Source organism: Rhodospirillales bacterium (assembly GCA_016699855.1).
Classification (GTDB): Bacteria; Pseudomonadota; Alphaproteobacteria; order Reyranellales; family Reyranellaceae.
Window position 1 is genome coordinate 1,392,501 of record CP064988.1, and the last position, 114,714, is coordinate 1,507,214.

The 114,714-nt window shown below is 68.5% G+C and carries 105 protein-coding genes and 7 pseudogenes (2 of these 112 running past the window's edge); 66 read left to right on the top strand and 46 right to left on the bottom strand.

Annotation, left to right across the window (positions count from 1 at the left end):
• Positions 1–1,272, top strand: partial view of a peptidoglycan DD-metalloendopeptidase family protein gene (locus IPK81_06520; protein QQS13855.1) — the 3' portion only. 207 nt of this gene lie to the left of the window's left edge; only the last 1,272 of its 1,479 coding nucleotides appear in the window; its start codon lies off the left edge, out of view; it ends in the stop codon at positions 1,270–1,272.
• A gap of 244 nt (positions 1,273–1,516) precedes the next feature.
• Here IPK81_06520 and IPK81_06525 read toward each other — a convergent pair whose 3' ends face one another.
• The 3 genes from IPK81_06525 to IPK81_06535 form a co-directional block, all read right to left on the bottom strand.
• Positions 1,517–1,744, bottom strand: coding sequence for a hypothetical protein (locus tag IPK81_06525; protein QQS13856.1), 228 nt, complete (start codon positions 1,742–1,744; stop codon positions 1,517–1,519).
• Between the two features lie 4 nt (positions 1,745–1,748).
• The gene (locus IPK81_06530; protein ID QQS13857.1) at positions 1,749–2,057 is read right to left on the bottom strand and encodes an STAS-like domain-containing protein; all 309 of its coding nucleotides are present in this window, start codon (positions 2,055–2,057) and stop codon (positions 1,749–1,751) included.
• A gap of 277 nt (positions 2,058–2,334) precedes the next feature.
• Positions 2,335–5,355 carry an SAM-dependent DNA methyltransferase gene (locus IPK81_06535; GenBank protein ID QQS13858.1) on the bottom strand — a complete coding sequence of 1,007 codons (3,021 nt, stop codon included), beginning with the start codon at positions 5,353–5,355 and terminating at the stop codon, positions 2,335–2,337.
• 147 nt (positions 5,356–5,502) lie between these two features.
• Between IPK81_06535 and IPK81_06540 the strand changes: the two genes are divergently transcribed.
• From IPK81_06540 to IPK81_06550, 3 genes are all read left to right on the top strand, one after another.
• Positions 5,503–5,838, top strand: coding sequence for a helix-turn-helix domain-containing protein (locus IPK81_06540; GenBank protein QQS13859.1), 336 nt, complete (start codon positions 5,503–5,505; stop codon positions 5,836–5,838).
• Positions 5,839–6,097: 259 nt separating this feature from the next.
• Positions 6,098–6,322, top strand: a complete 225-nt coding sequence (locus tag IPK81_06545) for a DUF433 domain-containing protein (protein QQS13860.1) — start codon at positions 6,098–6,100, stop codon at positions 6,320–6,322.
• The gene (locus tag IPK81_06550; protein QQS13861.1) at positions 6,319–6,648 is read left to right on the top strand and encodes a DUF5615 family PIN-like protein; all 330 of its coding nucleotides are present in this window, start codon (positions 6,319–6,321) and stop codon (positions 6,646–6,648) included. Before IPK81_06545 ends, IPK81_06550 begins: the two co-directional genes overlap by 4 nt.
• A gap of 123 nt (positions 6,649–6,771) precedes the next feature.
• On the opposite strand, the gene rpsD is transcribed toward IPK81_06550, so the two are convergent.
• The 5 genes from rpsD to IPK81_06575 form a co-directional block, all read right to left on the bottom strand.
• A complete protein-coding gene (gene rpsD / locus IPK81_06555) occupies positions 6,772–7,386 on the bottom strand; it encodes a 30S ribosomal protein S4 (protein QQS13862.1) in 615 nt (204 codons plus the stop codon).
• A 511-nt stretch (positions 7,387–7,897) separates the two neighbouring features.
• The gene (locus tag IPK81_06560) at positions 7,898–8,917 is read right to left on the bottom strand and encodes a tripartite tricarboxylate transporter substrate binding protein (GenBank protein ID QQS13863.1); all 1,020 of its coding nucleotides are present in this window, start codon (positions 8,915–8,917) and stop codon (positions 7,898–7,900) included.
• Between the two features lie 61 nt (positions 8,918–8,978).
• A complete protein-coding gene (locus IPK81_06565; protein ID QQS13864.1) occupies positions 8,979–9,866 on the bottom strand; it encodes a fumarylacetoacetate hydrolase family protein in 888 nt (295 codons plus the stop codon).
• Positions 9,867–9,870: 4 nt separating this feature from the next.
• A complete protein-coding gene (locus IPK81_06570; protein ID QQS13865.1) occupies positions 9,871–10,839 on the bottom strand; it encodes a tripartite tricarboxylate transporter substrate binding protein in 969 nt (322 codons plus the stop codon).
• A gap of 361 nt (positions 10,840–11,200) precedes the next feature.
• Positions 11,201–11,971, bottom strand: a complete 771-nt coding sequence (locus tag IPK81_06575; GenBank protein ID QQS13866.1) for an RNA methyltransferase — start codon at positions 11,969–11,971, stop codon at positions 11,201–11,203.
• A gap of 161 nt (positions 11,972–12,132) precedes the next feature.
• Between IPK81_06575 and IPK81_06580 the strand changes: the two genes are divergently transcribed.
• The 3 genes from IPK81_06580 to IPK81_06590 all read left to right on the top strand — a co-directional run bounded on the left by IPK81_06580 (position 12,133) and on the right by IPK81_06590 (position 15,696).
• Complete coding sequence (locus IPK81_06580; protein QQS13867.1) at positions 12,133–13,902, top strand: adenylate/guanylate cyclase domain-containing protein; 1,770 nt, start codon at positions 12,133–12,135, stop codon at positions 13,900–13,902.
• A gap of 89 nt (positions 13,903–13,991) precedes the next feature.
• Positions 13,992–15,077 (top strand): Zn-dependent alcohol dehydrogenase, encoded by a 1,086-nt coding sequence (locus tag IPK81_06585; GenBank protein QQS13868.1) that lies wholly within the window; start codon positions 13,992–13,994, stop codon positions 15,075–15,077.
• Between the two features lie 196 nt (positions 15,078–15,273).
• A complete protein-coding gene (locus IPK81_06590; GenBank protein QQS13869.1) occupies positions 15,274–15,696 on the top strand; it encodes a nuclear transport factor 2 family protein in 423 nt (140 codons plus the stop codon).
• Between the two features lie 154 nt (positions 15,697–15,850).
• Here IPK81_06590 and IPK81_06595 read toward each other — a convergent pair whose 3' ends face one another.
• Together IPK81_06595 and IPK81_06600 are read right to left on the bottom strand one after the other, a co-directional pair.
• Positions 15,851–17,305 (bottom strand): SEL1-like repeat protein, encoded by a 1,455-nt coding sequence (locus IPK81_06595; protein QQS13870.1) that lies wholly within the window; start codon positions 17,303–17,305, stop codon positions 15,851–15,853.
• A gap of 194 nt (positions 17,306–17,499) precedes the next feature.
• Entirely contained in the window at positions 17,500–19,017 is a 1,518-nt protein-coding gene (locus tag IPK81_06600; protein QQS13871.1) for a DHA2 family efflux MFS transporter permease subunit, read from the bottom strand.
• A 143-nt stretch (positions 19,018–19,160) separates the two neighbouring features.
• Here IPK81_06600 and IPK81_06605 point away from each other — a divergent pair, with 143 nt between their 5' ends.
• A complete protein-coding gene (locus tag IPK81_06605; protein QQS13872.1) occupies positions 19,161–20,162 on the top strand; it encodes a transposase in 1,002 nt (333 codons plus the stop codon).
• Between the two features lie 493 nt (positions 20,163–20,655).
• Here the strand turns inward: IPK81_06605 and IPK81_06610 are convergent, their stop codons facing one another.
• Positions 20,656–21,807 (bottom strand): HlyD family secretion protein, encoded by a 1,152-nt coding sequence (locus IPK81_06610; GenBank protein QQS13873.1) that lies wholly within the window; start codon positions 21,805–21,807, stop codon positions 20,656–20,658.
• Positions 21,808–22,224: 417 nt separating this feature from the next.
• On the opposite strand from IPK81_06610, the gene IPK81_06615 reads away from it, so the two are divergent.
• The 3 genes and pseudogenes from IPK81_06615 (at position 22,225) to IPK81_06625 (ending at position 25,539) form a co-directional block, all read left to right on the top strand.
• Complete coding sequence (locus IPK81_06615) at positions 22,225–23,019, top strand: phosphodiesterase (GenBank protein ID QQS13874.1); 795 nt, start codon at positions 22,225–22,227, stop codon at positions 23,017–23,019.
• 314 nt (positions 23,020–23,333) lie between these two features.
• A pseudogene (locus IPK81_06620) lies at positions 23,334–24,936 on the top strand (citramalate synthase).
• Between the two features lie 189 nt (positions 24,937–25,125).
• Positions 25,126–25,539 (top strand): hypothetical protein, encoded by a 414-nt coding sequence (locus tag IPK81_06625; GenBank protein ID QQS13875.1) that lies wholly within the window; start codon positions 25,126–25,128, stop codon positions 25,537–25,539.
• 182 nt (positions 25,540–25,721) lie between these two features.
• Here IPK81_06625 and IPK81_06630 read toward each other — a convergent pair whose 3' ends face one another.
• The 3 genes from IPK81_06630 to IPK81_06640 all read right to left on the bottom strand — a co-directional run bounded on the left by IPK81_06630 (position 25,722) and on the right by IPK81_06640 (position 30,914).
• Positions 25,722–26,993: a CinA family nicotinamide mononucleotide deamidase-related protein gene (locus IPK81_06630; protein ID QQS13876.1), complete on the bottom strand. Its 1,272-nt coding sequence runs from the start codon at positions 26,991–26,993 to the stop codon at positions 25,722–25,724.
• A gap of 368 nt (positions 26,994–27,361) precedes the next feature.
• Positions 27,362–28,654: an O-acetylhomoserine aminocarboxypropyltransferase/cysteine synthase gene (locus IPK81_06635; GenBank protein QQS13877.1), complete on the bottom strand. Its 1,293-nt coding sequence runs from the start codon at positions 28,652–28,654 to the stop codon at positions 27,362–27,364.
• 352 nt (positions 28,655–29,006) lie between these two features.
• Entirely contained in the window at positions 29,007–30,914 is a 1,908-nt protein-coding gene (locus IPK81_06640; GenBank protein ID QQS13878.1) for an ABC transporter ATP-binding protein/permease, read from the bottom strand.
• A gap of 155 nt (positions 30,915–31,069) precedes the next feature.
• Between IPK81_06640 and IPK81_06645 the strand changes: the two genes are divergently transcribed.
• Positions 31,070–32,185, top strand: coding sequence for a mandelate racemase/muconate lactonizing enzyme family protein (locus tag IPK81_06645; protein ID QQS13879.1), 1,116 nt, complete (start codon positions 31,070–31,072; stop codon positions 32,183–32,185).
• Positions 32,186–32,799: 614 nt separating this feature from the next.
• Positions 32,800–33,942 (top strand): epoxide hydrolase, encoded by a 1,143-nt coding sequence (locus tag IPK81_06650; protein ID QQS13880.1) that lies wholly within the window; start codon positions 32,800–32,802, stop codon positions 33,940–33,942.
• 10 nt (positions 33,943–33,952) lie between these two features.
• Here the strand turns inward: IPK81_06650 and IPK81_06655 are convergent, their stop codons facing one another.
• The 4 genes from IPK81_06655 to IPK81_06670 all read right to left on the bottom strand — a co-directional run bounded on the left by IPK81_06655 (position 33,953) and on the right by IPK81_06670 (position 38,599).
• Positions 33,953–34,729, bottom strand: a complete 777-nt coding sequence (locus IPK81_06655; GenBank protein QQS13881.1) for an ion transporter — start codon at positions 34,727–34,729, stop codon at positions 33,953–33,955.
• A 530-nt stretch (positions 34,730–35,259) separates the two neighbouring features.
• Entirely contained in the window at positions 35,260–35,745 is a 486-nt protein-coding gene (locus tag IPK81_06660) for a hypothetical protein (GenBank protein QQS13882.1), read from the bottom strand.
• A 5-nt stretch (positions 35,746–35,750) separates the two neighbouring features.
• Entirely contained in the window at positions 35,751–37,133 is a 1,383-nt protein-coding gene (locus IPK81_06665; protein QQS13883.1) for a cysteine--tRNA ligase, read from the bottom strand.
• A 107-nt stretch (positions 37,134–37,240) separates the two neighbouring features.
• Complete coding sequence (locus IPK81_06670) at positions 37,241–38,599, bottom strand: glutamate--tRNA ligase (protein QQS13884.1); 1,359 nt, start codon at positions 38,597–38,599, stop codon at positions 37,241–37,243.
• A 110-nt stretch (positions 38,600–38,709) separates the two neighbouring features.
• On the opposite strand from IPK81_06670, the gene IPK81_06675 reads away from it, so the two are divergent.
• From IPK81_06675 to IPK81_06685, 3 genes are read left to right on the top strand one after another with little or no spacing between them, the layout of a single operon-like run.
• A complete protein-coding gene (locus IPK81_06675; GenBank protein ID QQS14983.1) occupies positions 38,710–39,432 on the top strand; it encodes a dienelactone hydrolase family protein in 723 nt (240 codons plus the stop codon).
• A 35-nt stretch (positions 39,433–39,467) separates the two neighbouring features.
• Complete coding sequence (locus tag IPK81_06680) at positions 39,468–40,445, top strand: tripartite tricarboxylate transporter substrate binding protein (protein QQS13885.1); 978 nt, start codon at positions 39,468–39,470, stop codon at positions 40,443–40,445.
• A gap of 40 nt (positions 40,446–40,485) precedes the next feature.
• Complete coding sequence (locus IPK81_06685) at positions 40,486–41,457, top strand: tripartite tricarboxylate transporter substrate binding protein (protein QQS13886.1); 972 nt, start codon at positions 40,486–40,488, stop codon at positions 41,455–41,457.
• Between the two features lie 24 nt (positions 41,458–41,481).
• Here the strand turns inward: IPK81_06685 and IPK81_06690 are convergent, their stop codons facing one another.
• Entirely contained in the window at positions 41,482–42,054 is a 573-nt protein-coding gene (locus IPK81_06690; GenBank protein ID QQS13887.1) for a hypothetical protein, read from the bottom strand.
• Positions 42,055–42,260: 206 nt separating this feature from the next.
• Here IPK81_06690 and IPK81_06695 point away from each other — a divergent pair, with 206 nt between their 5' ends.
• The 3 genes from IPK81_06695 to IPK81_06705 all read left to right on the top strand — a co-directional run bounded on the left by IPK81_06695 (position 42,261) and on the right by IPK81_06705 (position 46,492).
• On the top strand, positions 42,261–43,685 hold the full coding sequence (locus tag IPK81_06695; protein QQS13888.1) for a 3-deoxy-7-phosphoheptulonate synthase class II: 1,425 nt from the start codon (positions 42,261–42,263) through the stop codon (positions 43,683–43,685).
• A gap of 48 nt (positions 43,686–43,733) precedes the next feature.
• Positions 43,734–44,885, top strand: a complete 1,152-nt coding sequence (locus IPK81_06700) for a nicotinate phosphoribosyltransferase (protein QQS13889.1) — start codon at positions 43,734–43,736, stop codon at positions 44,883–44,885.
• An 80-nt stretch (positions 44,886–44,965) separates the two neighbouring features.
• The gene (locus tag IPK81_06705) at positions 44,966–46,492 is read left to right on the top strand and encodes an ABC transporter substrate-binding protein (protein ID QQS13890.1); all 1,527 of its coding nucleotides are present in this window, start codon (positions 44,966–44,968) and stop codon (positions 46,490–46,492) included.
• Between the two features lie 27 nt (positions 46,493–46,519).
• Here the strand turns inward: IPK81_06705 and IPK81_06710 are convergent, their stop codons facing one another.
• Complete coding sequence (locus IPK81_06710) at positions 46,520–47,488, bottom strand: aldo/keto reductase (GenBank protein QQS13891.1); 969 nt, start codon at positions 47,486–47,488, stop codon at positions 46,520–46,522.
• A 301-nt stretch (positions 47,489–47,789) separates the two neighbouring features.
• On the opposite strand from IPK81_06710, the gene IPK81_06715 reads away from it, so the two are divergent.
• Entirely contained in the window at positions 47,790–49,277 is a 1,488-nt protein-coding gene (locus IPK81_06715) for an amidase (protein ID QQS13892.1), read from the top strand.
• Here IPK81_06715 and IPK81_06720 read toward each other — a convergent pair.
• From IPK81_06720 to IPK81_06745, 6 genes are all read right to left on the bottom strand, one after another.
• On the bottom strand, positions 49,274–49,615 hold the full coding sequence (locus tag IPK81_06720; protein ID QQS13893.1) for a WSC domain-containing protein: 342 nt from the start codon (positions 49,613–49,615) through the stop codon (positions 49,274–49,276). The genes IPK81_06715 and IPK81_06720 overlap by 4 nt on opposite strands.
• Positions 49,534–50,154 (bottom strand): hypothetical protein, encoded by a 621-nt coding sequence (locus IPK81_06725; GenBank protein ID QQS13894.1) that lies wholly within the window; start codon positions 50,152–50,154, stop codon positions 49,534–49,536. The genes IPK81_06720 and IPK81_06725 overlap by 82 nt, the downstream gene beginning before the upstream one ends.
• Positions 50,155–50,322: 168 nt before the next feature.
• Positions 50,323–51,291 carry an ATP-binding cassette domain-containing protein gene (locus tag IPK81_06730; protein ID QQS13895.1) on the bottom strand — a complete coding sequence of 323 codons (969 nt, stop codon included), beginning with the start codon at positions 51,289–51,291 and terminating at the stop codon, positions 50,323–50,325.
• Positions 51,288–52,274 (bottom strand): ABC transporter ATP-binding protein, encoded by a 987-nt coding sequence (locus IPK81_06735; GenBank protein QQS13896.1) that lies wholly within the window; start codon positions 52,272–52,274, stop codon positions 51,288–51,290. Before IPK81_06735 ends, IPK81_06730 begins: the two co-directional genes overlap by 4 nt.
• Entirely contained in the window at positions 52,271–53,131 is an 861-nt protein-coding gene (locus tag IPK81_06740; GenBank protein ID QQS13897.1) for an ABC transporter permease, read from the bottom strand. Before IPK81_06740 ends, IPK81_06735 begins: the two co-directional genes overlap by 4 nt.
• A complete protein-coding gene (locus IPK81_06745) occupies positions 53,128–54,045 on the bottom strand; it encodes an ABC transporter permease (GenBank protein ID QQS13898.1) in 918 nt (305 codons plus the stop codon). Before IPK81_06745 ends, IPK81_06740 begins: the two co-directional genes overlap by 4 nt.
• 146 nt (positions 54,046–54,191) lie before the next feature.
• On the opposite strand from IPK81_06745, the pseudogene IPK81_06750 reads away from it, so the two are divergent.
• Positions 54,192–55,851 (top strand): annotated as a pseudogene (locus tag IPK81_06750) (NAD+ synthase).
• Positions 55,852–55,912: 61 nt separating this feature from the next.
• Here the strand turns inward: IPK81_06750 and gor are convergent.
• The gene (gene gor, locus IPK81_06755; protein QQS13899.1) at positions 55,913–57,295 is read right to left on the bottom strand and encodes a glutathione-disulfide reductase; all 1,383 of its coding nucleotides are present in this window, start codon (positions 57,293–57,295) and stop codon (positions 55,913–55,915) included.
• Between the two features lie 187 nt (positions 57,296–57,482).
• Between gor and IPK81_06760 the strand changes: the two genes are divergently transcribed.
• Complete coding sequence (locus tag IPK81_06760; protein QQS13900.1) at positions 57,483–58,016, top strand: EF-hand domain-containing protein; 534 nt, start codon at positions 57,483–57,485, stop codon at positions 58,014–58,016.
• A 24-nt stretch (positions 58,017–58,040) separates the two neighbouring features.
• Here IPK81_06760 and IPK81_06765 read toward each other — a convergent pair whose 3' ends face one another.
• The 9 genes from IPK81_06765 to IPK81_06805 form a co-directional block, all read right to left on the bottom strand.
• A complete protein-coding gene (locus tag IPK81_06765) occupies positions 58,041–58,805 on the bottom strand; it encodes an N-acyl homoserine lactonase family protein (protein ID QQS13901.1) in 765 nt (254 codons plus the stop codon).
• Between the two features lie 49 nt (positions 58,806–58,854).
• Entirely contained in the window at positions 58,855–59,826 is a 972-nt protein-coding gene (locus tag IPK81_06770; protein ID QQS13902.1) for a zinc-binding dehydrogenase, read from the bottom strand.
• Positions 59,827–59,868: 42 nt separating this feature from the next.
• Positions 59,869–61,410: an AMP-binding protein gene (locus tag IPK81_06775; GenBank protein ID QQS13903.1), complete on the bottom strand. Its 1,542-nt coding sequence runs from the start codon at positions 61,408–61,410 to the stop codon at positions 59,869–59,871.
• A 78-nt stretch (positions 61,411–61,488) separates the two neighbouring features.
• Entirely contained in the window at positions 61,489–61,848 is a 360-nt protein-coding gene (locus tag IPK81_06780; protein ID QQS13904.1) for a VOC family protein, read from the bottom strand.
• Positions 61,849–61,954: 106 nt separating this feature from the next.
• On the bottom strand, positions 61,955–62,974 hold the full coding sequence (locus IPK81_06785; protein QQS14984.1) for an ATP-binding cassette domain-containing protein: 1,020 nt from the start codon (positions 62,972–62,974) through the stop codon (positions 61,955–61,957).
• 1 nt (position 62,975) lies between these two features.
• On the bottom strand, positions 62,976–63,953 hold the full coding sequence (locus IPK81_06790) for an ABC transporter ATP-binding protein (protein ID QQS13905.1): 978 nt from the start codon (positions 63,951–63,953) through the stop codon (positions 62,976–62,978).
• A complete protein-coding gene (locus IPK81_06795; protein QQS14985.1) occupies positions 63,950–64,771 on the bottom strand; it encodes an ABC transporter permease in 822 nt (273 codons plus the stop codon). The genes IPK81_06790 and IPK81_06795 overlap by 4 nt, the downstream gene beginning before the upstream one ends.
• A 10-nt stretch (positions 64,772–64,781) precedes the next feature.
• A complete protein-coding gene (locus IPK81_06800) occupies positions 64,782–65,717 on the bottom strand; it encodes an ABC transporter permease (protein ID QQS13906.1) in 936 nt (311 codons plus the stop codon).
• 69 nt (positions 65,718–65,786) lie between these two features.
• A complete protein-coding gene (locus IPK81_06805) occupies positions 65,787–67,370 on the bottom strand; it encodes an ABC transporter substrate-binding protein (protein ID QQS13907.1) in 1,584 nt (527 codons plus the stop codon).
• 389 nt (positions 67,371–67,759) lie between these two features.
• On the opposite strand from IPK81_06805, the gene IPK81_06810 reads away from it, so the two are divergent.
• The 9 genes from IPK81_06810 to IPK81_06850 are packed head-to-tail and all read left to right on the top strand — an operon-like array spanning position 67,760 to position 74,766.
• Positions 67,760–69,181 (top strand): tyrosine-type recombinase/integrase, encoded by a 1,422-nt coding sequence (locus tag IPK81_06810; protein QQS13908.1) that lies wholly within the window; start codon positions 67,760–67,762, stop codon positions 69,179–69,181.
• Entirely contained in the window at positions 69,174–69,476 is a 303-nt protein-coding gene (locus IPK81_06815; GenBank protein ID QQS13909.1) for a helix-turn-helix domain-containing protein, read from the top strand. The genes IPK81_06810 and IPK81_06815 overlap by 8 nt, the downstream gene beginning before the upstream one ends.
• A gap of 18 nt (positions 69,477–69,494) precedes the next feature.
• A complete protein-coding gene (locus tag IPK81_06820) occupies positions 69,495–69,860 on the top strand; it encodes a type II toxin-antitoxin system RelE/ParE family toxin (GenBank protein QQS13910.1) in 366 nt (121 codons plus the stop codon).
• Between the two features lies 1 nt (position 69,861).
• Positions 69,862–70,230: an XRE family transcriptional regulator gene (locus IPK81_06825; protein QQS13911.1), complete on the top strand. Its 369-nt coding sequence runs from the start codon at positions 69,862–69,864 to the stop codon at positions 70,228–70,230.
• A complete protein-coding gene (locus IPK81_06830; GenBank protein QQS13912.1) occupies positions 70,223–71,134 on the top strand; it encodes a hypothetical protein in 912 nt (303 codons plus the stop codon). Before IPK81_06825 ends, IPK81_06830 begins: the two co-directional genes overlap by 8 nt.
• Complete coding sequence (locus tag IPK81_06835; GenBank protein ID QQS13913.1) at positions 71,131–71,376, top strand: hypothetical protein; 246 nt, start codon at positions 71,131–71,133, stop codon at positions 71,374–71,376. The genes IPK81_06830 and IPK81_06835 overlap by 4 nt, the downstream gene beginning before the upstream one ends.
• Positions 71,373–73,136 (top strand): DUF2326 domain-containing protein, encoded by a 1,764-nt coding sequence (locus IPK81_06840; protein ID QQS13914.1) that lies wholly within the window; start codon positions 71,373–71,375, stop codon positions 73,134–73,136. The genes IPK81_06835 and IPK81_06840 overlap by 4 nt, the downstream gene beginning before the upstream one ends.
• Before the next feature lie 8 nt (positions 73,137–73,144).
• On the top strand, positions 73,145–73,960 hold the full coding sequence (locus tag IPK81_06845; GenBank protein ID QQS13915.1) for a hypothetical protein: 816 nt from the start codon (positions 73,145–73,147) through the stop codon (positions 73,958–73,960).
• Between the two features lie 8 nt (positions 73,961–73,968).
• Complete coding sequence (locus IPK81_06850; protein QQS13916.1) at positions 73,969–74,766, top strand: TIGR02391 family protein; 798 nt, start codon at positions 73,969–73,971, stop codon at positions 74,764–74,766.
• 63 nt (positions 74,767–74,829) lie between these two features.
• Here the strand turns inward: IPK81_06850 and IPK81_06855 are convergent, their stop codons facing one another.
• The 3 genes and pseudogenes from IPK81_06855 to IPK81_06865 form a co-directional block, all read right to left on the bottom strand.
• Positions 74,830–75,417: a hypothetical protein gene (locus IPK81_06855; GenBank protein ID QQS13917.1), complete on the bottom strand. Its 588-nt coding sequence runs from the start codon at positions 75,415–75,417 to the stop codon at positions 74,830–74,832.
• A pseudogene (locus IPK81_06860) lies at positions 75,417–76,524 on the bottom strand (toll/interleukin-1 receptor domain-containing protein). The gene IPK81_06855 and the pseudogene IPK81_06860 overlap by 1 nt, the downstream one beginning before the upstream one ends.
• Positions 76,525–76,581: 57 nt before the next feature.
• Entirely contained in the window at positions 76,582–77,193 is a 612-nt protein-coding gene (locus tag IPK81_06865; GenBank protein ID QQS13918.1) for a hypothetical protein, read from the bottom strand.
• Positions 77,194–77,498: 305 nt separating this feature from the next.
• Between IPK81_06865 and IPK81_06870 the strand changes: the two genes are divergently transcribed.
• The 4 genes and pseudogenes from IPK81_06870 to IPK81_06885 all read left to right on the top strand — a co-directional run bounded on the left by IPK81_06870 (position 77,499) and on the right by IPK81_06885 (position 81,790).
• Positions 77,499–78,695 (top strand): DUF932 domain-containing protein, encoded by a 1,197-nt coding sequence (locus tag IPK81_06870; GenBank protein ID QQS13919.1) that lies wholly within the window; start codon positions 77,499–77,501, stop codon positions 78,693–78,695.
• Positions 78,696–78,870: 175 nt separating this feature from the next.
• The gene (locus IPK81_06875; GenBank protein QQS13920.1) at positions 78,871–81,000 is read left to right on the top strand and encodes a ParB N-terminal domain-containing protein; all 2,130 of its coding nucleotides are present in this window, start codon (positions 78,871–78,873) and stop codon (positions 80,998–81,000) included.
• Between the two features lie 60 nt (positions 81,001–81,060).
• Entirely contained in the window at positions 81,061–81,279 is a 219-nt protein-coding gene (locus IPK81_06880; GenBank protein ID QQS13921.1) for a hypothetical protein, read from the top strand.
• 68 nt (positions 81,280–81,347) lie between these two features.
• Positions 81,348–81,790: pseudogene (locus IPK81_06885) on the top strand (hypothetical protein).
• Here IPK81_06885 and IPK81_06890 read toward each other — a convergent pair.
• Together IPK81_06890 and IPK81_06895 are read right to left on the bottom strand one after the other, a co-directional pair.
• Entirely contained in the window at positions 81,763–82,197 is a 435-nt protein-coding gene (locus tag IPK81_06890) for a hypothetical protein (GenBank protein ID QQS13922.1), read from the bottom strand. The pseudogene IPK81_06885 and the gene IPK81_06890 sit on opposite strands and share 28 nt — an antisense overlap.
• Complete coding sequence (locus IPK81_06895) at positions 82,191–82,547, bottom strand: hypothetical protein (GenBank protein QQS14986.1); 357 nt, start codon at positions 82,545–82,547, stop codon at positions 82,191–82,193. Before IPK81_06895 ends, IPK81_06890 begins: the two co-directional genes overlap by 7 nt.
• A gap of 229 nt (positions 82,548–82,776) precedes the next feature.
• Here IPK81_06895 and IPK81_06900 point away from each other — a divergent pair.
• The 3 genes and pseudogenes from IPK81_06900 (at position 82,777) to IPK81_06910 (ending at position 89,381) form a co-directional block, all read left to right on the top strand.
• A pseudogene (locus IPK81_06900) lies at positions 82,777–87,104 on the top strand (strawberry notch family protein).
• Entirely contained in the window at positions 87,104–88,174 is a 1,071-nt protein-coding gene (locus IPK81_06905; protein ID QQS13923.1) for a toprim domain-containing protein, read from the top strand. Before IPK81_06900 ends, IPK81_06905 begins: the two are co-directional and overlap by 1 nt.
• 283 nt (positions 88,175–88,457) lie before the next feature.
• On the top strand, positions 88,458–89,381 hold the full coding sequence (locus IPK81_06910; GenBank protein ID QQS13924.1) for a DUF2493 domain-containing protein: 924 nt from the start codon (positions 88,458–88,460) through the stop codon (positions 89,379–89,381).
• A gap of 94 nt (positions 89,382–89,475) precedes the next feature.
• Here IPK81_06910 and IPK81_06915 read toward each other — a convergent pair whose 3' ends face one another.
• A complete protein-coding gene (locus IPK81_06915) occupies positions 89,476–89,982 on the bottom strand; it encodes a GNAT family N-acetyltransferase (GenBank protein QQS13925.1) in 507 nt (168 codons plus the stop codon).
• Between the two features lie 334 nt (positions 89,983–90,316).
• Between IPK81_06915 and IPK81_06920 the strand changes: the two genes are divergently transcribed.
• The 3 genes from IPK81_06920 to IPK81_06930 all read left to right on the top strand — a co-directional run bounded on the left by IPK81_06920 (position 90,317) and on the right by IPK81_06930 (position 91,957).
• On the top strand, positions 90,317–90,484 hold the full coding sequence (locus IPK81_06920; protein ID QQS13926.1) for a hypothetical protein: 168 nt from the start codon (positions 90,317–90,319) through the stop codon (positions 90,482–90,484).
• Between the two features lie 140 nt (positions 90,485–90,624).
• The gene (locus IPK81_06925) at positions 90,625–91,068 is read left to right on the top strand and encodes a hypothetical protein (protein ID QQS13927.1); all 444 of its coding nucleotides are present in this window, start codon (positions 90,625–90,627) and stop codon (positions 91,066–91,068) included.
• Positions 91,069–91,633: 565 nt separating this feature from the next.
• Positions 91,634–91,957, top strand: coding sequence for a DUF736 domain-containing protein (locus IPK81_06930; GenBank protein ID QQS13928.1), 324 nt, complete (start codon positions 91,634–91,636; stop codon positions 91,955–91,957).
• A gap of 131 nt (positions 91,958–92,088) precedes the next feature.
• On the opposite strand, the gene IPK81_06935 is transcribed toward IPK81_06930, so the two are convergent.
• The 3 genes from IPK81_06935 to IPK81_06945 form a co-directional block, all read right to left on the bottom strand.
• On the bottom strand, positions 92,089–92,844 hold the full coding sequence (locus tag IPK81_06935) for a type 1 glutamine amidotransferase domain-containing protein (protein ID QQS13929.1): 756 nt from the start codon (positions 92,842–92,844) through the stop codon (positions 92,089–92,091).
• Between the two features lie 84 nt (positions 92,845–92,928).
• Entirely contained in the window at positions 92,929–93,495 is a 567-nt protein-coding gene (locus tag IPK81_06940) for a DUF924 family protein (protein ID QQS13930.1), read from the bottom strand.
• A gap of 71 nt (positions 93,496–93,566) precedes the next feature.
• Positions 93,567–94,340: an SDR family oxidoreductase gene (locus tag IPK81_06945; protein ID QQS13931.1), complete on the bottom strand. Its 774-nt coding sequence runs from the start codon at positions 94,338–94,340 to the stop codon at positions 93,567–93,569.
• 142 nt (positions 94,341–94,482) lie between these two features.
• Here IPK81_06945 and IPK81_06950 point away from each other — a divergent pair.
• From IPK81_06950 to IPK81_07025, 16 genes and pseudogenes are all read left to right on the top strand, one after another.
• Positions 94,483–95,383, top strand: a pseudogene (locus IPK81_06950) (LysR family transcriptional regulator).
• Positions 95,384–95,637: 254 nt separating this feature from the next.
• A complete protein-coding gene (locus tag IPK81_06955) occupies positions 95,638–95,880 on the top strand; it encodes a helix-turn-helix transcriptional regulator (GenBank protein ID QQS13932.1) in 243 nt (80 codons plus the stop codon).
• 120 nt (positions 95,881–96,000) lie between these two features.
• Positions 96,001–96,264, top strand: a complete 264-nt coding sequence (locus tag IPK81_06960) for a DUF2285 domain-containing protein (GenBank protein QQS13933.1) — start codon at positions 96,001–96,003, stop codon at positions 96,262–96,264.
• A 118-nt stretch (positions 96,265–96,382) separates the two neighbouring features.
• Positions 96,383–96,679, top strand: a complete 297-nt coding sequence (locus tag IPK81_06965) for a hypothetical protein (GenBank protein ID QQS13934.1) — start codon at positions 96,383–96,385, stop codon at positions 96,677–96,679.
• A complete protein-coding gene (locus IPK81_06970; GenBank protein QQS14987.1) occupies positions 96,603–97,148 on the top strand; it encodes a DUF2285 domain-containing protein in 546 nt (181 codons plus the stop codon). Before IPK81_06965 ends, IPK81_06970 begins: the two co-directional genes overlap by 77 nt.
• A 126-nt stretch (positions 97,149–97,274) precedes the next feature.
• Positions 97,275–97,559 carry a helix-turn-helix domain-containing protein gene (locus IPK81_06975; GenBank protein ID QQS13935.1) on the top strand — a complete coding sequence of 95 codons (285 nt, stop codon included), beginning with the start codon at positions 97,275–97,277 and terminating at the stop codon, positions 97,557–97,559.
• Between the two features lie 11 nt (positions 97,560–97,570).
• Positions 97,571–98,458: a replication initiator protein A gene (locus IPK81_06980; GenBank protein QQS13936.1), complete on the top strand. Its 888-nt coding sequence runs from the start codon at positions 97,571–97,573 to the stop codon at positions 98,456–98,458.
• A 208-nt stretch (positions 98,459–98,666) separates the two neighbouring features.
• Entirely contained in the window at positions 98,667–99,305 is a 639-nt protein-coding gene (locus IPK81_06985; protein QQS13937.1) for an AAA family ATPase, read from the top strand.
• Positions 99,302–99,556 carry a hypothetical protein gene (locus tag IPK81_06990; protein QQS13938.1) on the top strand — a complete coding sequence of 85 codons (255 nt, stop codon included), beginning with the start codon at positions 99,302–99,304 and terminating at the stop codon, positions 99,554–99,556. The genes IPK81_06985 and IPK81_06990 overlap by 4 nt, the downstream gene beginning before the upstream one ends.
• Positions 99,553–100,071: a DUF2840 domain-containing protein gene (locus IPK81_06995; protein QQS13939.1), complete on the top strand. Its 519-nt coding sequence runs from the start codon at positions 99,553–99,555 to the stop codon at positions 100,069–100,071. The genes IPK81_06990 and IPK81_06995 overlap by 4 nt, the downstream gene beginning before the upstream one ends.
• Entirely contained in the window at positions 100,068–100,613 is a 546-nt protein-coding gene (locus tag IPK81_07000) for a S26 family signal peptidase (GenBank protein ID QQS13940.1), read from the top strand. Before IPK81_06995 ends, IPK81_07000 begins: the two co-directional genes overlap by 4 nt.
• Positions 100,614–100,659: 46 nt before the next feature.
• Positions 100,660–101,007 carry a DUF736 domain-containing protein gene (locus tag IPK81_07005; GenBank protein ID QQS13941.1) on the top strand — a complete coding sequence of 116 codons (348 nt, stop codon included), beginning with the start codon at positions 100,660–100,662 and terminating at the stop codon, positions 101,005–101,007.
• Positions 101,008–101,010: 3 nt separating this feature from the next.
• A complete protein-coding gene (locus IPK81_07010) occupies positions 101,011–101,775 on the top strand; it encodes a lytic transglycosylase domain-containing protein (protein QQS13942.1) in 765 nt (254 codons plus the stop codon).
• Positions 101,776–102,019: 244 nt separating this feature from the next.
• On the top strand, positions 102,020–103,759 hold the full coding sequence (locus tag IPK81_07015; GenBank protein QQS13943.1) for a DUF3363 domain-containing protein: 1,740 nt from the start codon (positions 102,020–102,022) through the stop codon (positions 103,757–103,759).
• A gap of 26 nt (positions 103,760–103,785) precedes the next feature.
• Positions 103,786–105,771: a conjugal transfer protein TraG gene (locus IPK81_07020; protein QQS13944.1), complete on the top strand. Its 1,986-nt coding sequence runs from the start codon at positions 103,786–103,788 to the stop codon at positions 105,769–105,771.
• A gap of 10 nt (positions 105,772–105,781) precedes the next feature.
• The gene (locus IPK81_07025; GenBank protein QQS13945.1) at positions 105,782–106,213 is read left to right on the top strand and encodes a CopG family transcriptional regulator; all 432 of its coding nucleotides are present in this window, start codon (positions 105,782–105,784) and stop codon (positions 106,211–106,213) included.
• 49 nt (positions 106,214–106,262) lie between these two features.
• Here the strand turns inward: IPK81_07025 and IPK81_07030 are convergent.
• Positions 106,263–107,139, bottom strand: a pseudogene (locus tag IPK81_07030) (EamA family transporter).
• 297 nt (positions 107,140–107,436) lie between these two features.
• Between IPK81_07030 and IPK81_07035 the strand changes: the two are divergent.
• From IPK81_07035 to IPK81_07075, 9 genes are all read left to right on the top strand, one after another.
• On the top strand, positions 107,437–107,883 hold the full coding sequence (locus tag IPK81_07035) for a hypothetical protein (GenBank protein QQS14988.1): 447 nt from the start codon (positions 107,437–107,439) through the stop codon (positions 107,881–107,883).
• A 168-nt stretch (positions 107,884–108,051) separates the two neighbouring features.
• Positions 108,052–109,035, top strand: a complete 984-nt coding sequence (trbB, locus tag IPK81_07040; protein QQS13946.1) for a P-type conjugative transfer ATPase TrbB — start codon at positions 108,052–108,054, stop codon at positions 109,033–109,035.
• On the top strand, positions 109,032–109,364 hold the full coding sequence (locus IPK81_07045) for a TrbC/VIRB2 family protein (protein QQS13947.1): 333 nt from the start codon (positions 109,032–109,034) through the stop codon (positions 109,362–109,364). Before trbB ends, IPK81_07045 begins: the two co-directional genes overlap by 4 nt.
• On the top strand, positions 109,364–109,645 hold the full coding sequence (locus tag IPK81_07050) for a VirB3 family type IV secretion system protein (GenBank protein QQS13948.1): 282 nt from the start codon (positions 109,364–109,366) through the stop codon (positions 109,643–109,645). Before IPK81_07045 ends, IPK81_07050 begins: the two co-directional genes overlap by 1 nt.
• A gap of 13 nt (positions 109,646–109,658) precedes the next feature.
• The gene (locus IPK81_07055; GenBank protein ID QQS13949.1) at positions 109,659–112,097 is read left to right on the top strand and encodes a conjugal transfer protein TrbE; all 2,439 of its coding nucleotides are present in this window, start codon (positions 109,659–109,661) and stop codon (positions 112,095–112,097) included.
• On the top strand, positions 112,094–112,861 hold the full coding sequence (gene trbJ / locus IPK81_07060; protein QQS13950.1) for a P-type conjugative transfer protein TrbJ: 768 nt from the start codon (positions 112,094–112,096) through the stop codon (positions 112,859–112,861). The genes IPK81_07055 and trbJ overlap by 4 nt, the downstream gene beginning before the upstream one ends.
• Positions 112,862–112,871: 10 nt before the next feature.
• Complete coding sequence (gene trbK-alt, locus IPK81_07065; GenBank protein QQS13951.1) at positions 112,872–113,234, top strand: putative entry exclusion protein TrbK-alt; 363 nt, start codon at positions 112,872–112,874, stop codon at positions 113,232–113,234.
• A 4-nt stretch (positions 113,235–113,238) separates the two neighbouring features.
• Positions 113,239–114,600 (top strand): P-type conjugative transfer protein TrbL, encoded by a 1,362-nt coding sequence (gene trbL / locus IPK81_07070; GenBank protein QQS13952.1) that lies wholly within the window; start codon positions 113,239–113,241, stop codon positions 114,598–114,600.
• Positions 114,600–114,714 carry the start of a conjugal transfer protein TrbF gene (locus tag IPK81_07075; protein QQS13953.1) on the top strand. 569 nt of this gene lie beyond the right edge of the window, so the window shows 115 of its 684 coding nt (coding positions 1–115); it begins with the start codon at positions 114,600–114,602; the stop codon falls past the right edge of the window. The genes trbL and IPK81_07075 overlap by 1 nt, the downstream gene beginning before the upstream one ends.

Here is a 114,714-nt window from a genome sequence, read left to right on the forward strand (position 1 = left end):
GCGACGACCACAGCGGCGCCATCGGCATCGGCGCCGGCTCCCTCGGCGTCGCCATCGACGTCCGCGCCGCCGTCGGCGACGCCCGCGACTCCAACTCCCGCGACGGCGGCGAGCGATCCGGACGGCGAGGCGCCGCAGCCGATGGACCGCTACGAGGTCACGGTGCGGGTGGAGAAAGGCGACACGTTCGAGTCGATTTTGCGCGACATGGAGTTCGCCCCGGACGAGATCCAGCGCGCTTTGGACGCGCTGCGGCCGGTTTTGAAGAACGCCAAGCTGAAGCCCGGCGAGACGGTGACCCTGCAGGTGCGGGCGCCGGCGCCGGGCGGCGGCGCGCCGACGCTGCTGGCGCTGGCGATCCGGCCGGAGGCGCGGCGCGAGATCCTGCTGGACCGCGCCGAGAACGGCACGTTCGGCGCCCAGGAGCGCATCTACAAGGTGGTGCCGAAGCTGATGCGCGCCGGCGGCGTGGTCAAACACTCCTTCCGCGGCAGCCTCGACGCGGCCGGCGTGCCGGGCAGCGCCATCGCCGAGGTGATCCGCGCCTTCTCGTGGGACGTCAATTTCCAGTACGACGTCAAAGGCGGCGACAAATTCGCGGTGCTGATCGAGCAGGCCCACACCACCGACGGCAAGCCGGTGGGCGCCGCGCGCCTGCTCTGGGCCGAGATCACGACCGGCGCCGGCAAGGCGTCGTGGTCGGTGTACCGCTTCCAGCCGCAGGGCGGCGCCGAGCATTTCTTCTACAAGGACGGCCGCAGCGTCATCAAAGCGTTCCTACGGACGCCGATGGACCTGTCGCGCGTGTCCTCGCGCTTCGGCATGCGCAACCATCCCATCATGGGCTTCACGGCGATGCACACCGGCGTCGACTTCGCCGCCCCGCACGGCACGCCGATCCTCGCCGCCGGCGCCGGCACGGTGGCGCAGGCCGGACCCAACGGCGGCTACGGCCACTGGGTCAGGATCGACCACGGCGGCGGCAACAGCACGGGCTACGCGCACATGGCCGGCTACGCCGCCGGCATCCGCCCCGGCGCCCGCGTGCGCCAGGGCCAGGTGATCGGCTTCGTCGGCAGCACCGGCGTCTCGACCGGCCCGCATCTGCATTTCGAGCTGCACCAGAAGGGCCGCGCCGTGAACCCGCTGGCGGTCAAGGCGACGCAGCGCGCCGCGCTCGGCGGCAAGGACCTCGAGCGCTTCAAGTCGGTGGTCGCGAAGACCGACACCTCGCGCGTCGCCGCCGACACGCTGGTGGCGCGCGGCGATTAGACGCCGCCCGCGCCGCTGGAGGGCGTTCGCGGAACCCGCCGATTCACGACCCCCGCCGCGCGCAAAACCCGATTCGGAATCCAGGCCAGCCGCGCATCGGATCGATTTTTGGCGCGTCCGCGAAAGGCCGATTCGCGGATTGTATATTGTATTTTGTATACAATATGCAAAACGGCGCCAGGAGGCCACGGCTCGCGGAGATAATCTTCTCGACTTACTAGATATGGACTTCTGGCGGCCAAAGTTACGTTCGCGACTGTTCGCTTTCGAACGCGAGCTGGGCGTCGAGCGCGGGGCACTTTTCGCGCAGCCGGATACCGAGCCGCGCCAGCGCGACCGCGTTGAGCAGCGACGCGCGCACCGCCGGCGCCATCGAGCGCGTCGCCAGCAGCGCCTCGACCTTACGCACGTAGCTTTCAAGCTCCGCCTTGTTGCGCGGGCGCCGCTTCGGGGCGTCGGGCGCGTCCGGCATGGGGCTACGCCGCCGCGCCGGGCGTCGGCCGACAGCGGCCCGCCTCGAACGCGAAGCGCTCCTTGATCGTGCGGTTGATCTGGCCGGTCGACTTCACGACGCGCAGGTGGCGCTTGATGAAGTCGAAGTCGAATCGCTCCAGCAGACCGATGAACGCGCCGTTGACGAACGACGTCGAGACCGCGTCGACGCCCGCGAACGACACGGTCGCCACCTCGCCGCGCGCGAGGACCGGCGCGATCAGATCGTGGATCGCGGCGCCGTCGTCGTAGGTGTAGGCGCGCGGCGCGTGTGTCAGAACGTCGATGGACATGCGGGCCACGTCGTCGCCGGGGTGGTGCGGACAATAAAAAAGGCAATGCCCGGCCGGAACCGTTCAAAGCCTCCTCTATCAGATTCGTCGCGGGGCGGGCGAAAGTCAACGACCGGATCGACCCGTCGGTCGTTTCCCTGTGAACGGCGCGACGCCGCACACCCATAGGTTGCCTCCGTCGACCCGCCGGCTTAGAAGCGGGGCGTCGGGGACGAAAATCGGCTCCATGCCGTGTGAGCGCGGGGCAGCGCCGTCCGTGCTCCTATATCCCCGGCGCCTACTTCTTTGCCTTGCGCGAGTCTCGTGGCGGTCCGTCGAGAAGGCGCGCGACGAGGCCGTCGATCCGTTCGGCAACGCCGGCTTCGGTCAACGCGTCACGGATCGCTTTCCGGGCGCGCACAAAAGGTGCTCCGTCGGCGATCTCGACCGCATGCGCAATCCCCTCCGCTTCGTCGGCCGCACGCGCGAGCGCTACATGCGTCGCATTCCGCACGTCGAATCGATCGAAATCCAACGCAAATATCACCTTATCGAAGTCACGCGCGCCCCACTGGCCGCGACTCTGCAAATGCTCGACCCTCTGGCGAGCTTCGTCACTATTGAGGATTGCGCACAAATATCGCCCCGCTTGGACCGAATCCGTCGCCATCCAATAGAGTTTATGATCGATTACAGCAGTGGGGTCGTTGATCAAGCAAGCAGCGGGAAGAGTACCTGCCTTTGAGTACACGACCCGAAGCGGGCTGATCGGAAACTGCGCGGATAGCTTTCCAAAGTAGTCTTGCTGTTCACGGAATGACATCGCACTTGACCGATGCTCGTTCCAAACAGCCTCAGAACGCCGCAACCAGTCTGCGAGCCCCGTCAGTCCTTCACGTTGAGCGGCTTCAGCAGACAACAATTCTCGCCGAAACGGCACCACTCCCAAGCTGGGCGCAAGAGTTCGATACGGCGCAATGGACTCGCCGAGAAGAACAGGACGAAGAAACTCGACCTCGACGTTACCTTGCAGTGATGGAAGTTCCTTCCATGGCTTCTTGTCCTGATTGCTTTTGCGACTCCGCACCAATGGTGCCGCCGCGCTACCACCGAGACGGCCCGCCTGGACACGCTCGACAAGGCACAGCATGCGCGGCACCAACGTCGCGCCTTGTCTAAAGGCACCACGATACGGTGACCCACCAGAATCCTTTGTCACCTCCTTCAACGCTGTCACCTCGACAGCGCGCCGCCGCAAATGACCGTCGGTCTCTCGCAGCGAGGCGTTGCGTAGCGGCAACCGGCCCTCGAACGCTTCGACGGTCGACGGTATCCCTCCCCATGGCGGACCGCGGGTGGCGAAGAGCACACAACTCGGCACCGGGAACAGTGGCGACACACCATCGAGGTCCCAAGCCTCGGTGAACGCGGCCTTGGGACCGGACCAGACGCCGGCGCGGAATTTCTCGAACTGGAGGCGGGTCAGCGCGGCGCGCGGCATCACGAACGCGATTCGACCGCCGGGTTTGAGATACTGATCGACACATTTGACATAGAACAGCGCCGACAGGTCCTGGTGCGTCGCCACTTTGCCGCCGACCCAGATATCGTAGGCCGCCATGTCGCCGCGCACACGGCCCTGCATGGCCTTCGACATGTCGCGCAGCGGCAACCACGGCGGGTTGCCGACGAGAACGTCCACGCGGCCGTCGCGCGCCGACAGCGACAGGGGCCGACCCAGATTGCGGACGACGTAGCCCCAGATGTGGTCGCGTCCGGCGTCCTGCAATCGCCGCAGCACCCTGTACGTCTGGGACAACGATCCAAGAAAGGGCTCGGCCTCCGGCACCCGACGCCGTAGCGCCGCGCTCAAGCCTTCGGCGGTGGCGCCAGCCTCGCTCTGCTGGATCATCAGATCGACGGTCGTGTCGAAGGCGACGGTGTGCGCGCAAAGCTCGCCGGGAAACACGAGGCTGGTCTCGGGCTCGCCATCGCTCGCCGGCGGCACCGGCACCTGGATTTCGCGCCCGGCCATGACGTTGACGACGGACCACTGCATCGCGTCGCTCAGGTACACCGGCACGGACACGGCGTCGCGACGTTCGCGGATGGAGTCGCCCAGCGCGAGGAGATAGGTGACGCGCGCGATGATGACGGCGACCGGATGGATGTCGATGCCGAAAATCCGCGCCGACGCCCCCTCGGCGATCCGATCCGCCGGGACGCCGGCCGCGCGCGCGGCGGCGACATAGCGGCGGATACCGTGGAAGAGGAATCCACCGGAGCCGCAGGCGGGGTCGAGGACGGTTTGCTCGAGCGGCCGTTCGACGGCGCGCTCGCAAACGAGCTGGGCCAGCCAGTCCGGCGTGTAGTACTCGCCGAGGTCGTGCCGCTGCTCCTGATCGATCAACGATTCGTACAGGACCTTGAGCACGTCCGTCTCGATATCGTCGAAGCGGAAGCGCAGGACATGCCCCTCGATCTTGCGGACCAGCGCTTCGCCGGCCGGCGAGGCGAGGACCCAATCGAAGAAATCGCTTTCGACCGCGCCGGCGATCCGCGCCTCGCGGAAATGCCGCCCCGACAGCATGTCGGCCGCGTCGCCGACCTCCAACCCGACGACCCGATGCGCGATGCACTTCGCGACGATGGTCAGGAACGTATGCTGGAACCATAGCCCGTCGTCGTTGATCGCGGACCCGTAGACGATCGCGAGAAACCTGCTCCAGAGCTGGCGTTTCAACGCCACCTCGGGCTCGGTCCCGACCTCGCGCCACAACCGGTCGAGATCGCCAAGGACGCGGCGGTAGGCGACGCTTTCCCGTCCGAGCTCGTTCGTGAACGTCAGGGCGTCGGCCGGCAGCGAAGACTGGATCGCGACCGCGCCGTCGAGCCACGCGAGCAGCCGTTCGGCCTCGCGATCCGCGTCGGTCGGACGCTTCAGGGCGGCGATCCGGAACTCGCGTAGCTCGACAAGCGCGCCGTCGCGCAGCTCGAACGCGACGTATTGGTAGCCGTCGGTCGCGAGACCGACGTAGCGGTCGCGCGTGGCGCCTTCCCGCTCCTTCAGGTAGCGGTCGATCTGCTCCTCGGCGTCGCCGCGCTCCTTCGCCAGATCGCTCTTGAACTCGAAGACCGTCCGCCCGAGCAGCGCGTCGATACGGCCGCGCGCTTCGGGTACGCGCTTCTCAAGGTCGACGTCCTTCGGATCGGCGCCGAGCCCTTCGATCAACAGATCGCGGATACCGGCGCGGACGTGCTCATGGCCGGGCTTGGTCGCCAGCCGCGCGACCGTCTCGGCGATGCGCTCGGAACTCATCCGCGCAGAGTCGTATAAACCAAGCGGCGGCGCAACCATCGCCGGCGCGGGCGGGCGCCCGGACACGCGGACATGGTATAGTCTGGCCCCCTCAAGCCACCGCAGGACAAGGCCGCGATGCGTCCCGCCACCGGAAGACACCACGACATGCGACGGGCGCTTGCCGAAGCGGCTGGCGACATGCGGCTCTACGACGAGGCGCGCGCCGGGGCGGCGGCCGACGCCGAGACGTGGCCGCTCGATCTGGCGAAGGCGCTGCGCGCGCCGGGGACGAGCCGCGTGCGCGCGATGCGCGACCACCGCGGCATGACGCAGGCGGCGCTGGCGGCGGCCGCCGGGCTGTCAACGCTGTACGTGTCGCAGATCGAGACCGGCCGGCGCGCCGGCTCGGCGCGCACCCGCGCGGCGCTGGCGGCGGCGCTGCGCTGCGATCCCGACCTGCTGCGTCATCCGGCGCCGAAGGCGCGGCGCAAGGCCGCGTGACGCGGAGGGCGGGCGTGGCGGCGTGGTAGCGAGGGTCGGCCAGCCGGACGCGCGGAGAATTTGCCGTCTTGCAGGCCTGACCCCACGGCCGTTGAAGTCGACCACCTGAACAGCAGAAGGGCCCCGGTCACACCGAGGCCCAGCGCCGGCCGGGAACAGCCCCCAACCCATTTGCCGGCGATGTAGGCGATGAACGGGTGGACGACAAGCCCGGCGTGGCCACCTTGCCGCCCCGCCCGCCGCGGCTACCCTCGACGCCATGGACCTTCTCGACCGCATCACCGTGAAGCCCGAGCGCTGCGGCGGCCGGCCGTGCGTGCGCGACACGCGGCTGCGGGTGGTCGACGTTCTGGAGCTGCTGGCGGCCGGCGCCTCGCACGAGGAGATCCTGACCGACTACCCGTTCCTCGAAGCGGCCGACATCCGCGCCGTCCTGCTGTACGCGGCGCGCCAGGCGGACCACGCCGTGCTGCCGGCCGCTTGACGTTCCTGATCGACAACCAGCTGCCGGTCGCGCTCGCGCGCTGGATCGCCGCCCGGGGGGTGGACGCGGTCCATGTCCTCGACGCCGGGATGGGCGGCGCCGACGACCGGGACATCTGGGCGACGGCGGTGGCGCAGGGCCGGATCGTCGTCTCCAAGGACGAGGATTTCTTCCACCTCGCGTCGCGTCCCGGCGATGCCGGCCGCCTGCTCTGGGTGCGCGTCGGCAACACGCGGCGCGTGGCCCTGCTGGCGCGCTTCGACGCGGCCTGGCGGGCGATCACCTCGGCGTTCGAGGACGGCCAGCGCATCGTGGAGCTGCGCTGATGTCGCGGGCGTGAAAAAGCCCGCGTCCTGGCGGGCGCGGGCTCGTTCGGGTGGCGCGGAAGACCGCGCGGGGCGTGGAAGACCACGCCCGGGGCGGGGCGCTCCCCGCCGGTGTCGCGGTCGCTAGCGGCTGTAGAACTCGACCACCATCGACGGTTCCATCTGCACCGGGTAGGGCACGTCGGCGAGCTTGGGGCCGCGCAGGAACTTGCCCTTCATCTCCTTGTGGTCGACCTCGATGTACTCCGGCACCTCGCGCTCGGCGAGCTGCACGGCCTCGAGCACGACGGCGAGCTGCTTCGCTTTCGCGGTGAGCTCGATGACGTCGTTGTCGCGCACCTGGTAGGACGAGATGTTGACGCGCCGGCCGTTGACCTTGACGTGGCCGTGGCTGACGAGCTGGCGCGAGGCGAACACGGTGGCGGCGAACTTGAGGCGGTAGACGACCGCGTCGAGACGGCGCTCGAGCAGCTCGATCAAATTCTCGCCGGTGTCGCCCTTGCGGCGGATGGCCTCGTGGTAGTAGCGGCGCATCTGGCGCTCGCCGACGTTGCCGTAGTAGCCCTTGATGCGCTGCTTCGACTTCAGCTGCTTGCCGTACTCCGTCTCCTTGGTGCGCTTGGCACCATGCATGCCGGGACGGCTCTCGCGCTTGTTGATCGGGCTCTTGGGGCGGCCCCAGAGGTTGACGCCGAGGCGGCGGTCGATCTTGTGCTTGGCGTTCTCGCGCTTGCTCACGTGGCGGATCCTTCTCGCTCTTTCATGTCCGGATAGGCCTGGATCGGGCCGCTGGGGCCCGGGCGGGATCGGGGCGCGAAGGCCCCGATCCACGTTCTCCGGAAGGAGCGCGGAATATACGGATCGAACGCGCGGAGTCAAATCGCGGGGAATTCTTTCAATTTCAGACACTTAACGCGACGCACGCCGCCCAATCGCCCTCTCCGCCGCTCGCGGGGGAGAGGGAGGGGACCCGTCGCGCAAGCGACGGGTGCGCCATATCGGCGAAACGCCGATATGGCGGGGGTGAGGTGGTGTCCGCACGAGAGGGAACGCCGGGGAGGAACGGAGGTGCGTCGACAGCGGATGCCGGCGGCTCCACGACGACCACCCCACCCCCGCCGTATCGGCTTCGCCGATACGGCCTTCCGCGCTACGCGCGGGCCCCTTCCCTCTCCCCCGCTCAGGCGCCGAAGACGGCGCCGACGCGGCGGAGAGAGAGCGCGGCGCGGCCGCGATTCGGCGGCCGGAGTCAGTCGACCTTGGCGCCGGCCTTGAGGATGATGGCCGCGAGGCGGGCCTCCTCCTTGGCGCGGTAGGCGGTGACGTCGGCCGAGCTCGACCACCACGCCGTGGCGCCCTGCTCGAGATAGGCCTTGATGACGTCGGGGCTCTCCAGCGCCTTCTTGCTGAAGTCCGAGGCGCGCTGGAGGATGGCCGGCGGCAGCTTGGCGGGCGTCACCAGCGCGGTCCACGAGCGCATGTCGAAGCCGGGGATGAACTCCGACAGCGCCGGGATGTCGGGCACCACCTTGCTGCGCTCGGCCGAGGTGACGGCGAAGCCCGTGACCTTGCCGGGCCGGTACTGGGCCAGCGAGCCGGGGATGTTGTCGAAGATCAGGTGCACCTGGCCGGCCAGGATGTCGATCATCGCCGGCGCCGCGCCGCGGTAGGGCACGTGCAGCATGTCGACCTTGGCCAGCTGCTTGAACAGCTCGCCGGAGATGTGCAGCGTCGTGCCGTTGCCGGCCGAGGCGTAGGAGTACTTGCCGGGGTTCTTGCGCAGCAGGTCGAGCAGCTCCGGCACCGTCTTGGCCGGCAGGTTGAGGTTGCCGACCAGCATGTTCGGCAGCCACCACAGGTTCGTGACGAAGGTGAAGTCCTTCTCGGCGTCGAACGGCAGCTGGCCCTTCTTCAACGTCGGCGAGATGGCGTGGCTGGCGATGCCGCCCAGGCCGCAGGTGTAGCCGTCGGGCGCCGCCTTGGCGACGATGTCGACGCCGAGGTCGCCGCCGCCGCCGCCGCGGTTCTCGACGATCCACTGCTGGCCGGTGATCTCGCTCATCTTCTGGCAGTAGATGCGCGACAGCGTGTCGGTGGCGCCGCCGGCCGGGAACGGGTTGATGTAGCGCACCGGCCGGTTCGGCCACGTGTCCTGGGCGCGCGCCACGCCCGCCGCCAGCATCGGCGCGGCCAGCGTCGCGCCCGCGCCGACGATCAGCGTCCGCCGCCGCGTCGCGATGATTCCGCCCGTCGTCTTGTCGATCGTCATCTCGGTCGTCCTCCAGCGTTCTTGTTCTTGACCCCGCCGGCGTCTCCGCCGGCGCGCGATCTTACGGCAACCCCGCGTCCGGTAAAGCGCGCTCGTCGCGGACGGCGTTGCGCAGGGTTCCGATCCCCGCGATCTCGACCTCGACCGCGTCGCCGGCCTTCATCCACAGCGGCGGCTTGCGCCCGGCGCCGACGCCCTCCGGCGTGCCCGTCGCGATGATGTCGCCGGGCGACAGCGGCGTGACGGTCGAGAGATAGGCGACGATGCGGGGGATCGGGTAGATCAGCTGGTCGGTCTTCGCACGCTGGACCTCGACGCCGTTGAGGCGCGTGGTCAAGGTCAGCGCGGCGGGATCGGGCAACGCGTCGGTCGTGACCATCCACGGGCCCAGCGCGCCGGTCGACGGGAAGTTCTTGCCGGCCGTCACGGAGTGCTTCTGGAAATCCCTAACGCTGCCGTCGTTGAAGCAGGTGTAGCCCGCGATCGCCGACAGCGCGTCGGCCTCGGCGACGTGGCGGCAATGGCGGCCGATCACGACGGCCAGCTCGCCCTCGAAATCGAGATTGGTGGAGACCCGCGGCCGGACGATGTCGCCGCCATGCGCAACGAGCGTGTCGTGCAGCCGCGCGAACACGCTGGGCTGGGCCGGCATCTCGCGGCCCATCTCGCCGACATGGCTTTTGTAGTTCAGCCCGACGCACAGGATCTTCGGCGGATCGGGGATGGTCGGCGCGAAGGTCAATCCATCGAGCGCCACGTCGGGCGCCGCCGCGTCGACGATCTCCGCCAGCCGCGGCAGCGCGCCGGCCGCGATCGCGGCGCGCAGCGTCGGCCAGCGGTCGCCGACGCGGCGCGTCAGATCGACGACGCCGTCCGCCTTCACCGCGCCCTCGCCCTTCACCGCGCCGTAGCGGGCGACGCCGCCCGCGACGTAGCTCAGCAGCCGCACCGCCCTACTCCACCCGGGCGCCGGACGCGCGCACGACGGGCGCCCAGCGCGCGATCTCCTCGCGGTAGAATTTCTCGAGATGGGCGCGGCCCATCGGCGGGATGTCGGTGCCGAGCTCGAGATAGCGCGCCTTGACCTCGGGCTTGGCGACGATCTCGGCGACGGCCTTCTCGAGCTTGTCCGTGATCGCCGGCGGCAGCCCGGCCGGCCCGGCCAGCGCGTACCACGAGGTGGCGGAGTAGCCCGGCACGGTCTCGGCGATGGTCGGGATGTCGGGCATCGCGGCGGAGCGCTCGGGCGACGTCACGGCGATGCCGCGCAGCTTGCCGCCCTTGACCAGCGGCCAGGTGCTGGGCGCGTTGCCGAAGATCATGCTGACCTGGCCGGCGATCAGGTCGTTGAGCGCCGGACCGCCGCCCTTGTAGGGCACGTGCAGCATGTCGACGCCGGCCATCTGCTTGAGCATCTCGCCCGACAGATGCAGCGAGGTGCCGGCGCCCGACGAGGCGAAGGTGTACTTGCCGGGGTTCTTCTTGAGCAGCGCGATCAGCTCGGCCATGTTCGTCGCCGGCACGCCGGGATGCAGCGCCAGCAGGTTCGGCAGCGACGCGAACATCGAGATCGGCGTGAAGTCCTTCTCGGGATCGAACGCCAGCTTGGCGTAGAGCGTGGGATGGATGCCGTGCGATCCCACCGTGATCATGCCGATGGTGTAGCCGTCGGGCGCCGCGCGCGCGAGCTCGACCGTGCCCACCGTGCCGCCGGCGCCGCCCTTGTTCTCGACCACCACGGTCTGCCCGAACAGGCGGCCGAGATGGTCGGCGACGATGCGGCCGATCGTGTCGGTGCCGCCGCCCGGCGGGAACGGCACGATGAAGCGGACCTGCCGGTTCGGATAGCCGTCCTGGGCGCGGGCGATCGACGGCGCGGCCAAGGCCGCGGCGCCCGCGATGATCTGTCGACGTGTCGGCATGCGCGTCGTCTCCCCTCGATTTTTCGTTACGACCGGCGGGGAGCCTACAACAAACCGCCCGCGATCAGATATCCCGGATGGCGCCGCCTTTGCCCTCTCCGCCGCGCAGCGGGGGAGAGGGAGGGGACCCATGCGGAGCATGGGGTACGCCGTATCGGCGAAGCGCCGATACGGCGGTGGTGAGGTGGTGGTCGGGTCGGAGGCGGTGTCGACGAGAAGCCGACGACGTTCGATACCACAGCCTGTCGCATTTCCTGACGCAGTTCGATCGATACGACGACCACCTCACTCTTCCCGCGCTGCGCGCGGGCCCCTTCCCTCTCCCCCGCTACGCGGCGGAGAGGGAAGAAACAACGCCCCCTCACGCCTTGCCGCGTTTGCGTTTGCCGATCAGCTCGCTGACGACGCCGTGCAGGGTGCTGACCTCCTGCGCGGTGGGGGCGGCGCGGGCGAACAGGGCGCGGATGTTGCGCGCCATCGTGGCGCGCTTCTCCGGCACGCGGAAGAAGCCGGCGGCGTCGAGCTCGCCCTCCAACCGGGCGAGGAACTCGTCGAGCTCGGTCTTGGTCGCGGGCTTGCTGATGTTGACGACGAGGCGCTCGTCCGGCGTCTCGATCCCCGCCTGCGACCATTCGTAGGCCACCAGCAGCACCGCCTGCGACAGGTTGAGCGACGAGAACGCGGGATTGAGCGGGAAGGTCAGCAGCGCGTCGGCCAGCATCAGCTCGTCGTTCTTCAGCCCGTTGCGCTCGGCCCCGAACAGCACGCCGCAGCTCTGCCCCGCCTCGGCCCAGCTCCGCAGATCGGCGGCGGCCCGCCGCGGCGACAGCACGCGCTGGACGAGGTCGCGGTCGCGCGCCGTGGTCGCCAGCAGGCGCTCCAGGTCGGCAGCGGCCTCGGCGACGGTGTCGAACACGCGGGCGGCGGCGAGCACCGAATCGGCGCCCGACGCGGCGCGCTCGGCCTTGGGGTTGGGCCAGCCGTCGCGCGGCGCCACCAGGCGCAGATCGCCCAGCCCGCAATTGAGCATGGCGCGCGCCACCATGCCGATGTTCTCGCCGAGCTGGGGGCGCGCGAGGATGATCGCCGGCCCCGGCGCGTCGGGAAGCTGTCCCTTGTTCGGCCGTCCCATGCGGCGGGTTCTACACCGGGCCGCGCCGGCGGGCGAGCGCGCGGTGGGCGCCTCCGAAGGGCGCCGCCGGCGCGGAACGGGACGCGGCGGCGGGTTGCCGGCGGCGTGATCGCGACTTAGCGTGCTGACGCCGCCGGAATGACGGCGCTGGGGGGAGTTTCGTGGCGCGCGAGCAACGCAGACTGGCCGCGATCGTGTCGACCGACGTGGTCGGCTATTCGCGGCTGATGGGCCGCGACGAGAGCGGCACGCTGGCGGCGCTCAAGGCGCTGCGCGCCGAGGTCGTGGACCCGGCGATCGCGGCGCATGGCGGGCGCATCGTCAAGACGACCGGCGACGGCCTGTTGCTGGAGTTCGCCAGCGTGGTCGACGCCCTGCGCTGCGTGCTGGAGACCCAGACCGCGATGGCGGCGCGCGCGTCGGACATGCCGGCGGACCGCCGCGTCGCGCTGCGCGTCGGCGTCAACATCGGCGACATCATCATCGACGGCGACGACATCTTCGGCGACGGCGTGAACGTGGCGGCGCGGCTGCAGGAGATCGCGCCCGAGGGCGGCGTCTGCATCTCCGGCCGCGTCCACGACGACATCCGCGACCGTCTCGACGCGGCGTTCGAGGACGGCGGCGAACAGACGCTGAAGAACATCGCGCGGCCGGTGCGGGTGTGGCGCTGGGCGCCCGGCGCCGTCGCGTCGCCGCCGGCCGGCGCGCCGGCCGTCGACGCGCCGCTGGCGCTGCCCGACAAACCCTCGATCGCCGTGCTGCCGTTTCAGAACATGAGCGGGGATCCAGAGCAGGAGTATTTCGCCGACGGCATGGTCGAGGACATCACGACCGCGCTGTCGCGGATCCGGTGGCTGTTCGTCGTCGCCCGAAACTCCAGCTTCACCTACAAGGGCGCGGCGGTCGACGTGAAGCGCGTCGGCCGCGAGCTCGGCGTGCGCTACGTGCTGGAGGGCAGCATCCGCCGGGCCGCCAACCGCGTCCGGATCACCGGCCAGTTGATCGACGTCGCCACCGGCGCGCATCTGTGGGCCGACCGCTTCGAGGGCGGCACCGAGGATATCTTCGACCTGCAGGACCGCGTGACGTCGAGCATCGTCGGCGTCCTGACGCCCAGCCTGGAGCGGGCGGAGATCGAGCGCGCCCGGCGGAAGCCGACCGGCAGCATGGACGCCTACGATTGCTACCTGCGCGCCGTGGCGAGCGCGCGGCTGTGGACCGTCGCCGGACTCGACGAGTCCATCGCGCTGTGCATGCGCGCGATCGAGCTCGACCCCAACTTCGCCGCCGCCTACGGGCAGGCCGCCCGGGGCTACACCCTGCGCAAGGCCAACGGCTGGCTGGCGGCGGGGGACGTTCCGGAGACGGACCGTCTGGCGCGGCTGGCGTGGGCGGTGGACCGGGACGACGCCGTGGCCATCGGCGCCGCTGGATACGGGCTCGCCTACGTCGTGGGGGACGTCGACACCGGCGCGGCCTATGTCGAGCGGGCGCTGTCGATCAATCCCAACTACGCGCCGAACTGGGGGTTCAGCGGCTGGATCAACAACTGGCTCGGCCGCCACGAGGTCGCGATCGAGCACGCGGCGCGCGCGATGCTGCTCAGTCCGCGCGATCCCTCCATCGAGATGATGCACATCAACACGGCCCACGCGCACTTCTTCCTCGGCCGCTACGACGAGGCGTCGGCGAGGGCGGGCGCGGCGCTCAGCCTGCGGCCGGACGCCCATCCCGCCCTGCGGATCGGCGCCGCCAGCGCGGCCATGGCCGGCCGGCACGCGGAAGCGGCCGCGCTCATGGCACGGCTGCGAAGCGCCTATCCAACGCTGCGGCTCTCGACGCTCGGGGACATTCTGGCTTCATATAGCGATCCCGCGAAGGTGGCGGCCTACCGCGACGCCCTGCGACTGGCCGGGCTGCCGGAATGACGGCGGGCCGCGGCTTGCGCCACCATCGCCGTCGCGCCTAGGCTCGCGCGGGGAAACGCCGCCGCGTCCAGCGGCACGGGAGATATGCGATGAAAGCCAACGCCGCCGTCATGCACGCCGTCAACGAGCCGTTGCGCATCGAGCAGGTCGACCTCGACGCGCCGGCGCGCAACGAGGTGCTGATCCGCACGGCCTTCGCCGGCGTCTGCCACAGCGACCTGCACTACATGGAGGGGCTCTATCCGCGCGCCTGCCCCTGCGTGCTGGGCCACGAATCGTCGGGCGTGGTGCTGGCGGTCGGATCGGACGTCACCTACGTCAAGCCCGGCGACCACGTCATCACCTGCGTCTCGGTGTTCTGCGGCGAGTGCGAGTACTGCCTGAGCGGGCGCATGTCGCTGTGCGTCAGCCCGGCGACGCGGCGTCCGGCCAACGGACCGCAGCGCATGAGCTACAACGGCACGCCGATGCCGCAGCCCGGCGTGCTGTCGTCCTTCGCCGACCACATGCTGGTGCACGAGCACGCCGTGGTGAAGATCCGCGAGGACATGCCGCTGGACCGCGCCGCGCTGATCGGCTGCGCCGTCACGACGGGCGTGGGCGCCGTGTTCCGCACCGCCAAGGTCGAGCCGGGCTCGACGGTGGCGGTGATCGGCATGGGCGGCATCGGGCTGTCGGCGATCAACGGCGCCGCCATCGCCGGCGCCGGCCGCATCATCGCCATCGACCGCGTGTCCTCGAAATCCAACCTCGCGATGGAGTTCGGCGCGACGGATTTCGTCGACGCCTCGACCGTCGATCCGGTCAAGGCGATCCGCGAGATGACCGACGGCGGCGTCGACTACTCGTTCGAGTGCGTCGGGCTGAAGCCGACGGTCGAGCAGTCGTTCCGCATGGTCAAGCGCGGCGGCTGCGCCACCGTCATCGGCATGATGCCGGTGGGCATGCGCTTCGAGCTGTCGGGCGCCGAGATCCTCGGCGAGAAGCGCATCCAGGGCTGCGCCATGGGCTCGAACCGCTTCCGCACCGACATGCCGCGCTTCGTCGACTACTACATGCGCGGCATGCTCAAGCTCGACCTGATGATCTCCGGCCGCGTGCGGCTCGACCAGATCAACGAGGCCTACGCCCAGCTCAAGACCGGCGCCGTCGCGAGGCAGGTGATCGCGTTCTGACGGCGGTTCGTCCGACGGGCCCGGTTGCGCCGCCCGACCCGGCGCCGCGCCACACGCACAAATCCCGGGCGCCCCCAGGACGTGATCGCCACGGGCAGCCTTCTTCCGCTCCAAAGGAGTATCGGTTGCTCGGCAACCGAGCGGCATGGCAGGTTGGCGATCAGCCGATGCGAGAACATCCAGTTTGGAGATCGAAATGACGCCGGTGGCCAACGTCAAACTCGTCCTCGACTATTTCGATGCATGCAACACCGGCGACATCGAGCAGTTGAAGAGCACTTTGGCGGACGACGTCGTCCATTTCTTCCTGCCCCGTGTCCATCCACCGATCCGAGGTTCGGAGCATCTGGCCAGATACTGGCGAAAGTTCAAAGAGGTGTACCGCCCCACATGGAAGATCGACCACACGCTCGCGAGCGGCAACGAGGTGGTCAGTGAATGGAGCTGCGCCTACACGTTGCCCTCAACCGGTGAACGAATGATGTTCAGAGGGACTGAATGGTATGTCGTCGAAGGCGGGCGCATCGCGGAGGTGCGCGCCTACTATCAGTACGACGAAGGCAGAGATTGCGAATTGACCGGTTTCCCGTACGCGGAGCGCGCTTACCTCGCCAAGTGACGCCCGTCTGCTCTGGTCCCGGCCGGGAATCCATCGTTCGGCCGGTTTGAGGGGATCCGCGGAGAACCGCGCGCGCGTTCGGCGCGGGCAAACCGACCCGGCCAACGCGTGGTCTCGAGACGACCCGGCCCACAGCCCGGCTACGCCCCCGCCGCTACTTCGGCGGCTTCCAGTCGGCGGCGAGGCGGCGGGCCTCGGCGACCTGGGCGGGGGTGAGCTCCTTCTCGAGCCGGGCGCGCTCGGCCTCGGCGTCCTTGTCGCCGCGCGCCGCGGCCAGCTCGAACCACATCAGCGCCCGCACCAGGTCCCTGGGGACGCCGTGGCCCTCCTGATGGAGCGAGCCGATGTTGTAGAGCGCGACCGCATCCTCCTGCGCCGCCGCCTTCATGTACCAGCGCATCGCCTCGGCGTAGTCCCTGGGCACGCCGCGGCCCTCCTCGTACATGAAGCCGATGTTGTTCTGCGCCGCGGAGTCGCCCTGCGCGGCGGCGCGGCGGTACCATTTGAGCGCCTCGGCCTCGTCCTTGGCGACGCCCCTGCCCTCCTCGTACAGCAACGCGAGGTTGGTCTGGGCAACGGCGTAGTGCTGGTCGGCGGCGTAGCGGTACCACTTCACCGCCTCGGCCTCGTCCTTGGGCACGCCGCGGCCCATCTCGTACATGTAGCCGATGTTGGACTGGGCGCGGGCGTCGTTCTTGGCGGCGGCGCGGCGGTACCACCTCATCGCCTCGGCGTAGTCCTGCGCCACGCCGCGGCCCTCCTCGTAGAGCACGCCCAGCGCGCTCTCGGCCGTCGGGTAGCCCTCCTCGGCGGCGAGGCGGTACCACTTCGCCGCCTCGGCGTAGTCGCGCTCCACGCCCAGGCCGCTCTCGTACATCTCCGCGAGGTTGGTCCGCGCCCAGGCGCTGCCCTGCGCGGCCGAGAGTCGGAACCATTTGAGCGCCTCGGCGTCGTCGCGCGCGGTGCCCATCGCGTCGCGCAGCATCACGCCGAGGTTGTTCTGGCCGCCGGCGTGGCCTTGCTCGGCGGCGAGACGGTACCATTTGACCGCCTCGGCCTCGTCCTTCGCCACGCCGAGCCCCTGGCGGTACAAGGTGCCGAGGTTGCTGCGGGCGTTGCCGTTGCCCTGGTCGGCGGCGAGCCGGTAGAGGCGGGCGGCCTCGGCGTAGTCCTGCTTCACGCCGCGGCCGAACTCGTACATGAACCCGAGATCGGCCTGGCCGGCGGCGTAGCCCTGATCGGCGGCGAGCCGGTACCACTTGACGGCCTCGGCGTCGTCGCCGGCGACGCCCCTGGCGTTGGCGTACATCACGCCGAGATTGTGCTGGCCCGGCGCGTAGCCCTGGGCGGCCGCCAGCTTGTAGAGGCGCACCGCCTCGGCCAGGTCCGCGGGCACGCCGCGGCCGTTCTCGTGCATGACCCCGAGATTGGACTGGGCGCGCGGATCGCCTTTCTCGGCAAGCGGCCGCCAGATGGCGATGGCGGCGGCGTGGTCGCCGGCGCGCGTCGCGGCCAGCGCGTCCTCGTGCGGCCCCGCCAGCGCCGGCGCGGCCAGCGCCCCGGACGCCATCGCCGCCGCCACCAGCGCGGCCTTGAGAACCTTGAGCACGACCCCGCCCCCGGACGAGGGACCGGCGCCATGGTGCGGCACGGCGCCGGCGATGCGAAGCCCCGGCGCGGCCGGCGCGTCGATCGTTACGCGCGGGCGGCGGCGAACATCCCCGGGCGGCGGGGCGCCTTCTCCTCCGAAGACGGGGGGGGGAAGGGAAGATCAGATCGCAGGCCGCATGACGCGTACCGGGATCAGCGCGGGCGGGGGGCCGGCTTCAGGAGGACGAGGAGCGGGATCGAGGCGACGATCAGCCAGGTCAGCACGTGGAAATCGTTGAGGTAGGCGATCAGGCCGGCCTGGCGCGTCAGTTCGGCGTCCCACAGCGCCAGGGTCGAGGCGCCCTGACCGCCGGCCCCGACCACCGCCGCCCAGGCGGGATTGAACGGCGAGATCGACGGCGCCAGCTCGGCCCGCGCGATCTGCGTGTTCTGGGTCAGCAGCGCCACCAGCACCGCGATGCCGACGCTGCCGCCGAGGTTGCGGGCCAGCGCGTTGAACGAGGCGACCTCGGTGCGCCGCGCCGGCGGCAGGGTGGCGAACATGATGGTGCTCAGCGGCGGCCACACGAAGCCCAGCCCGAAGCCCTGCAGCACGCCGGTCCACACCACCTCGGAGACCGAGACCTCGAGCGTGAAGCCGGTCATCAGCCAGACCGAGAGCGCGGTGATGGCGAATCCGATGGCGACGACGATGCGGCCGTCGAACATGCCGGCGATGCGCGCGAAGATCAGCATCGAGACCATGGTGCCGAGCCCGCGCGGCGCCAGCACCAGCCCGACCGTGATCGCGGGGTAGCCGCGCAGGCCCTGGAGGAACGGCGGCATCAGCGCCGCCGTGGCGATCATCACCATGCTGGCCAGCGCCGCGAACATCAGCCCGACCGAGACGTTGCGGTCCTCGAACAGGCGCAGGTCGACGAACGGATGGCCGGTGGTCGAGGCGTGGATCAGGAACATGGTGAAGGCCAGCGCCGCGACCACGGTCTCGACCACGATCTCCACCGACTCGAACCAGTCCAGCAGCTGGCCGCGGTCGAGCGTGAGCTGGGCGGCGCCGATGGCGATCGCCAGCAGCGCGAAGCCGGTGACGTCGAACGGCCGCTCGCGCCGCTCGTCGTCGTGGATCAGCAGCAGGATGCCGATGGCGCAGACGATGCCCACCGGCAGGTTGATGTAGAACACCCAGCGCCAGGTCAGCTCCTCGGTCAGCAGGCCGCCCAGCGTCGGGCCCATGATCGGCCCGACCATGACGGCCACGCCCCACATCGACATCACGAAGCCATGGTCCTTGGGCGGATAGGTGTCGAGCAGGATGGCCTGCGACAGCGGCACCAGGACCGCGCCGAACGCGCCCTGCAGCGCGCGGAACAGCACCATCTGCTCCAGGGTCGCGGCCGCGCCGCACATCATCGACGTCACGGTGAAACCGAATACCGCGCCCAGCAGCAGCCGGCGGCGGCCGAGCCGGCCCGAGAGCCAGCCGGCCAGCGGCGTCATGATCGCCGAGGTCACGATGTAGGAGGTCAGCACCCACGAGATCTGGTCGTGCGTCGCCAGCAGCGTGCCCTGCATCTGCGGCAGCGCGACGTTGGCGATGGTGGCGTCGATGACGTGCAGCAGCGTCGCCAGCATCATCGTCAGCGTGATCATCAGCCGCTGCCGCGGCGTCGTCGCCGCCTCCGGCCGCGGGCTCGCGGCGGCGGTGGTCATGGCGGGGCTGTCCTCCCTCTCCGCCGCGCAGCGGGGGAGAGGGTGTCTGGATCGGGGTGATGGTTCACAGAAAAGTCCGGGCGGATGGGTAACAGTGGGGGCATGCGATGGAGGTGTGCATGCCGTGGTCGGAGACGAGCGCGATGGAGAGCAGGGAACGTCTGGTGAGGGACTGGCTGAGGGGCGACGCGACGGTGAGCGAGCTCGGTCGGCGGCACGGTGTGAGCCGGCGGACGGTGTACGCGACGCTGGCGCGGTACGACGCGGAGGGCGTGGCGGGTCTGAAGGAGCGTTCGCACGCGGCGCGCCACCATCCGAACGCGATGGGCGAGGCGGTGGAGCGGCGGCTGGTGGAGCTGCGCGGGGAGCGTCCGACGTGGGGACCGAAGAAGCTGCTGGCGTGGCTGTCGGCGCGCGAGCCGGAGGTCCGGTGGCCCGGGCGGAGCGCGGCGGCGGCGGCGTTGTCGCGGCACGGTCTGACGGCGAAGCGGCGGACGGAGCGGAGCTGGCGTCCGCAGGGCGACGATCTGGGGACGGGCGAGCGTCCGAACGACGTGTGGTGCGTGGACTTCAAGGGCTGGTGGCGGACGCGCGACGCGCGGCGGCTGGATCCGCTGAGCCTGAGCGACCACCGCAGCCGCTACGTGCTGCGGCTGGTGGCGGTGGAGCGCTGCGACTTCGCGACGGTGCGGACGGTGCTGTCGGGGGCGTTCCGCGAGCACGGGCTGCCGCTGTCGCTGCGCTCGGACAACGGGCCGCCGTTCGCGGGCCGCGGGATGGGCGGGATCGGGCGCCTGGCGGTGTGGCTGGTGCGGGCCGGGGTCCGGCCGGAGCGGATCGCGCCGGGCCGGCCGCAGCAGAACGGCCGGCACGAGCGGCTGCATCTGACGGTGCAGCAGGACACGGTGCTGCCGGTGGCGCGGGACCGGCGCGAGCAGCAGCGCCGGTTCGCGGCGTTCACGCGGATGTTCAACGAGGAGCGGCCGCACGAGGCGCTGGACATGGCGACGCCGTCGAAGGTGTGGGCCCGAGCCCGCGTCCGTGGGACGGCGAGCTGCGCGCGCCGGAGTATCCGGCCGGATGGGAGGCGCGGGCGGTCAGGAGCAACGGCGAGGTTCGCTGGGGCGGGGAGATGGTGTTCCTGAGCGAGACGCTGGCCGGCGAGACGGTCGGCTTCGAGCCGACCGCGCGCGACGGCGTGTGGGTGGTGCGCTATGGTCCGATGCGTCTGGCGGCGATCGACGCCAAAGGAAAGTGAGCCGCCTGCGCCGGGGGTTAACCCCCGGCGCAGGCGCGGCCCGGCCCTCCAGCCGGGTGATGTGTTACCCATCCGCCCGGACGCTTCTGTTACCCATCCGCCAGTTCGCACAAGGGAAGGGGCCCATGCGCAGCATGGAACGCCGTATCGACGAAGCCGATACGGCGGGGGTGAGGTGGTGGCCGTGAAGTCCAAGGCATTCGATATCGACGCACGACTCTCGCGCGGCAGCACCGGAGTCGATACGGCGACCACCTCACCCTCCCCGCCGCTTCGCGGCGGGTCCCCTCCCTCTCCCCCGCTACGCGGCGGAGAGGGCGATTGGGCGACCGACGAGCGAGCCGACGGGAATGTCCGAGCCATCCGCGGAGCGCGCGCCGTCAGCGCGGCGCGGGCTGGGAGTCGGTGGCGCCGCCGCCGAACAGGCGGCCGAACATGGCGCCGAGCTCGCCCAGCGAGCGGCGGTGGCCGGTGTCGATCTCGACCTGGGCGCTCATGCCGACGCGCAGCGGCGGGGCGCCGGGATCGGGCCGCACCTCGACGCGCAGCGGGATGCGCTGCACGATCTTGACCCAGTTGCCGGACGCGTTCTGTGGCGGCAGCACGGCGAACTCGGCGCCCGAGGCCGGCGCGATGCTCGCCACGGTGCCGCGCCAGACGCGGTCGGGATAGGTGTCGACGTGCACGGTGACGGGCTGGCCGGGCCGCACCCGCGTAAGGTCGGTCTCCTTGAAGTTCGCCTCGATCCACAGGCCGGTGTCGGCGATCACGGAGATCAGCGGCTGGCCGATCGTGGCGCTGGCGCCGACGGTGGGCCGGCGCGAGGCGACGCCGTCGAACGGCGCCACGATGGTCGTGCGCTTGAGGTTGAGCAGCGCCTCGTCGCGCGCGGCGGCGATCTGGCGCACGCGGGGATGGTCGTCGGTGTGGACCTTGGGATCGCCGCCGAGCTGCGCCTCGATGCGCAGCATCTCCTCGCTCAGCATGGCGATGCGCTGGCGCGAGATGTCGAGGTCGCGCCGCGCCTCGTCGAGCCGCTGGGTCGAGGCGACGCCGCGCTGCGCGAGCCCGGCCTGGCGGTCGAAATCGGACTGCGCGTAGGTCTCCTGGCTCCTCGCCTGCTTGACCTCCTCGCGCTTCTGCCGCCACGAGGCGCGCAGGCCGCGGATCTCGGCGCGCACGTTCTCGAGCTCGGCCTCGACGCGGGCCAGCGCCAGCTTGTAGGGACGCTCGTCGAGCCGCAGCAGCACGGTGCCCTTGGCGACGCGCTGGTTCTCGGTGACCGCGACCTCGGAGACGACGCCCGCGACCTCGGACGCGATCAGCACCCGGTCGCCCTTGACGTAGGCGTTGTCGGTGCCGACGAAGAGGCCCGCGCCGAGCCAGAACAGCAATCCGACCACCGCGGCGGCGACCGGCAGCGACCACATGATGGCGCGCGCGACCATGCGCCGGTCCAGCCGGCGCCGGGGCGCCGCCGTCGCCGGCGTCGAGGCCGTCGCGATCCCTTCGCCGCCCGTGGTGTCTCTCATGCCCCTGCCGCGGCCTGCCGGCCGGAAATCGGCCGGCGACTCTTTTCGCCTTGGCGTGAATTGTCCCGTCGCGGGCGTTTCCGGTCAATCGCCGCCGGCGCATGGCAGCACGGGACGATCCACCGCCCCGGCGGGCCGGGAGCGACCATGTAAACCGTTGGAAACGCGGTGGATTTGAGCGCCGTCATTCCGTCTCGTCCGGCCGTCCTGAGCGCCAGCGAAGGGCCTCGCCACGAGCGCCGCACGGCCTTGGCCGAATTCGATCGCCATGTCGTCGTGCAGATCGAGGTCCTTCGCTGACGCTCAGGACGACGAGGAGGCCGGGCCTCGCTCGACGGGCGCGGCGGCGGCGCGGCCAGCGGCGATGACGGCGGACGCGCCGGCCGGTATCGTCCCGGTCCCCGCAGGAGCCGAGCCATGCTGATCGCGCAGATCACCGACACGCACATCAAGCCCGAGGGGCAGATCTCGTATGGCCATGTCGACACCGCGGCGTTCCTCGAGCGCGCCGTGGCGCATGTCATAGGACTGAAGGCGCGGCCGGACATGGTGCTGATGACCGGCGATCTGGTCGATTCCGGCGCGCCCGTCGAGTACGCGCGGCTGAGGGCGCTGATCGCGCCGCTCGACATGCCGGTGCACCTGATCCCCGGCAACCACGATTCGCGCGGGCCGCTGCGCGCGGCGTTCCCCGGGCACGGCTATCTGCCGGCCGACGGCTTCCTGCACTACGTGGTCGAGACGCCGGCGCTGCGTCTGATCGCGCTCGACACGCTGGTCGAGGGCGCCAGCCACGGCGCGCTGTGCGATGCGCGGCTGGACTGGCTCGAGGCGCGGCTGGCGGAGTCCGCCCGGCCGACCGTGCTCTTCATGCACCACCCGCCGTTCGACTGCGGCATCGCGGCGATGGACCGTGAGCGGCTGCTGCACGGCGCCGAACGCCTGGCCGACATCGTGCGCCGCCATCCCAACGTCGAGCGCGCGCTGTGCGGCCACGTGCACCGGCCGATCCAGACGCGCTGGGCCGGCACCATCGCGTCGACCGCGCCGAGTTCGGCGCACCAGATCACGCTCGACCTCGATCCGACCGCGCGCCTGACCTACATCATGGAGCCGCCGGCCGTGGCGCTGCACCGCTGGAACCCCACCGGCGGTCTGGCGAGCCACCTCAGCTACGTCGGCGATTTCGGCGGGCCGCGCTCGTTCAGATAGCGGGCGCCTGCCTCCTTCCCTTCTCCCCCGTCATCGGGGGAGAAGGTGGCGCGCAGCGCCGGATGAGGGGCGCGACGCCGCGGTCACTCGCGACCGTCGTCATGGCGCACGCGCGCGCCACGCGAAGGTGAGCGCGAAGACAACGACCCCTCATCCCCGCCGCGGCTGCCGCGGCGTACCTTCGGGCGCCTTCTCCCCCGCAAGACGGGGGAGAAGGGATGAGAATGCGAGCCGCGGCGCACAACCGTGCGCCTCGCGCGCGAAGCTGGTATCCTGACGCAGACCCCTCAGGGAACGAGCGGAACCGCCGGAAAATGACCTCAGACAACCGCGTCTACCTGTTCGACACCACGCTGCGCGACGGCGCCCAGACGCAGGGCGTCGATTTCTCCGTCGCCGACAAGACCGCCATCGCGCTGGAGCTGGACCGCATCGGGTTGGACTACGTCGAGGGCGGCTGGCCCGGCGCCAACCCCACCGACGACCGCTTCTTCGCCGCGTCGCCGGCGTTCAAGAACGCGAAATTCACGGCGTTCGGCATGACGCGGCGCGCCGGCCGCAGCGCCGCCAACGATCCCGGCCTCAACGCCATCCTCGGCACCGCGGCGCGCACCGTCTGCATGGTCGGCAAGACCTGGGATTTCCATGTCGACGTGGCGCTGGAGGTCGACCGCGCCGAGTACGTCGACATGATCGCCGACTCCATCGCCCACGCCCGCACGCGGGTCGACGAGGCGCTGTTCGACGCCGAGCATTTCTTCGACGGCTACAAGGCCAACCGCGACTACGCGATGAGCTGCCTGCGGGCGGCGCGCGACGCCGGCGCGCGCTGGCTGGTGCTGTGCGACACCAACGGCGGCACCCTGCCGCACGAGGTCGAGCGCATCGTCGGCGAGGTGTGCGCCGAGATCCCCGGCTCGATGGTCGGCATCCACACCCACAACGACACCGAGAACGCCGTCGCCAACTCGCTGGCCGCCGTGCGCGCCGGCGCCCGCCAGGTGCAGGGCACGATCAACGGGCTGGGCGAGCGCTGCGGCAACGCCAACATGATCGCGCTGATCCCCAACCTGATGCTGAAGATGGGCTACGACACCGGCATCCCGATGGAGCGCCTGTCGCAGCTCACGCATCTGTCGCGCCTGCTCGACGACCGGCTCAACCTCGCGCCCAACCGCAGCGCCGCCTACGTGGGCCCCCGCGCCTTCGCCCACAAGGGCGGGCTGCACGTCTCGGCGGTCGAGAAGGATCCGCGCACCTACGAGCACATCGATCCGGAGATCGTCGGCAACGAGCGCATCATCGTGGTGTCCGACCAGGCCGGCCGCTCCAACGTCGTGGCGCGCTTCCGCCAGATCGGGCTCGACATCGACGCGCGCGATCCCGCCGTCGCCCGCCTGCTGGAGATCGTCAAGGAGCGCGAGTCCAACGGCTATGCCTATGACGGCGCCGACGCTTCGTTCGAGCTGCTGGCGCGGCGCGAGCTGCACACCGTGCCCGACTATTTCGCGCTGCAGAGCTTCCGCGTGCTGGCGGAGCGGCGCTGGAACGCCAAGGGCGACCTGATCACGCTGTCGGAGGCGACGGTGAAGCTCGACGTCGCCGGCCATCGCGGCATGGAGGTGGGCGAGGGCAACGGCCCGGTCAACGCCCTCGACGCCGCGCTGCGCAAGGCGCTGCTGCCGCACTACGCCGAGCTCGAGGATATGACGCCTGGTCGACTTCAAGGTGCGCATCCTCGACTCGGCCGGCGGCACGGCGGCCGTCACGCGCGTGATGATCGAGAGCGCCGACGGCGAGGGCCGCCGCTGGACCACGCTGGGCGTGTCGCCGAACATCATCGACGCCGCCTACAACGCCCTGCACGACGCCATCACCTACAAGCTGTTCCGCGACGGCGCGAAGCCGGCGCCGTAGGCGCGCGCAACTGCACGCAACACGCAGGAGGCGACAGTATCTGTGGTCGTTGTCAGTCTCGCCAGGATTCCCTATGTCGTGACCCCCTGTATGGAGGGAATGATGTGCCGCGGCTGGCAGAAAAAAATGCTGGATGGGCTCGAGTTCACCACGCCGTCGCCACGGTGAGATGCTTCCACGATGCCGAAAATGACTACCATCAATTCGAGGGCGTGGATCTGGATCACCTTGATTGGCGGCGGCCTCACCCTATGGGGCCTATCGAGCTTCATCTCGCATTTCAGAAGGGAGGCCGCGCTCGTCGCGCCGGCGGCTACGGACGATGGACGCGCATGCGACATCGCCTCGGCGAGGGTGCGCGCGAAGCTAAAGGCGTCGTCAACGCCACGCAGAACAGACTGTTCAGTGGCTCACTACGAGAAGTCGATTGCCTACCGGGGATTCACCGTCACGGTAACAGTCGACGCACAGACTGATTCCGGAGTCATGCTCCGACAGCAATACGTCGTCGACGTGCGCCTCTATGATGGCGGCTGGTGGGAAGTTGACGGCATGCGGATGCACGATAGCAATTCTTGGAAACCGGACGCGCAGCACAAGTAGCGGCGTGCGACCAATTCGGGCCAGGTCGGCCACCGCTTGATCCACAGCACTCGCACTCGGCGGCTACCGATCATGATGACGGTCAGACGTGGCCGCGGCGGCGGGCCCCTCCTCCGGCGCTGCGCGCCACCTTCTCCCCCGATGAGGGGGAGAAGGGAATGACAAATCGAAGTCCGCCCCCCTTACCGTCGCTCGAAATCGACCCTCTCGTCGACCGGGAGGCCGAGCAGCGCGCGGCGCAGGCAGTCCAGCGCCAGCTCGGCGGCGCCGATGCGGACCCAGTCGCGGCCGCCGACCAGGCGCGCGGGCCGCGCCACCGTGGCGCCCGCGCCGGCGATGCCGACCACGACATGGCCGCCGAGATCGGGCGTGTCCGGCGCGTCGTCGAGCTGGACCAGCGAGACCAACGCGTGGCTGGCGCCGCTCGCCTTGCGCAGCGAATCGGCCAACGCGACGGCGAGCGCGTCCGACACGCCGCCGGCCGCCGCCGTCGGATCGGCGCCGCAGCCGGCGGCGAGCTGCGCCAGATCGCGCGACACGATCCCGCGGCGGAACACCGTCTCGGCCCCCGCGCCCGGCGCCAACCGCGCCGCGATGTTGCCGCCGGTCAGCGTCTCGGCCACCGCCAACGTGCCGCCCCTCGCGCGCAGCGTGTCGAGCACCACGCCCTCCAACGACTGCGTATCCTCGGCGACGATGAAATTGCCCAGCCGCCGACGCACCTCGGCCTCGATCGGCGCCAGCATCGCGTCGAGCGAGGCGGTGTCGTCGCCGCGCGCCGCCAGCTTGGTCTCGAGCTGCGGATAGTGCGCCTGGAAGCCGAGCTTGACGCGGCCGTCCGGCGCCATCGCCTCGATGTCCTTGAGCATGTCGTCGGCGCGCGACTCGCCGATGCCGAAGGAGTGGAACCGTTTCAGCCGCGTCACGCCCTTGACGCCGGCCATCGCCAGCAGCCGCGGGATCACCTGCTCGTCGACCATGCGGCGCATCTCGCGCGGCACGCCGGGGGTGAAGATGAACCGCGCCTTGCCGATGGTGACGGCGAAGCCGCAGGCCGTGCCGATCGGATTGTCGACGAACTCCGCGCCGGCCGGCAGCATCGCCTGCTTGCGGTTGTTGGGCGGCATGACGCGGTTGCGCCGGGCGTAGAACGCCTCCATGCGCGCCAGCCACGCCTCGTGCAGCTCCAGCCCGACGCCGGCGGCCTCGGCCGCGACCTCCTGCGACAGGTCGTCGACCGTGGGACCCAGCCCGCCGTTGACGATCACCGCGTCGGCGCGCGAAGCGGCCTGCTTGAAGGCCGCCATCAGCGTGGCGCGGTCGTCGCCGACCGTGGTGCCCCACACCGGATCGAGCCCCTCCTCGATCAGCCGGCGGGCGATGTGGCCGTAGTTGGTGTTGATCGTCTTGCCGCTGAGGATCTCGTCGCCGGTGCAGAGGATCTCGATACGCATGAAGTCTCCCGCGCCGCACGGGCGCCGTTCCGTTTCAGATCGCGCCGGGGCATGGCCCCGGCACCGACTTCCTGTCATCCCGAGCGTAGCGAGGGATCCAGGGGCGGCGCCTGGATCCCTCGCTACGCTCGGGATGACAGGGGTGCGCCGCGCCGCCGCTCCGAGTCGTCCCACCCGCGGGATCGCTCCCGGTGCCTCCCGTCCGTCATCCCGAGCGCGGGGAGGGATCTTTCCACTCCGCGCCGTGGACCTGAAAGATCCCTCGCCGCGCTCGGGATGACGGTGGCGGACGTCGGCGGCGTTCCATCGAGCGCCACCGCGCATGCTCGCACCGGGACGGCGGCCTGGACCGCCGTCCCCGCGGACGCCTACGCCGCCGCCAGCGCCTGGTCGAGGTCGGCGAGGATGTCGTCGATGTGCTCCAGCCCGATCGACAGCCGCACGTAGCCCGGCGTGACGCCGGTCTGGTGCTGCTCCTGCGCGGTGAGCTGGGAATGCGTGGTCGACGCCGGATGGATCGCGAGGCTGCGCGAATCGCCGATGTTGGCGACGTGGTAGAACATCTTGAGGCTGTCGATGAACCGCCGCCCGGCCTCGGCCCCCTCCTTGAGCTCGAAACCGAGCAGCGCGCCGTGGCCGCGCGAGAACACCGCGTCGCGCCGCCCGGCCGCCTCGCCGGTCTGCAGCGAGGGGTGGATCACCTTGGCGACCTTGGCGTGCTTGGAGAGGTGCTTCGCCACCGCCGTCGCGTTGTCGCAGTGCACGCGCATGCGCAGCGGCAGCGTCTCCAGCCCGTTGATGAACATGAAGGCGTTGAACGGGCTCATCGGCGCGCCGATGTCGCGCAGCAGGGTGACGCGCGCCTTGATGATGTAGGCGACCGGGCCGATGGACTTCACCGCCTGGGTCCACACCGCGCCGTGATAGCTCGGGTCCGGCGTGTTGAGCATCGGGAAGCGGTCGGCGTGCTTCTCCCAGTCGAAATTGCCGCCGTCCACGAGGATGCCGCCGATCGAGTTGCCGTGGCCGCCGATGTACTTGGTGGTCGAGTGCAGCACGACGGCCGCGCCGTGGTCGAACGGCCGGCAGATCACCGGCGCCGCGGTGTTGTCCATGATCAGCGGCACGCCCAGCTCGCGGCCGATCCTCGCGACCTCGGCGATCGGGAACACCGTCAGCTTCGGATTGGGCAGCGTCTCGGCGTAGTAGCAGCGCGTCCTCGAATCGGTGGCGCGGCGGAAGGCCTCCGGATCCGTCGGATCGACGAAGCGACATTCGATGCCCATCGTCTTCATGGTGTTGGCGAAGAGGTTCCACGTGCCGCCGTAGAGGTCGGTCGAGGCGACGAAATTGTCGCCGGCGTGGCAGATGTTCTGGACCGCGAACAGCGAGGCGGCCTGGCCGGAGCCCAGCGCCAGCGCCGCCACGCCGCCCTCCAGCGCCGCCACGCGCGCCTCGAGCACGTCGCAGGTCGGATTGCCGATGCGGCTGTAGATCGGCCCGAGCTCGGTCAGCGAGAACAGGTTCGCCGCGTGCTGCGTGTCGCGGAACTGGAAGCTGGTGGTCTGGTGGATCGGCACGGCGACCGCGCCGGTCGCCGCGTCGCTGCGGTAGCCGGAATGCAGGACGATGGTCTCGGGATGCTTGCTGTCGGTCGGCATCTTCGTCTCCCCTCGCGCTGATTGGGCGCGGCCGGCCGGGACGCCGTTCCGCGCGGCCGCACTATACAGGATCGGACGCCGGCGGCGACGGGGCCGGCGCGGCGGCGGCACCATCCCTTCTTCCCCGTCTTCGGGGGAGAAGGTGGCGCGAAGCGCCGGATGAGGGGCGCGGTGCGGCGCACACGCGAGATCGCCGACATGACGCGCGCGGCGCGGGCGATGGCGAAGACGAAGACCCCTCATCCCCGCCGCGGCTGCCGCGGCGTACCTTCTCCCCCGAGGACGGGGAGAAGGGAAAAAATAGGGCGGCGTCTGGTCCGCGGTCCCATCCCTCACGCGACGGCGACGGGCGCTAGCGCGGCGGCGGCGGGCCGAGCTTGTGGAACCGGGTCGGCGGCTTGCGCGGCACCGGCTGGCGGCGGCGGTCGCCGCCGGCGATCCGGGGCAGCGCCGCGCCGCGGTCGGCGGCGGCCGGCGTCGGCGCGGCCGCCTCGCGCACCAGCCGCGCGCCCTCGGCGCCACGCACCAGCGACTCGATCCGGTCGTGGAACGGCTCGAGGCCGGGTCCGTGGGTGATGCTGATGACGGTCGAGTCCGGCAGGTCGGCGGCGAGCACGGCCATGATCTCGGCCCGCGCGTCGCCGTCGAGCGCGACCAGCGCCTCGTCCATCACGATCCAGCCGGGCTTGTGCAGCAGCACCCGGGCGAACGCGACGCGCTGCTGCTCGCCGGCCGACAGCACGTTCTCCCAGCGGTCGACGTCGCCCAGACGGGGCGCCAGCGCGGCCAGGCCGCAGCGCGCCAGCGCCTCGGTCAGGGCCGCGTCGTCGAACGTGTCCTCGGCCGACGGGTAGGTCAGCGCCATGCGCAGCGAGCCCAGCGGCATGTAGGCGCGCTGCGGCAGGAACATGAACTCGGCGTCGCGCGGGATCTCGACGCGGCCGGCGCCCCACGGCCACAGCCCCGCCAGCGCGCGGATCAGCGTGCTCTTGCCGCTGCCGGAGTCGCCCTTGATGAGCACCTTCTCGCCGGGCGCGACCGCGAAGTTGGCGCCCTGCACCACGACGGCGCCGTCGGGATAGGCGAGGTCGACGTCGCGCAGGCGCAGCGCGCCGTCGTCGGACGCCGCGTGGACCACCGTGTCGGGACCGGCGCGCCCCGCCTCGGCGTCGACGCGGTCGAGCGCCTCCATCAGGCCGACGACGCGCTCGACGCTGGCCGCCCACTCGCTGTAGCGCGACACGTTGTTGACGAAGTACGACAGCGCCGCCTGGACCTGGGCGAAGGCGCCGGCGATCTGCATCAGCCCGCCCAGCGCGATCCGGCCCGACAGGTACTGCGGCGAGGCGACGACGATCGGGAACACCGTCGCCAGCATGTTGTAGCCGACCGACAGCCCGGTCATCGTGCGCAGGCTGTTGATCAGCCGCCGCCACACCCGCACGACGTCCTTGAGCGCGTGGTCGAGGTCGTGGCGCTCGTCGGCCTCGCCGCGCAGCAGGGCGATGCCCTCCGAGGATTCGCGCACGTGCACGAGACGGAAGCGGAACTCGGCCTCGCGCTCGCGCCGGTCGTAGTTGATGGCGACCATCGGCCGGCCGATCAGCCACGCGGCGAACGATCCGACGAAGGCGTAGAGCAGCGCCGCCCACACCATGTAGCCGGGGATGCCGATCTCCATCCCGGCGACCGGCACCACCAGCGCGCCCGACAGCGCCCACAGGATGCCGATGAACGACAGCAGCAGCAGCAGGTTGTCGAAGATGCCCAGCGAGAAGTCGACCGCCGTCTCGGTGGCGACGCGGATGTCCTCGGCGATGCGCTGGTCGGGATTGTCGTGGTCGCCCTTGAGGAAGCCGAGCTGGTAGTGCCGGCCCGAATCGACCCAGCGCTTCAGCACCTTGCGCGTCATCCAGCGGCGCCAGCCGACCTGCAGGTTCATGCGCAGATGGAGCTGCGCCATCGACACCACGACGCACAGCGTCAGCCAGCCGAGGAACAGCGCGCCCTGGCGCAGGAAGTCCGACGTCGCCTTGCGCTCCAGCGCGTTGAAGAAGTCGGCGTTCCAGAGGTTGACCTGGACCTGGATGTAGACCTGCAGGATCGACATCAGCAGCAGCGCCGCGACGACGGAGCGGCGCAGCCACACCTGGTCGGCGCTGAAATAGCCCTTGCCCAGCCGCCAGTAGTCGCGGATCGGCGAACGCCTGGCGCGCATGCCGCCGCCGTCAGTCCTCGCCGGCGCCGCCGTCTCCGCCATGCGCCTCCCCCCGCGCGTCCGCCCGGTATCGTCCCGCCGGAACCTCCGCCGCGCGGCGGAAGGGTCCGGCGGCCATTGTGGAGCGCGCCGCGGCGACGCGCTAGGCTCGCGCGGCGCGTCCGCGGCGGACGCGCGTTTCCGTCCGGAGCCCGTCCATGGCCGTCGACACCACCATCACCGCGCTGCGCACGACCCTGATCCAGGCGCCGTGGGTCGGCGCGCCGCCGGCCGCCGGCATCCTGCCGCCCAAGGACCGCGAATACGTGGTGCTGGAGATCGAGACGAAAGGCGGCATCACCGGCATGGGCTACCTGCAGCCGCTGCGCGGCGGCTCGGCGACGCTCGACGCCTGCTTCAAGGACATGATCGCGCCGCTGGTGATCGGCCGCGACGCCACCGAGATCGAGGGCATCTGGCAGAGCCTCTGGAAGGGCACGTACTGGATGGGCCGCGCCGGCGTCGCGGTGTTCTGCCTGTCGGCGGTCGACATCGCGCTGTGGGACATCCTCGGCAAGCGCGCCGGGCTGCCGCTGTACCGCCTATGGGGCAAGGCGCGCGACTCGGTGCCGGCCTACGGCTCGGGCGTGTGGCGCGGGCTGGGCCGCGACGGCATGATCGAGCGCGCGCGGCAGTTCACGTCGATGGGGCTGAAGGCGATCAAGATGCAGGTCGCGCATCTGCGGCCGTGGCGCGAGGACGTCAAGAACGTGCTGGCGATGCGCGAGGCGCTGGGACCCGACGTCGAGATCATGATCGACGTCAACATGGGCTGGACCGCCGACACCGCGATCCAGGCCGGCCACCGCATCGACGAGGCCGATCCCTACTGGCTGGAGGAGCCGGTGGTGTGCGAGGACTTCGCCGGCTACCGCCGCGTCGCCGCCGCGCTGAAGACCCGCGTGGTCGGCGGCGAGAGCCATTTCACGCGCTTCGACCTGCGGCCGTTCTTCGAGAACCCCAGCACGCCGATCCTGCAGCCCGACCCGATGCGCGGCGGCCTCACCGAGCTGCGCAAGATCGCCACGGTGGCCGACACCTGGGGCATCCAGCTCGCGCCGCACCTGTTCCACGAGCTGATGGTCCACGTGCTGTGCTCGATCCCCAACGCCAACTACGCCGAGTACATGACCTGGAGCGACGACGTCTGGGTCGAGCCGGCGATCCCGGTCGACGGCATGCTCAAGCCGCCGGAGGCGCCCGGCCACGGCCTGCGCTTCAAGCCGGAATTCCTGCGCGACATGCGGGTCGGCGGCTCGGAGATGCGGGGGTAGATCAGCGAGCGTACGGTATTGCGCCAGTCGGTTGCCAACCTACTTTGAACGCACGAGCGGACACGGTGGCTCAACGACAATCAGACGTCCTCGATCCCAACCGCCGGCTAAGAACAGCGGGGTTCGTCGGCGCAGGCGTTTGCGCGCTCCTCGTCGTCGCGTGGATCAATCTCGAAATCATGACATGGCGTGCGTACGATCGCCTGGGAAAAGACCTCAACGACGGCCCGGAGCAGTGCTTTGGTGGGCAAGCAGGCCCTGAAGTCGCTAGTCGCCTGAGCACGTTGTGGATCGCTTGTGTCGATTTCACAGATGGGCCTCGAATGGACACGCGGGCCGGCCCTCAAGTCCGCTGCCAGCCCCGGCCACTCTTCGACTGGAGCCGCGCCCCACAACCTCGATCGACAATGCTGATCATTTCACTCGATGAACGAGGGTGCGTCGGTGGCCCGTAGGCCGTGCCGCTTATTGGGCCAAATGACCTACATTGTCATCCCGAGCGCAGCGAGGGATCTTTGAGCGGCGGAAAGATCCCTCGCTGCGCTCGGGATGACGGGTGAAGTGTCGGGGCATTGCGCCCCACCGCGACCGACAGCTTTGGAGGACATCCAACCATGACCGACGCCATCACCCCATTCACCATCGCCGTGCCCGACGACGTGCTCGACGATCTGCGGGCGCGGCTGCGCAACACGCGGTGGCCGGAGGCGGAGCCGGTCGACGACTGGAGCCAGGGCGCGCCGCTGGCGTGGATCAAGGAGGTGTGCGCGTACTGGGCCGAGCGCTACGACTGGCGCGCGCGCGAGACGGCGCTGAACCGCTTCCCGCAGTTCACGACGCCGATCGACGGGCTCGGCATCCATTTCGTCCACGCCCGCTCGCCGCATCCCGGCGCCAAGCCGCTGCTGATCACCCATGGCTGGCCGGGCTCGATCGTGGAGTTCCACAAGGTCATCGAGCCGCTGGTCGATCCCGTGGCCCATGGCGGCGACGCCGCCGACGCGTTCCACGTGGTGTGCCCGTCCCTGCCCGGCTTCGGATTCTCCGGCAAACCCACGACGACGGGCTGGGGCGTGGGCCGCATCGCGGCGACATGGGCGGCGTTGATGGCGCGGCTGGGCTACGACCGGTATTTCGCGCAGGGCGGCGACTGGGGCTCGGCGGTGACGACGGCGCTGGGCGCCGCCGATCCGGCTCATTGCGCCGGCATCCACATCACCTTGGCGATGTCGACGCGGCCGAAGGTCGACGGCGCGCCGACGCCGGAGGAGGCGCGCGCGCTGAAGGGCATCCAGTACTACGGCGACTGGGATTCGGGCTATTCCAAGCAGCAATCCACCCGCCCGCAGACCGTCGGCTACGGACTGACGGATTCGCCCGCCGGCCAGGCGGCGTGGATCCTCGAGAAATTCTGGGCGTGGACGGATTGCGACGGCCATCCCGAGAACATCCTCACGCGCGACGAGCTGCTCGACAACGTCATGCTGTACTGGACGACGGCCACCGCGACGTCGTCGGCGCGGCTCTACTGGGAGAGTTTCCGGCCGGAGAGCCGCCGTCCCTTCCAGGTGACGGTGCCGACCGGCGTGGCGGTGTTCCCGAAGGAGATCGTGACGCCGGTGCGCAAATGGATGGCCGAGAGCTTCACCGACATCCGCCACTGGAGCGAGATGGCGAAGGGCGGGCACTTCGCGGCGTTCGAGCAGCCGGCGCTGTTCGTCGAGGACGTGCGGAAATTCTTCCGGACGCTGCGGTAGCGGCCGCCGCCTACACGGCGCCCTCGGTCGGGATGTGCAGGACGCGGCCGCAGTGCTTGCAGTGCACGGCGTCGGTGTCGTGCGCGAGCAGGCCGCAATCCGGGCATTCGTGCCGGACCTTGGGCGGGCGGAAGACCGCCTGGAGGAGCCGCAGGAACAGGCTCACGCCGACCACCATGATGACCACCGCGAGCAGGCGTCCGCCCGGCCCCTGCAACGTGATGTCGCCGAAACCCGTGGTCGTGAGCGTGGTGATCGTGAAGTAGAGCGCGTCGATATAGTGCGAGATCGCAGGGTTGGTGCGGTGCTGGGTGACGTAGACCACCGACGTCACGATGAAGATGAAGACGCCGAGCGTGACGGTGCGCTGGATGACGTCCTCGTGGCGCCGGAACCACGGCGAGTCGGCGCGCAGGTCGCGCAGCAGATGGTAGGACCGCAGCACCCGCAGCGCGCGCGCGATCCGCAGGAACGCGAGGTTCTCGACGAAGACCGGCAGCAGCAGCGAGACGATCACAACCACGTCGGCGGCGGTCGCGAAGCTCAGCAGGAACCGCCGCCGCGCCGTCTCGGCGTAGAGCCGGGCCGCGAGATCCACCGTCAACGCGAGTCCGATGGCGACGTCCAGCGGGATGATCCACCAGCTGTCGCCGGCGAACGACGACAGCAGGAACACCGCGATGGTGGCGACGTCGAACAGGATGAGGCCGTAGCGGAACCGGCGCGCGCGCGGGCCGGTCCCGAAATACAACGCCTGCAATCTGGTCCGTAGCCGCTGCGTCGCCATGCCGGTGCGGTTCCACCCGCGCGGTGCCGCCGCGCCCGGCGCGACTTTGCGTCATTCCCCGCCGGATGTAAAACCGCGGGCGCGGGCGGCGCGTCACCGCATCCCGGCGATCGCCGGTGCGAACGCGCGACGGACAACGCCGCCGGTGTGGCCGACGGACCGCAACGCCGCGCGGTCGGCGCCGAACCCCGGGCGGCGCACCCCGCGCCGGCGCTGGCCCACGCGGCGGGACGCCCCCTCCGTCATCCCGAGCGCAGCGAGGGATCTTCAGGCGGCATACGGATCGGCAAACATCCCTCGCTACGCTCGGGATGACAGTGGGCGGGTTCAAGAGGACAGGCGCGCAGTCCGGCGACCACGGGCGATAGACTCGTGTCGTGGAAGGTCGGCGCGTCCTACGTCGACGCCGGCACGGCGCGGCGGGAGACGACGAAATCGAGGATGTCGGGCACGGCGCCGTCGATCGTGAGCTCGACGGGCGCGTGGCTTCGCGGGCGCGGACGGATGTCGAGCGCCTCGGCTTCGGTCGATCAGCGCGATTCCATCCACGTCGACCACGGCACGAAGGTGGCGCGGCCGCGCGTGGCGGGCCGGCGGCGGGCGTTGCCGGTGTTGAACGGCGCGACGTGGGCGCGGTCGCGGTGGCGCGCCAGCAGCGCGCCGGCGTCGATGGTCAGCACGATCTGCGGCGTGCGGCGGCAGGCGCGCAGATGGCGCTCGACGCGGTCGGCGTCGCACCAGAAGAACACCTTGCCGTTGAGCAGCGCGTACCACTGCGTCGGCCGCATGCCGACCAGACAGCCACGCAGCGCGTCGGGCGGCATCGGCGCCTGGTCGCGGATCACCGAGCCGTCGGAGAGGACGACCCGCGCCGCGCGCTGGCCGGCGATGGCGGCGCGGTCGTCCGGCCGGCTTCCCGCGCGCGCCACCAGCGCCGACGCCGACAGCAGGCCGTCGCGCCGGATCGACGGCCAGTTGGCGGCCTCGGCGATGTGGAAGACGCGCGCTCCCACCACCGTCGTCAGCCGCGCTTCCAGGTCGTGCCCTTGGGACCGTCCTCGAGAACGACGCCCCTGGCCGCGAGGTCGCCGCGGATGCGGTCGGCGCCGGCGAAGTCCCTGGCCTTGCGCGCCGCCTGGCGGGCGGCGATGGCGGCCTCGATCTCGGCGTCGGACGGTCCCGACGCCGCGGCCGCGGGCGTCCAGCGGAACCACGCCTCCGGGTCCTGCCACAGCAGCCCCAGCGTCGCGGCGCCGGCCAGCAGCGCCGATTTGGCGGCGGCGCGTTCGGCGTCCGTCGTGGCGCGGTTCAGCGCGCCGAGACGCTCGTGCAGATGGCTCAGCGCCAGCGGCGTGTTGAGATCGTCCTCCAGCGCGGCGTCGATCTCGGCCGGAGCCTCGACCGGCGCGGCGTCGACGCCGGCGGCGCCGCGCAGCGCCTGGTAGAAACGGTCCAGCGTCGCCTTGGCGACGCGCAGTCCGTCCTTGGTGAAGTCCAGCGGCTGGCGGTACTGCGCCGTCAGCAGCAGCAGACGCACGGCCTCGCCGGGGAACTCCTCGAGCAGCTCCCGGATGGTGAAGAAATTGCCCAGCGACTTCGACATCTTCTCGCCGCCGGCGACGATGAAGCCGTTGTGCATCCAGTACTTCGCCATCAGCGAAGTGCCGTGGGCGCAGCGGCTCTGGGCGATCTCGTTCTCGTGGTGCGGGAAGATGAGGTCGAGCCCGCCGCCGTGGATGTCGAAGGTCTCGCCGAGATGGCGCAGGCTCATGGCCGAGCACTCGATGTGCCAGCCCGGGCGGCCGCGGCCCCACGGGCTGTCCCAGCCGGGCTGCTCCGGCGTCGACGGCTTCCACAGCGTGAAGTCCGCGGGATCGCGCTTGTGGCGCGCGACGTCGACGCGCGCGCCGGCGACCAGCTCGTCGCGGGAGTGGCGCGACAGGCGGCCGTACCCGGCCATGCTCGGCACGTGGAACAGCACCTCGCCGCCCTCGGCGTAGGCGTGGCCGCGCGCCACCAGCCGGCCGATGATGTCGATCATCTCCGCGATGTGCGTGGTGGCCCTGGGCTCGACGTCGGGCGGCAGCGCGTTGAGCGCGCGGCAGACATCGGCGAAGGCGGCCGACGTGCGCGACGTCAGCGCGTCGATCGGCTCACCCGACTCGCGGGCGCGCTCGATGATCTTGTCGTCGATGTCGGTGATGTTGCGGACGTAGGTGACGCGCGGGTAGCGGCGCTTGAGCAGCCGATAGAGGACGTCGAACACGACGACCGGCCGGCCGTTGCCGATATGGACGTCGTCGTAGACGGTCGGTCCGCAGACGTACATGCGCACATTCGCGGGATCGAGCGGGACGAACGCCTCCTTGGCGCGCGTCAGCGTGTTGTGGATATGGAGAGGCACGGGAAGGCTCCGGATGCGCGGACGACAGGCGTGGACGCGCGGCGCCGGGCCGCGCGCGTTCATCGACCCCTAGGCGGGGCCCGCCTCCTTACATCGCCGTCCGAGCGTCATGCCCGCTCCCCCTTCAACCGCGCCAGCACTTTACCACGGCCGATCAGCGAAATCATCCCGGCCATCTCCGGGCCGCGCTCGCGCGCCGTCAACGCCAGACGCAGGGGATGGAACAGCGCCCTGCCCTTCGCGCCGGTGGCGCCCGACACGGCCGACGTCCACGCCTTCCACGTCGCGCCATCCCACGGCTCCGGCGGCAACGCGTCGGCGGCGGCCGCCAGGATCTCGGGGGCTTCGAGCGTCGGGGTCAGCGGCCCGCGCACCACGGCCGCCCATTCGGCGGCGTCCTCGACGCGCTGCAGGTTGCCACGCACCGCCAGCCAGAACGCCTCGCCGAGATCGGCGTCGACGGCGGCCAGGCGCGGACGGACCGTCGCATAGGACAGCCCGTGCGTGGTGCGGGCCGACAGCGCGCGCAGATCGTCCTCCGAGAAGCGCGCCGCGGCCCGGCCGATTTTGGCGAAGTCCATCGACGCGACCAGCACGTCCATGCCGGCGACCGCCTCGACCGGATCGCTGGTGCCCAGCCGGGCCAGCAGCGCGCAGACCGCGAGCGGCTCGATCCCCTCGCCGCGCAGATCCTCCAGCGAGCGCGAGCCCGCGCGCTTGGACAGGCCGGCGCCGTCGGCGCCCGTGAGCAGCGGCAGATGCGCGAATTCCGGCGGCGTGGCGCCCAGCGCGGCGAAGAGCTGGATCTGGGTGGCGGTGTTGGTGACGTGGTCCTCGCCCCGGATGACGTGGGTGATGGCGAGATCGATGTCGTCGACCACCGAAGGCAGCGTGTAGAGGTAGGTGCCGTCGGCGCGGATCAGCACGGGATCGCTCTGGGTCGACCCCTCGACATGCTGGACGCCACGCACGAGGTCGGTCCACGCCACGTCGCCGGCGTCGAGCCGGAAACGCCAGTGCGGGCGGCGGCCCTCGGCCTCGAGCCTCGCGCGGTCTTCGGCGGACAGCTTGAGGGCGGCGCGGTCGTAGAGCGGCGGCCGGCCCTCCGCGAACGCCTTTTTGCGCCGATGCTCCAGCTCGGTCGGCGTCTCGTAGCAGGGATAGAGGCGGCCGGCGGCGACGAGCCGGTCCCGCGCCGCGTCGTGGCGCGCCGCCCGCGCCGTCTGGCTCTCCAGCCGGTCCCAGTCGAGCCCGAGCCAGCGCAGGTCGTCCTCGATGCCGCGCGCGAACTCGGCGGTCGACCGCTCGCGGTCGGTGTCGTCCATCCGCAGGATGAACGATCCGCCGTGGCGCCGCGCGAACAACCAGTTGAACAGCGCCGCGCGCGCGTTGCCGACGTGCAGCCGGCCGGTCGGGCTGGGCGCGAATCGGACGACGGGGGTGGCGGCGGACGTTGCGGGGGGCATGGCGCGACCTTGTGGCGGCGGGGCCGGGAGCGGTCAAGCGGCGCGCGATTTCCAACCGGCGGCCGACGCGCTAGTGTCGGCGGAACAAGGGACCGACCGGGGTGGCGACGATGCGGGTCGAGGACATCGCGTACAACGATGGCGGCACGCGGCTGGTCGGCCAGCTCGCGGTCGACGAGACGCGGCCGGGACGGCGGCCGGGCGTGCTGGTGTGCCACGAGGGGCCGGGCCTGACCGACCACACCAAGATCATCGCCCGGCGGCTGGCGAAGCTGGGCTACGTCGCCTACGCGATGGACTACCACGGCGACGGCAGGCCGCTAGCCAATCCGGCCGACACCATGGCGCGGCTCAACCCGTGGCGGGCCGATCCGACCAGCATCCGCGTGCGCGCCGGCATCGCGCTCAAGCTGCTGGCGGCGCGGCCCGAGGTGGACGCCGGGCGCATGGCGGCGATCGGCTACTGCTTCGGCGGCACGACGGCGCTGGAGCTGGCGCGCGCCGGCGAGGATCTGCGCTGCGTCGTCGGCTTCCACTCGGGACTAGCGACGGCGCGGCCGCAGGACGCCGTCAACATCAAGGCCAAGGTGCTGGTCAACATCGGCGCCGAGGATCCGATCATCCCGCCGGAGCAGCGGCTGGACTTCGAGAAGGAGATGCGCGCCGCCAACGTCGACTGGCGCATGATCCTGTACGGCGGCGCCGGCCACAGCTTCACCAACCCGGCGGCCGACGCGCGCAACATGCCGGGCTTCAAGTACCACGAGCCGACCGACCGGCGGTCGTGGCGCGCGATGCTCGACCTGTTCGACGAGACCCTGGGGCCGGTCTAGGCCCGTCCACGCGAAAACACGGGGAGATGACGCACATGAAACGCCGCACGCTCGTCGCCACCGGCCTCGGCGCCCTCGCCGCGCCCGGCATCGTCCACGCCCAGGCGAAGTACCCGGCCGACCGGCCGATCAAGCTGGTCATCCCGTTCGCCGCCGGCGGTCCGACCGACATCATCGGCCGCAAGGTGGCGGAGAAGATGACCGGCCTGCTCGGCCAGACCATGATCGTCGAGAACAAGGCCGGCGCCGCCGGCGCGATCGGCGCGCTCGAGGTCAAGAACGCCAAGCCGGACGGCTACACGCTGCTGTTCGCCACCTCGTCGACCCACGCCATCAACCCGACGGCGTTCGTCAAGCCGCAGTACGACGCGGTCAAGGACTTCACGCCGATGTCCTCGATCTGCGTCAATCCGCTGATCCTGGTCACCCACCCGTCGATGCCGGACTCGGTCAAGGGCCTGGTCGAGCTGATGAAGAAGAACCCCGGCAAGTACTCCTACGCCTCGTCGGGCACCGGCAGCATCCTCCACCTCGCGGCCGAGTACTTCAAACGCGAGGTCGGCAACATCGACGTGCTGCACGTGCCCTACCGCGGCTCGGGCCCGGCGATGCAGGATCTGCTGCCGGGCACGGTGGTCTGGATGTTCGAGACCTTCAGCACGTCGCTCCAGCACCACCGCGCCGGCAAGCTGCGCATCCTCGCCTACGCGCATTCCAAGCGCGCGCCGATCGCGCCCGAGATCCCGACGATGATCGAGGCCGGCGTGCCGGGCTACGAGGCCTACACCTTCAACCTGATCCTCGGACCGGCCGGCACGCCCAAGGACGTGGTCGACACCATCGACCAGGCGTCGCGCAAGCTGATGGCCGACCCCGACATGATCAAGTTCCTCGAGGGCATCGCGGCGGTGCCGACGGTCGACACAACGCCCGCGCGCACCGCGAAGTTCATCACCGACGAGATCGCCAAGTGGGCGCCCGTCATCAGGTCGAGCGGCGTCAAGATCGAGTGACCCGGCGCCGCCGCAACGCAGAGAGAAGGAACATCAGCGTATGAGACGTCGTGAAGTGCTGGGCGCCATCGGCGGCGCCGTCCTGGCCGCGCCCGCCCTCGCCCAGGGCAAGTACCCCGACAAGCCGATCCGGCTCGTCATCCCGTTCCCGCCCGCCGGCCCCACCGACATCATCGGCCGTCTGGTCGCGGAGCGGCTGACGGTCGCGCTGGGCCAGCAGGTGGTGGTCGACAACAAGGCCGGCGCCGCCGGCGCCATCGGCTCGGTCGAGGTCAAGAACGCCCGGCCCGACGGCTACACGTTCCTGTTCGCGACGTCGTCGACGCACGCCACCAACCCGACCGTGCTGGTCAAGCCGCCCTACGACGCGGTGAAGGATTTCACGCCGGTCTCCTCGATCTGCGTCAATCCGCTGGTGCTGGTGGCGCATCCCTCGATGCCCGACACGCTCAAGGGCCTGGTCGAGCTGATGAAGAAGAACCCCGGCAAGTACTCCTACGGCTCGTCGGGCGCCGGCGGCATCACGCACTTCGCCGGCGAGCTGCTGAAGATCATGGCCGGTGGCATGGACGTGGTGCACGTCCCCTACCGCGGCTCGAACCCGGCGCTGCAGGACACCATCGCCGGCAACGTGGTGTGGATGTTCGAGACGATGAGCACGTCGCTGCAGCTCCACCGCACCGGCAAGATCCGCATCCTCGGCTTCGCGCACACCAAGCGCGCCGCCATCGCCCCCGACATCCCGACCATCATCGAGGGCGGCATCGCCGGCTACGAGGCCTACACCTTCAATCTGATCCTGGCGCCGGCCGGCGCGCCGCAGAACGTGGTCGACACCGTCCACGCCGCCTCGCGCAAGGCCATGCAGGATCCGACGCTGATCAAGGCGCTGGAGGACATCGCGGCCGTGCCGATCCTCGATTCGACGCCGGAGACGACCGCGAAGTTCATCACCGGCGAGATCGCCAAGTGGGCGCCGGTCATCAAGTCGACCGGCTTCAAGGTCGAGTAGCGGCGGCCGGGCGGCGCGCGGCCCTCAGGCCACCGCCGCCCGGATCATCTCGATCGGCAGCACGGCGTCGAAACGGCCGGCGCCGACGGCCTGTTGGTTTCCGCGGTCGAGGCGTTCGTTCCTGAACGCCTCCTGCTCGATCCAGTCGCGGTGGTACAGCCCCGCCTCCGGCACCCCGTTGGCCAGCAGCCGGGTCCGCAGGTAGCCCATGTCGTCGCGCAGGCGCCCGTCGCCGCCCCGCTTCCACGCCTGCACGCAGTGGACGCATTCGTGCGCCAGCGTGCGCGCGACGCTCTGACGCGCCTCGTCGAGCGTGGCCTTGCGCGGACCGGCGCGCCCGGAATCCAGCGAGATCGAGCCGGCGGCGGCGACCCGGACGCAGGCGTCGACGTCGACCATCACCCGCGCGAAGAGGTGCCGGGTGAGGTCGCGCACGGTCGCGACCTGGAGGCGGCCGTGGACGCCGTCGCCGCTGACGCCCTCCCACAGCGGCGAGGTCTTGCCCCGGTCGTAGACGATCTCGACCCGGCGCGAATAGCCCGGCTGGACCGTCGCGGCCATCGGCACGAGGGCGCAAAGCTGGGCTTCAGCGATCATCCTGACATCCGGCATTTCCCATCTCCCCGAGGTCGGCCCGCGCGTGCGGCGCCGCCTCGAGGAGATGAACACGAGCGAACGCTCATTATTCCCGATGATTCGACGGGCCGGCGGCGGCTTGGCAGTTTTTGTGGAAAAGTCGTAGAACCGGGCCCTTCGCGGGAGACCGGGCGACGTTCCGCGCCCGGACGGAAAGGAAAATCGACATGAACGCGATCCAGGCAGCGGCCCAGCGGGCCGCCACGGATCCCGCAACCGCCGGCGTCTCGGCGTCCGGCTGGTCGCCCGAATCCTGGCGCGCCCGGCCGGCGATCCAGATGCCGGTCTACGAGGACGCCACCGCGCTGGCCGCCGCCGAGGCCCGGCTGCGGCGCTATCCGCCGCTGGTGTTCGCCGGCGAGGCCCGGCGCCTGCAGACCGCGCTGGCGCGCGTCGCCGACGGCAAGGCGTTCCTGCTCCAGGGCGGCGACTGCGCCGAGAGCTTCCAGGACTTCACCGCCAACAACATCCGCGACATGTTCCGGGTGCTGCTGCAGATGGCCGTGGTGCTGACCTACGGCGCCGGCATGCCGGTGGTGAAGCTGGGCCGCATGGCCGGCCAGTTCGCCAAGCCGCGCTCCTCCTCGGTCGAGAAGATCGACGGCGTCGAGCTGCCGAGCTACCGCGGCGACAACGTCAACGGCTTCGAGTTCACGCCCGAGGCGAGGCGGCCCGATCCGGAGCGGATGGTGCAGGCCTACAACCAGTCGGCCGCCACCCTGAACCTGCTGCGCGCCTTCGCCCAGGGCGGCTACGCCGACCTGCACGAGGTGCACCGCTGGAACCTCGACTTCGTGCGCAACTCGCCGGCCGGCGAGCGCTACGAGGACCTGTCGCGCCGCCTCGACGAGACGCTGACCTTCATGGCCGCCTGCGGCCTGACCTCGGCGACCACGCCGCAGATCTCGGAGACCGACTTCTTCACCAGCCACGAGGCGCTGCTGCTGCCCTACGAGCAGGCGCTGACGCGCGTCGATTCGACCACCGGCGACTGGTACGACTGCTCCGCCCACATGCTGTGGATCGGCGAGCGCACGCGCCAGCCCGACGGCGCCCACGTCGAGTTCCTGCGCGGCGTGCGCAACCCGCTCGGCTTCAAGGCCGGCCCGGGCATGTCGGCCGACGACGTGCTGCGCCTGATCGACGCGATCAACCCCGGCAACGAGGCGGGCCGCGTCACGGTCATCACGCGCATGGGCGCCGACAAGCTGGCGGCCAACCTGCCGGGGCTGCTGCGCGCCGTCCGCAGGGAGGGCCGCAGCGTCGTATGGTCGTGCGACCCGATGCACGGCAACACCGTGACGGCGTCGAACGGCAAGAAGACCCGCCACTTCGACGCCATCCTGCGCGAGGTCCGGGCGTTCTTCGAGGCGCACCGCGCCGAGGGCACGCATCCCGGCGGCGTGCATTTCGAGATGACCGGGCAGGAGGTCACGGAGTGCCTCGGCGGCGCCGTCGACATCACGGTCGACGGGCTCAGCGCCCGCTACGAGACGCAGTGCGACCCCCGCCTCAACGCCAGCCAGGCGCTGGAGCTGGCCTTCATGCTGGCCGAGCAGCTCAAGGCGGACCGGATCGGGCGCGCGGCCTGACGCCGGCGGCGGCCGGCGCGGCCGCGACGCGATGGGAGGAACGACACGATGCATCCGGCCGATCCGGACGTCTCGCGCTACACCGATCACTACTTCAACCGCACCAAGGGCGTGATCGGCAAGTTCGGCGACTCCCGCGTCACCTACGCGATCTTCATGCGCCGCCCGGTGGTCTGCGCGCCCAGGCTGGCGCTGGACTGGCTGACCGAGCTCACGACCGCCCGCGGCGCCAGGGTCGACATCGACCTGCGCTACCCCGAGGGCAAATGGGCCGGCGCCGGCGAGCCGATGATGTACGTCACCGGCTCGTTCTTCCACCTGGTCGACCTCGAGACCATCTTCCTGCAGAAGCTCGGGCCGGCCTGCGTGGCGGCGTACAACGCCTACACGATGTGCGCGGGCATGCCCAAGACGGCGTTCCTGGCGATGGACGCGCGCCACTGCGCCGGCACCGAGATGGCCGAGATGATGGCCTACGCCGCCTCGGTCGGCTCCGGCCGCGCCCGGCGCAAGGACGGCGCCGTCGGCTTCATCGGCAACGCCACCCACGCCACGGCGCATTTCTTCGGCCGCGACAAGGGGCTGGGGACGATGCCGCACGCGCTGATCGGCTACGCCGGCTCGACGCTGCGCGCCGCCGAGATGTACCACGAGACCTTCCCCGACGAGCCGATGACGGTGCTGGTCGACTACTTCGCGCAGGAGATCAGCGACTCGCTGGCGGTGTGCCGGCGCTTCCCCGGCCTGGCGGAGCGCGGCGAGCTGTCGGTGCGGCTCGACACCACCGGCGGCCGCTACGCCGAGGGCCTCGACCCGCAGCGCTCCTACGCGGTGATGGAGAAGCACGCGCCGGAATCGATCCGCGGCTACCGCTCCGAGGAGGAGCTGCGCCACCTGATCGGCACCGGCGTGTCGGCGGCGGCGATCTTCCACCTGCGCGACAGCCTCGACGCGGCCGGCTTCAAGGCGGTGAAGATCGTGGCGTCGTCGGGCTTCGGGCCGGCGAAATGCCGCGTGATGGCCGAGGCGGGAACGCCGATCGATATCGTCGGCTCGGGCTCGTTCCTGCCGTCGAGCTGGACCGAGACCTACGCCACGGCCGACATCGTCGAGTACGACGGCGTGCCGCGCGTGAAGATCGGCCGCGAGTTCCTCCACCGCGGCCGCACCGGCGCGGCGCCGTCGGCGGCGGCGGAGTAGCGGCCGCCGGCCGGCGGGCGGACTTGCCGGGCGGGCGCGGAGGCGCCTAGTGTTCCCCCTTCCATGTTGGGGGACGACACATGCGCATGAGATCCATCCTCGGCGGTCTGGCGGCGGCCGCCGCGCTCGGCCTGGCGGCGCCCGCCTCGGCGCAGAAATCGGCCGACACGCTGCGGATCCTGTTCCGTGACGCGGTGCCGAACATCGACCCCTACTTCAACGCCCAGCGCACCGGGCTGATCCTCGGCCACCAGGCGTGGGACATGCTGGTGCACCGCGATCCCGACAGCTTCGAGATCAAGCCGGCGCTGGCGACCGAGTGGAAGCTGGTCGACGACAAGACCCTGGAGTTCACGCTGCGCGCCGGCGTGAAGTTCCACGACGGCAGCGTCATGAGCGCCGACGACGTGGTCTACACCATCAACATGGTCGCCGACCCGGCCAGCAAGGTGGCGACGCCCAGCAACTACGCCTGGATCGAGAAGGCCGAGAAGATCGGCGACCTCAAGGTCCGGATCGTCATGAAGAAGCCGACGCCGGCGGCGCTGGAGTATTTCGCGCTGGTGGTGCCGATCCATCCCAAGGCGTACCGCGAGAAGGTCGGCGCGGAGGGCTTCGCCAAGGCGCCGGTCGGCGCCGGGCCGTACAGGATCGTCAAGATCGACCACGCCAAGGAGGTCCATTTCGAGCGCTTCGCCGACTACTGGAAGGGCAGCCCCAAGGGGACGCCGCGGATCGGCAAGCTGCATGTGCGCTTCGTCGGCGACACGGCCACGCAGATGACCGAGCTGCTGGGCGGGCGCGCCGACTGGATCTGGAACATCAACCCCGACCAGTTCGAGTCCGTGAACCGCATGCCGACGTTGACGGCGATCCGCAAGGAGTCGATGCGCGTCGGCTACCTGTCGATCGACGCCGCCGGCCGCAGCGCCCCCGGCAATCCGCTGACCAACGTCAAGGTGCGGCAGGCGATCTGGCACGCCATCGACCGGCAGTCGATGGCGGACAAGCTGATCACCGGCGGCAGCCGCGTGCCGCCGGCGCCGTGCTTCCCGAGCCAGTTCGGCTGCGACGCCGACGCCGCCGTGAAGTACGCGTTCGACCCCGCCAAGGCGAAGGCGCTGCTGGCCGAGGCCGGCTTCCCCAACGGCTTCGAGATCGAGTTCGTGACCTACGTGCAGCCGACCCAGTGGAGCGCGGCGATCCAGAACTACCTCGCCGCCGTCGGCATCAAGGCCAAGATCACCCAGCTCCAGGTCTCGGCCGCGATCCAGAAGGCGTGGCGCGGCGAGAACCCGCTCTACCACGGCAGCTGGGGCAGCTACTCGATCAACGACGTGTCGGCCATCATGCCGGTGATGTTCGGCGGCGGGAACGACGACTACTCGCGCGATCCGGAGATGCACAAGCTGCTGGAGGCCGGCGGCTCGACCAGCGACCCGGCCAAGCGCAAGACGGCCTATTCCGCGGCCATCAAGCGCGCCACCGAACAGGCCTACTGGCTGCCGCTGTTCACCTACGTCAACACCTACGCGCACTCCAAGACGCTGGACTTCAAGCCCTACGCCGACGAGCTGCCGCGGTTCTACCTGTACGGCTGGAAGTAGCGGCCGCTCCCCGGCGACGCGCCCGTCCTACGGGCGCGTCGCCAGGATCCGGCCGATCACGGCGGCGGTGAGCGGGCCGCGCTTCACGGCGGCGACGGCGGCCTCGAGATGGGCCAGCGTCGAATAGCCGATCAGCATCGTGCTGACGGCCTCATGGGCGATCACGAAACGCATCGCCAGCTCGGCCAGGCTGGCGGCGGCCCCTTGGCGGATCAGGGGTTCGAAGCGCTTCGCGCGAGCCACGTCGGCCGCGAAATCGGCGCCCGAGCCGATCGGCTCGACCACCTGCATCGCGTGCTCGTGCCGGGCGAGGGTGCCCGACAGGGCGCCGCCGGCCAGCGCGCGGATGCCGATCACCCCCATGTCGGCGCGGCGCGCGGCGTCGAGCAGATCGGCGTAGTCCTGGCCCGGCCACTCGTCCGGCAGTTCGCCGCCGGCCGACGGGTTGAGCGCGTTGTAGACCACCTGCACGCAGTCGAAGGCGCGCGCGTCGACCACGCGGTGCAGCGCGTCGGTGTCGCCGACGCCGGTGATCCCGAAGAACCTGGCCTTGCCGGCGGTCTCCAGCTTCTCGAACGCGGTCGCGACCTCGTCGAGCACGATGCCCGCCGACAGGCCGCCCGGCGCGTCGGAGACGGGATTGTGGAGATGGAAAACGTCGACCTGGTCGAGCCCGAGGCGGCCGAGGCTGGCGTCGAGCGACTCGGTGATCGCCGCGCCGACGCGGCCGCGGTCCTCGGCCTTGAGGCGGACCTTGGTGCCCACGACGACGTCCGGCTTCAGGGCCGCCAGCACCCGCCCGAGATTGCGCTCGGATTCCCCGTCGCCGTAGAGCGCGGCGGTGTCGAAGTAGTTGATGCCCAGCTCGATGGCGCGCGCCACCGCCTGTTCCTGGTCGGCCGGCGAGCCGCGGGTCATCAGCCCGCCGACGGCGCCGCACCCGAAGCCCAGGACGGACACCTCCAGTCCGGTCCGTCCGAGCGGCCGCATCTGCATTCCCTGCTTCCTCCTGTTCGGCGCGACCGCCGCTTCAGGCGGCGGCCGGCGCGTTCGCGAGATGACTTTCGACCATAGCACCGATTCCCGCGCGCGGCGCGGGCGGCGGCGTCGGTTCCGGCCACGTCGCGCCACATCGCCGGCCCGCATGGCTCCGGACCGGCGCTCGGGCGGCGCCGAGCCCGCCGACGGGGTCCTCGCGCGGGCGCTCCGGCGCGCCGGGGGGCTCGGCGCCGCACGGCGTGACGGACGCCCCGTCGCCGTTCTAGGTTGCCGGCTTGGCGAGGGAGCGCGGCGCGACATGACATTGGCGATGGGCTGGGACGAATGGGCCGACGCGGACGCGCTCGCCCTGGCGGAGCTGGTGCGGACGCGGAAGGTCACGGCGGCCGAGCTGGCGGCGCAGGCGGCGGCGGCGATCGAGCGGACGAATCCGGAGCTCGGCGCGGTGGTCGAGGTGTTCGACGACGTCGTCGCCGATCCGGGCCGCGACGGCGCGACTCTCGACGCCCCGTTCGCGGGCGTGCCGTACCTGATGAAGGACCTCGGGCCGACGCTGAAGGGCCGGCTGCAGGAGATGGGCTCGAAGCTGATGCGCGGCAACCGCGCCGCGGCCGACACGTACCTCACCGGCCGCATCCGCGGCGCCGGCCTCAACATCATCGGCCGCACGACGACGCCGGAATTCGGGTGCTGCTCGTCGGCGGAGAACCCCGAGGTCTACGTCACGCGCAATCCCTGGGACACCGGCTTCACCACGCTCGGGTCGTCGGCCGGCTCGGCGGCGATGGTCGCCTGCGGCGCGGTGCCGATCGCGCACGCCTCCGACGGCGGCGGCTCGATCCGCCTGCCCGCCGGCGCCAACGGCAACATCGGGCTGAAGCCCTCGCGCGGCGTCTTCTCGCTGTCGCCGATGGCGTCGGACCTCACCGGCCTGGTCTCGACGCAGGGCTGCCACACGCGCTCGGTGCGCGACACGGCGGCGTTCGTCGACCAGTGCCGCGGCGGCGCGCCCGGCGAGTTCATGCCGTTCTGGCAGCCGGCGGAGCCCTACGCCCGGCTGATCGAGCGCGACCCCGGCAGGCTGAGGATCGCGCTGTCGCACGAGTGGGGCGACTACAGGGCGGTCCCGCATTTCGTGCGCGAGCTGGAGCGCGTCGGGCGGTTCCTGGAGGGGCTGGGCCACACCGTCGACTGGGCGCTGCCGCGGATCGACCTGCGCGCCGCCTTCGCGGCGCAGACGGCCTGCTACATCAGCAACTTCGCGCAGACGATCTCCAATCTGCTGGCGGCGCGCGGTCTCGACAAGCCGCCGGCGGACCTGGTCGAGCCGATCAACATCCGCATCTGGGAGGCCGGCGTCGACTACAGCTATGGCGAACGCGCCCGCATGCAGGCGGTCTTCAACACGACGTCGCGCGGATTCGGCGCGTTCTTCGAGGAGTGGGACGTCATCCTCACGCCGGTCATGGCGCTGCCGACGCCGCGCGTGGGCACGAAGGAGTACCTCACCATCAGCGACAACCCGTCGGTGCACGACTGGTTCGCCAGTCTCTGGCGCATCTTCGCCTACACGCCGCTGGCCAACCTCGCGGGCATCCCCGGCATCTCGCTGCCGCTGGCCACGCAGGAGAACGGCCTGCCGCTGGGCATCCAGGCGCAGGCCAGGCAGGGCGGCGACGGCCTGCTGCTGCAGCTCGCGGCGCAGATCGAACGCGCCATCGGCGGCAAGTGGACCGACGGGCGGCGCCCGCCAGTGCACGTCGCGCGGGGCCGATCCGCGGGCTAGCGCCCGGTGGCGTAGACGTGGTTGGAGGAGTAGCCACCGCACATCATCGTGCCGCCGGTGCACTTCATGTTGCAATTTCCGGCGGGTCCATAGCGTCCATAGCTGTTGCCGCACAGGCAGCTCTCGCTGTACTGGAGCCCGGCGTAACGGAAGCCCTTGCCGGCGCAGATCGAGATGCAGCGCTGCGGCGTGTTCTGCCGGCTCCTCTCAAGATAGCCGTCGAGGTCGAACGCGTTGGTGTCCTTGAAGCACCCGATCAGCGTGCCTGCCGGCAGCGCAGGACCGGCGGCGGTGCCGGGCCCCTTCGGTCCTTGTGGCGCCTGAGGCGCGGGCGCCACCACGACCGGAGGGGTGGATGGGATCGTGACAGGCGCGCGGGCGCGGCCGCGACGGGGACGAACCCGGTGGCCGTCGCCCGCAGCGCCACGCCCGGCACCGAGCCGAGGCTGAAATCCGTCAGATGCGGCGCGGAGATGCCGCCCGCGATCGCGGCGTCCTCGGCGCACAGGCCGCCGCGCTCCAGGATGAAATTCTGCCCGGCGACCTCGCCGTCCTTCAGGATCTTGTTCAGGCCCGTCGGGACGAACTTCCAAACCGAGAATTTGCAGCAGAAGCTGCGGAAGCCCTCGCCCATGCGCAGGGAATCCATCTGCGCGATCGCCGCCATGAAATCGGGCGTGGAGAACGTGCCCCATTGGATGAAGCCGAACCCCGGCGACGTCTGCGCGACCGACAACCAGTGGCTGCGAGTCGGCACGCAGCTCGCGGTGTTGTTCCAGACCGACCAGAGCTGCTGCGCCGAAGCCGGCGCGGAAACGGCCGACAGGAATCCCGTCGCGCCGAGGACGGCGCACAAGAACACCAGAATCTTCCGCACGTCGCGCTCCCGCCAAGGTCGAGGTGGACTCACCCGCGCACTCAACGCCAACGGAGACGCGGCGATCCAACCATCACCCCCGCCGGTCCGCAAGGGGGCGCGTCAGGCGGCGGCGGACGGCCGATACGTCGACGGAAGCGGCGGCGGGGGGCGCGAGGCCGCGACGGATCAGCCCATCGTCGCCGGGACGAGATGGCACTCGACGGCGCCGCCGCTCCGGGCGACGGCGGTGGGCGCCTCGACACGGCAGCGATCGACGGCGACGGGGCAACGCGGATGGAACCGGCAGCCCGGCGGGATGTTGGCGGGATCCGGCAGCGCGTCGCCCAGTCCGACGTCGGGCACGCCCAGCCCCGGCTCCGGCGTCAGCACCGAGGCCAGCAGCGCCTTGGTGTAGGGATGCTCCGGGGCGTGGAACAGGCGCGCCGTCGGCGCGGTCTCGACGATGCGGCCGAGATACATCACCGCGACGGCGCTGGCGACGTGCTCGACCACGGCGAGGTTGTGGCTGATGAACAGGTAGGTGAGGTTCAACTCGCGCCGCAGATCGGCCAGCAGGTTGAGGATCTGCGCCTGCACCGAGACGTCGAGCGCGCTGGTCGGCTCGTCGCACACCACGATGCGCGGCCGCAGCACCAGGGCGCGCGCGATCGCCACGCGCTGGCGCTGGCCGCCGGAGAGCTGCGCCGGCAGCCGCGCGCCCATCTCGACGGTCAACCCGACGCGCACCAGCATCTCGTCGACCCGCCGCGCGGTCTCCGCGCGCGTCAGATCGCCCTGCGCCGCGAGCGCCATGCCGACGATGTCGCGCACGCGGCGGCGGGGATTGAGCGAGGCGAACGGATCCTGGAACACCGGCTGGATCAGGCGCGCGCGGGCGCGGCGGTCCATCTCGGCGACGCGGCGGCCGTCGACCAGGATGTCGCCGGCGGTCGGCGGCAGCAGGCCGAGGATCAGGCGCGCGAGCGTCGACTTGCCGCAACCCGACTCCCCCACCACGCCCAGCACGTCGCCGGCGGCGACCGAGAAGGAGACGTCGTCGACCGCGACGACGTGGCGGTCCGGCGCGAACAGCCCGCCCCTGACGCGGAAGGTGCGGCGCACGCCGCGCACCTCGATGGCCGGCGCCGCGGTCATGCCGCCTTCTCCGCGCGCGTCCAGTCCGGCGGCAGGCGGCAGAGATAGGCGTGGTCGGGACCCGCGGCGCGGCGGTCGACGGCGCGCGCGCATTCCTCGGCGGCGTGGGCGCAGCGGTCGCGGAACGCGCAGCCCTCGAAGCCGGCGCCGATCCGCGGCACGGTGCCGGGGATCGAGCCCAGCGGCGCGCCGGGCGCGATCTTGCCGGGCACCGGCACGCAGTCGAGCAGCCCGCGGGTGTAGGGGTGCCGCGGCGCGGCGAACAGGTCGGCGGTCGAGGCGCTCTCGACCACCTCGCCCGCGTACATCACCGACACGCGGTGCGCCACGCGGGCGACGACGCCGAGGTCGTGCGTGATCAGCAGGATGGCCAGCCCGAGGTCGCGCTGCAGCGTCGCCAGCAGACGCAGGATCTGGGCCTGCACCGTGACGTCGAGCGCCGTGGTCGGCTCGTCGGCGATCAGCAGCTCGGGATCGCACATCAGCGCCATCGCGATCATGACGCGCTGGCGCAGGCCGCCGGAGAGCTGGTGCGGGAACTGGCCCAGGCGCATCCCCGGCGCGGTGATGCCGACCCGGCCGAGCAGCTCGGCGGCCCGGTCCAGCGCGGCGCCGCGCGCCGCGCCGCGGTGGCGCCGCAGCACCTCGGCCATCTGCGATCCCACCGTATAGGCGGGATTGAGGCTGGTCATCGGCTCCTGGAAGATCATCGCCATGCGGCTGCCGCGCAGGCGCGACATCTCGGTGTCGGACATGCCCCGCAGATCGACGCCGTCGAAGCTGAGCTTGTCGGCCGACCGGCGGGCGCCGCGCGCCAGCAGGTTCATGACCGCCAGCGCCGTCACGGATTTGCCGCAGCCGGACTCGCCCACGAGGCAGTGGGTCTCGCCGCGCGCGACGGCGAGCGAGGCGCCCCGCACCGCCGTCGTGCCGTCGCGGAAGGCGACGCGCAGGCCCTCGACCTCGAGCAGGGCGGCGCTCACGCGTCCGTCCCGGTGCCGAACATGTCGCGCAGACCGTCGCCCAGCAGGTTGATGCCGAGCACGAGGACGAACAGCGCGACGCCGGGGATCACGATCACCCACGGGCTGAAGAACATGTACTCCTTGGCCTCGGAGATCATCACGCCCCAGGACGGCAGCGGCGGCGGCACGCCGAGCCCGAGGAACGACAGCGCGGCCTCGAGAAGGATCGCCAGCGCGATCTCGAGCGTCGCCACGACCACGAGATGGCTGGCGATGTTGGGCAGCACCTCGCGCGCGAGGATGCTGAGGCGCGAGCTGCCGGCGCACCACGCGGCGGCGACGAAGTCGAGGTTGCGCACCTGCATGGTGGTGCTGCGCGCGACCACGGCGAAGCGGTCCCACAGCAGCAGGCCGAGGGTGAGCACCAGCAGCGTCATGCTGCTGCCCAGCAGGCCGACGACGGCCAGCGCCACCAGCACGACCGGGATCGACAGCCGGCAGGTGATCGCGAACAGCACGGCGTCGTCGATCCGGCCGCCGGCGAAGCCGCCGATCACGCCCAGCGCGATGCCGATGACGCCCGACGTGATGGTGACGGCGACGCCGATCAGCATCGAGATCCGCGCGCCGTAGATCAGCCGCGAGAGGTAGTCGCGGCCGAGCTGGTCGGTGCCGAGCAGGTGGAGCGGATCGGCGCCGTCCATCCAGAACGGCGGCCGCAGGCGTTTGTTCAGATCCTGGAAGAACGGGTCGTGCGGCATGATCACGTCGGCGAACAGCGCCGCGAACAGCGCCAGCCCGACGATGGCGGCGCCGATCCAGGTGGAGGCCGAGCGCCAGCCCCGGCGCGGCGCGGCGACGACGATCTCGCTCATGACGCGCGCAGCCTGGGATCGAGGACGGCGTTGAGCAGGTCGGCGAACATCGTCAGGCCGATGTAGATGACGGCCAGCACCAGCACCACGGACTGCACCACGGGGAAGTCGTTCTTGCCGATGCTCTCCCACGCCAGGAAGCCGACGCCGTGCAGCGCGAACACCGATTCGATGACGATCGAGCCGCCGAGCATGAAGCCGAGCTGGACGGCCGCGATCGCCACCACCGGGATGGCGGCGTTGCGCAGCGCGTGCTTGAGCAGGATCGAGGCGCGCGACAGGCCCTTGGCGCGGGCCGTGCGGATGTAGTCGGAACCGAGCGCCTGGATCATGCCGGCGCGCGTCAGCCGGGTCAGCGCCGGGATGGCGGAGAACGCCAGCACGATGCCGGGCATGACGTAGTGCTGCCACGAGCCGGTGCCGGAGATCGGCAGCCAGCCGAGCTGGAGGCCGAGGGTGATCATCAGCAGCAGGCCGAGCCAGAAGCTGGGCATCGCCTGGCCGACCAGCGCCACCGCCTGCACGGCGCGGTCGAGCCCGGTGTTCTCGCGCGTCGCCGCCAGCACGCCCAGCGGGATCGACACCGCCAGCGCGATCGCCAGGCCGGTGAGCCCGAGCGTCAGGGTCACGGGCATGCGCGAGGCGATCAGCGTCGCGGTCCGCTCCTTGAAGAAGTAGCTCTCGCCGAAATCGCCGACCGCGGCCCGGCCGACCCAGTCGAAGAACTGCACCACGAGCGGCCGGTCGAGCCCGTAGGCGCGCCGCACCATCTCGACGTCCTGCTGGGTGGCGTTGGGGCCGGCGATGGAGATCGCGAGGTCGCCCGACAGCCGCGTCAGGATGAACGACAGCGTCAGCACGGTGGCGGCGACGAGCAGCGCGACGATCAGCCGGCGGGCGAGGAAACGGAGCATGCCGCGCGACCTTAGGCGACGACCGCCGCCGACGCCATAGCCGCGGCCACCGAGGGCGCGACGGCCGATGGCGGCGGCGGGCGCGGCGTTGTATAGGGGCCGGCCCGCGGCTTCCGCGGCGACGCCCGCGACCCTACGATGCGCCCATGACCGACACGCTCAACATCGCCATCGCCCAGTTGAATCCCACCGTCGGCGACGTGGCGGGCAATCTGGCCAGAATCCGGGCGGCGCGCGCCGAGGCGGCGGGCCAGGGCGCCGACATCGTGGTGTTCTCCGAGCTCGTGCTGTCGGGCTATCCGCCCGAGGACCTCGTGTTGAAGCCGGCGTTCCAGCGGCGGCTGGCCGAGGCCGTCGACGCGCTGCGCGCCGACACCGCCGACGGCGGGCCGGCGCTGCTGGTCACGACGCCGTGGCGCGAGGCCGACAAGCTGCACAACGCCGTGCTGCTGCTCGACAAGGGCGAGATCGCCGGCAAACGCTTCAAGGTCGACCTGCCGAACTACGGCGTGTTCGACGAGAAGCGCGTCTTCGCGCCGGGCCCGATGCCCGGGCCGGTGGTGTTCCGGGGCGTGCGCATCGGCGTGCCGATCTGCGAGGACGTGTGGACGCCCGACGTGGTGGAGTGCATCGCCGAGACCGGCGGCGAGATCATCCTCGTGCCCAACGGCTCGCCGTTCGAGGTCGACAAGACCGAGCGCCGCCTCCAGCTCGGCGTCGCGCGCGTCGTCGAGAGCGGCCTGCCCTTCGTCTACGTCAACCCAGGTCGGCGGCCAGGACGAGCTGATCTTCGACGGCGGTTCGTTCGTGATCGGCGCCGACCGCAAGCTGCGGCTGTCGCTGCCGTCATTCCGCGAGGCCGTCGTCACTACGCGCTGGACGCGCGGCGCCGACGGCCGCTGGGATTGCGCCGCCGGGACCGTGGCGCCGGCGCAGTCGCGGCTGGAGTCGATGTACGACGCGATGGTGCTGGGTCTGCGCGACTACGTGAACAAGAACCGCTTCCCCGGCGTCGTCATCGGCCTGTCGGGCGGCATCGACTCGGCGCTGACCGCCGCCGTCGCCGCCGACGCGCTGGGGCCCGACCGCGTGCGCACGGTGATGATGCCGTCGCCCTACACCAGCCGCGACAGCCTCGAGGACGCCGCGCAGTGCGCCGACATGCTGCGCATCAAGTACGACACCATCTCGATCGAGCCGGCGATGCAGGCGTTCGCCGCGATGCTGGCGCCGGTGTTCGCCGGCCGCGCCGCCGACGTGACCGAGGAGAACATCCAGGCCCGCGCCCGGGGCGTGACCCTGATGGCGCTGTCCAACAAGTTCGGCGGCATGGTGGTGACCACCGGCAACAAGTCGGAGATGGCGGTCGGCTACTCGACGCTCTACGGCGACATGTGCGGCGGCTACAACGCGCTCAAGGACGTCTACAAGACCGCTGTGTTCGCGCTGTCGCACTGGCGCAACCAGAACCATCCGCAGGGCGCGCTGGGCCCGGCCGGCCGCGTCATCCCCGAGCGCATCATCACCAAGCCGCCCTCGGCCGAGCTCAAACCGGACCAGAAGGACCAGGACTCGCTGCCGCCCTACGACCTGCTCGACGCCATCCTCGAGGGGCTGATCGAGCGCGACCTGGCGACCGAGGAGCTGGTGGCCGAGGGCTACGACGCGGCCACCGTGACCCGCGTCTGGCGCATGCTCGAGAACGCCGAGTACAAGCGGCGCCAGGCGCCGCCGGGCGTCAAGATCACGGCCCGCGCGATCTCCCGCGACCGCCGCTACCCGATCACCAACGCCTTCCGCGGCTGAGCGCCACCCGCGGCGCCCGGGCGCGCGACGGGCGGAGCGCGCGACGGGCGCCGCGGCTCCCTCACTCCGCGGCGCGGGCGGTGGGTTCGGGATCGGGGCGCCTGGTGCGCATGGTGACGAACTCCTCGCCGGCGGTCGGATGGATGCCCACGGTGGCGTCGAACATCGCCTTGGTGGCGCCGGCCTTCACGGCGATCCCGATCCCCTGGATCAGCTCGGCGGCGTCGTCGCCGACCATGTGGGCGCCGACCACGCGGCCGCCGGCGCGCTCGACCACCAGCTTCATGAAGGTCTTCTGGTCGCGGCCGGTCAGCGTGTGCTTCATCGGCCGGAAGCTCGAGGCGTAGACGTCGACCGCCGGATGCACGCGGCGGGCCTCGGCCTCTGTGAGTCCGACGGTGGCCATCTGCGGCTGCGAGAACACCGCCGAGGGGACGTCGCGATGATCGGGCTTGCGCGGCCTGCCGCCGAACACCGTGTCGGCGAAGCAGTGGCCCTCCATGATCGCCACCGGCGTCAGGTTCATCCGGTTGGTGACGTCGCCGACGGCGTAGATGCCCGGCGTCGTGGTCTGCGACCATTCGTCGACGGTGACGGCGCCGGCCTTGTCGAGCAGGACGCCGACCTTCTCCAGCCCGAGACCGGCGACGTTGGGGACGCGGCCGGTGGCGTACATCACGACGTCGGCGTCGAGCGTGGCGCCGTCCTTGAGCGTGGCGCGCAGGCCGCCGTCGACGCGCTCGATGCGCGCGACCTCCGAGTCCGTGCGGAAGCGCACGCCCTTGGCCTTCATGCCGCTCTGCACGGCGTCGCGGCATTCCTCGTCGAATCCGCGCAGCACGCGGTCGCGGCGCAGCACGAGCGTCGTCTCGGCGCCGAGCCCGTTGAAGATGCCCGCGAACTCGACGGCGATGTAGCCGCCGCCGACGATGACGATCCGCCGCGGCATCGCCGGCAGGTGGAACGCGTCGTCCGACACGATCGCCAGCTCGGCGCCGGGGATCGACGGCCGCCACGGCCGCGCGCCGGTCGAGATCAGCACCTTGCCGGCGGTGACGGCGCGGCCGCCGACGTCGAGGGTGTGCTGGTCCATGAAACGCCCGCGCCCGACCACCAGATCGACGTTGGCGCCCTTGAGCAGGGTCTTGTAGACGCCGTTGAGGCGCATGACCTCCTTCTGGACGTTGTCGCGCAGCGTCGTCCAGGCGAAGGCCGGATGCGGCACGGTCCAACCATAGGCGGCGGCGTCCTCGACCTCCTCCGACACGTGCGAGCCATAGACCAGCAGCTTCTTGGGCACGCAGCCGCGGATGACGCAGGTACCGCCGACCAGGTCGTCCTCGCAGATGCCGACCCGGGCGCCGTGGCCGGCGGCGATCCGGCTGGCGCGCACGCCGCCCGACCCGGCGCCGATCACGAACAGATCGTAGTCATACCCGGCCATCGTGATACCTCTTTAGGTTGTATTCACAAGCCATATTCTCGCCTTTATATGGCCAATCCCGCGCCCCGTTCGGCCGACTATATCGACCGGCCGGAAAAACGCGAAGGCCGCGGGGATGCCCCGCCCGACCGCCGCGTAAGCATCAACGACATGGCCAGCCGCCGGCGGCCCCGCAAGGAGACCCGAGATGAGATCGACCCGCGCCATCGCCGCCGCCCTGCTCGCCACCGCCGCCTTCACGGCGCTGCCGGTCCTGGCGCAGCAGCCGACGACCACACCGGCCAAGGCCGAGCGCGGCCGCGCCCAGTTCGACCGGATCGACACCAACAAGGACGGCTTCATCGACCGCCAGGAGGCGCGCGCCGCCCGCGAGACGATGTTCGACCGCCTCGACGCCAACAAGGACGGCCGCATCACCCGCGAGGAGATCGCCGCCGGCCGTCGCCAGGGTCCGAAGGGGCAGTCCGGCGGCATCAACGCGCAGCCGACCGACGCGCAGCGTCCGGCCGGCGCCGCGCAGGCACGCGCCGCCCGTCTCGACCGGATGTTCCAGAAGCTCGACGCCGACAAGGATGGCGGCATCAGCCGCGCGGAGTGGAACGTCACGGTCGACGCGCGTTTCGACCGCTGCGACGTGAACAAGGACGACAAGCTGGCGCCGGGCGAGTGCCGCCAGGCCCAGGCCGGCCGCGGCGGCCGCCCGGCGGCGCCGAAGCAGTAGACGAGCGGCGGCGCCGGCCGCGTCTCAGAACGCGACCGGCGTCGGCGCCTGGGGCACGGATTTCCAGAACTCGGCGTCGTGGCCGAAGAAGATGCGGGCACCGCCCGCCTCCAGCGCCGCGAGCCGGTCGAGCGAGGCGAGCATCGCCTCGCGGTCGTGCACGAAGCGCGGTAGAAGGCGCTCGCGCAGGGTGCGGCAGAAATAGCAGGAGTCGCCGGCCAGCACGACGTCGCCGCCGTCCAGCCGCACCCGCAGCGACTGGTGCCCCGGCGTGTGGCCGTGGGTCGGCAGGCAGACCACGCTGCCGTCGCCGAACAGATCGTGCTCGCCGTCGGCCTTCACGACGGGATGGCCGAGATCGTAGTCGCGCCGGTCGAAACCGCTGGCGGCGGCGCGGTCGGGATCCATCCCCGCCTCCCACTCCCGCTTCTGGATCACCAGCGTGGCGTTCGGCACCAGGGCGTTGCCGCCGGCGTGGTCGAAATGCAGATGCGAGTTGACGACGTAGTCGACGCGCCCGGCGTCGCGGTCGATCGCCGCCAGCCGCGACGCCACGTCGTCCTCCGCCCCGTAGTGGAACTGGAACAGCCGCGCCGCCCGGCCGATGCGCGCCGCGGCGTCGACGCGGCAGTCCGGATGCATGCCGGTGTCGAACAACGCCAGCCCCTTCGGATGCTCGATCAGGTAGCTGGGGATCGGCAGGCGGCACTCGCCCTCGCCGCCCTCGATCATGTCCTTCATGCGGCCCGTGAGCCAGCCGCAGGTCATGGCGTAGAGCCTCACCGTCATCGACGATCTCCCTCGCGGTCCCGGCCCCCGACGCGGCGGCCGCGCGCCGTCACATCGTCAGCACGATCTTCCCGAAGTGCTCGTTGGCGCGCATCGCGTCGAGCGCCGCCACCACCTTCTCCAGCGGATAGGCGCGGTCGATCGGCAGCGACAGCCTGCCGGCCTCGACCGCCGGCCACAGATCGGCGCGCATCAGGCGGTTGATCTCGGCCACCTCCTCCGTCGAACGCGTGCGGAAGGTGACGCCGATGTAGTCGATGCGCTTGAGCGCGTGCAGGTCGAAGTTGAAGGTGCCGGTCATGCCGCCGAGCCGGCCGACGTTGACGATGCGGCCGAGGATGGCGCAGGCCTTCATGTTGCCGTCCATCACGCCGCCCGACACCTGGTCGACGATCAGGTTCACGCCCTTGCCGCCGGTCGCCTCGACGACCTGGTCCGGCCAGGCCACGTCCTTCGAATCCAGCGCCAGATCGCAGCCGTACTCCGCCAGCCGCGCGCGCCGCGCCGCGTTGGTCGAGGTGCCCATCACCTTGGACGCGCCCATGACCTTGGCGATCTGCATCGCCATCAGCCCGACGCCCGAGCTGGCGCCCTGGATCATCACCGTCTCCCCCTCGCGCAGCCGGCCGGCGGTGACGACGGCGTTGTGCATGGTCTGCAGCGCCACCGGATAGCAGGCGGCCTGCTCCCACGTCATGTTGTTGGCCGGCACCTTGTGGACGCGTCCGATGTCGGTGACGGCGTACTCGGCGTAGCCGCCCGGCGCCGAGCCCATGACCCGGTCTCCGGCCTTTATGCCGGTCACGGCCGATCCGACCGCCTCGACCTCGCCGGCGCATTCCAGCCCCAGCCGCGCGCCGACGCCGCCGATCGAGCCGTGCCGCGTGCCGGCGGCGATCGCGAGGTCGGCGCGGTTCAGGCTCGCGGCGCGCACCCGGATCAGCACCTCGTTCGGTTTCGGCGTGGGTTTGGGCACGTCCTGAATCTCGACGCCCTTCTCTCCAACGACGGCGGCTTTCATGGCGATCTCTCCCGGAAACGGACGCGCGGCGGAATCGCCGCTTCACACGATGTTGCTGCCGCGGCCCTGCCAATAGCGGTCGCGCAGGACGCGCTTGTAGAGCTTGCCGGTGGGGTGCCGCGGCAGTTCGGCGTCGAAATCGACGCTGCGCGGGCTCTTCACGGCCGACAGATGCTCGCGGCAGTAGGCGATCAGCTCCTCGGCCAGCGCCGGGCCGGCCTCGGCCATGTCGCGCGGCTGCACCACGGCCTTCACTTCCTCGCCGAAATCCTCGTTGGGCACCCCGAACACCGCGACGTCGACCACCTTGGGGTGGTTGATCAGCACGTTCTCGGCCTCTTGCGGGTAGATGTTCACGCCGCCGGAGATGATCATGAAGGCCTTGCGGTCGGTGAGGTAGAGGTAGCCCTCGGAATCGACGTAGCCGACGTCGCCCAGCGTGGTCCAGCCCTTGGGGTGGCGCGACTCCGCCGTCTTCTTCGGATCGTTGTGGTACGCGAACGGACGGCCCTCGGCGAAGTAGACGGTGCCGGATTCGCCGGTCGGCACCTCCTCGCCGTCCTCGCCGCAGATCTTGAGCTTGCCGATCATCGCCCTGCCGACGCTGCCCTTGTGCGCCAGCCACTCCTGCGAATTGATCATCGTGATGCCGTTGCCCTCGGTGCCGCCGTAGTACTCGAACAGGATCGGGCCCCACCACGCGATCATCTTCTCCTTCACCGGCACCGGGCATGGCGCCGCGGCGTGGATGGCGCAGCGCAGGCTCGAGACGTCGTACTTCGCGCGCACCTCGTCGGGCAGCTTGAGCATGCGGACGAACATCGTCGGCACGAGCTGGGAATGCGTCGCGCGGTGCTTCTGGAGCAGGCGCAGATACTCCTCGGCGTCGAAATGCTCCATCAGAACGCAGGTGCCGCCTAGCCGCATGACCGTCATGTTGAAGCGCAGCGGGGCCGCGTGGTAGAGCGGCGCCGGCGAGAGATAGATCGAGTCCGCGTCGATGCCGTAGAGCCGCCGCGTCAGGTCGAGCAGCGGATTGAGCGCGTCGATCGGCTCGCCGCTCAGCGGCGCCAGCACGCCCTTCGGCCGGCCGGTGGTTCCCGACGAGTAGAGCATGTCGTTGCCGGCGGTCTCGTCGGCGAGCCGCTCGGCCGGATACCGCGCCACGACGGTCTCGAAGGACTCGAAGCCGGGGATCGTCCCGTCGATCATCAGCCGCAGCCCGACGCCCGTGATCCCCGGCGCGATCTCGGCCGCCGTACCGGCCAGATATTTCGACGTGATGAACAGCTTGGCGCCGCAGTCGCCCACGATGTAGGCGGCCTCGGCCGCCGTCAGCCGCGAGCTGATCGCGGTGTAGATCAGGCCGGCGCGCTGCGCCGCCCAGCAGATCTCGAAGAACCGGGCGTGGTTCTCCAGCATCAGCGCGAGGTGGTCGCCGACCTTCAAGCCGTTGGCGCGGAACATCCGGGCGATCCGGTTGGACCGCTCTTCGAGCTGCCCGTAGGTCACGGTCTCGCCGCTGCCCGCCATCACGTAGGCGATCTTCTCGGGATTGCTGGCGGCGTGGATATGCGGATGCACGAACTTCTCCGGCGGGACGCGGAAACGACGATGCGCATCCAACCGGCCGCGTCGCTCCGGGTCAAGCGCGAGCGGAGGTCAGCACGCCCCCCGCGGCGCGCAGCCGAAGCGCAGCAGGTTGCCGTGGGGGTCGTGGATGTGGAACTCCTTCATATCCCACGGCCGGACCTCGAAGGACGGCAGCCGCGGCACGCCGCGGGGGCGGCACTCCTCGTGGAGCGCCGCCACCTGGCCGCCACGGCTGTCGCAGGACGTGTTGTCGGGATGGATCCGGTCCTCCGCGGGCCGGAAATGGATCTCAATGTCGTCGCGCCTCACCAACAGGCAGTCGCCGTGGCGGTCCGCCGAGAACCCGGGCTGGCCGGCGTAGAGGGCCAGCGACTCGTCGATGTCGAGCGAGGCCCGCACCGGGATCGTCCGCGCCGGCTCGAGGGCCATCGCTCGTCACTTCCGTCGAATGGCATCGGCGCGCCACTTAACTGGAATGCGACCGGATCGCAAAGCCGAATGCCACTCCGGCGGGATCCGGCGATGGACGGCGTCCTCAGGCCGGCGCGGGGACGCCCCGCGCGAAGAAGCAGGCGGCGAGATGCCCGTCGCCGAGATCGTCGAGCGCCGGCGCGGCTTCGACGCAGCGGTCGCGCTTCAGCGGGCAGCGCGGATGGAAATGGCATCCCGCCGGCGGATCGAGCGCGCTGGCGATCTCGCCGCGCGCCTTCTCGAACGCGGCGGTCGAGGTCTTGAACGGATCGGGGATCGCCGCGATCAGCGCGCGCGTGTAGGGATGGCGCGGATCCTCGAAAATGCGGCGCCAGCCGCCGGTCTCGACGATGCGGCCGAGATACATGACGGCGACCCGGTCGCTCATGTGCTCGACCACGCCGAGGTCGTGGCTGATCATGATGTAGGCGAGGCCCAGCTCGTCCTTCAGCTCGAGCAGCAGGTTGATGATCTGGGCGCGGATCGAGACGTCGAGCGCCGACACCGGCTCGTCGCAGATGACCAGGCGCGGGCGCAGGATCAGCGCCCGCGCGATGCCGATGCGCTGGCGCTGGCCGCCGGAGAACTCGTGCGGATAGCGGTCGGCGTGCTCCGGCCGCAGCCCGACCTTGGCCATCATGTCGGCGACGCGGTGGTCGACCTCGGCGCGGTCGCGCACGCCGTGCAGGCGCAGTGGATCGGCGAGCGTGCGGCGCACGGTCTGGCGCGGATTGAGCGACGCGTAGGGGTCCTGGAACACCATCTGCACGGTGCGCGCCGTGGCCATCCGGTCGAGCGCGCCGTCGGCGCCGAGCGCCCGGCCGTCGAGCAGGACGCGGCCGGAGGTCGGCGCCACCAGCCCCATGACGGCGAGCGCCAAGGTCGATTTTCCGCAGCCCGACTCGCCCACCAGGCCAAGGCACTCGCCGGGCTTCACCTCGAGATCGACGCCGTCGACCGCCTTCAGCAGGCGCTTGCGGCCCGCGAACCCGCCGCCGACGGCGTAGTGGACGGCGAGGCGGTCCAGCCGCAGCAACGGGCCGTCGCCGGCGGGCGGCGGCGATGGCGCGGTGGCGGCGGCCATGTCAGCCATGGTGGTGGCAGCGCACGAGATCGTCGCCGCCCAGCGGCGTCGGCGGCGGATCCTCGACCCGGCAGATGTCGGTGGCGACCGCGCAGCGCGGATTGAAGCGGCAACCGTCCGGATAGGACGCGATCGACGGCACGACGCCGGCGATCTCGGTCAGGCGCCGCCGGCCGTGGGCGGCACGACCACCGAGCAGCGGCAGCGACGCGACCAGTCCGCGCGTGTAGGGATGGCGCGGCCGCTGGAAGATCTCGTCGGCGGGACGCGCCTCGACGATCCGGCCGGCATACATCACCGCCACGCGCCGGCACATGTTGGCGACCAGGCCGAGATCGTGGCTGATCATCAGGATCGCTGTGCCCTTGGCGGCGCACAGCTCGCGCATCAGGTCGACGATCTCCGCCTGCACGGTCACGTCGAGCGCCGTGGTCGGCTCGTCGGCGATCAGCAGATCGGGCCCGCAAGCCAGCGCGATGGCGATCATGACGCGCTGGCGCATGCCGCCGGAGAGCTGGTGCGGATAGTCCCTCACGCGGCGCTCCGGCGACGGCACGCGCACCTGGCGCAGCGCCTCGACGGCGCGCGCCTCGGCCTCGCGCCAGCCCGCCCCCTCGTGCAGCACGAACATCTCGGCGATCTGGCGGCCGACCGGCGACAGCGGGTTGAGCGCCGTCATCGGCTCCTGGAAGATCATCGCGACGCGCTTGCCGCGCAGGCGCCGCATCTCCGCGGCCGGCAGGTCCTGGATCTCGACACCGTCGAGCGCGATGCGGCCGCCGGCCAGCGACAGCGGCGCGCGCAGCAGACCCATCACCGCCAGCGCCGTGATGCTCTTGCCGCAGCCCGATTCGCCCACCAGGCCGAACGCCTCGCCGCGGCCGATCGAGAACGACACGCCCTCGACCGCGTCGTGGCGCGTGCCGCCGGCGTCGAGGGCGATGCGCAGGCCGGAGATCTCGAGCAGCGGCGCGGTCATGCGCGGCGCGCCACGGACTGGGGATCGAGGATGTCGCGCAGCCCGTCGCCCAGCAGGTTGAGGCCGAGCACGGTGAAGAAGATGGCGAGGCCGGGGAACACCGACAGCCACGGCGCCGTGGTGATCTGCTCGCGCGCCTCCGACAGCATGCTGCCCCAGCTCGGGAAGGGCGGGCGGATGCCGAGGCCAAGGAAGGACAGTGCCGCTTCGGCGAGGATCGCGCCGCCCATGCCCAGGGTGGCGATGACGATCAGCGGGCCGAGCATGTTGGGCAGCAGCTGCGTGAACATGATGCGCAGGTCGCCGTAGCCGAGGATGCGGGCGGCCTGCACGTAGCCCTGCGACTTCAACGACAGGACCTGCGCGCGCGCGATGCGGCAGGAATACGACCAGTTGGTGAGGCCCAGCGCGATCAGCAGGCTGGTGAGGCCGGGACCGAGGATCGCCATGATGGCGAGCGCGAAGATCAGCGAGGGGATCGCCAGCATCAGGTTGGTGACGCCGCTGACGACGTCGTCCCAGACGCCGCCCCAGTAGCCGGCGGTCAGCCCGAGCGCGACGCCGATGACGCTGTTGGCGATCTGCGACACCACGCCGACCGTCAGCGAGATGCGCGCGCCGTGCACGATGCGCGAATAGATGTCGCGGCCCTGCGCGTCGGTGCCGAACGGGAACTCCCGCCCCGGCGGGATCTCGGCGTTCATCAGGTTGGCGTCGAGCACCGGATCGGTCAGCGCGATCCACGGCGCCAGCACGGCGACCGCGATGGCGAGCCCGACCAGCCCGCCGCCGACCTTGAGGTTGGCCCCCAGCCTCACCGCCATGGCGTCACCCGTAACGGATGCGCGGGTCGATCGCGACGTAGGCGAGGTCGACCAGCGTGTTGATGGCGAGGAAGAACACAACGATCAGCAGGATGCACCCCTGCACGGCGGGGATGTCGCGCTGGAAGACGGAATCGACCAGCAGCGAGCCGAGGCCGGGCCAGGAGAAGAGCTTCTCGACGACCACCGCCTGGCCCATCAGCGAGCCGAACTGCAGGCCGATCGTGGTCAGCACCAGGACCAGCGCGTTGCGCATGACGTGCCACTCCACCACGCGCGCCTCGCTCATGCCCTTGCTGCGCGCGGTGCGCACGAAGTCGGCGTTGAGCACGTCGAGCACGGCGGCGCGGGTCGTGCGCGCCAGCAGCGCCATCGGGCTGACCCCCAGCGCGAGCGCCGGCAGCGTCAGGTGGGCGAGGCCGCCCTCGCCGTAGCCAAAGCTCGGCAGCAGCTTGAGCTGCAGGGCGAACAGGTACATCAACATCAGTCCGAGCCAGAACTTCGGCAGCGACAGGCCGGAGATCGCCACCACCATCGAGGCGGTGTCGAGCGCGCTGCCGGGCTTGAGCGCGGCGACGAAGCCCAGCGGCACCCCGACCACGATGGCGAACAGCATGGAGGCGAGGACCAGCTTGAGCGATGGCCACAGGCGCGCGCCGATCAGCTTGGTCACCGGTTCGCGGGTGCGGAACGAGTTGCCGAAATCGCCGACCACGGTGCGTCCGACGTATTTGACGAACCGTTCGACCAGCGGGTCGTCGAGCCCCATCTCCTTGCGCATGCGCTCCATCACGGCGGGGTCGACCATGCCGCGGCCGTCCTCGTTCATGCCGGAGATGAAGCTGCCGGGCAGGACGCTGAACAGCAGGAAGACCAGCGCGACGACCGCCACGAGGGTCGGCACGACGTTGAGCAGGCGCCTGACGAGGACAGCGAGCATCGTGGATCCGTCACGCAGCGGACGGCGGGGACGCCGCCGTCCGCGCGTGGACCGTTCGACCGCTTCCGGTCACTTCGCCGGCGACTTCTCGTCGACCCAGATGTCCTCGACATACTGGTGGGTGATCTCGGTCGGGTTGGCCTGCAGGCCGTGGATCCACGGCTGGTAGGCGAGCACGGCCTTGTTGTAGTTGAAGAACCACACCGGCGCCTCCTCGTGGATCAGCGCGTTGGCCTGGCGCAGCAGGTCGTTGCGCTTGGCCTGGTCGGCGGTCTTGCCGGCGTCGTCGAGCAGCTTGTCGAAGGCCGGGTTGTTGAAGCCGGTGTAGTTGCAGGCCGTGCGCGGCGTCTTGGAGTAGTAGCAGCGCAGCGTGGCGAGCGAGTCCGGCCCGGTCAGGTTCGAGCCGATATAGGCCTGGTGGTCGCCCTTCTGCGCGATCTCGGTCAGCACCGTGACCTCGACCAGCTTGGGCTTCACCTTGATGCCGACGCGCGCCAACATCGGGATGATGGCCTCGACGATCGGCAGGCCCCAGCTCTCGTTCGGGCTGGTGGTCAGCTCGAACTCGAAGCCGTTGGGATAGCCCGCCTCGGCCAGCAGCTTCTTGGCCTTCTCAGGGTCGAAGGCGTAGGGCTTCATCGCCTTGTCGTAGGCCGGCGACGACAGCGGCAGCCAGCTCGTCGCGCGGTAGGCCTTGTCCTTGACCAGCCGCTTGATGATCAGGTCGGTGTCGATGGCGTGGTTGACCGCCTGGCGCACGCGCTTGTCGGAGAACGGCTTGTAGGCGTGGTTCAGGGTGAGCGCGCGGGTGAACATCTCCGCGACCTCGAGGATGCCGCCCTTCAGCGCCGGGTCCTCCCGGTAGGCGACGTACTGCGCCGGCCCGAGGATCGAGGTGTCGATCTCCTTGTTGCGGAAGGCGACGTCGCGCGCGGCGGCCTCGGCCATGATCTGCACCACGAGCCGGTCGGCGTAGGGCTTGCCCGGCTTGTAGAATTTCTCCCAGCGCTCGGCGACGACGCGGCTGCCGGGGATGTGCTCCTTGAACTTGAACGGGCCGAGGCCGACGGGATTGGCCGCGAAATTGCCCTTCTCGACCTCCTCCTTCGGCAGGATCGCCGTGGTGCCGGAGAAGAAGTAGTAGGCCGGGTCGACGATGTCCGTGACCGTCATCTCGAGCGTGAAGTCGTCGATCTTCCGCAGGCCGGAGATCTCCTTGGCCTGGCCCTTCTCGACGTCGACCGCGCCCTTGATGACGCGCACGTAGCGCGCGGCGGCGAAGCCCTTGGTGCCGTCCATGATGCGCGTGAACGACCAGATGACGTCGTCCGCCGTCATCTTGCGGCCGTTGTGGAAGAAGGCGTCGTCGCGCAGCTTGAAGGTGTGCGTCAGCCCGTCGGCCGACGCCGTGACCGAGAGCGCCAGCTCGGGCACCAGCTTGCCGCCGGCCGAATCCCAGTTGAACAGCGTGCGGTGGATCGCCTTGCCGACGATGTCGTCCTGCGCGCGCGGCGTGGCGTGCGGGTCGAGGCTGCCGAAGCTGGCGGCGTAGGGCGCCGTCATGCGGATCGTGCCGCCCTTGCGCGGCGTCTGCGCGTCGGCGACGCCCGCGAAGAGCGTCAGCACCGCGGCTACAATGGCGAACTTCCTCATCGCGATCCCCCCAGATCCCGCGCGGCGCGGACGGTCGCGCCGGCGTTGTCCGGCGCCATATGACCACCGCGCGCGCCGGCAACGCAAGCTTCACGCGCCGACGGCCGGCGGAAGCGCCGGCGGCGGGCCGGAACCGCGCGTCAGAGGGGATGGTCGTGGTGCCCGCGGCCCGACTCGAACGGGCACGCCGTTTCCGGCGGATGATTTTGAGAGACCGGATATGCCCTATCCTTTGTGTATCCGGCAGTATCCGTTTTCCCGATAACCGATTGTCAGCACTAGCTTTTTTCGGTTCTCAGAACACACATACCTAGCCGGACGTACGCTACGGTTGGCTTTCTAGGTGCACCTATGTTGCACCTGAAATCCAACCTCAACGGAGGTTAGGAATGCCCAAAATCAAACTCACTAAGACTGCTGTCGACGCCGCAACCGCCCAGGAGCGCGATTACGAACTCCGCGATACGACGATACCGGGGTTCCTTGTCAAGGTCACCCCGACCGGCCGCAAGATATTCATGGTCGCCTATGTCGCCCATAACGGACAGCGCCGAAAGCCCGCTATCGGCCGCTACGGTGAGATCACCGTCGAGCAAGCTCGGGGCATCGCTCAGGACTGGTTGGCCGAAGTCCGCCGCGGCATCGATCCCAGCGCCGAGCGAGCCACCGCCCGGCAGGCGCCTACGGTCAAAGAACTCTTTGACCGGTTCATCACCGACTACTCGGAGAGCCGCAACAAGCCATCCACGGTCGAGTCGAACCGCGGTTACGGCAGGCGCTACATCATCCCGGTGCTCGGCCAATTGAAGGTGCCCGACGTCGCCCGCGCCGACATCTCAAACCTAATGAAGAAGATGTCGAAGAAGCCGACGAACGCGAACCGCGTCCTCGCCGCCGTGCGGAAGATGTTCAACATGGCCGAGGTCTGGGGCATGCGCCCCGACGGGTCGAACCCGTGCCGCCACGTCCCGAAGTACCCGGAACGGGGAAAGACACGGCTCATCACCGACAGCGAAATGAAGAAGCTCTTCGCCTACCTCGCGCGCGCCGAGGCGGAGGGGCTTGAGCATCCCTTCATCATTCTGGCGATCCGTCTCCAGTTCGAATTCGCCGCGCGCATGTCGGAGATCCTCCAGCTCGAATGGTCCTGGATCGATTACGACAACCGGCGGGTGGTCTGGCCTGACAGCAAGACCGGCGGCATGTCCAAGCCCATGAGCGCAGAAGCGCAGCGGCTCTTCGAGACTGCGCCGCTCCTGGAGGAATCGCCCTTCGTCTGCCCGTCCGTCTTCGATCCCAACCTGCCAATGTCGAAGCACACCTATTACCAGGGCTGGCGGCGCATTCTTGAGCGCGCCGGACTGCCGCATATCGGAACGCATGGCATCCGCCACCGCTCGGCGACCGACATCGCCAACTCCGGCGTGCCGGTGAAGGTCGGCATGGCGCTCACCGCGCACAAGACGGTGACCATGTTCATGAAGTACGTGCACACCGAGGACGATCCGGTGCGAGCTGCGGCGGAGGCGGTGAACCAGCGGCGACAGGCGTTGCTCGGTGGTCAGCCGGCGACCCTAGCTCCGATCTCCACGCCGGCGCCGGTTGTGGACGTGCCTTCGGTGGCGCCTGAAGTCGAGGCGATCGAGCCAGTGCTGACGGCAGCCGGCAAGCCCCTCGGCTACGAGGACGGCCAGTATGCCTCCCGCACCAAGCTCGGAAACTATCGACCGTTCCGTCACCGCTCTGGTGAAAACCGCGCCGTCCCTCCCGGCACCAAGCGCGACGAGAACAAGGAGGCGAGCCATGCGTAAGGACGCCAACCCGCAGCGTCGTTGGCCTACGCCGGACATCCTGCGTCGGGCCAGGTTCGTCGAGGACGCCGGACCGATCCGCTTCGTCGATACCGAGGCGGCCGCCCGCTACCTCGCCCTCGAAGCGCACACGCTGGAATGCTACCGCTCGCTAGGCGGCGGACCCGCTTTCCACAAGTTCGGGAAATGGGTCCGCTACGCGGTCGATGATCTCGACGCCTGGGCCGAAAGTTGCCGTCGCGTGACCACGGCGTCGCCGGCCGCACCGCGCACCCTTCCTATTGACCGAACATAGCTCATAGGCTATATCGATATGTGGGAAGTCAAACTACACAAAGCCTTCGAAGCGGAGTTTCAGGCCTTCGAGCCGACCGTTCAGGACGCCATGCTGGTGGTCGCCAAGGTGCTTGCCGATTTCGGTCCGCAGCTTGGCCGGCCGCATGTCGATACGCTGAAGGGATCGAAACACGCCAATATGAAGGAGTTGCGGTTCGAGGCAGCCGATGGCGAATGGCGGGCAGCCTTCGCCTTCGACCCTGAGAGAAACGCGATCGTGCTCGTGGCCGGCGACAAGTCGGGCGGAAGCCAGAAGCGCTTCTACAGAAGCCTGATCGCAAAGGCGGACTTACGGTTTTCCGACCATCTGGAAAGCCTGAAATCCGGAAAAAAGGAAAAGTGAGATGGCACGGAGCCTGAACGAAATCATTTCCGAGCTGCCGCCGGAGCGCCAGGCGGACATCGAGGCACGCTATCAGGACCTCAAGCAGGAAGTCGAAGGCCTTCGGGAGCTGCGCCAGATTACCGGCAAGGCACAGGCCGAGATCGCCACCGCGCTCAACATCAAGCAGCCCTCGGTCTCCAAGATCGAGAAGCAGGCCGATATGTATCTCTCGACACTCCGCAGCTATGTCGAGGCCGTCGGCGGCAAGCTGGAACTCATGGTGAAACTGCCGAAGCGGCCGGCCATGCGCATTCATCATCTCGGCGACGTCGCACCGGCGGTGCGTGCGCCAAAGCCAACCCGGGCAGCCAAACAGCGCCATGGATGAGCTGCAGCACTCCATCTATGTCGATCGCTTCCGACTGGCCTTCCACACCCAGCGCGGCACGGCGTTCCAAGACTGGTTCGTTCGGCTCGCGGGCTATGCTTTCGGCGCCGATTTCGAAGAAGTGCGTCCTTATGGTCCCTACGGCGATCTAAAATGCGACGGCCGCCGCGTCAGCACCAAGTCCGTCTTCCAGTGCTACGCCCCCGACGCGATGAAAGAAGCCGAACTGATCGCCAAGGTCGATGAGGACTTCCATGGCGCACGCGGTCATTGGAATGCCGATATGGCCGAGTGGGTCTTCGTCCATAATGATGGCCGAGGCCTCCCGCCCAACGCAGTCCAGCATATCGATAGCCTGCGGCAGGCGCATGCGCCGCTTACCATCCAGACCTGGTCAGAGCCGGAGCTCCTGAAGCTCGCGATGGGCCTCGAACTGGCCGCCCTGCAGGCGCTGTTCGGCCCGGCGGCTTCGATCGCCATTGTCGATCGCCTTGTGATGGCCGACCTCGTGCCGATCATTGAAGCGCTGCAGCGTCAGGACCCGAACGCCGGCGATCCGCCGCTCACCCCGCCGTCGTTGGAGAAGCTGGAAAAGAACGCGCTCTCGGAAGAATCCGGGCTCCTGCTGCGGATCGGCCGGCGCAAGTCGAGCCTCGTCGATACCTTCTTTCGCAAGAGCCCTCGGCCGGATCTCGGCGAGCGTATCGCCGAGGCGTTCCGCATGCGCTACGCCGAGTTGAAAGCCTTAGATCTTCCGGCCGATACGATCTTCAAGCACCTGCAGGACTATGCCGGGATGAATGGGGAACCCAAGCGCCAGGGCGCCGCGCTGGCCGTGCTCGCCTATTTCTTCGATAGTTGCGACATCTTCGAGGATCCTCTCGTCTCCGTGGAGGCGTCATGATCCTGCCAACAAAGCATGTCCGTCCGGACCGCGCGCTCATCGGCGTCGGCGCCGAGGTCCTGGAAATCCTGAAGCGACCGATGACCATGTCCCGCCTGTGGGACGAGGTGCGCGGCCGCCGCTCGCAACATGCTCCCAATGCGCCGATCGACTATCAATGGTTCATTCTCGCACTGGACCTGCTCTACACGATCGGGGCGCTCGACTTCGAGCGCGGCCTCGTGCGGAGGGTCGCGTCATGATCCGCCGTTTCGGCAGCGACCTGGCTTCCTTCAAGACTCTGGCTTTCAAGCCGGGCCTCAACATCCTGCTGGCCGACAAGAGCGAGGGCGCCAACGACCGCCAGTCTCGCAACGGCGCCGGCAAAACCAGCTTCGTGGAGCTGGTGCATTTCCTGTTCGGCGCCGACGTCCGTAAGGAGAGCATCTTCCGGTCCGAGGTTCTCACCGAATGGACCTTCGATGTGTCGGTAGACGTCGCCGGCGACGCGATCTCCGCGGCCCGCAGCGGCGCCAAGCCGAGCCGGCTCACGATCAACGGCGCCGTCGAGAACTGGCCGATCGCACCCCAGTTCGACCTGGCGGCCGGACATTTCGAGCTATCGAACGAACAGTGGAAGGCCAATCTCGGCAAGCTCTGGTTCGGTCTGCCGCTCTCGGCCGGTGACGAAAGCGAACGCTTCCAGCCGTCCTTCCGGTCCTTGTTCTCCTATTTCGCGCGCCGCCAGCTCAGCGGCGGATTCCAGCAGCCGATGCAGCATTCCACGATGCAACAGGCATGGGACCAGCAGGTCTCGATCTGTTATCTGCTCGGCCTTGACTGGACCATTCCGGGCAAATTCCAGGAGCTGCGCGGGCAGGAGAAGGTCGCCCAGGAATTGCGCAAGGCCGCCAAGAGCGGCGACCTCGGCCGCTATTTCGGCAAGGCCGCCGATCTGCGCACACGCCTCACCATCGCCGAAGCCCGCGCCATCAGACTGCGCGAACAGTTGGCCTCCTTTCAGGTCGTGCCGGAATACAAGGAGCTTGAACGCGAGGCCAACCTCATCACCCGCGAGATTGACGCGCACAATGTCGACAACGTCATGGACGGTGACTTGCTTCAACAACTTCGCGCCTCACTCGGTGAAGAAGGTGCCCCCGATCTCGGCGATGTCACCAAGCTCTACGCGGAAGCCGGCGTCGTCTTGCCGGACATGGTCCGGCGGCGTTTCGACGAGGTGGAACGGTTTCATCGCTCGATCATCGAGAACCGCCGCGCCCACCTGAATGCCGAGATCACTTCCGCCGAAGCGCGTATCGCCGAACGCGACCAGCGCACCGCCGAGCGCGATCGCCGGCGTCGTCAGATCATGAATGTGCTGAGTTCCGGCGGCGCGCTGGAGCATTACACGAACCTGCGCGAGGAGGCCGGCCGCGCCGAGGCCGAGGTAGAGGGTTTGCGCCAGCGCCTCGAAACCGCCGAGCGTATCGAGAGCACCAAAGCCGAACTGGACATTAAACGGGCCAATCTGACCAAGGCGCTTCGGGACGACCTGCACGAGCGTAACGACATCCTGCGCGAGGCGATCCTGACGTTCGAGTCCTTGTCGGAATCCCTCTACGAGAAGGCCGGAAGCCTCACCATCGCCGAGACAGGCGGCGGCCCGCAGTTCGACGTCCATATCGATGGGCAGCGGAGCAAGGGCATCACCAACATGCAGATCTTCTGCTTCGATCTGATGCTCACCGAGATCAGCCTGAAGCAGGGCCGCGGGCCCGGCTTCCTTCTGCACGACAGCCACCTGTTCGACGGCGTCGACGAGCGTCAGGTCGCCAAAGCCCTGCAGCTTGGCGCCGAGCGCGCCGAGGCCGCCGGTTTCCAGTACATCGTGACGATGAATTCCGACGTTCTTCCCCAGGAGGGGTTCAAACCCGGCTTCAGGGTCAGGGACCACGTCCTGGAGACCAAACTCACCGACGCGACCGACACCGGCGGTTTGTTCGGTCTTCGTTTTAATTAGGAGCGCCGATGCGATCTGCGCCCTTCACCCGTCCTACCCTTGTCGCGGCCGTCGAATTGCTGGAGCAACACAGCCAGGCGCGGTTCAACCAGATGGTCCTGCGCCTCGGCCTGGAGGACGAGATTTCCTCCGGCACCTCCCTCAGCGTCGCCAACAAGTGTGTCTTTCTCGGCCGGATCGTCGTGCAACGGGCCGAGGCCGTGCTCGACACGCTCGAAGGCAGCATGACCCTGGGCGAGGCGGTGATCCGGCAAGCCGCGCAGCTAGCGCAGCAAGACCCTACGCATGCTCTGCAAACGGCCTTCGCACGGGGCCTTGCGCGTGACGGATACGTTTTGACGTGGGACGACTATGGGCGAAACGCGTCCATCCGCGCGGCATTACCGGGCGAAATCCAGCTCCCCCAGACGGACGACGAGGTGCATCAGCTTCTCAAGTCCTTCGGCTTCGCAACCCCTCTTGGTCATCTCGACCAGGCTGTCGAAGCGCATACACGCGGCGATTGGGCCGCCTGTAACAGCCAGCTCCGGACTTTCCTGGAAAGCCTGTTCGACGACATCGCGCGCAACGTGCGACCGCAGGAAGCGGCCGGGCGGCCGAGTTCAGAAAACCGGCGCGCCTTGCTCGCAGAAATCGGCTTCCTTGCGATGGATCGCAACGAGTGGACTCAGGACGGGAAGAACTACGTCAACGGCCTCTTCAAGATGCTCCACACCGAGGGTTCGCACCCGGGCCTCTCGAATGAAGACCACAGCACCTTCCGCCTGCATGTCGTTCTCGTCACCGCCAGGACCTTCCTGCGGCGGCTCGCCTACGGTCAGTGAGGCCGGATATGGCGTTCTTCTCGCAGGACCAGTTGGAAGCCATCGCCGGCGCCTTGGGCGATACCGGCCAAGGCCTCACCGGGCCGGAGATCCAGCACCTTATCGCCTCCAGCAAGATGAACGATCCGGGCCCCGGGACGAAGCGTGTCCGTATCTACAATGCCTTCGTGGAGAGCCAAAACACCAAACAGAATCGCACGCACGTTCTGGAGTTCATTCGGCTGGCAATGAGGCCCGCGCGATATAGCCGTGATCCAGATCGGTACGAGCCGATGCGGGAGCTCCTCAATCAGGCCTTGGCATTCGCCGGCATGGTCGTGGATCAGGCCGGAAATCTCACATCAGCAGAAGCGGCCCAGACATTGCCGGAGGCTCAACGGCGCGCCCGTGACCTTCGAGCCGACCTCGAGGGTCGAGGCGTGCATCCGGACGTTCTGAAATTTTGCCGCGCCGAGCTGCTTGCTGACAACTACTTTCATGCCGTCCAAGAGGCGGTAAAGAGCGTGGCGGACAAAATGCGGACGCGCACGGGACTGACGGACGACGGGGCGTCTTTGGTCGATCGCGTGCTCGCCGGCGACCCGCCGCTCCTGGCCATCAATCCGCGGAGCACAGCCAGCGAGCGCAGCGAGCAAAGTGGTTTCGCTAACCTTGTGCGCGGGACATTCGGCATGTTTCGCAACCCGACGGCGCATGAAGCGCGCATCCACTGGTCAATGTCGAAGGAGGACGCGGAAGACCTTCTGACCATCGTCTCGCTGATCCATCGGCGGCTCGACAAGGCGCATATGCCGCCCAGAGTTTAGTGGCCTCCATCCCGGCCATCCGAAAACGCGAAGCACGGCCAGCGCAGGCTGCACTGGCCAGCCTCATCGGGGCCGATCTAGGCGGAACTCGCCGCTGGGAACGTCTATCTGCCAAGCACCCTGCGGATACGCGATGAACTCGTTGTCGTAGTGATCGAGCCGGCAATAGATATCGTCGGCTGGAACCGTCACCACATACACCGCACAGTCGGAAAGATCGTAAAACGCCGCGTGGTGCGCCGCGTACCAGATCGCCTTGTCGAGCGATGACGTCCACGACATACCCATGGTGTGCGCCGGACCGGCGCAGCCGCGAAACAGCGTGAAGCGCCGGGCAGTCGTAGCGTCGCCAGCCAAGGGCTTGAGCGAACGCAGACGATCGCGGTCGCAGGCGTCGAAGACCGCCCTTAGAACGGAAAGGCCGTGCGCGTTGAAATGCGACGCATGGACGTAGGCGTCGAGCCATGCCGCCTCCAGCGCGCCCAACGCAGCGAGCTCGCGGTAATTGCGAATGATGAAATCCAGGCTCGATGATGGAATATAGCCGTGAAAGTTCTCGGCACGAGATATCGCCATCTCGACGGCGCTAGCCTCATCTTTGGTCAGCCCCGAAAAATCGAGCATCCGAGCGCCTCCCTCCGCGTCGCGCATCAGGTGATCCGAAGTCGGCGCAAGAGCTTCGCCAACATCGCCTCGTACTCCTCCGGCTTCGAGAAATCGGCGTACATCTTGCCTTTGAGAAACTCCGGCAGCTCGCACCGCTCGTAGAGCAGCGGCAGCACGACAACCTCGCCGCTCGCGATCTCCCGATTCATGGCCACGTCGAGTTCCTTCTTCACCCAAGGGGCGTCGATCGACTTGGTCGAGAGCACGACGGCGATGTAGCGGCTGAGCTTCATGCCCTCGTCGATCTTGGCAATAAGCGAGTCACCAATGTCAATTTCGGCTTCGTCCAGCCAGACCCGCGGCACGCCATGCGCGAGCAAGTCGGTTCGCAGGCGACGCACGAACGGCTTGTCGACGCCGGTATGGCTCAGGAAAATCCCGTGATATTTCTCGTGCGCCGGGTCTGCCTTTTCCAGCGTCAGGCTGTCCCGGACCAGTTGGTTCTCGGCGTCCGGCGACGTCGGCGGCGTCAACAGCCATCCGGCCGTCGTTCCAAGCGCCACGCGCCCGCCGAGGCTATAGCCCTCCGGCGTCGACGCGATCGAAGTTATCCCCTCGGCCGGGTCCGACAGGCACAAGGTCCAGCCCGTCTTCGACAGGACATCGAAATAGCGCACGAACGGGCTGTCGTGATCGATCGCGCCCATCCGCCGCCCCTTCTTCACCAGCAGGTCCGAACGCTTCACAAGCCCGGCGACCTTCGGTGCGGCGTAGCCCAGATGGGTTTCGCGATAGCCGAAGAAGTTCATCCGCTTTGGCTCCGATAGGCACCAGACCACGGTGGCACCGGCCGCGATCGCCGCCTCCATCTCCTTTTCCCGATCGTCAGCCAGGAAGGCGGAATCGATGTCGTAGCTGTCATTCTGGCGCTTGAGCTTCCCCAGCTCATTGGGCTCGTTCGAGAACTCCCTCCGCGCCGAACAGGAAATGAGAATAGCTCTGCGGATTGATGATGATCGTATCGTACTCGTAGAGCGGAAACGCCGCGCGCGCCTTGTCTACGCCCGCCTGGCAGAGCCCGAGATTTTCAATCTCGACACCTTCGATCTTCTCGCCGGTATATGTGACCCCGACCGTCAGCACGCGCTTCATCAACTCTCACCCTTCGTTGTTGTAGTCTCGCCCGACGATGCGCCGCGCCCCATAATCTCACCCCGCGACCGGGGCCGGCCGCACATCCCTGACTTCGCCGCGGCTTCCCACCAGGGCGATCTCGATGCCGGCCAGCGCGCAACGCGGCGCCAGTCGTTCCGCCAGACGCAAGGTGCCTTCCGTGAAAGGCACGACGGCCACCTGCCGTCCTTGCGACGGTGTCGCCATCAGCATGCCGACCGTCTCGCACAAACCCTTGTAGAGCCGAGACACCTGGCCCGAATGCCTCGTGTTGATGATCCCGCCCTTGCATTCAGCAGAGATGACGTGGTTGCCGACCTCTGCGACCACATCACCCAGTCCCGACTTTGGATTGACGGTGATCTGCTGGCCCGCAGCGTTCCGGTACGTGCCGCCATAACTGGTGGTGCCGACGCTGGAGATCTTGATGAACTCGCGTCGATGCAGCCAGGCCGCGAAGTCGAATTGCTTGCCGTGCTCTCCATCGGGGTGAACACGGACGTGTCGGGTATCCCGCGTCCGCAACAGATGCATGGCATAGGCGACCATGACCGCGCCTTCATAAAGATGGTGCTCCTGTTCGCCGTCGGATTTTCCGATCCGGTTTGGTGGCGGCGACAGCGCCGCAACGAGATCCTCGAAATCCATGACAATCCTCCCCGGCCGTTAGACTAGCGGATGGGCCGAGAGTAATCGTCCTTCATCGCGAAATGGCACGGCTACTCGTAGCAGATTGGGCCTCCGTTCGTCCGCACTCATTCTTCGCGCCGAGCCTTCGAAAACTTGAGACACCGGGAGGGGAAAGCCTTCCCCTGCTCCCGAGCCTTACGTCTCGGCCGACCCCTTCTGCGGGAGGCCCCGCAACGCCCCTAGAGTGAGAGTGCGGACCGATTTCCGTGACGGGTTGAGGACTGGAGAAGAGGTCTCCGGTGCCCGTCATGGAGATTGGTCCCATGACCCAAGTTTCAGTTCTCGACGCGCGCCGTGACACGACCGGCGGTTACAAGGTGGACGTCAGCCGCGGCGAGCGGATCGGCCGCGTCTCGTCGGAATGGTTCTCGCGCCCAGCCGACGAGCGATACCTCTCTCTGTCCGAGTTGGCCGGATCGGTCCGCGACCGCGCCGATCGTAGCCGGACGCGGGTCGTGGAAAGCGCGCTCATCCATGTGGAGGCAAACCGCAATGACCCGGAGCGGCTGGCGTTGATCCTGCCGGGCACGGACGCGGCAATCGCGCCGACACACTGGTCCTTCGGCCAACTCGCCGGCCTTGTCGGCGCACCCGCCGCCTACCTACGCCAGCTCCCGGCCGCGCTCGCCGCCATCAATTTGCAATATGGCCTGACTTCCAATCGCGCCGAGCAGATCAAGACGCTGGAAACCGACGACGGCCGCATGGAACTGCGCGCCGTCACCGGCCCGGATTACGGGAGGATCTTCGACGCAGAATTGGTGGAAGCCGTGCAGCGCATCGCCGGCAACGGCACGGGCGACACCCGCTGGAAGGTGCCGGGTGTGCTCGACTGGTCGACCGGGATCTACAATCCGCGCGTCGACATCACCAAGGACACCACGACGCTCTATGCCTCTGATCGCGATGTCTTCCTCTTCCTCGTCGATGACCTCAACCCGATTGAGGCCGGCCGTCTTCCGGACGGCTCGCCGGATCTCTACTTCCGCGGCTTCTATTGCTGGAACTCCGAGGTCGGCGCCAAGACGCTTGGTATGGCGAGCTTCTATCTCCGCGCGGTCTGCCAAAATCGGAATTTGTGGGGCGTGGAGGATTTCGAAGAAATCACCATCCGCCACTCCAAATATGCGGCCAATCGCTTCGCGCACGAGGCGGCCCCGGCACTGTCGAACTTCGCCAACTCCTCGCCCTTGCCTTTCGTCAACGGCATCAAGGCCGCCCGCGAGCGGATCGTCGCCAGGACGAACGAAGACCGCACCGACTTCCTGCGCCGGCGCGGTTTCTCGAAGGCCGAGACCGGCAAGATCATCGACACGGTGCTGGCCGAGGAAGGCCGCCCGCCGGAGTCCATCTTCGATTTCGTGCAGGGCATCACCGCCGTCGCGCGCGACAAGCCGCATCAGGACGCCCGTCTCGACATGGAGGCCAAGGCGAAGAAGCTGCTCGATCGAGCCGCCTGATTTCCGCGAAGCCGGGGATGCGGTTTTCCGTGTCTCCGGCTTTGCGCTTCCGTGTCTCTCCGGTTTGTCGGTCCGTGGCGCTGCCCCCTTTAGAGGAAGAGGGCGGCGCTTCGCTCCGCGACGGGTTGGAGGTCGAGAGAGAGTCTTTCGGCCGCCCGTCGCGGAGTAAATCCCGATGGCTACTGCTGTTCAGAAGATCGTCCTGTCGTCCTCGCGCGACATTCCCTTCAACAAGCTGGTGCTCAGCCAGTCCAACGTCCGGCGCGTGAAGGCCGGCGTCTCGATCGAAGACCTGGCGGCCTCGATCGCGCGGCGCGGCCTGATCCAGAGTCTCAGCGTCTTCCCGGTGATCGACGCCGAGGGCGTTGAGACCGGCATGTTCGAGGTCCCCGCCGGCGGCCGCCGCTTCCGCGCGCTGGAGATGCTGGTGAAGCAAAAGCGCCTCGCCAAGGTCGCGCCCGTGCCGTGCGTAGTCCGCGACCGTGACGGCGCGATCCTTCCCGAAGAGGTGTCGCTGGCTGAGAATATCGAGCGCGCCCCGCTCCATCCGCTCGATCAGTTTCGCGCCTTCCAGGACATGCGGGACAAGGGCATGACCGAGGAGGAGATCGCGGCCGCATTCTTCGTGCAGGTCACCGTTGTGAAACAGCGGCTCCGGCTGGCATCCGTCTCGCCGGCGTTGCTCGACGTCTATGCCGAGGATGGCATGACGCTGGAGCAGCTCATGGCCTTCTCCGTGTCGAACGACCACGCCCGCCAGGACCAGGTCTGGGATGCGATTAAGGACGCTTGGTCGAAAGAGCCGTACCAGATCCGGCGCATGCTCACGGAAACCACGGTGCGCGCCTCCGACAAGCGCGCCGCCTTTGTCGGCCTCGACGCCTATGAGGCCGCTGGCGGCATTGTCATGCGCGGTCTGTTTCAGTCTGACGATGGCGGCTGGTTGCAGGACCCGGCGTTGTTGGATCGCCTGGTGGCTGAGAAGCTCAAGGCCAGTGCTGAGACGATCACCGCCGAGGGCTGGAAGTGGATCGAAGTCGCGGTCAGCTTCCCTTATGACGTCGCGCGTGGCTTGCGCCAACTGCAGGGCGAACCGCTCGACCTGACCGCCGAGGAGCAGGCGACGATCGAGGCACTCAACGCCGAGTACCAGAAGCTCGAGGCCGAATATGAAGATGCCGACGAGTTGCCGGACGAGGTCGATCAGCGGCTCGGCGAGATCGAGACGGCGCTCGCCGCCCTCGAGGCGCGGCCGGTCCGCTACGAGATCGATGATATCGGCCGTGCGGGTGTGTTCATCAGCATCGCCCATGACGGCAGCCTCGACATCGATCGCGGCTATGTCCGGGCCGAGGACGAAGCGCCGATCGCCTCCGAGGGCGAGACTGGCTTGGAAGCCGGCGGCGAGCCGGTGGAACCGATCGTGCAGCGCGCCGTCATCACGATCGGCGGCCAGCCCACCGAGCCGGAGGACGACGAGGACGATGCGATCAAGCCGCTGCCCGATCGCCTCGTCACCGAGCTGTCGGCCCATCGCACGCTGGCACTGCGGAATGCGCTGGCCGACAATCCGCATGTCGCGATGACCGCGCTCCTGCACAAGTTGGTCTCCGACACCTTCCAGCATCGCATGTACAAGGGCGCTATGGAGGCCTCCGTCAGTCACGTCTTCTTCCCGGTGCAGGACGATGCGTTGAAGGACAGCCCGTCGGCGCGCGCAGTGCATGAGCGCCACGAAGGCTGGGCGGGCGACATTCCCGCCGAGGACGACGCGCTGTGGGACTGGCTGGCGGCGCTCGACGATGCGAGCCGGATGGCGCTGCTGGCCCATTGCGTGAGCTACGGCGTCAATGCGCTCTACGAGAAGCCCAACCCCTATGGCGGCAACGGCGTCTCGCAACATGGCCTCGACATGCGGCTCGGCCAAGCCGACCGACTGGCCCGCGCCACCGGCCTCGACATGGTGGACGTCGGCTGGCGTCCGACCGTCGGCAACTACCTCGGCCGCGTCACCAAGCCTCGCATCCTTCAGGCAGTCCGCGAGGGCGCCGGCGAGCAGGCCGCGCAACTCATCGACCACCTGAAGAAGGGCGACATGGCAAAGGAGGCCGAACGCCTGCTGGCCGACACCGGCTGGTTGCCGGAACCGCTGCGGCTGGTCGCTGAGCTCGAGGCGGCCACGCCGGACACCTCGGCGAGCGGCGAGGACGAAGGGACTGCGCTGCCCGACTTCCTCACGGGCGACGACGAGGAGACCACGGCCGATGGCGAAGACGAGGAACGCCACCTCGTTGCGGCCGAGTGAGCGCACCCGCGGAGCGGCTTCGGCCGCTCCGCCCCTTCCTCCAACGCAAGGAGGTGCGCCATGTCGCAATCTAGCCCGACGCCCCGCCGCGTCGTCTTTCAGTTCCTCGTTCCCGTGCATGTCGAGGTCGAGGACGACCTGGTCGGTCGCGTGACGATCATCGACGAAACACCGGTGCGCGACCCCACCGTTGTCGAGGGCGACCCCGCCTATCTCGACGACGCGGTGCGCGCCGCCGATGACGGCCAGTCGTGGCCGTCCGGGCAGTTCGGCTACTAGCCGCCGCCATCCCATTCCCAGTCCAAGCCCGGCCGAGCGCCGGGCTTTTTTCGTTTCAGGAGCCCGACATGACCGACTATCTCACCCGCTTCTCCTGCCTGCTGGATGTCGGCACCGCCGCCAACGCCCGCGCGCGTTCGACATCTACGCGGCGCTCATGGCCGAGAACGATCGCGAAGACCCGCCGGCCGAGCCGTTCTTGCTCTCGCTGACGCCCGAGCATGGCGCGGCCCGCCTCTGGCTTCGCGATCCCGGCAGCGCCGATCCGCAGCTTTTGATCACCTTCGTTGCGCGATGCGCCGAAGCCTTCGCGCTGACGGGGCGATGGGGATTCCAATGTGCCGGCATCGCCTCGAACCCTGTCGTCGACGGCTTCTCTGGCGGAGCCCATGTGCTCGACCTGGCCACGGGCCGGACTATCGACTGGATGAACAGCGGGCGCTGGCTTGCCGAACATCTTGCCGACGGCGATCCGTTCGAGATCTATCGCCCGCCCGCAACCTCGACATAGGGCCGCACCCGATCGAACAGATCCGCGATCACCGAGCGGGCCCTTGTCGGAAACGCCTCGTCGCCGGCCGGCGCCGCGAAACGGTCGAACGCGTGGTTCGGATAGTACGCGTTCAAGACGCCGATCACATAGCCCAGCTCGCTCGGCACCTTTTCCAGCCCCGCCGCCTGCGCACACGCCAGGGCCTTCTCCAGATCATGACGGATCTCACGCCGGCACCGATCGTCAGTCCAACCCTGGGTGAGCAGGAATGCCTTCAGCGCCAGCTCGGCCGCGATGCCGGTCGCGTAGCAGGTCTCGCGTCCGTCCCTCGCATCAGACGGATCATTCTGCGGCAGGAAGCCCTCGCCATTGGCGAAGAACACCTGCGCCAAGCCGCGGTCGATCTCGCCGTCGATCGCTACCACACCGCGACCTCCCACTGCCCGTTGACGCGCGCGAAGCCGATCGGCCGGTTCTGCGGCGTCGCGTTCGGCTTCGTCGAATCCACTACGATCTGCGTCATGCAGGTCACGCCGGGGCCGACGCCACCCGGCGAACAGTCGCCGAGCTTCAACGTCGCATTGGTCAAAGGTCCCGTGAACAGGCGGTGACGCTGAACCGCCGCTGTCGCCTCGTCCTCCGTCGGCTGCGCGACCCCGACCGCGACAGTCGGCGACGCGGACACCGGCGCAATCACCGGCCGGAGGATGAACCCCGTGCCGAACCCGACCGCCAGGCACCCCGCCGCAATGATGCCGATCGCGCTTCCCTTCATCTCGCCTGCCTCTTTCTCACCCGGCACGGCGAACTCCAGTGAGCTGAGGCGCCGCGGCTTCTTTTCCCAGGAAAGTTTAGCGCCGGATCGCCGCGGCCGGAAGGCGGCGCGATGAGCCGGGCCCGGCCCGCGCCAGAGCGAGAGGTTGGCCGGGACAGGTTTGAGCCCGTCCGGTCGAGAGAGAGCGCCGGGCGGGCTCGTCCGTCTCTGCTCTTTCGAGGTCTTCTCCATGCTTCACGCTCCGCTTCCGGCTGCCGCCCCGGCAGTCTCGCTCCCGCTCGTGCCCGCGACGCCGCCGGCCTCCGCCGTGCTGGCGGCCGCCGAGCACCTCATCCCTCATCTCGAACAGGGCCGAGCGGTCGATTCCACGACGCTACGCGCCGCCATGGAGGCGGCCTTCGGCGGGTCCGACGCTGCCGGCGCGTGGGACTGGAAGACGGCCTATGACGCTTGCGAGGTCGCGACTGTCCTGTTCCTGCGCAAATACGGAAAGGCGCTTTTCCGCAAAGCCGCTTCGCCGGCTTCACGACTTTCCTCGCTGACCAAGATCGTCCGCCTTCTGCCGACGCACACGCGGCGCTCCGAGGAAGCGCAGGCTTTCCAGCAATTCTCGACGCCGGTCCCGCTCGGTCTCGCCGCGCTGACCGCGGCATCGCTGACTCCGACCGACCGCGTGCTGGAGCCTTCGGCCGGCACCGGCCTGCTTGCGATCCTCGCCGAGATCGCCGACTCCGCGCTCATCCTGAATGAGCTTGCCGAGACCCGCGCCGACCTCCTCACCTCCCTCTTTCCGGCCATCCCGGTTACGCGCTTCGACGCCGCCCAGATCGACGATCACCTTGATCGGACGGCCGTTCCCAGCGTCATCCTCATGAACCCACCATTCTCGGTGATGGCGAACGTCACCGGACGCGTCGCAGACGCCGCCTATCGCCATGTCGCCTCGGCGCTGGCACGTCTCGCCGATGGCGGCCGCCTGGTCGCGATCACTGGCGCGAACTTCTCAGCAGATGCGCTCGCCTGGCGCGACGCCTTCATCCGCCTGCAGGAGCGCGGGCGCGTCGTGTTTACCGCCGCCGTCGCGGGCGCGGTCTATGCCAAACATGGCACGACCATCGACACGCGTCTGACCGTCATCGACAAGGCGCCGGCCGAGGACGCCACCCGCTTTCCGGACTCTCCCGGCCTCGCACCCGATGTTGCGACGCTGCTCGCATGGATCGACCAGCGGGTTCCGGCCCGGTTGCCGGTATCGCTCCCGAAGACGATCGCCGACGCGCCTGGCGCGCCACGCACCGTGCGCGGCTATCTCCCCCGGGCCGCGTCCGTAGCCCCTGCGCGCCGCATGGCCCGGCCCGAAGGTGTGCCCCTCGATTATGAGACGATCGACTGGACGCCGCCGGAGGGCGGTCGCCTGTCGGACTCGATCTACGAGACCTATGCGCTCCAGTCGGTCCGCATCCCGGCGCGCAGGCGCATCCGACCAAGCTCGTGCAATCGGCCGCGATGGCGTCGGTCGCTCCGCCCATGCCGAGCTACCGGCCGCTGCTCCCCACCCACATCGTCAGCGACGGCGTGCTGTCCGACGCCCAGCTCGAGACGGTGATCTATGCCGGCGAGGCCCACAGCGAATACCTCGCCGGGGCATGGACCGTCGACGAGACTGGCTATCTCGTCTCGGCCGCGCCGGACGACACGGCAAACGCCATCCGCTTCCGCAAGGGCTTCATGCTCGGCGATGGCACAGGCGCCGGCAAGGGCCGCCAGTCGGCCGGGATTATCCTCGACAACTGGCTCCAGGGCCGGCGCAAGGCCGTCTGGATCTCCAAGTCCGACAAGCTGCTCGAGGACGCCCAGCGCGACTGGTCCGCGCTCGGCATGGAGCGGCTGCTGGTCACACCGCTGTCGCGGTTCCCGCAAGGCACCGCGATCCGTCTCGCGGAAGGCGTCCTTTTCACCACCTATGCCACGCTACGGTCCGACGACCGCGGCGAGAAGCTTTCGCGGGTCAAGCAGATCGTCGAATGGTTGGGCTCCGATTTCGACGGAGTGATCATTTTCGACGAAAGCCACGCCATGCAGAACGCCGGTGGCGGCAAGGGAGAACGGGGCGATGTCGCCCCCTCACAGCAGGGCCGTGCGGGCTTGCGCCTCCAGCACGCCCTGCCGAACGCGCGCATCGTGTACGTGTCAGCAACCGGCGCCACGACCGTCCACAATCTCGCCTATGCCCAGCGGCTCGGCCTGTGGGGCGGCGAGGATTTCCCGTTCGCCAACCGTGCGGAATTCGTCGAGGCGGTCGAGAATGGCGGCGTCGCGGCCATGGAAGTGCTGGCCCGCGATTTGCGCTCGCTTGGCCTCTATACCTCCCGCTCGCTCTCCTATGACGGCGTCGAATATGAGTTGCTGGAACACCAGCTCACCCCCGAGCAGACCCGCATCTACGATGCCTATGCCGGCGCTTTCGCGATCATCCACAATCACCTCGACGCGGCGATGCAGGCCGCCAATATCACCGGCGACAGCGGCACGCTGAACCGGCAGGCGAAGTCGGCCGCGCGCTCGGCGTTCGAGTCCGCGAAGCAGCGGTTCTTCGGCCATCTGCTGACCAGCATGAAGACCCCGACACTGGTCCGCTCGATCGAGCAGGACCTGGCCGAGGGCCATTCGGCTGTGATTCAGATTGTCTCGACCGGCGAAGCGCTGATGGAACGGCGTCTTGCCGAGATCCCCACCGAGGAATGGAACGACGTCCGCGTGGACATCACGCCCAGGGAGTATGTCCTGGACTACCTCGCGCATTCTTTCCCAGTGCAGCTCTACGAGCCGTTCACCGACAGCGAGGGCAATCTTTCATCGCGGCCCGTCTTTCGCGACGGCCAGCCCGTCGAAAGCCGCGAAGCCGCCGCCCGGCGCGACGAGCTGATCGAACGGCTCGCCTCGCTGACGCCCGTGCCCGGCGCGCTCGACCAGATCGTCCAGCGCTTCGGCACCGACATGGTAGCCGAGGTAACGGGCCGCTCGCGCCGCGTGGTGCGCAAGGGCGAGCGCTTTGCAGTCGAGAACCGCGCCGCGTCCGCCAATCTCGCAGAAGCCGCCGCGTTCATGGACGATCAGAAGCGCGTGCTCGTGTTTTCGGACGCGGGCGGCACCGGGCGCAGCTACCATGCCGATCTGGCGGCGCGGAACCAGCGCCTGCGCGTCCACTATCTGCTCGAGCCGGGCTGGAAGGCCGATGCCGCCATCCAGGGCCTGGGCCGCACCAACCGGACGAACCAGGCGCAACCGCCGCTCTTCCGGCCGATCGCCACCGACGTGAAAGCCGAGAAGCGCTTCCTCTCGACCATCGCGCGCCGGCTCGACACGCTGGGCGCCATCACCCGCGGCCAGCGGCAGACCGGCGGCCAAGGTCTCTTCCGGCCCGAAGACAATCTGGAATCGCACTATGCGCGCGACGCGCTCCGCCAGCTCTATCTCCTGCTGGTGCGCGGCAAGGTCGAGGGTTGCTCGCTCGACCGCTTCGAGACCGCCACCGGCCTGAAGCTGATGGACGACAACAGCATCAAGGACGAGCTGCCGCCGATCACCACCTTCCTCAACAGGCTCCTGGCGCTGACCATCGATCTGCAGGGCGTGCTCTTCACGGCGTTCGAGCAGCTCCTCACCGCCAAGATCGAGGGCGCGATCAGGAGCGGCGTCTATGATATCGGATTGGAGACGCTGCAGGCCGAGAGCTTCATCGTCACCGACAACCAGGTGATCCACACGCATCCGGGCACCGGCGCCGAGACGCGGCTGCTCACCATCACGCGGCGCGAGCGCAATCGGCCGACGGCCTTGGCCGATGTGCTCGGCCAGCTTTCCGATCCCCGGGCCCGGCTCTTAGTCGACGGGCGCTCCGGCCGCGCCGCCGTGCAGGTTCCCGCACCGTCGATGATGCTCGACGACGGCGAGATCGAACGCCGCGTCTGCCTGATCCGGCCGATGGAGCAGAACTATGCGCCGCTGCGCATGATGGATGAGAGCCATTGGGAGGAGGCCGATCGCGACGCCTTCGCCTCTGCGTGGTGGGCGGAGCTGAACGAGGTGCCGGAGTTCTCCGACAGCACCATCCACATCGTCGCCGGCCTCTTGCTACCGATCTGGAAGCGGTTGCCCAACGAATCGACGCGGGTCTATCGGCTCCAGACCGATGCCGGCGAGCGCGTCATTGGTCGCCGCGTGTCGCCCGCCTGGGCCGCTAACGCGAGCACCATGGGCGCCGGCACCCTGGCGCCGGATGCCGCCTTCACGGCGCTGATCGACGGCACCACGATCCTCGACCTCCCCGAGGGCATGCAGTTGCGCCGCGCCCGCGTGATGGGGACCAACCGCATCGAGCTGTCGGGCTTCACCGATGCGATGCGCGATCGGCTGAAGGCCTATGGCCTCTTCAGCGAGATCATCTCGTGGAAGCTGCGCTTCTTCGTGCCCGTCGATGCATCAGGGCCCGCCATCCTCACCAAGCTGCTCGACAGCTTCCCCGTCGCGCGCATCTCAGAGCGGGAGGCTGCGTAATGGCCCGGCAGGACGCCTCCGATCTCGCGCACAGTCTCGCCCGGCAGGCCGAGGCGGTGTGTCGCCACTACCTTTCGAGCGGACGTCGCGAGGGCCGGTACTGGCTGGTCGGTGACGTGCGCAACACGCCCGGCCGCTCGATGTATGTCCGGCTCAAGGACTCACCGAAAGGCGTTGCAGGCAAATGGACCGACGCCGCCACTGGCGAACACGGCGATCTCCTCGACGTCATTCGTGAAAGCTGCGGCCTGATCGACTTCAAGGACGTGGCCGACGAGGCACGGGCCTTTCTCAGCATGCCGCCGCCGGAACCGGAGCCACGATCGCATGAGCGTCGCAGCTCCGCGCCGAGCGGCTCGCCGGAAGCGGCGCGGCGTCTCATCGGCATGTCGCAGCCGATAACGGGCACAATCGTGCAAGCGTATTTACGGGAACGCGGCATTACGGATTTACGCGGAACCGGAAGCCTTCGCTTTCATCCACGCTGCTACTATCGGCCCGACGAGCATGCGCCGACCGAGACATGGCCGGCGATGATCGCCCTCGTCACGGATCTCGACGGGAAGATCACGGGCGCACACCGAACCTGGCTCGATCCCCGATCACGGGACAAGGCGCCGATCGATACGCCGAGGCGAGCCTTGGGCGACCTGCTCGGCAACGCGGTGCGCTTCGGCATCGGTGGCGAAGTGATGGCGGCCGGCGAAGGCATCGAGACCGTACTGTCGCTCAGACAGGTGCTTCCCGACATGCCGATGCTGGCGGCGCTCTCGGCAGCACATCTCGCCGCCATCCTGTTCCCCGATACGCTGCGACGGCTCTACATCATGCGCGACAATGATCCGGCCGGCGACGGTGCGCGTGACAGCCTGATCGAACGGGCCAACGTCGTCGGGATCGAGGCGATCGTCATCTCGCCGGCGCTCGGCGACTTCAACGAGGATCTCCGTACCCTGGGCATCGAGCATCTCCGGCAGCAGTCGCGGATGCAGGTCGCACCTCAGGACGTCGCAAAGTTCATGGCGCTGGCGGCACAGCCCGGCACGCGAGAGCGGCATGGCGGTGCGTAGTCGTCGTGCTCGCGCGGATGCACCAACCATCGGAGGGGGACCGCGCCCCGGCCTTCGAGAGGGCGATCGGCCAGCAAACGGGCCCGCCCGACAATGGCTGCGGCCGACGATTTTCCGGCGGCGCGTGCCGCGCCTTTCCATCGCGAAACAAAATCGCCGGCCTTCGCCATCCTCCGCTGACGCTGCGGCCCTGCACTGCGCTCCGGGTGCAGGGCCGGCCCGCCCGCCGGCTTTCGTCGCCATGAAGGCCGCGACGGTCGCGGTCCAACCGACGGAGCATCCCATGAGCGAGCACGACGACTTCGAACCGCATCACGCCTCATCACCGACCGACCATGTCCTCACCGAGCTTCAGCTCCACGGCTACCGTCCCTTCGAGGATGAACCCGACCAGCGACTCCTCCCGGACGGCAATGCGGTCGCAGGCGCCATCGCCGACATCTTCGACGCCCTGATCGGAACGCTGGAGGACACTCGCCTCGAACCCGACCTCAACGATCTCCTCTGGTCGACGGTCAACGTCTTCCACCGCGCCACCGACCGGATCGCGCGCGAACTCGACGACAACGAGCAGGCGCAACGCCGCGGGCAGCGTGAACAGGACGGCAGCGAGGTGAAGGCCGTCGAACTCGAGCGCCATATCGCCGAGGGGCAGACCCTGATCGAACGCCAGAACGCCTTCGAGCTGATGCGCGACCAGGCCGCCGAACACTACGAACGCCACGCCGGCAAGACCTGGCTTCCGCGCAGCGGATCAAGGGTCAACCACCGCAATCTCACCTCGGCGATGATCGACAGCCGCGACTTCCTGGCAGCGAAGCGGCGCGCCGAGCAGACGATCCTTGTTCCGCCTGGTCCAAAGATCCTCGTGACCGGCGGTCTCGACTTCGACGATCACAGGCTGATCTGGGCGAAGCTCGATCAGGTACACGAAAAGCACCCGGACATGGTGCTGATGCACGGCAAATCGCCGAAAGGCGCCGAGAAGATCGCCTCGCTCTGGGCCACGAACCGCAACGTGCCGCAAATCGGCTTCGCTCCCGACTGGACGAAGCACGGCCGCGCAGCGCCCTTCAAGCGCAATGACGAGATGCTGGAAATCCTGCCCAAGGGCGTGATGCACTTCCCCGGCACCGGCATCAACGACAACCTCGCCGACAAGGCCAGGAAGCTCGGCATCCCGGTCTGGAAGTTCGGCGGCGGGTGAGCGCCGTCCTCAATCGCGAGGCCAACGATTGGCGCAACGCGACCCCCTGATGGCCTTCAGGAACGCGATGGGGAAAAGCTGACGAAGCGGGGAGCTAGCTGCGCTCGAACATAATGGGCGATGCGCCCCGGTATTGAGCTTCCCCAAAGCTGGCATAGCCCAGCTTTGCCGCTAGACGCATCGAAGCCGCGTTGCCGGGGTGGATGATGCAGACGGTGCGCACCGGCTGATGTGTTTGCGTCATCCAATCGTGAGCGGCAACGACAGCCTCGGCGCCATATCCCTTTCCATGCCCGCTGGTGGCCAACACCCACGCCGCCTCTGGAAAAGGATCAAAGCTCTCGCCTAAACCTCGCGCAAAGTGCGCGAGGCCCACTTCCCCGACAAAGCCACCGCTCTCCTTCTCTCGGACCGTGAAGATGCCGAACTCGAAGGTTTTCCAATGACCAATGTTGCGAAGGAGCTTGTTCCAAGCATCTTCTCGGCTCGCAGGCTTCCCGCCGATGAATTCCGTGACCGCAGCATCGCTGCTCATCGCGTAACTCTCATCGAAGTCGATAAGCGACGGCTTGTTCAGTATGAGGCGGTCGGTTTCAATCATGCAGTAATCATGCGCGACGCGGCACTTTATTCAAGTACCTCGTCCACCTTTGCAGTTTGGTACGCGGCATTTTCAGCGACAGGGTTTGGTTCGCAAGCTGCCACATCGGATGCGTCGGCTTTCCTGATCAAGCTCCCACTAGCAGCACCACCCCCGCTTATCTGCGCTGATCCTTGGTCAGACTGATCGCCTGACGCCATCAACCCGTGAAGGGTCGGCTATGCGAGCATGCCGCCGCTGCGGCTGCGCCTGCGCGGTGATTGCAGCGCTCAGCCCGACACTTCGGGCGCCTGTCAGCGGGGGATGGTCCTCCGCTCAAACAGGAGCCGGATCGATGTCCCTCAACGACGCGCACGCCTTCGCCTTCAGCCTCGCCACCACCCTGATGGCCGCCATCATCATCTTCCAGGCCGGCGACGGCACCCTCTCGGTGACGCCCGCCAGCGAATACGACGGCGACATCGCCGCCATCATCCATGAGATTGATCCCTTCGCCCCATAACCCGGGCGAACCGGCACCGCCGCGCGGAAGTCGCACGCGATTTCCGCTCCCGGCGCAGTCGATTTTCAGCTATAGTTCGAGCGCGCCGTGGTGGTGGTGGAGGCGCGACCGTCAGACTTTTTCTCACGGAGACCACCACCATGATCATCCTCGCTATACTCGCGTCCCTCGCGGCCATCGGCCTGCTTTGCTGGCTGCTGTTCACGCTAGCCGTCTTTGCGCTGCCGGCTTTTGTCGGCGTGACCGCCGGGGCGTGGGCCCACGGCACCGGCGCCGGCATTCCCGGCGCGGTTCTCGTCGGCGCCGCCGCCGCCGCCCTCACGCTAGCAGCCGGCCACCTGCTGTTCACATTCGTCCGACCGATGTGGCTGAAGCTGATCGTGGCCATCGCCTTCGTCGCACCGGCGACGATTGCGGGGTTCCATGCCACGCATGGCATCGTGAAGCACCTGATGCCGTCCGAAGGATGGCAGATCACCTTCTCCGTCATTGGTGCGATTGCGGTCGGCATCACCGCGTTTGTGCGGGTCGCAGGAATGGCGGCGGCCCCGGGTCCGTCCGGGCGGGACCTCGCGCGAGCCTGATCGTCGGCATGGCCGTTGTGAGAGCCAGACCAGCGATGGACCACGACCGCCTACGTCGTCTGGGGCTTTTGGCATCGGAGCGTGGGGCCTGGACAAGACGCTGGCCCAGGGAAGCGGCCCTCGTCGGAGCAACTGCCCTCGCGGAACCATGTCTCGGCGCACACCGAATCCGTGGCGGCGATCTCCCAATCGGCGGTCGCAGGTCACGATGCAACACCGATGCGCTGCCGGGAGGGAACGAAGCCGGTAAGCGTTGACGCGACGCCGGTCTTGCAGTGCGGGACGGCCACCATTTTCTCCGTTATCTGACCGTGCCTCAACCGCTCCAAACGGCCTCTTCAATGGCCTGATCTGGCCGAAGGCCGGCTTCGCCTCGATCGCCTATGACGCAACAGCCGCGTCAAACTTTCTTCCCCTGACGGCTGCGCCGCCATTCCTCGCGAGACAAGAAAGCCCTCCTTGGCTGTCAGGCCCCTGCGGGGTGCGCCGCCGATCGCCTCCGGCCAACCGATCGCCATCGAGGCCGCAATGGTGCGGACTCGGGAACGGAAAACGGAGATTTACCATGGCGACTATCGGCACCTTCAAGAAGACCGGCTCTAACGAGTTCACCGGCGAAATCGTCACCCTCAGCGTTCAGGCAAAGAACGTGCGCATCGTCCCCGACCAGCGCGCCACCGGCGAGAACGCCCCCAGCCACCGGGTCCTGGTCCGCCGCGCCGAGATCGGCGCCGCCTGGTCCAAGCGCTCCAATGAGGGCCGCGACTATCTGGGCCTCAAGCTGGACGATCCGAGCTTCAACGCCCCGATCTACGCCAACCTCTTCGACGACGAGGACGAGAGCTTCTCGCTGATCTGGTCCCGCCCCAACGGGCGGCGCGGCGACTGAGGTCCGCGCAAGGCCCCGGCCGAACAGGCCGGGGCCTTTTTCTTCTCGGCCGATCCGACAAGGGCCTCCGGCCGCGCTGCCTCAAAGGCGCAGATTAGGGTCCCATCATTCCGCCAGAGCTTCTGTGCCCGTTATTCGTCGAGAGCCTCAAGCACGAGCTCCGCTGTCGGCCCGCTGCTATATTGCTGCTGCCCGGTGATCAGGCGACCGTCGCGGATGGCGAACGGCTGATTGGCGCCGCGGCATAGGAAGCTGGTGCCGGTCATGCCCGCCGCTTCGCTCTGGATGGTGTAGTCGTTCAGCGTTATGCCGAAGGCCCGATTGACTTCCTCTTCCTCCTCGTCGGTGAAGCCAGTCCACTTCTTACCCTCGGCCAGCAGCTTGCCGTCGGACAACCGGGTCCACAGCAGCAGCGATGAGCCGTGGCAGATCAGCGTGACGATCTTGCCCTTCTCATAGAAAGACGCGATCAGCGCGTGCAGCGCGGTGTCGTCCTTGAAGGTCAACAGCGGACCGCCGCCACCGGCGACCCAGACCGCGTCGTAGTCGTCCACGGAGACCGCGCTGATCGGCAGGGTGTTCTTCAGCATCGCCCCGAACTTCGCGTGATCAACGAAGCCGAGGCTGATGAGATCGTCGGCATAGGCCCCGCCGGGCGTGCGCGGATCGCTGTGGGTGTCGAACATCACCTCGCCGCCTTTGGGAGATGCGATATCGACCTGGTGCCCAGCCTCGGTGAACATCAGGAAGGCGCGCGTCATTTCCTCGGCAAAGAAGCCGACGGGGAAGCCCTTGAGCTCGGCGGTGTTGGAGACGATCGATAGGATACGACGCGGCTTTCGCTTCACGCCGATGCGAGTTTCGATTTTCAGATCCGATGCTGGCATGTGGCGTTGCTCCTTGTGGGACGAGTGATGTCGAAAAGGAGCAGCGAGGCGCTGGCTCCGTGGGATCAAGTGATCGTTCGGGGCTTACCCCGGGAAGCCGCCCCCCTTGAGGTAGGCGTCTTCTTCCGGCGTCATGGTCCGGCCCAGCACGCAATTGCGATGCGGGAAACGGCCGAAGCGGCGGATGATATCGCGATGGCCATCGGCGTGCTCCCGCCAGGGCTGGCCCAGCCGAGCGTTGAGCCGCACTGACAGTTCCTGATCGGCGAGATCCTCGGAATGCGCGAACGGCAGGCAGAAGAACAGCCGCAGGTCCGGCTCAACGCGCACCATATGTCCTGCCTCGAGCGCCTGCCTTGCATAGCACCGAGCGAGCGGATCGGTGGCGTACATATGCGCCGTGCCGCGAAATGCGTTGCGCGGAAACTGGTCGGTCAGGATCAGCAGCGCCAGCGCACCGCCGGGCGTCTCGATCCACTGGTCGTGCCGGCGTCCCGCCACGGCCATATGCAGATCGAGAAAGCGGTCGCGGAAGTCAGCATCGAAGGCGGCGTCCTTCTCGAACCAGCGGTCGGAGGACGCCCGCCAGTACGCGACGACATCGTCGGGCGCGCTGTGATGGTTCGCGTTAGGTGGCCTCGGGTGCAACATGCCAAACGCCCTCACCGAAACGACGGACGCGAAGCAAAGGCGGCCGGGACTTACCCCGGCCGCTTCGCCGATTACTTCGTGGTGTAGCCGCCGTTGACCAGGATGGTCTGGCCGGTCATCCACCAGCCGTCCGAAACGAGGAACCGGATGAAGGGGACGATGTCCTCGATGTCGGTCAGGCCCGTCTTGGAGAAGCCGGACAGTGCCGCGGCAGTCTTGTGATAGGCAACCGCGTCTTCGCCCTCAGCCGGATAGAAGAACGGCGTGTCCATCGGGCCAGGGCCGATCGCCGTCACCGAGATGCCGCGCTCGCCGAACTCCTTCGACGCTGCCCGCGTGAAATGCTCCACCGGCGCCTTGGTGCCGGCATAGGCGGCGTAGAACGGTGTGAAAGCGCCGAGCAACGAGGTGACCAGCGTCACGACCTTGCCGTTGTCGCTGACGTTCCTGCCGGCTTCCTTGAGGAAGAAGAAGGCGGTCTTCGAATTGACCGCGGTCATCTCGTCATATTCGGCTTCCGAGATCTCGACCATCGGCTTCTTCAGCACCTTGCCGACCGTGTTGATAGCGATGTCGATCGAGCCCATCGCCGCCTTGGCATCCGTGAACAGCTTCTCCACCGCACCAGCCGTGGTGAGGTCGCCCTGGAACGCGAAGGCTTGCGCGCCGGCCGCCTTGATCGCAGCCACCGTCTCGTCTGCTGCCTGCTTGGTGGCGCTGGTGTTGTAGTGGACGGTGATCGCCTTGGCGCCTTGCGCGGCGAGATCGCGGGCGATCAGTCCGCCGAGGTTCTTCGCGCCGCCGGCGATGAGAACGGTTTTTCCCTTGATGCTGTGATCGGTCATTGGCGTTGGCCTCCTTCGGTTGCGGGCGGCCACCCACGCGACCGCTTCCTGCATCGCACCATATCGTCTATAGTTCTGTCATAAAGCCGTTCATTCTGACATCACCTGTCAGAAATTCCGACCAATTGCCGAGCTAACACCCTTGGACCGTATCGATCTCTTCCGCACCTTTGCCCGTGTCGTCGAATGCGCGAGCTTCACCCGTGCCGCCGACACGCTTGGAATGCCGCGCTCTTCGGTGTCAGCGGCAGTGATCGACCTGGAAGCGCGCGTTGGCGCCCGCCTGCTGCACCGCACCACACGAAAGGTCTCGCCGACCCAGGACGGCGCTGCCTTCTACGAACGATGCCTGCGGTTGATCGCGGATGTCGAGGAGACAGAGGGCCTGTTCCGGCAGACTTCGGTCGGGCCGAGCGGTAGTCTCCAGGATCGACGTGCCTGGCCGGATCGGGCGTCTCATCATCGCGCCTGCTCTGCCGGAGTTCCTCGCCCGTCATCCTCAACTCGACATCGAATTGCGCGTCACCGACCGGGCGGTGAACCTTGTCGAGGAGAGCGTGGACTGCGTGCTGCGGGTCGGACCGCTGGGCGATTCAGGCCTGATCGCCCGCAAGATCGGCGACCTGCCATTGATCAATGTCGCCAGTCCCGGCTATCTCGCCCACTACGGCACGCCGGGCGCCCCGGACGATCTCGCCGCGCACCTCGCCGTCAACTACGCCTCCCCATCGACCGGTCGCGTCGAGAACTGGGAATGGATCGAACACGGCGAGATGCGCACACGCCGTATTCGCAGCCGCGTCACCGTCAACAGCGCCGAAGCCTATATCGCCTGCTGCCTTGCCGGCCTCGGCCTGATCCAGATCCCGGCCTACGACGTCAAACGCCACCTCGATGCGGGCGAACTTGTCGAGGTGATGCCCGATTATCGAGCGGCGCCGATGCCGATGACGCTGCTCTATCCGCATCGTCAGCATCTTTCCCGCAGGCCCCAGAGCTTTGCAGACTGGCTTGAACAGCTCCTGAAGAACGAGATCCTATAGGCAACCGACAAACCGCGAATCGAAGGCGGGGCCGCTGGGATGGGGGCGACCATGTCTCTCTCAAGCTGAATGGTCCGAGCTGCAGCGTCAGGTCTGCGGCTGGGGCATCGGTTCTGCGCCGACCGAATCAGTTGTGGCCATTCTGGGACGGACAGAGCCAGAAGAAGCACTTCCGACTGGAAGGTCGCGCCAAGAACGACTATTATAGTCGTAGTTTTGGCGTACGCGTAGGTCCGTGTGGGAGGTGATCATGCATGATCACCGCCCGACAGTTTCGGGCCGCACGCGCGCTGCTGGGTTGGACACAGGAGACGCTCGCTGACAAGGCCCGGGTCTCATTGACCGCGCTCAAGCGCCTCGAATCCCCAAGCGGCCTCGAGGTGTTTGAGAGCACGCGCGATGAGGTCAGAAGGGCTTTCGAACGCGCGGGCATCGTCTTCCTGAACTCCGATCAGGGCAAGGGAGTGCTGCTCGTTGATACAAAGAAGGAAACCTGACGTTCGACACGTCACGGCGCTGCCACATCTTCCCGCGTCAGGACCTTGCACCATCATTCCGGTCAAATCACGGTTAACAATCTCCTCCAGTTTGGATACATCTCGCCATCGGGGGATGTTGTGACCAAAGACGATTTTCTCGATCAGCCGCCGGCCGGGGCGGCATTGACCGCTTATGACGAGGCGCATTTGAAGCTCTACGTCCGGCTTCTCGACGCCGACGCGGCAAGCGCCGACTGGCGCGAAGTCGTCGAGGTCCTCTTCGGCCTCGATGCCAAAGCCGATCCGGAGCGTGCCCTGCGCATCTACACCAGCCATCTCGACCGCGCGAAATGGATGACCACCAGCGGCTTCTGCCAGCTGCTCCAAGGTCGTCTGCACTGAGGTGATGCGCAAACCGCATCACGTTGCGGCCACTTCGTCCTTCCCGCGCTCCGTTCAACCCGGAATCGTATCCACTGCATAACTCGCGTTGTGAAACCTTGCGCGGAGGCGGTGGAGAATGTCCGAGGATGAAAGTTGGCGGTCTGAAGCCGCCTATGACTATATCGACAAGTTGACCCCCGGCGATCTTGCCTGGGAGTTCTTGCGTCGCAACCCGGAATACAGAAAATCTTATCAGGAACTGGTAGCCATCGGCCGGCTGACCGAGGACATCGCGCGCGAGTTCGCCGAGCAATGGGGGTTGCGATTTCGTCGCCGATCCTCGCAACTCCGCGCTCATCCAGCCGATCTTCTGGACCCCGCAAGCCGATCCCGCGACACTCCCGTTCACCGGCGGACCGAGCCCGGCGGGTGATCTTCGCCTCCGCGTTGAGGATCTGCACGTCTATGCCATCATCGAGCACAATCCTGGTCTGATCCGGCTCGCGCTGCGGGGCGAAACCCATGACGTGGCCCTGGTCAACGTCGATGATGCCCGCCCTCTCGGCGCATTCGTCATGTTCGATGAACTGACGCTCGACCGGCTGACCGCGGTCGAACGCCTCTGGCACGCAATGTTCGGCAAGCGTGTGCCGCCCGATCCGCGCATGACGCTGCAGAGACGACAGCGCGCGCGCCAGATGCTGCGCGCTGTCGACGCGCGCGAGAGCGGCGTTATCTACCGCGTCGTCGCCGAGCATCTCTTCCCTCAGCACAAAATCGACGCAGCGTCCTGGGTCGGCGACCCCATCCGGGAAATCACCATCCGTCTTGCCCGCGACGGCGAGAAGCTCGTTCGCGGCGGCTACCGAACATTGCTGCGCCGCCCACGCCGGGATCGCTGATACCCGCTCGCGTGTCGATCTTAGCGCCTTACTTCGACATCGTCCGAGGCGCCGTCTTCACGCCACCGTGCTCGCAACCCGCCGCTTATTCGAAGCGGCCACCCGCGAGACCACGGAGGTGCGATCATGGCCGAAAGAGCCGCCAATTTACCGCCACGCTATCTGCGAACGCAGGAGGCAGCGCGCTTCCTCGGCCTTTCCGAACGCACCCTTGAGAAGCACCGGACTTACGGGACCGGTCCGATCTACCGCAAGCTCGGCGGACGCGTCGTCTATTCGGTCGATGACCTTCAGGCCTGGGCGGATCGCGGTCTCGTCACCTCGACCTCCGACCCGCGCGGCGGCACCGTGCTGCCGGCCAAACGCCAGACCGCCTCGCCCGCTACCGCCGGCGGCCGCTTTCCGCGCTGAGACGGCTGGTCATGTCGTCCCACCCCCACCATCGCGAGGAACGCGCGCAGCTCGATCTGTTTCGGACGCTGCCCGGCGATCTCGCGCCGCGCGATGCGCAGGACCTCATGGCCTATCCGTTCTTCTCACTCGCCAAATCGAAGCGCCTGGCGCCGATCGACTTCAAGGCCGGTTCGGTGAAGATCCGCGTAGAAGCTGTGCCCGAGCATGGCATGGCCACGATCTGGGACGCCGACGTCCTCATCTGGGCCGCGTCGCAGATCGTCGAAGCGCGCGATGTCGGCCTGCGCCCCTCGCGCCTGATGGCGACCACCCCCTATGAAATCCTGAACTTCATCGGCCGTGGCGTCAGCTTACGCGACTACGACCGCCTGAAGGCTGCGCTCGACCGGCTGCAATCGACCACGATCGCGACTTCCATCCGCCAGCCGACCGAACGGCGGATGCACCGCTTCTCCTGGATCAACGAATGGAAGGAGCGCGCCGATCACCGCGGCCGTCCGCTCGGTCTCGAACTGATCGTGCCCGACTGGTTCTACGGCGCCGTCCTCGACGACGCGCTCGTGCTGACGATCGACCGCAAATACTTCGATCTCACCGGCGGGCTCGAGCGCTGGCTTTACCGCCTGGTGCGCAAGCACGGCGGTCGCCAAGAGTTCGGCTGGAGCTTCGATTTCCCGCACCTCCACGCGAAGTCGGGCAGCCTCTCGCCGCTCAAGCACTTCGCCTACGACCTGCGCGACATCGTCCGCCGTCAGCCGCTGCCGGGCTACCGGCTCACCATCGAGCAATGCGTCGGCGGGCCCGAAATTCTGTCCTTCGCACCCACCGATCCTGACGCGCTCGGCATCCCGCGCCGCCGTCGCCGCTTGACAACTCGCCCTGGGGATAAGCTGTGAATAGTCTCGTGCTATCAGGGACCGGCACTATCGTGCCATCGGGGACCGGATCTTCGTGCTATCGAGGACCGGAATCGTCGATTCGCCAAGCTGAATCAGCAGCTTGCGAGCCCCGTAACTTCTCTAACCTAGATTCCTACGGAATCTTTCTAACGCAAGCCGACTTTTTTCGCCGTGTGGACGAGTCCCCTTTTCCCGGGAGACCGTCATGATCGTGGCGTTCCTCAACCAGAAGGGCGGCGTCGGCAAGACGACGCTGGCGCTGAATCTTGCTGGCGAATGGGCCGGTAACGGAAAGCGCGTCACGCTGATCGACGCCGATCCCCAGGGCTCGGCTCTGGACTGGTCGCAGCAACGCAGCCGGGAGGGGTTGCAGCGGCTCTTCGGTGTCGTCGGCCTAGCGCGCGACACCCTGCATCGCGAGGCGCCGGAGCTGGCCCGTGACGCCGACCATGTCGTCATCGATGGGCCGCCACGCGTCGCCAGTCTCATGCGCTCGGCGCTGCTCGCCGCCGATCTCGTGCTGATCCCGGTGCAGCCGTCGCCCCTCGATGGTTGGGCGTCGGCCGAGATGCTGGCGCTTCTCGGCGAAGCGCGCATCTACCGCCCGGACCTTGCCGCCCGCTTCGTGCTGAACCGCTGCGCGGCGCGCACGGTGCTCGCCCGCGAAACCGCCGAGACGCTTGCAGATCACGACCCGCCATTGCTGGCGACCACCATCGGTCAGCGCATCGTCTTCGCCGATGTTGTGCAGACCGGGCGGCTCGCGGCCGAGCAGGACGGGGATTGCCCAGGCGCGCGCGAGATCGCCGCGCTCGCGGCCGAAGTCGCGAGGATCGGCGCATGAGCGAACGATCCCCCAAGCGCGGCTTCGCATCCCGGCCCGGTGGTCCTGAGAGCTGGATCAACGCGCCCGACCGCCAAACCCAGCGCGCTCAGGCCGCCGATGACTTCTCGGCCAGGCTGACCATCGATGTCACCGCCGACATGCGTGGCCGGATCAAGATCGCGGCCTTCCAGCGCGGCCAGACGGTCGCCGACATGCTGCGCGCGCTGTTCGAGCGCGAATTCCCACCATCCCAAGGAGATGCCCCATGACCGGTCTTGCCGCCGCGTCCGCGCGCGCGGGCCGCGCCCTTCATGCGCCGCCGGAAGATCTCACCCAGGTCGAACTCATCTGGATCGAGAAGCAGATCGAGCACTGGATCCGTTTTGGTCGCGAGGTGCGCGAACAGGTCGTCGACCGCCGCCGCCGCATCCTCTTCTTCCCTCCCGGCACGACCTTCGCGCTGGTGCGCTGGGCCGCGAACGAGCACGGCACTGTGCTTTCCCGCCTCGACATCCTGTGCACGGTCGGCCCCGGCGAACCCTGCCAGACGATCCCAACCGTGACGCCCGGCGGCGACATCCTGCTGCGCGTCGACGGCTGGCCGAAGGTGGAGCGCATGCTCCAACGCATCGACGCGATCGAGGCGATCGGCATCGATCCCGTCGAGGTCGCGCCCGATCACTGGCGCCACGTTCAAAACCGCCTCTCCGCTGGCGAGACGCCGCGCGCTTACACGGTCCAGCGCCATCGCGCCTTCCTCCTGACGCAGAGGATCGGCGCATGACCCGGCTCTGCTACGCCATCACAACGACGGCCGCCGTGTCATTGCTCGGCATCCTGTCGCTTGTTTCCTTTGCGCCAAAGCTGATCTGGAATGCGTCGGCCAGCACGCCGATCGGCCTTTACGCCATCGCCCCCGACCCGTCCCCGGATGTCACCGATCTGGTCGCCGTGCGCGCGCCCGAGCCGCTCGCGAGCTTCCTCGCCCAGGGCGGTTACCTGCCGCGCGGCGTGCCGCTGATCAAGCACGTCGTCGCGCTTCCTGGCCAACGGGTTTGCAGAACCGGCCTCGCCATCACTGTCGACGCCGTGCCGATGGGCGATGCGCTCGATCACGACCGTCGCGGCAATCCGCTGCCCGCCTGGCAGGGCTGCCGCGTCGTCGCCGAGGGCGAGCTGTTCCTGATGAACTGGCAGGTCCGTGACAGCCTTGATGGCCGTTACTTCGGCCCGCTTCCCGCCTCCGCCGTGATCGGCCGGGCGATCCCTCTCTACACCGACGAGGACGGCGATGGCCGCTTCGTCTGGCGCGCGCCGACGCGGTGACGGCGTGCCCAATCCCAACCTCACCGCACATCCACGGAGGCAATCCATGTCCCTGATCGGTCAGTTCACCCACGACGATGGCGGCTTCATCGGCCACTTGGAAACGCTCCTGCTGCACCAGGACATCATCATCATTCCCGCCGAGCCGTCTGACGCTGAGAATGCGCCAGATTTCCGCGTCCACGTTTTCGACGGGATGAATAACGAACCCCGCGCCGAACTCGGCGCGGGTTGGAAGCGCACCGGCGAGAAGGCCGGCGAGTACGTCGCGCTGCAGCTCGATGATCCATGCTTTCCGCAGCCGATCCGCGCCAACCTGTTCCAGTCGGCCGACGACAAATCGGCATGGGGTCTGCACTGGAGCCGCCCGCCCAAGCGCGGCGAGCGGGACTGAGCGATGCCGGCCCGCCGCCATCGCGCTGTCGCCGGACGGTTTCCCACCGTCCGGCATGCAGCCTTCCTTCTCCTTTCCGGCCTGCTCATCGCGCTGCCGCTCGCGGTCCCGGCCGCAGTTCAGGATGCGCCGGTGCAGCCGGTATCACCCAGCGATCCTTATGCCGGCCCTATCGCCGAGGCCGCGCGCCGGTTCGGCATTCCGGAGACGTGGATTCGCGCCGTCATGCGCGTCGAGAGCCGCGGCGAGGTGCGCGCGACGTCGCCCAAGGGCGCGATGGGTCTGATGCAGATCATGCCCGCGACATGGGCGGATTTGCGCGCGCGACACGGTCTCAGCGGCGATCCCTACGACCCACGTGACAACATCATGGCGGGCGCTGCCTATCTGCGGGAGATGCACGATCGCTACGGCTCGCCGGGCTTTCTGGCAGCCTACAATGCCGGTCCCGGTCGCTATGAGGAGTTTCGTGCGACCGGTCGCCCGTTACCGGCCGAGACTCGCGCCTACGTCGCCGTTCTCGCGCCGATCATCGGCGGCGGCGATCTCGCTACCCCCGTCACGGTAGCGACCGCCGATCCGCTCGCCTGGACCCGCGCACCGCTCTTCATCGTGCAGGTCGACAGCAGCACGGGTGCAGATCGGCGGTCGCGCGACGACCCGCCGGCCACACCGCCATCGCGACCTCCCGAGCGTGATTTCGCCCCTACCGATCCGCAGACCGGCAGCCTGTTTGCCACTCGAACCGCCAGTGCGGGGCCGCGATGATGGGCTTCGCACTCCGAGCGGCATTTTCGGGCTCTGGCGTCGAATTGGCGTCAGAAGTGGGAAAAGCAGTCACCACAACCGCACGATGGCAGGATAAAGGGCCGCGATGTGCGGCCTTGTGCGGTTGTGGTTTTTCAAGGGGTTATAGCGCGTTTACGCGATGTGCGCCTGATCGGCGCAGCCTGTGCGCGTGGCGCTTTCCCAACAATTTCCTCGGCTTTGCGCGATGTGCGGGGCCATGCCCATGAGCGCCGAGGACGATTTCCGCATCCGGCCAGGCCGCATCCGCTCGACGCGCGCGCAACAAGTCAGACCCTTCATCGCGCAGGCGCTCGCCGCCGCGCAGAAGGCCGGCGGCGCGGTATCGCGGCAAGGAAGGATCGGGCCCGGCAACCGCTCCCGTTTTGGTCGCGGCCAGCGCGCGGCGGTGCAGGCCAACCGGCTGCTGACCGCCCGCTCGCGCGGCGCTGTCGTCAAGGCGCGCGTCGTGCGCCAGGGCGGGCGCAACGCGCCGCTCGGCACTCACCTCAACTATCTCCGCCGCGAAGGCGTGACCCGGGATGGAGAAAAGGCGCGGCTGTTCGGCCCCGGCGGGGATGACGCCGATCCCAAGGCGTTCGCGGAGCGGTGCGAGGATGACCGGCATCATTTCCGCTTCATCGTGTCGCCCGACGACGCGGTGGAGATGGCGGACCTCAAGGGCTTCACCCGCGAGCTGGTCGGGCAGATGGAGAAGGACCTCAGCACGAGGCTCGACTGGGTCGCCGTCGATCACTGGAACACCGAGCATCCGCATGTGCATCTGATCATGCGCGGCGTCCGCGACGACGGCGAGAACCTCGTGATCTCGCGCGACTACATCAAGGAGGGCATGCGTGACCGAGCGCGCGATCTCATCACGCAGGAGCTGGGACCGCGCACCGATCTGGAAATCCGTCGCACCATTGAGCGCCAGGTTGAATCCGAGCGCTGGACCAATCTCGATCGCCAGCTCGCACGCGACGCCTATGGGGCTGGTGTCGTCGATCTCGCGCCGCATCCAGACCGGCAGCCGGATGAATTCCACGCCCTGAAGGTCGGGCGGCTGCGCAAACTCGAACGACTCGGCCTCGCCGACGAGATCGGTCCCGGTCAGTGGACGATTTCGGAGAAGGCCGAGGCGACGCTACGCGAGCTTGGCGAGCGTGGCGATATCATCAAGCGCATGCACCGCGCGCTGACCGACCGCGGCATCGAGCGCGGCGCGGCAAACTATGTGCTCGCCGGCGAAAGCCTGAACGACCCCATTGTCGGCCGGCTGGTGACGCGAGGCCTCGACGACGAACTCAAGGGCACGGCCTATGCCGTTGTCGACGGGGTCGATGGGCGGACTCACCACATCAAGCTCCCGGACCTCGATGCTGCCGGCGACAGCGCGCCGGGTTCGATCGTCGAGCTGCGCAAGTTCGATGATGCGCGCGGCCAGCGGCGCGTTGCGCTTGCCGTTCGCTCGGATCTCGACATCTCCGCCCAAGTCACCGCGACCGGCGCAACTTGGCTTGACCGGCAGGCGATATCCCGCGAGCCGGTGGCGCTTGGCGGTGGCGGATTCGGCGCCGAGGTGCGCGACGCGTTGGATCGCCGCGCCGAACATCTGATCGAGCACCGCCTGGCTGAGCGCCAGGGCCGCAGCGTCATCTTCTCCCGCAACCTCATCGATACGCTGCGCCAGCGCGACGTCGAAGCGCTCGGGGCGAAGCTCGCGGCCGAAACCGGACGCCCGTTCGCCAAGGCCGGGACCGGGGAATATGTCGCCGGCGCTTTTCGGCAGCGCATCGCTCTCGCATCGGGCCGCTTCGCCATGATCGACGACGGCCTCGGCTTCCAGCTCGTGCCCTGGTCACCGTCTCTCGAAAAGCACCTTGGCCAGCATGTCTCCGGCGTCGCTCGCGGCGATGGCGGGGTCGACTGGAGTCTTGGCCGCAAACGCGGCCTCGGGCTGTAGCCCGCAATCAAGAAAGGACCCCCGCCATGTCCGCGACGAAAATCCTCTGGGGCCAGATCCTCACCGTCTTCCTGATCGTGCTCTTCACGACCTGGGCGGCGACAGAGTGGACGGCATACCGGCTCGGTTTCCAGCCCCAGCTCGGCCCGCCTTGGTTCGAGCTGGCCGGCTGGCCGATCTACTATCCGCCGGCCTTCTTCTGGTGGTGGTACTTCTACGATGCCTATGCGCCGCCGATCTTCGTCGAGGGTGCCTACATCGCGGCGTCCGGCGGGTTCATCTCAATCGCGGTGGCGATCGGCATGTCCGTCTGGCGGGCGCGCGAAGCGAAGAACGTCGAGACCTATGGCTCGGCACGCTGGGCGCGGGATGACGAAGTAAAGGCCGCCGGCCTGCTCGGTCCCGATGGCGTGGTGCTTGGCAAACTCGACCGCGATTATCTTCGCCATGACGGCCCGGAGCATGTGCTGTGCTTCGCGCCGACCCGCTCCGGCAAGGGCGTCGGCCTCGTCGTGCCCTCGCTGCTGACTTGGCCGGGCTCCGCGATCGTTCATGACATCAAGGGCGAGAACTGGACGCTGACGGCAGGCTTCCGCTCGCGGCATGGCCGCGTCCTGCTGTTCGATCCGACCAATCCGAAGTCGGCCGCCTACAATCCGCTGCTCGAGGTGCGCCGTGGCGAATGGGAGGTCCGCGACGTTCAGAACATCGCCGACATCCTGGTCGATCCGGAAGGATCGCTCGAAAAGCGCAATCACTGGGAGAAAACCAGTCACGCGCTGCTGGTCGGCGCGATCCTCCACGTCCTCTACGCTGAGGCCGACAAGACGCTAGCGGGCGTCGCCGCCTTCCTCTCCGATCCAAAGCGGCCGATCGAGTCGACGCTGGCCGCGATGATGAAGACCGCGCATCTCGGCGAAGCCGGTCCGCATCCCGTCATCGCCAGCGCCGCGCGCGAGCTGCTCAACAAATCGGACAATGAGCGCAGCGGCGTGCTCTCGACGGCGATGTCGTTCCTCGGTCTTTATCGCGATCCCGTAGTCGCGGAAGTGACGCGGCGCTGCGACTGGCGCATCGCCGATATTGTCGGCGGCAAGCGGCCGTCGACGCTTTACCTCGTGGTGCCGCCCTCGGACATCAATCGGACCAAGCCGCTGATACGCCTGATCCTCAATCAGGTCGGCCGGCGTCTCACCGAGGACTTGCAGGCGAAGGTCGGCCGGCACCGGCTGCTTCTCATGCTGGACGAGTTTCCGGCGCTCGGCCGTCTCGACTTCTTCGAGTCCGCGCTGGCCTTCATGGCCGGCTACGGCCTCAAGAGCTTCCTGATCGCCCAGTCGCTCAACCAGATCGAAAAGGCCTACGGGCCGAATAACTCGATCCTCGACAACTGCCATGTCCGCGTCAGCTTCGCGACCAATGATGAGCGGACGGCCAAGCGCGTCTCCGACGCGCTGGGCACCGCGACCGAGATGCGCGCGATGAAGAACTATGCCGGCCACCGGCTTTCGCCCTGGCTCGGCCACATGATGGTGTCGCGCTCGGAAACCGCCAGGCAATTGCTCACGCCCGGCGAGATCATGCAGCTTCCGCCGTCCGACGAGATCGTTATGGTCGCCGGCACGCCGCCGATCCGGGCCAAGAAGGCGCGCTACTACGAGGACCGCCGGTTTCAGGAACGGGTGCTGCCGCCGCCCGCGGTCATCAAGCCGGATGAGGTTTCGTCTGATGACTGGAGCCAACTGGCGTTGCCGCCGTCGCCGGAGGTCCTGCCAGCGGCGACGGGAGCCAATCCCGACGAGGAGGACACGACGGACTCCGAGCGCCGCCGCCAGCCCGAGCTGAGCCGAGTGCAGCCGATCGCCAAGGTGGCGCCGATCGAGAACGAGTTCGAGATCGACCCGGCGGACGACGCCGACGATGACGCCGCGCGTCTCAGCCGCATGAACCAGAACATGAGGCAGGTCGCGCGTCAGGCTTCGCTCGATCCCGGCGACGGCATCGAGCTGTAGGAGGCCAGCGATGACGAAATCGCCGAAGAAGCAGCGGCTCTCCGTCTATCTCGAGCCCGACGTCATGAAGGCCCTCTCAGCGTACGCCGCTCGGCGCGGCCACTCTCTGTCGCTCGTCGCCGAGGCCGGTATCGCGTCCTTACTTTCACCCGACGCGGCCGAGCGCCAGGAGGCGGTGATCACCAAGCGGCTCGACCAGCTCGACCGGCGCATGACCCGCGTGGAGCGCGATGTCGGTATCTCGGTCGAAACGCTGGCGATCTTCGTCCGGTTCTGGCTCACCACGACGCCGGCCTTGCCTGAGCCCGCCGCTCAGGCCGCTCGCGCCAAGGCCGGCGAGCGGTACGAGGCGTGCATCGCAGCTTTGGGCCGTCGGCTCGCGAGCGGGCCGAAGCTCCGGCAGGAAATTTCGGAGGACATCGGGCCTATGCGCGACGATTAGGGGTCGCTGGCTGGGCACTGGATAGAGCCGCGGAACGTGTGCATCTCGCTCAACCTCCCGACAGGAGAATCACGCCGGCGACCAGTACCCCGCAGCCCGCGAACCGCCACGGCCCGACTTTCTCGCGCAGGATCACCATGCCCATGATCGCGCCGACCATCATCGACATTTCGCGCATGGGGGCGACCAGGCTGAGCGGTGCGCCCGACGTCAGTGCCGCCAGTACGAGAATGTAGGACAGAGGAGAGAGCAGTCCCACGCCGACCGCAATCCACCAGTAGCCGCGCATGGCATCGATGGCGCGACGGGGGTTGGCGATCACGAGCGGCGCCAGAAGGAAGAACCGCAGCAGATTCGAGAACCAGTCCAGCACGACCGGCGCGATTCCAAGTGCTTTGACGGCGTAGGCGTCAAAGCACCGTGTAGGATGCGATCAGGCCGCCCGTTGCGGTGCCCCAACGCACGCCCGATTGCCCGCCCGGACGCCGGAAGGCGGATAGATCGCCCTGGGTGGCGATAAGGCCGATCCCGACAACAACAAGGAGCAACCCTGCTAGCCCTTGCTCGGACGGCCGTTCTCCAAGGATCAGGAATGCGCCGAGCGTCGAGAGCATGGGGCCGGTGCCTCGGGCAACTGGATAGACTACCGACAGGTCAGCAACCTGATAACCGCGTTGCAGGCAGAGGCTATAGGCCAGATGAATGAGGCCGCTGAGCAGCAGGAAGACGATGCCGATCCATGACCAGTCAATGCCGTCGCCTTGTATGAGCAGGTAGAACACCCACGGCGCATAGGCGATGCAGGCGATCAGATTGTAGGCAAAAACGAAGATCGGGCCGACCGATGCGGCCCGTTTGGCGAGCAGATTCCAACTTGCGTGAATGAGGGATGCAAGGACAACAAGCAGCAGCGAGGCGAACGCCATCGAGACCTCCTAACGCGCCAACCGGCGCTGGTTGATCTCGACTTCTCCGCCTCTGGGATTTTGCCCCTCGGGTGCAGCCGTGGAACTCCCACGGTTTCTGCAACGCTCGGTCCAGCGACGGATGTACCGTCCGGAACCCTAGTTGCCACTCGGTCGATGCGGCGACTTTAGTTCATACTCGCGCCTGCAAGCAAGCAGGTGAGGCATCAGTTCAGATGTCGTAACAGCACGACGGACGATCTTGTTGATGCCGCGTTGTAGACCTGCGGCAAGGTGTACCGGCATTTGAGGTTAACTATGCCTGCCCCATCTGCGCTTCGCATCCTGGTCATGACAGTCGCGTTCGTACCGGCCCTGCTCAGCTGCAGGCCAGCAGAGGTGACTCCGGTTGCGGTTTCTCCGCTTGCCACACCGAATGTCGTCATGGCCGCCGATCCGCAGCCGCCATTCACGTACTGGGCGCCTGAAAAATCGATAATCCGAAATCATCCGCGTCAGCCCGGTATCTGGATCGCGGAGTCCCCGGATGGCTCGCGCAAATATTATTACGGCGACCAGTGCCGTGCGTCGGAATTCCAACGCTTCGTGGGTCAGAGCGTCGACGCGCTTCCGGAAAAGCCAGCCGATGCGACGTGGCGCCTGACTTGTTCGACATGCATGGTAACGTCCGACCTGGGTTGGAAGCGGATGAATGTTTCGTACGATCAGCAAACGAGAATGATCAACGACATCTCGTGCGGTTAGCGCCAATACAATCGTCCTAGTATTCTGGCGTTCCCGCCGTTTCCCTGTCTTTGTACGCTACAGTACGACGACCACATTTCGGTTGTTGTAATGCCCTGAATTCTGCCTCTTCTACTCATCCCCGATCCAGGGCCGCTTTTCGCGGGCCCGCACGAGAACGGGGACGACGTGGCGGCAACTCACCAGAAATCGGAGGCAATCCTTCGCGGCGCACGCATGCTGCGCACGGCCCTTGGGCCGGCGATCGCCCAATTTCTGGAAGATCCCGCGATCGTCGAGGTGATGCTCAACCCCGATGGGCGGCTCTGGGTCGACCGCCTGTCCGAGGGACTCTCCGACACGGGCGAACGGCTGTCGCCGGCCGACGGCGAACGCATCGTTCGCCTCGTCGCGCACCATGTCGGCGCCGAAGTTCATCCGGCCAGCCCCCGCGTCTCTGCCGAGTTGCCGGAAACGGGCGAGCGGTTCGAGGGGCTGCTTCCGCCGGTCGTCGCAGCTCCGGCCTTCGCGATCCGAAAGCCCGCCGTCGCCGTGTTCACGCTCGACGACTATGTATGGACCGGCGTGATGACCGCCAACCAGGCGGAGACGCTGCGGGTCGCCGTCGTCGAGCGCCGCAATATCCTAGTCGCCGGCGGCACCTCGACTGGAAAGACCACGCTCACCAACGCACTGCTCGCCGAGGTTTCAAAAACCTCCGATCGTGTGGTGCTGATCGAGGACACGCGCGAGCTCCAATGCGCCGCCCCGAACCTCGTCGCGATGCGGACGAAGGACGGCGTCGTCACGCTGTCCGATCTCGTCCGATCCTCGCTGCGCCTGCGCCCTGATCGCATCCCGATCGGCGAGGTGCGCGGCGCTGAAGCGCTCGATCTGCTCAAGGCCTGGGGCACCGGCCACCCCGGCGGCATCGGCACCATCCATGCGGGCACCGCCATCGGCGCGCTCCGCCGCCTCGAGCAGCTCATCCAGGAAGCTGTCGTCACGGTTCCCCGCGCCCTGATCGCCGAGACGATCGATCTGGTCGCCGTGCTCTCAGGCCGCGGCGCCTCGCGCCGGCTCGCCGAACTCGCTCGCGTCGAAGGGCTCGGCCCCGACGGCGACTACCGCGTCCTGCCCGCCAGCCAGCACCTCACAGGAGATCCGTCATGATCCAGCATGCCATGCGTATTCGCCGTCATATCGCGACGGCCGCCTCCGTCACCTTCCTCACCCTGGCGCTCGCTCCCGCCGCCCACGCGTCGGGTTCATCGATGCCGTGGGAAGCGCCGCTGCAATCGATCCTTCAATCCATCGAGGGACCCGTCGCCAAGATCGTTGCGGTGATCATCATCATCGTGACTGGCCTCACGCTCGCCTTCGGCGACACCTCGGGCGGCTTCAGGCGCCTGATCCAGATTGTCTTCGGCCTGTCGATCGCCTTCGCCGCTTCCAGCTTCTTCCTGTCCTTCTTCTCGTTCGGCGGCGGAGCGCTAGTCTGATGACGACGTCGGCCGAGACGGCGAGCGAAGTGCCGGGCTTTTCGGTCCCCGTCCATCGCGCGCTGACCGAGCACATCCTGCTCGGCGGTGCGCCTCGCTCGATCGCCATCCTAAATGGGACGCTGGCGGCGGCGCTCGGGCTGGGCCTTCGCCTCTGGCTCGTTGGAATTGGCCTCTGGGCGATCGGTCACTTCGCCGCCGTCTGGGCCGCCAAACGCGATCCGCAGTTCGTCGACGTCGTGCGCAGGCATCTGCGCATCCCCGGCCATCTGTCGGTTTGAGGGGTGTGCCGCCGTGATGAACCTTGCCGAATATCGCAACCGCAACGCCCGGCTCGCCGACTTCCTTCCCTGGGTCGCGCTGGTGGGCGAAGGCGTTGTCCTCAACAAGGACGGGAGCCTGCAACGCACCGCCCGATTTCGCGGCCCCGATCTCGACAGCGCCGTGCCGGCCGAGCTGATCGCCGTCGCCGGGCGGCTCAACAATGCCTTCCGCCGCCTCGGCTCCGGCTGGGCGATCTTCGTCGAGGCGCAGCGGCACGGCGCCGCCACCTATCCCGCCAGCATGTTCGCCGACAGCGCCTCCGCGCTGGTCGACGCCGAACGCAAGGCGGATTTCGAGGAAGCCGGCGCGCATTTCGAGTCGAGCTACTTCCTGACCTTCCTCTATCTGCCCCCAGCCGAAGATGCCGCCCGCGCCGAGACCTGGCTCTATGAGGGCCGCGACCACACCGGCGTCGACGCCCACGAAGTCCTGCGCGGCTTTGTCGATCGCACCGATCGCATCCTCCAGCTGATCGACGCCTTCATGCCGGAATGCGCCTGGCTCGATGACGCCGAGACGCTGACCTTCCTGCATTCGACGGTCTCGACGAAACGCCACCGCGTTCGCGTGCCCGAGACGCCGATCTATCTCGATGCACTGCTGGCCGATCAGCCGCTCACCGGCGGGCTCGAGCCGCGCCTTGGCGACACGCATCTCCGCATCCTTTCGATCGTTGGATTTCCGACCGCGACCACGCCCGGGATCCTCGACGAGTTGAATCGGCTCGCCTTTCCCTATCGCTGGTCGACCAGGGCCGTTCTCCTCGACAAGACCGACGCCACCAGGCTGCTGACCAAGATCCGGCGGCAATGGTTCGCCAAGCGCAAGTCGATCGCGGCCATCCTGAAGGAGGTCATGACCAACGAGGCTTCGGCGCTGCTTGACACCGACGCCGCGAACAAGGCGGCCGACGCAGACATGGCGTTGCAGGAGCTCGGCGCCGACTATGCTGGCCAAGCCTATGTCACCGCGACGATCACCGTCTGGGACGAGGATCCGCGCATCGCCGCAGAGAAGCTGCGCCTCGTCGAGAAGGTCATCCAGGGCCGCGACTTCACCGCCATGCCCGAGACCATCAACGCCGTCGACGCCTGGCTCGGCAGCCTGCCCGGCCACGCCTATGCCAATGTCCGGCAGCCGCCCATCAACACGCTCAATCTCGCCCACATGATCCCGCTGTCGGCGGTATGGGCGGGACCGGAACGGGACGAGCACTTCGCAGCACCCCCACTGCTGTTCGGCAAGACCGAAGGCTCGACCCCGTTCCGGCTTTCCATCCACGTCGGCGACGTCGGTCACACGCTGATCGTCGGACCGACCGGCGCCGGCAAGTCCGTGCTGCTGGCGCTTATGGCGCTGCAGTTTCGGCGCTACGAGCGGTCTCAGGTCTTCGCCTTCGATTTCGGTGGGTCGATCCGGGCTGTGGCGCTCGCCATGCGCGGCGATTGGCACGACCTCGGCGGCGGACTCACCGAAGGCGCCGATGACAGCGTGTCGCTTCAGCCGCTTGCCCGGATCGACGATGTCGCGGAACGCGCCTGGGCGGCTGACTGGCTCACCGCCATGCTGGGACACGAGAGTGTGGCGATCACGCCCGAGGTGAAGGAGCATCTCTGGTCGGCGCTTTCGTCGCTCGCCTCCGCACCGATCGGCGAGCGCACACTGACGGGACTGTCGGTCCTGCTGCAGTCCAACGATCTCAAGCAGGCGCTTCGGCCCTACTGCGTTGGCGGTCCCTACGGGCGCCTGCTCGACGCCGAAGCCGAACATTTGGGCGAAGCCTCAGTGCAGGCATTCGAGACCGAGGGTCTCATCGGAACGGGCGCCGCCGCCGCGGTCCTGGCCTATCTCTTCCATCGCATCGAGGACCGCCTCGACGGGCGGCCGACGCTGCTGATCGTCGATGAAGGCTGGCTCGCCCTTGATGACGAGGGCTTCGCGGGTCAGCTTCGCGAATGGCTGAAGACGCTACGCAAGAAGAACGCCAGCGTCATCTTCGCCACCCAGTCGCTCTCTGACATCGATGGCTCGGCGATCGCGCCCGCCATTATCGAGAGCTGCCAGACCCGTATCCTGCTGCCGAACGAACGCGCGATCGAGCCGCAGATCACCGCGATCTATCGCCGCTTCGGGTTGAACGACCGCCAGATCGAGATTCTCGCCCGGGCGATTCCCAAGCGCGACTATTACTGCCAGTCGCGCAGCGGCAATCGCTTGTTTGAGCTCGGCCTGTCGGATGTGGCGCTCGCCCTCTGCGCAACGTCCTCAAAGACCGATCAGGCTGCGATCGCGCAGACGATCGCAGCGCACGGGCGCGAGGACTTCCTGGCGGCCCGGCTGCGCCAGCGCGGCCTCGGCTGGGCCGCCGATCTCATCCCCAACCTCAACAACATGGAGACGTCCTCATGAACCCGCGCCGTTCGCGCGGCGTGCGCCTTGCCGCCGCGCTGCTCACCGCTTCCACCGCATTGTCACCAATCTTCTGGGCGCCACCAGCGGCGGCGCAGTTGATCGTGAAGGATCCCACGAACTACGTGCAGAACGTGCTTCAGGCGGCCAGATCGCTGGAGCAGATCAACAACCAGATCAGTTCGCTTCAGAACGAGGCGACAATGCTCATCAACCAAGCTCGTAATCTCGCGAGCCTGCCGTACTCCTCGATCCAACAACTCCAGCAGTCCGTGCAACGCACCCAGCAGCTGCTGCAGCAGGCGCAGCGCATCGCCTACGATGTCCAAAACATCGATCAGGCGTTCCAGACCACCTACGGCAGCGCCTCGATTTCCGCATCCGATCAGGCGCTCGTGGCGCAGGCGCGAGAGCGCTGGCAGAACACCGTCGGCGGGCTGCAGGACGCCATGCGCGTGCAGGCCGGTGTCGTCGGCAACATCGACACCAACCGGTCTGAGATGTCCTCTTTGATCGGCCGCAGCCAGGGAGCGACGGGCGCGCTGCAGGCGACGCAGGCCGGCAACCAGCTCCTTGCGCTTCAGGCGCAACAACTCGCCGATCTCACCGCTGTCGTCGCCGCCAACGGTCGCGCACAGGCGCTCTCGGAGGCGGAGCGCGCAGCGGCCGCCGAGCAGGGCCGTGAGCAGCGCCGCCGCTTCCTCACGCCGGGTTCCGGCTACCAGGCGGGCAACGCCCGTATGTTCCCCAACAGCGGCAACTGAGGGCGTGGCAATGGACGGCAAGATGCTCGCCCGACTTGGCGCGGTGGTGTTCGTCGCGGTGGCCGTCACCGCGACGGCGATCGAGTTAAGTCGGGATGAGGAGCCGGCGGAGAGCTGGGCTTCGTCACGATCGAACACGGCCCCGTCCGACCCCTTGCGCGACGAGTTGTTCCGCTGCCAGGCTCTCGGCGAAGCCGGGCCCCGCGACGCGGCCTGCCTGCGCGCCTGGTCGGAAAACCGCCACCGCTTCCTCGCGCCGGGCGCTCGACCGGCAGAGCGGCTGCCGGAAGCGGCGCCGGCTCCCCATCCGCCAGCGGACCCGGCCATGCCGACCCCTCCGGCGCCGGTGTCGCCGCCGGTCGAGACTCGGTAACGTCATGGGCAATACCGGCGTCATCGACCACTTCCTCGAAGTCTTCACCCGCTACATCGATTCCGGCTTTGGCCTGCTGAGCGGCGAAGTCGCGTTCATCGCCACGACCCTGATCGTGATCGATGTGACGCTCGCGGCGTTGTTCTGGTCCTGGGGCGCGGACGACGACATCCTGGCGCGCCTGGTGAAGAAGACCCTCTTCGTCGGCGTGTTCGCCTACATCATCGGCAACTGGAACAACCTCGCGCGCATCGTCTTCGAGAGCTTCGCCGGCCTGGGCCTCAAGGCCAGCGGCACGGGCTTCACGACAGCCGATCTGCTGCGGCCCGGCAAGGTGGCGCAGACCGGCCTCGACGCCGGACGGCCGCTCCTGGAGTCGATCTCTGGCCTGATGGGCTACTGGTCGTTCTTCGAGAACTTCATCCAGATCGCCTGCATGTTCCTGGCCTGGGCGCTGGTGTTGCTCGCCTTCTTCATCCTCGCCATCCAGCTCTTCGTCACCCTGATCGAATTCAAGCTCACCACGCTCGCCGGCTTCGTCCTCATTCCGTTCGGCCTGTTCGGCAAGTCCGCGTTCATGGCAGAACGGGTGCTCGGCAACGTCATCTCCTCAGGCATCAAGGTGTTGGTGCTGGCCGTTATCATCGGCATCGGCTCGACGCTGTTCTCCGAATTCACCGCTGGCTTTGGCGGCGCGACCCCATCCATCGACGAAGCCATGGCCATCGTGCTCGCCGCGCTGTCGCTCCTCGGCCTCGGCATCTTCGGTCCGGGCATCGCCAGCGGCATCGTCTCTGGCGGCCCGCAGCTCAGCGCCGGCGCGGCGGTGGGTACAGGCCTCGCCGCCGGCGGCATGATCGCCGCCGGAGCCGGCGCGGTCGGCGCGGTTGCCTCCGGTGGCGCGGCGCTTGCCGGAGGCGCGGCAGCCGCGGCCCGGGGCGGCGCGGCGATGGCGGGCGGCGCATCCACGGCCTATAGCCTCGGCGCAGCCGGCCAGTCAGGCGCTAGTGGCGTCGCGTCAGGTCTCGGCGGTGTTGCTCGGGCCGGAGGCAGCGGCGCTGTCTCACCGCTCCGCCGCGCCGCCTCACGCGCCGCCGAGAGCATGCGCTCCAGCTTCAACGCCGGCGGCAAGGCTGCGTTCGAAGCCACTGGCGGCTCCTCGACGATGGGATCGGTCGGTGGCGACGCAGCGGGCGACGGCAGCGGCTCGGCCGCACCGGCAACCGGCAGACCGCCCGCATGGGCGCAGCGCATGCGCCGCTCCCAACGCATGACCCACGCCGTCCAGGCGACAGCCCACGCCGTGCGCTCCGGTGATGCCCATGGCGGCGGCTCTTCCGTCAATCTCTCCGAAAGCGACCGCTGATGTTCAAACGACCCTCCACCCACTATGGCAAAGCCCCCGAACCTGAGACCCCCTATCAGCGCGCCGCCCAGGTCTGGGACGAACGGATTGGCTCGTCACGGGTCCAGGCGAAGA

Coding starts and splice junctions, on each gene's coding strand:
- IPK81_06760 (QQS13900.1), top strand. CDS start 57,483: ATGAGATCGACCCGCGCCATCGCCGCCGCCCTGCTCGCCACCGCCGCC.
- IPK81_06845 (QQS13915.1), top strand. CDS start 73,145: ATGCGATCTGCGCCCTTCACCCGTCCTACCCTTGTCGCGGCCGTCGAA.
- IPK81_06915 (QQS13925.1), bottom strand. CDS start 89,982: ATGATTGAAACCGACCGCCTCATACTGAACAAGCCGTCGCTTATCGAC.
- IPK81_06710 (QQS13891.1), bottom strand. CDS start 47,488: ATGCAGATGCGGCCGCTCGGACGGACCGGACTGGAGGTGTCCGTCCTG.
- IPK81_06705 (QQS13890.1), top strand. CDS start 44,966: ATGCGCATGAGATCCATCCTCGGCGGTCTGGCGGCGGCCGCCGCGCTC.
- IPK81_06930 (QQS13928.1), top strand. CDS start 91,634: ATGGCGACTATCGGCACCTTCAAGAAGACCGGCTCTAACGAGTTCACC.
- IPK81_06600 (QQS13871.1), bottom strand. CDS start 19,017: ATGACCACCGCCGCCGCGAGCCCGCGGCCGGAGGCGGCGACGACGCCG.
- IPK81_06765 (QQS13901.1), bottom strand. CDS start 58,805: ATGACGGTGAGGCTCTACGCCATGACCTGCGGCTGGCTCACGGGCCGC.
- IPK81_06585 (QQS13868.1), top strand. CDS start 13,992: ATGAAAGCCAACGCCGCCGTCATGCACGCCGTCAACGAGCCGTTGCGC.
- IPK81_06815 (QQS13909.1), top strand. CDS start 69,174: ATGCGTAAGGACGCCAACCCGCAGCGTCGTTGGCCTACGCCGGACATC.
- IPK81_07000 (QQS13940.1), top strand. CDS start 100,068: ATGACCCGGCTCTGCTACGCCATCACAACGACGGCCGCCGTGTCATTG.
- IPK81_06655 (QQS13881.1), bottom strand. CDS start 34,729: ATGGCGACGCAGCGGCTACGGACCAGATTGCAGGCGTTGTATTTCGGG.
- IPK81_06975 (QQS13935.1), top strand. CDS start 97,275: ATGGCCGAAAGAGCCGCCAATTTACCGCCACGCTATCTGCGAACGCAG.
- IPK81_06850 (QQS13916.1), top strand. CDS start 73,969: ATGGCGTTCTTCTCGCAGGACCAGTTGGAAGCCATCGCCGGCGCCTTG.
- IPK81_06855 (QQS13917.1), bottom strand. CDS start 75,417: ATGCGCGACGCGGAGGGAGGCGCTCGGATGCTCGATTTTTCGGGGCTG.
- IPK81_06590 (QQS13869.1), top strand. CDS start 15,274: ATGACGCCGGTGGCCAACGTCAAACTCGTCCTCGACTATTTCGATGCA.
- IPK81_06920 (QQS13926.1), top strand. CDS start 90,317: ATGTCCCTCAACGACGCGCACGCCTTCGCCTTCAGCCTCGCCACCACC.
- IPK81_06525 (QQS13856.1), bottom strand. CDS start 1,744: ATGCCGGACGCGCCCGACGCCCCGAAGCGGCGCCCGCGCAACAAGGCG.
- IPK81_07035 (QQS14988.1), top strand. CDS start 107,437: ATGCCTGCCCCATCTGCGCTTCGCATCCTGGTCATGACAGTCGCGTTC.
- IPK81_06690 (QQS13887.1), bottom strand. CDS start 42,054: ATGATCGCTGAAGCCCAGCTTTGCGCCCTCGTGCCGATGGCCGCGACG.
- trbL (QQS13952.1), top strand. CDS start 113,239: ATGGGCAATACCGGCGTCATCGACCACTTCCTCGAAGTCTTCACCCGC.
- IPK81_06605 (QQS13872.1), top strand. CDS start 19,161: ATGGAGAGCAGGGAACGTCTGGTGAGGGACTGGCTGAGGGGCGACGCG.
- IPK81_06695 (QQS13888.1), top strand. CDS start 42,261: ATGAACGCGATCCAGGCAGCGGCCCAGCGGGCCGCCACGGATCCCGCA.
- IPK81_06985 (QQS13937.1), top strand. CDS start 98,667: ATGATCGTGGCGTTCCTCAACCAGAAGGGCGGCGTCGGCAAGACGACG.
- IPK81_06810 (QQS13908.1), top strand. CDS start 67,760: ATGCCCAAAATCAAACTCACTAAGACTGCTGTCGACGCCGCAACCGCC.
- IPK81_07050 (QQS13948.1), top strand. CDS start 109,364: ATGACGACGTCGGCCGAGACGGCGAGCGAAGTGCCGGGCTTTTCGGTC.
- IPK81_06880 (QQS13921.1), top strand. CDS start 81,061: ATGTCGCAATCTAGCCCGACGCCCCGCCGCGTCGTCTTTCAGTTCCTC.
- IPK81_06610 (QQS13873.1), bottom strand. CDS start 21,807: ATGAGAGACACCACGGGCGGCGAAGGGATCGCGACGGCCTCGACGCCG.
- IPK81_06675 (QQS14983.1), top strand. CDS start 38,710: ATGCGGGTCGAGGACATCGCGTACAACGATGGCGGCACGCGGCTGGTC.
- IPK81_06615 (QQS13874.1), top strand. CDS start 22,225: ATGCTGATCGCGCAGATCACCGACACGCACATCAAGCCCGAGGGGCAG.
- IPK81_06820 (QQS13910.1), top strand. CDS start 69,495: ATGTGGGAAGTCAAACTACACAAAGCCTTCGAAGCGGAGTTTCAGGCC.
- IPK81_06925 (QQS13927.1), top strand. CDS start 90,625: ATGATCATCCTCGCTATACTCGCGTCCCTCGCGGCCATCGGCCTGCTT.
- IPK81_06990 (QQS13938.1), top strand. CDS start 99,302: ATGAGCGAACGATCCCCCAAGCGCGGCTTCGCATCCCGGCCCGGTGGT.
- IPK81_06560 (QQS13863.1), bottom strand. CDS start 8,917: ATGACGATCGACAAGACGACGGGCGGAATCATCGCGACGCGGCGGCGG.
- IPK81_06940 (QQS13930.1), bottom strand. CDS start 93,495: ATGTTGCACCCGAGGCCACCTAACGCGAACCATCACAGCGCGCCCGAC.
- IPK81_06640 (QQS13878.1), bottom strand. CDS start 30,914: ATGGCGGAGACGGCGGCGCCGGCGAGGACTGACGGCGGCGGCATGCGC.
- IPK81_06575 (QQS13866.1), bottom strand. CDS start 11,971: ATGGGACGGCCGAACAAGGGACAGCTTCCCGACGCGCCGGGGCCGGCG.
- IPK81_06670 (QQS13884.1), bottom strand. CDS start 38,599: ATGCCCCCCGCAACGTCCGCCGCCACCCCCGTCGTCCGATTCGCGCCC.
- IPK81_06740 (QQS13897.1), bottom strand. CDS start 53,131: ATGAGCGAGATCGTCGTCGCCGCGCCGCGCCGGGGCTGGCGCTCGGCC.
- IPK81_06700 (QQS13889.1), top strand. CDS start 43,734: ATGCATCCGGCCGATCCGGACGTCTCGCGCTACACCGATCACTACTTC.
- IPK81_06625 (QQS13875.1), top strand. CDS start 25,126: ATGACTACCATCAATTCGAGGGCGTGGATCTGGATCACCTTGATTGGC.
- trbK-alt (QQS13951.1), top strand. CDS start 112,872: ATGGACGGCAAGATGCTCGCCCGACTTGGCGCGGTGGTGTTCGTCGCG.
- IPK81_06785 (QQS14984.1), bottom strand. CDS start 62,974: ATGGCCGCCGCCACCGCGCCATCGCCGCCGCCCGCCGGCGACGGCCCG.
- IPK81_06840 (QQS13914.1), top strand. CDS start 71,373: ATGATCCGCCGTTTCGGCAGCGACCTGGCTTCCTTCAAGACTCTGGCT.
- IPK81_06770 (QQS13902.1), bottom strand. CDS start 59,826: ATGAAAGCCGCCGTCGTTGGAGAGAAGGGCGTCGAGATTCAGGACGTG.
- IPK81_06730 (QQS13895.1), bottom strand. CDS start 51,291: ATGACCGCGGCGCCGGCCATCGAGGTGCGCGGCGTGCGCCGCACCTTC.
- IPK81_06905 (QQS13923.1), top strand. CDS start 87,104: ATGGCCCGGCAGGACGCCTCCGATCTCGCGCACAGTCTCGCCCGGCAG.
- IPK81_06540 (QQS13859.1), top strand. CDS start 5,503: ATGCGACGGGCGCTTGCCGAAGCGGCTGGCGACATGCGGCTCTACGAC.
- IPK81_07020 (QQS13944.1), top strand. CDS start 103,786: ATGTCCGCGACGAAAATCCTCTGGGGCCAGATCCTCACCGTCTTCCTG.
- IPK81_06685 (QQS13886.1), top strand. CDS start 40,486: ATGAGACGTCGTGAAGTGCTGGGCGCCATCGGCGGCGCCGTCCTGGCC.
- IPK81_06995 (QQS13939.1), top strand. CDS start 99,553: ATGACCGGTCTTGCCGCCGCGTCCGCGCGCGCGGGCCGCGCCCTTCAT.
- IPK81_06910 (QQS13924.1), top strand. CDS start 88,458: ATGAGCGAGCACGACGACTTCGAACCGCATCACGCCTCATCACCGACC.
- IPK81_06805 (QQS13907.1), bottom strand. CDS start 67,370: ATGAGGAAGTTCGCCATTGTAGCCGCGGTGCTGACGCTCTTCGCGGGC.
- IPK81_06680 (QQS13885.1), top strand. CDS start 39,468: ATGAAACGCCGCACGCTCGTCGCCACCGGCCTCGGCGCCCTCGCCGCG.
- IPK81_06645 (QQS13879.1), top strand. CDS start 31,070: ATGGCCGTCGACACCACCATCACCGCGCTGCGCACGACCCTGATCCAG.
- IPK81_06830 (QQS13912.1), top strand. CDS start 70,223: ATGGATGAGCTGCAGCACTCCATCTATGTCGATCGCTTCCGACTGGCC.
- IPK81_06800 (QQS13906.1), bottom strand. CDS start 65,717: ATGCTCGCTGTCCTCGTCAGGCGCCTGCTCAACGTCGTGCCGACCCTC.
- IPK81_06790 (QQS13905.1), bottom strand. CDS start 63,953: ATGACCGCGCCGCTGCTCGAGATCTCCGGCCTGCGCATCGCCCTCGAC.
- IPK81_06535 (QQS13858.1), bottom strand. CDS start 5,355: ATGAGTTCCGAGCGCATCGCCGAGACGGTCGCGCGGCTGGCGACCAAG.
- IPK81_06980 (QQS13936.1), top strand. CDS start 97,571: ATGTCGTCCCACCCCCACCATCGCGAGGAACGCGCGCAGCTCGATCTG.
- IPK81_06570 (QQS13865.1), bottom strand. CDS start 10,839: ATGCCGACACGTCGACAGATCATCGCGGGCGCCGCGGCCTTGGCCGCG.
- IPK81_06780 (QQS13904.1), bottom strand. CDS start 61,848: ATGGCCCTCGAGCCGGCGCGGACGATCCCGGTGCGGGCCTCGCTCGAC.
- IPK81_07025 (QQS13945.1), top strand. CDS start 105,782: ATGACGAAATCGCCGAAGAAGCAGCGGCTCTCCGTCTATCTCGAGCCC.
- IPK81_06745 (QQS13898.1), bottom strand. CDS start 54,045: ATGCTCCGTTTCCTCGCCCGCCGGCTGATCGTCGCGCTGCTCGTCGCC.
- trbJ (QQS13950.1), top strand. CDS start 112,094: ATGAACCCGCGCCGTTCGCGCGGCGTGCGCCTTGCCGCCGCGCTGCTC.
- IPK81_06630 (QQS13876.1), bottom strand. CDS start 26,993: ATGCGTATCGAGATCCTCTGCACCGGCGACGAGATCCTCAGCGGCAAG.
- IPK81_06870 (QQS13919.1), top strand. CDS start 77,499: ATGACCCAAGTTTCAGTTCTCGACGCGCGCCGTGACACGACCGGCGGT.
- IPK81_06945 (QQS13931.1), bottom strand. CDS start 94,340: ATGACCGATCACAGCATCAAGGGAAAAACCGTTCTCATCGCCGGCGGC.
- IPK81_06875 (QQS13920.1), top strand. CDS start 78,871: ATGGCTACTGCTGTTCAGAAGATCGTCCTGTCGTCCTCGCGCGACATT.
- IPK81_06955 (QQS13932.1), top strand. CDS start 95,638: ATGATCACCGCCCGACAGTTTCGGGCCGCACGCGCGCTGCTGGGTTGG.
- IPK81_06825 (QQS13911.1), top strand. CDS start 69,862: ATGGCACGGAGCCTGAACGAAATCATTTCCGAGCTGCCGCCGGAGCGC.
- IPK81_06935 (QQS13929.1), bottom strand. CDS start 92,844: ATGCCAGCATCGGATCTGAAAATCGAAACTCGCATCGGCGTGAAGCGA.
- IPK81_07010 (QQS13942.1), top strand. CDS start 101,011: ATGCCGGCCCGCCGCCATCGCGCTGTCGCCGGACGGTTTCCCACCGTC.
- IPK81_07045 (QQS13947.1), top strand. CDS start 109,032: ATGATCCAGCATGCCATGCGTATTCGCCGTCATATCGCGACGGCCGCC.
- IPK81_06895 (QQS14986.1), bottom strand. CDS start 82,547: ATGAAGGGAAGCGCGATCGGCATCATTGCGGCGGGGTGCCTGGCGGTC.
- IPK81_06545 (QQS13860.1), top strand. CDS start 6,098: ATGGACCTTCTCGACCGCATCACCGTGAAGCCCGAGCGCTGCGGCGGC.
- IPK81_06835 (QQS13913.1), top strand. CDS start 71,131: ATGATCCTGCCAACAAAGCATGTCCGTCCGGACCGCGCGCTCATCGGC.
- IPK81_06635 (QQS13877.1), bottom strand. CDS start 28,654: ATGCCGACCGACAGCAAGCATCCCGAGACCATCGTCCTGCATTCCGGC.
- IPK81_06650 (QQS13880.1), top strand. CDS start 32,800: ATGACCGACGCCATCACCCCATTCACCATCGCCGTGCCCGACGACGTG.
- IPK81_07005 (QQS13941.1), top strand. CDS start 100,660: ATGTCCCTGATCGGTCAGTTCACCCACGACGATGGCGGCTTCATCGGC.
- IPK81_06530 (QQS13857.1), bottom strand. CDS start 2,057: ATGTCCATCGACGTTCTGACACACGCGCCGCGCGCCTACACCTACGAC.
- IPK81_07015 (QQS13943.1), top strand. CDS start 102,020: ATGAGCGCCGAGGACGATTTCCGCATCCGGCCAGGCCGCATCCGCTCG.
- IPK81_06965 (QQS13934.1), top strand. CDS start 96,383: ATGTCCGAGGATGAAAGTTGGCGGTCTGAAGCCGCCTATGACTATATC.
- gor (QQS13899.1), bottom strand. CDS start 57,295: ATGGCCGGGTATGACTACGATCTGTTCGTGATCGGCGCCGGGTCGGGC.
- IPK81_06715 (QQS13892.1), top strand. CDS start 47,790: ATGACATTGGCGATGGGCTGGGACGAATGGGCCGACGCGGACGCGCTC.
- IPK81_06865 (QQS13918.1), bottom strand. CDS start 77,193: ATGGATTTCGAGGATCTCGTTGCGGCGCTGTCGCCGCCACCAAACCGG.